This window comes from Solidesulfovibrio carbinoliphilus subsp. oakridgensis (assembly GCF_000177215.2).
In the GTDB taxonomy this organism is placed as follows: domain Bacteria; phylum Desulfobacterota; class Desulfovibrionia; order Desulfovibrionales; family Desulfovibrionaceae; genus Solidesulfovibrio; species Solidesulfovibrio carbinoliphilus.
The window spans coordinates 2421307-2534541 of record NZ_CM001368.1 but is presented as its reverse complement, the minus strand read 5'-3'; the positions used below and the strand labels follow the sequence as shown (position 1 = coordinate 2534541).

97 protein-coding genes (1 of these 97 only partly in view) are annotated in these 113235 nt (G+C 68.5%); 49 read left to right on the top strand and 48 right to left on the bottom strand.

What is annotated here, in order from left to right; all coding sequences use genetic code 11:
• Positions 1-271: 271 nt before the first annotated feature.
• The 6 genes from dsrA (at position 272) to DFW101_RS10940 (ending at position 6901) form a co-directional block, all read left to right on the top strand.
• A complete protein-coding gene (dsrA, locus tag DFW101_RS10965) occupies positions 272-1585 on the top strand; it encodes a dissimilatory-type sulfite reductase subunit alpha (protein WP_009181585.1) in 1314 nt (437 codons plus the stop codon).
• Positions 1586-1601: 16 nt separating this feature from the next.
• Complete coding sequence (gene dsrB / locus DFW101_RS10960) at positions 1602-2765, top strand: dissimilatory-type sulfite reductase subunit beta (protein ID WP_009181584.1); 1164 nt, start codon at positions 1602-1604, stop codon at positions 2763-2765.
• A 56-nt stretch (positions 2766-2821) separates the two neighbouring features.
• The gene (locus DFW101_RS10955; RefSeq protein WP_009110767.1) at positions 2822-3049 is read left to right on the top strand and encodes a dissimilatory sulfite reductase D family protein; all 228 of its coding nucleotides are present in this window, start codon (positions 2822-2824) and stop codon (positions 3047-3049) included.
• 151 nt (positions 3050-3200) lie between these two features.
• The gene (locus DFW101_RS10950) at positions 3201-4652 is read left to right on the top strand and encodes a cobyrinic acid a,c-diamide synthase CobB (RefSeq protein ID WP_043642858.1); all 1452 of its coding nucleotides are present in this window, start codon (positions 3201-3203) and stop codon (positions 4650-4652) included.
• Positions 4653-4860: 208 nt separating this feature from the next.
• A complete protein-coding gene (locus DFW101_RS10945; RefSeq protein WP_009181582.1) occupies positions 4861-5934 on the top strand; it encodes a hypothetical protein in 1074 nt (357 codons plus the stop codon).
• A 73-nt stretch (positions 5935-6007) separates the two neighbouring features.
• Positions 6008-6901: a serine hydrolase domain-containing protein gene (locus tag DFW101_RS10940; protein ID WP_009181581.1), complete on the top strand. Its 894-nt coding sequence runs from the start codon at positions 6008-6010 to the stop codon at positions 6899-6901.
• A 36-nt stretch (positions 6902-6937) separates the two neighbouring features.
• On the opposite strand, the gene DFW101_RS10935 is transcribed toward DFW101_RS10940, so the two are convergent.
• Positions 6938-7762 carry a tetratricopeptide repeat protein gene (locus DFW101_RS10935; RefSeq protein WP_009181580.1) on the bottom strand — a complete coding sequence of 275 codons (825 nt, stop codon included), beginning with the start codon at positions 7760-7762 and terminating at the stop codon, positions 6938-6940.
• 132 nt (positions 7763-7894) lie between these two features.
• Positions 7895-10531: a DNA polymerase I gene (gene polA, locus DFW101_RS10930; protein WP_009181579.1), complete on the bottom strand. Its 2637-nt coding sequence runs from the start codon at positions 10529-10531 to the stop codon at positions 7895-7897.
• 243 nt (positions 10532-10774) lie between these two features.
• Between polA and DFW101_RS10925 the strand changes: the two genes are divergently transcribed.
• Positions 10775-12418, top strand: a complete 1644-nt coding sequence (locus tag DFW101_RS10925) for a TolC family protein (RefSeq protein ID WP_009181578.1) — start codon at positions 10775-10777, stop codon at positions 12416-12418.
• A gap of 263 nt (positions 12419-12681) precedes the next feature.
• Here the strand turns inward: DFW101_RS10925 and DFW101_RS10920 are convergent, their stop codons facing one another.
• A complete protein-coding gene (locus DFW101_RS10920) occupies positions 12682-12867 on the bottom strand; it encodes a hypothetical protein (protein ID WP_009181577.1) in 186 nt (61 codons plus the stop codon).
• A complete protein-coding gene (gene serS / locus DFW101_RS10915; RefSeq protein WP_009181576.1) occupies positions 12864-14171 on the bottom strand; it encodes a serine--tRNA ligase in 1308 nt (435 codons plus the stop codon). The genes DFW101_RS10920 and serS overlap by 4 nt, the downstream gene beginning before the upstream one ends.
• Positions 14172-14603: 432 nt before the next feature.
• On the opposite strand from serS, the gene DFW101_RS10910 reads away from it, so the two are divergent.
• Positions 14604-15119 (top strand): CinA family protein, encoded by a 516-nt coding sequence (locus DFW101_RS10910; protein ID WP_009181575.1) that lies wholly within the window; start codon positions 14604-14606, stop codon positions 15117-15119.
• A gap of 142 nt (positions 15120-15261) precedes the next feature.
• Here the strand turns inward: DFW101_RS10910 and DFW101_RS10905 are convergent, their stop codons facing one another.
• Positions 15262-15783, bottom strand: a complete 522-nt coding sequence (locus tag DFW101_RS10905) for a hypothetical protein (RefSeq protein WP_009181574.1) — start codon at positions 15781-15783, stop codon at positions 15262-15264.
• A 165-nt stretch (positions 15784-15948) separates the two neighbouring features.
• Between DFW101_RS10905 and DFW101_RS10900 the strand changes: the two genes are divergently transcribed.
• Genes DFW101_RS10900 through dsrP form a run of 6 tightly spaced genes read left to right on the top strand, consistent with a single transcriptional unit; the run spans position 15949 to position 21625 of the window.
• Positions 15949-16488 (top strand): RsbRD N-terminal domain-containing protein, encoded by a 540-nt coding sequence (locus DFW101_RS10900; protein WP_009181573.1) that lies wholly within the window; start codon positions 15949-15951, stop codon positions 16486-16488.
• 38 nt (positions 16489-16526) lie between these two features.
• Entirely contained in the window at positions 16527-17528 is a 1002-nt protein-coding gene (dsrM, locus tag DFW101_RS10895) for a sulfate reduction electron transfer complex DsrMKJOP subunit DsrM (protein ID WP_009181572.1), read from the top strand.
• A 45-nt stretch (positions 17529-17573) separates the two neighbouring features.
• Positions 17574-19187: a sulfate reduction electron transfer complex DsrMKJOP subunit DsrK gene (dsrK, locus tag DFW101_RS10890; protein WP_009181571.1), complete on the top strand. Its 1614-nt coding sequence runs from the start codon at positions 17574-17576 to the stop codon at positions 19185-19187.
• Positions 19188-19190: 3 nt separating this feature from the next.
• A complete protein-coding gene (dsrJ, locus tag DFW101_RS10885; protein WP_009181570.1) occupies positions 19191-19607 on the top strand; it encodes a sulfate reduction electron transfer complex DsrMKJOP subunit DsrJ in 417 nt (138 codons plus the stop codon).
• Between the two features lie 42 nt (positions 19608-19649).
• Positions 19650-20426 (top strand): sulfate reduction electron transfer complex DsrMKJOP subunit DsrO, encoded by a 777-nt coding sequence (gene dsrO / locus DFW101_RS10880; RefSeq protein WP_009181569.1) that lies wholly within the window; start codon positions 19650-19652, stop codon positions 20424-20426.
• Between the two features lie 8 nt (positions 20427-20434).
• On the top strand, positions 20435-21625 hold the full coding sequence (gene dsrP / locus DFW101_RS10875) for a sulfate reduction electron transfer complex DsrMKJOP subunit DsrP (RefSeq protein WP_009181568.1): 1191 nt from the start codon (positions 20435-20437) through the stop codon (positions 21623-21625).
• Between the two features lie 245 nt (positions 21626-21870).
• Here the strand turns inward: dsrP and DFW101_RS10870 are convergent, their stop codons facing one another.
• The 3 genes from DFW101_RS10870 to DFW101_RS10860 form a co-directional block, all read right to left on the bottom strand.
• Positions 21871-22449 (bottom strand): VOC family protein, encoded by a 579-nt coding sequence (locus tag DFW101_RS10870; RefSeq protein ID WP_009181567.1) that lies wholly within the window; start codon positions 22447-22449, stop codon positions 21871-21873.
• Between the two features lie 32 nt (positions 22450-22481).
• Positions 22482-23336 (bottom strand): diaminopimelate epimerase, encoded by an 855-nt coding sequence (dapF, locus tag DFW101_RS10865; protein ID WP_009181566.1) that lies wholly within the window; start codon positions 23334-23336, stop codon positions 22482-22484.
• 98 nt (positions 23337-23434) lie between these two features.
• Positions 23435-24217, bottom strand: coding sequence for a hypothetical protein (locus DFW101_RS10860; RefSeq protein ID WP_009181565.1), 783 nt, complete (start codon positions 24215-24217; stop codon positions 23435-23437).
• A 140-nt stretch (positions 24218-24357) separates the two neighbouring features.
• Between DFW101_RS10860 and DFW101_RS20175 the strand changes: the two genes are divergently transcribed.
• The gene (locus DFW101_RS20175) at positions 24358-25431 is read left to right on the top strand and encodes an OmpA family protein (protein WP_009181564.1); all 1074 of its coding nucleotides are present in this window, start codon (positions 24358-24360) and stop codon (positions 25429-25431) included.
• Between the two features lie 194 nt (positions 25432-25625).
• On the opposite strand, the gene DFW101_RS10850 is transcribed toward DFW101_RS20175, so the two are convergent.
• Together DFW101_RS10850 and DFW101_RS10845 are read right to left on the bottom strand one after the other, a co-directional pair.
• Positions 25626-26255 carry an XTP/dITP diphosphatase gene (locus DFW101_RS10850; protein WP_009181563.1) on the bottom strand — a complete coding sequence of 210 codons (630 nt, stop codon included), beginning with the start codon at positions 26253-26255 and terminating at the stop codon, positions 25626-25628.
• Positions 26255-27727, bottom strand: coding sequence for a two-component system sensor histidine kinase NtrB (locus DFW101_RS10845; protein ID WP_009181562.1), 1473 nt, complete (start codon positions 27725-27727; stop codon positions 26255-26257). Before DFW101_RS10845 ends, DFW101_RS10850 begins: the two co-directional genes overlap by 1 nt.
• Before the next feature lie 95 nt (positions 27728-27822).
• Between DFW101_RS10845 and rimO the strand changes: the two genes are divergently transcribed.
• The 4 genes from rimO to DFW101_RS10825 all read left to right on the top strand — a co-directional run bounded on the left by rimO (position 27823) and on the right by DFW101_RS10825 (position 33093).
• Entirely contained in the window at positions 27823-29121 is a 1299-nt protein-coding gene (gene rimO / locus DFW101_RS10840; protein ID WP_009181561.1) for a 30S ribosomal protein S12 methylthiotransferase RimO, read from the top strand.
• Between the two features lie 96 nt (positions 29122-29217).
• Entirely contained in the window at positions 29218-30948 is a 1731-nt protein-coding gene (locus tag DFW101_RS10835; RefSeq protein WP_009181560.1) for a 30S ribosomal protein S1, read from the top strand.
• Positions 30935-31870 (top strand): signal peptide peptidase SppA, encoded by a 936-nt coding sequence (gene sppA / locus DFW101_RS10830; RefSeq protein WP_009181559.1) that lies wholly within the window; start codon positions 30935-30937, stop codon positions 31868-31870. The genes DFW101_RS10835 and sppA overlap by 14 nt, the downstream gene beginning before the upstream one ends.
• 353 nt (positions 31871-32223) lie before the next feature.
• Positions 32224-33093, top strand: a complete 870-nt coding sequence (locus DFW101_RS10825; protein ID WP_009181558.1) for a fumarylacetoacetate hydrolase family protein — start codon at positions 32224-32226, stop codon at positions 33091-33093.
• A 95-nt stretch (positions 33094-33188) separates the two neighbouring features.
• Here DFW101_RS10825 and DFW101_RS10820 read toward each other — a convergent pair whose 3' ends face one another.
• The gene (locus tag DFW101_RS10820) at positions 33189-33692 is read right to left on the bottom strand and encodes a DinB family protein (RefSeq protein WP_009181557.1); all 504 of its coding nucleotides are present in this window, start codon (positions 33690-33692) and stop codon (positions 33189-33191) included.
• A 209-nt stretch (positions 33693-33901) separates the two neighbouring features.
• The gene (trmFO, locus tag DFW101_RS10815; protein ID WP_009181556.1) at positions 33902-35221 is read right to left on the bottom strand and encodes a methylenetetrahydrofolate--tRNA-(uracil(54)-C(5))-methyltransferase (FADH(2)-oxidizing) TrmFO; all 1320 of its coding nucleotides are present in this window, start codon (positions 35219-35221) and stop codon (positions 33902-33904) included.
• A gap of 280 nt (positions 35222-35501) precedes the next feature.
• Between trmFO and wrbA the strand changes: the two genes are divergently transcribed.
• The gene (gene wrbA / locus DFW101_RS10810; RefSeq protein ID WP_009181555.1) at positions 35502-36113 is read left to right on the top strand and encodes an NAD(P)H:quinone oxidoreductase; all 612 of its coding nucleotides are present in this window, start codon (positions 35502-35504) and stop codon (positions 36111-36113) included.
• A gap of 252 nt (positions 36114-36365) precedes the next feature.
• Here the strand turns inward: wrbA and DFW101_RS10805 are convergent, their stop codons facing one another.
• The gene (locus DFW101_RS10805; protein ID WP_009181554.1) at positions 36366-37982 is read right to left on the bottom strand and encodes a bifunctional metallophosphatase/5'-nucleotidase; all 1617 of its coding nucleotides are present in this window, start codon (positions 37980-37982) and stop codon (positions 36366-36368) included.
• A gap of 106 nt (positions 37983-38088) precedes the next feature.
• On the opposite strand from DFW101_RS10805, the gene DFW101_RS10800 reads away from it, so the two are divergent.
• From DFW101_RS10800 to DFW101_RS10790, 3 genes are all read left to right on the top strand, one after another.
• Positions 38089-38565: an Lrp/AsnC family transcriptional regulator gene (locus DFW101_RS10800; protein WP_009181553.1), complete on the top strand. Its 477-nt coding sequence runs from the start codon at positions 38089-38091 to the stop codon at positions 38563-38565.
• Positions 38562-41576, top strand: a complete 3015-nt coding sequence (gene pruA / locus DFW101_RS10795; RefSeq protein WP_009181552.1) for an L-glutamate gamma-semialdehyde dehydrogenase — start codon at positions 38562-38564, stop codon at positions 41574-41576. The genes DFW101_RS10800 and pruA overlap by 4 nt, the downstream gene beginning before the upstream one ends.
• Before the next feature lie 220 nt (positions 41577-41796).
• Entirely contained in the window at positions 41797-42114 is a 318-nt protein-coding gene (locus DFW101_RS10790; protein ID WP_009181551.1) for a hypothetical protein, read from the top strand.
• Positions 42115-42177: 63 nt separating this feature from the next.
• On the opposite strand, the gene murB is transcribed toward DFW101_RS10790, so the two are convergent.
• The 8 genes from murB to DFW101_RS10755 all read right to left on the bottom strand — a co-directional run bounded on the left by murB (position 42178) and on the right by DFW101_RS10755 (position 52773).
• Complete coding sequence (gene murB, locus DFW101_RS10785; RefSeq protein ID WP_009181550.1) at positions 42178-43044, bottom strand: UDP-N-acetylmuramate dehydrogenase; 867 nt, start codon at positions 43042-43044, stop codon at positions 42178-42180.
• Positions 43045-43190: 146 nt separating this feature from the next.
• On the bottom strand, positions 43191-44363 hold the full coding sequence (locus DFW101_RS19035) for an integrase core domain-containing protein (RefSeq protein ID WP_009179523.1): 1173 nt from the start codon (positions 44361-44363) through the stop codon (positions 43191-43193).
• Positions 44364-44487: 124 nt separating this feature from the next.
• A complete protein-coding gene (locus tag DFW101_RS10780) occupies positions 44488-46749 on the bottom strand; it encodes a DUF3536 domain-containing protein (protein WP_009181549.1) in 2262 nt (753 codons plus the stop codon).
• Positions 46750-46772: 23 nt separating this feature from the next.
• Positions 46773-48293 (bottom strand): hypothetical protein, encoded by a 1521-nt coding sequence (locus DFW101_RS10775; protein ID WP_009181548.1) that lies wholly within the window; start codon positions 48291-48293, stop codon positions 46773-46775.
• A gap of 11 nt (positions 48294-48304) precedes the next feature.
• Positions 48305-49468, bottom strand: a complete 1164-nt coding sequence (locus DFW101_RS10770; protein ID WP_009181547.1) for a HAMP domain-containing protein — start codon at positions 49466-49468, stop codon at positions 48305-48307.
• A 298-nt stretch (positions 49469-49766) separates the two neighbouring features.
• Positions 49767-50528, bottom strand: coding sequence for a phosphate ABC transporter ATP-binding protein PstB (gene pstB, locus DFW101_RS10765; protein WP_009181546.1), 762 nt, complete (start codon positions 50526-50528; stop codon positions 49767-49769).
• A gap of 71 nt (positions 50529-50599) precedes the next feature.
• On the bottom strand, positions 50600-52087 hold the full coding sequence (locus DFW101_RS10760; RefSeq protein ID WP_009181545.1) for a HAMP domain-containing sensor histidine kinase: 1488 nt from the start codon (positions 52085-52087) through the stop codon (positions 50600-50602).
• Positions 52088-52089: 2 nt separating this feature from the next.
• Positions 52090-52773, bottom strand: coding sequence for a winged helix-turn-helix domain-containing protein (locus DFW101_RS10755; protein WP_009181544.1), 684 nt, complete (start codon positions 52771-52773; stop codon positions 52090-52092).
• A 232-nt stretch (positions 52774-53005) separates the two neighbouring features.
• Here DFW101_RS10755 and DFW101_RS10750 point away from each other — a divergent pair, with 232 nt between their 5' ends.
• Complete coding sequence (locus tag DFW101_RS10750) at positions 53006-54256, top strand: ABC transporter substrate-binding protein (RefSeq protein WP_009181543.1); 1251 nt, start codon at positions 53006-53008, stop codon at positions 54254-54256.
• A 4-nt stretch (positions 54257-54260) separates the two neighbouring features.
• Entirely contained in the window at positions 54261-56777 is a 2517-nt protein-coding gene (locus DFW101_RS10745; protein ID WP_009181542.1) for an ATP-binding protein, read from the top strand.
• 231 nt (positions 56778-57008) lie between these two features.
• On the opposite strand, the gene DFW101_RS10740 is transcribed toward DFW101_RS10745, so the two are convergent.
• The 4 genes from DFW101_RS10740 to DFW101_RS10725 all read right to left on the bottom strand — a co-directional run bounded on the left by DFW101_RS10740 (position 57009) and on the right by DFW101_RS10725 (position 61719).
• Entirely contained in the window at positions 57009-59324 is a 2316-nt protein-coding gene (locus DFW101_RS10740; protein ID WP_009181541.1) for a coiled-coil domain-containing protein, read from the bottom strand.
• A 77-nt stretch (positions 59325-59401) separates the two neighbouring features.
• Entirely contained in the window at positions 59402-59788 is a 387-nt protein-coding gene (locus DFW101_RS10735) for a cytochrome c3 family protein (RefSeq protein ID WP_009181540.1), read from the bottom strand.
• Positions 59789-59908: 120 nt separating this feature from the next.
• On the bottom strand, positions 59909-60610 hold the full coding sequence (gene cobJ / locus DFW101_RS10730) for a precorrin-3B C(17)-methyltransferase (protein WP_050805036.1): 702 nt from the start codon (positions 60608-60610) through the stop codon (positions 59909-59911).
• Between the two features lie 44 nt (positions 60611-60654).
• On the bottom strand, positions 60655-61719 hold the full coding sequence (locus tag DFW101_RS10725; protein ID WP_009181538.1) for a cobalt-precorrin 5A hydrolase: 1065 nt from the start codon (positions 61717-61719) through the stop codon (positions 60655-60657).
• A gap of 78 nt (positions 61720-61797) precedes the next feature.
• On the opposite strand from DFW101_RS10725, the gene DFW101_RS10720 reads away from it, so the two are divergent.
• Positions 61798-62289, top strand: a complete 492-nt coding sequence (locus DFW101_RS10720) for a hypothetical protein (RefSeq protein WP_232285985.1) — start codon at positions 61798-61800, stop codon at positions 62287-62289.
• A 126-nt stretch (positions 62290-62415) separates the two neighbouring features.
• Here DFW101_RS10720 and DFW101_RS10715 read toward each other — a convergent pair whose 3' ends face one another.
• Positions 62416-63924 (bottom strand): sensor histidine kinase, encoded by a 1509-nt coding sequence (locus DFW101_RS10715; protein ID WP_009181536.1) that lies wholly within the window; start codon positions 63922-63924, stop codon positions 62416-62418.
• Positions 63925-63934: 10 nt separating this feature from the next.
• Positions 63935-64096, bottom strand: a complete 162-nt coding sequence (locus DFW101_RS19810; RefSeq protein ID WP_009181535.1) for a hypothetical protein — start codon at positions 64094-64096, stop codon at positions 63935-63937.
• Between the two features lie 251 nt (positions 64097-64347).
• Here DFW101_RS19810 and DFW101_RS10710 point away from each other — a divergent pair, with 251 nt between their 5' ends.
• Positions 64348-65436 carry a D-alanyl-D-alanine carboxypeptidase family protein gene (locus DFW101_RS10710; RefSeq protein WP_009181534.1) on the top strand — a complete coding sequence of 363 codons (1089 nt, stop codon included), beginning with the start codon at positions 64348-64350 and terminating at the stop codon, positions 65434-65436.
• A gap of 217 nt (positions 65437-65653) precedes the next feature.
• On the opposite strand, the gene DFW101_RS10705 is transcribed toward DFW101_RS10710, so the two are convergent.
• Complete coding sequence (locus tag DFW101_RS10705) at positions 65654-67642, bottom strand: protein-disulfide reductase DsbD family protein (protein WP_009181533.1); 1989 nt, start codon at positions 67640-67642, stop codon at positions 65654-65656.
• 114 nt (positions 67643-67756) lie between these two features.
• Positions 67757-68224: a chemotaxis protein CheX gene (locus DFW101_RS10700; protein ID WP_009107041.1), complete on the bottom strand. Its 468-nt coding sequence runs from the start codon at positions 68222-68224 to the stop codon at positions 67757-67759.
• 346 nt (positions 68225-68570) lie between these two features.
• Here DFW101_RS10700 and DFW101_RS10695 point away from each other — a divergent pair, with 346 nt between their 5' ends.
• A complete protein-coding gene (locus DFW101_RS10695) occupies positions 68571-69602 on the top strand; it encodes a DnaJ domain-containing protein (RefSeq protein WP_009181532.1) in 1032 nt (343 codons plus the stop codon).
• A gap of 206 nt (positions 69603-69808) precedes the next feature.
• On the opposite strand, the gene DFW101_RS10690 is transcribed toward DFW101_RS10695, so the two are convergent.
• The gene (locus DFW101_RS10690) at positions 69809-71065 is read right to left on the bottom strand and encodes a response regulator (protein WP_009181531.1); all 1257 of its coding nucleotides are present in this window, start codon (positions 71063-71065) and stop codon (positions 69809-69811) included.
• Positions 71066-71220: 155 nt separating this feature from the next.
• Between DFW101_RS10690 and DFW101_RS10685 the strand changes: the two genes are divergently transcribed.
• On the top strand, positions 71221-71859 hold the full coding sequence (locus DFW101_RS10685; protein WP_009181530.1) for a hypothetical protein: 639 nt from the start codon (positions 71221-71223) through the stop codon (positions 71857-71859).
• On the top strand, positions 71813-74413 hold the full coding sequence (locus DFW101_RS10680; protein WP_009181529.1) for a PAS domain-containing sensor histidine kinase: 2601 nt from the start codon (positions 71813-71815) through the stop codon (positions 74411-74413). Before DFW101_RS10685 ends, DFW101_RS10680 begins: the two co-directional genes overlap by 47 nt.
• Here the strand turns inward: DFW101_RS10680 and DFW101_RS10675 are convergent.
• A complete protein-coding gene (locus DFW101_RS10675; RefSeq protein ID WP_009181528.1) occupies positions 74406-75065 on the bottom strand; it encodes a M15 family metallopeptidase in 660 nt (219 codons plus the stop codon). The genes DFW101_RS10680 and DFW101_RS10675 overlap by 8 nt on opposite strands.
• 296 nt (positions 75066-75361) lie before the next feature.
• Here DFW101_RS10675 and tpx point away from each other — a divergent pair, with 296 nt between their 5' ends.
• From tpx to tatA, 4 genes are all read left to right on the top strand, one after another.
• The gene (gene tpx / locus DFW101_RS10670) at positions 75362-75877 is read left to right on the top strand and encodes a thiol peroxidase (protein WP_009181527.1); all 516 of its coding nucleotides are present in this window, start codon (positions 75362-75364) and stop codon (positions 75875-75877) included.
• Between the two features lie 39 nt (positions 75878-75916).
• Positions 75917-76549 carry a YajG family lipoprotein gene (locus DFW101_RS10665; RefSeq protein WP_009181526.1) on the top strand — a complete coding sequence of 211 codons (633 nt, stop codon included), beginning with the start codon at positions 75917-75919 and terminating at the stop codon, positions 76547-76549.
• A 102-nt stretch (positions 76550-76651) separates the two neighbouring features.
• On the top strand, positions 76652-77758 hold the full coding sequence (gene ychF, locus DFW101_RS10660; protein WP_009181525.1) for a redox-regulated ATPase YchF: 1107 nt from the start codon (positions 76652-76654) through the stop codon (positions 77756-77758).
• A gap of 110 nt (positions 77759-77868) precedes the next feature.
• Positions 77869-78087, top strand: coding sequence for a twin-arginine translocase TatA/TatE family subunit (gene tatA / locus DFW101_RS10655; RefSeq protein ID WP_009181524.1), 219 nt, complete (start codon positions 77869-77871; stop codon positions 78085-78087).
• Between the two features lie 100 nt (positions 78088-78187).
• Here the strand turns inward: tatA and DFW101_RS10650 are convergent, their stop codons facing one another.
• Together DFW101_RS10650 and DFW101_RS10645 are read right to left on the bottom strand one after the other, a co-directional pair.
• On the bottom strand, positions 78188-78898 hold the full coding sequence (locus DFW101_RS10650) for a Fic family protein (RefSeq protein ID WP_043642852.1): 711 nt from the start codon (positions 78896-78898) through the stop codon (positions 78188-78190).
• A 179-nt stretch (positions 78899-79077) separates the two neighbouring features.
• Positions 79078-80556, bottom strand: a complete 1479-nt coding sequence (locus DFW101_RS10645) for a DEAD/DEAH box helicase (protein ID WP_009181522.1) — start codon at positions 80554-80556, stop codon at positions 79078-79080.
• Between the two features lie 304 nt (positions 80557-80860).
• On the opposite strand from DFW101_RS10645, the gene DFW101_RS10640 reads away from it, so the two are divergent.
• Positions 80861-81736, top strand: coding sequence for a DMT family transporter (locus DFW101_RS10640; RefSeq protein ID WP_009181521.1), 876 nt, complete (start codon positions 80861-80863; stop codon positions 81734-81736).
• Positions 81737-81741: 5 nt separating this feature from the next.
• On the opposite strand, the gene DFW101_RS10635 is transcribed toward DFW101_RS10640, so the two are convergent.
• The 3 genes from DFW101_RS10635 to DFW101_RS10625 all read right to left on the bottom strand — a co-directional run bounded on the left by DFW101_RS10635 (position 81742) and on the right by DFW101_RS10625 (position 83538).
• Positions 81742-82239 carry a GNAT family N-acetyltransferase gene (locus DFW101_RS10635; protein WP_009181520.1) on the bottom strand — a complete coding sequence of 166 codons (498 nt, stop codon included), beginning with the start codon at positions 82237-82239 and terminating at the stop codon, positions 81742-81744.
• Complete coding sequence (locus DFW101_RS10630) at positions 82236-82517, bottom strand: type II toxin-antitoxin system TacA family antitoxin (RefSeq protein WP_009181519.1); 282 nt, start codon at positions 82515-82517, stop codon at positions 82236-82238. Before DFW101_RS10630 ends, DFW101_RS10635 begins: the two co-directional genes overlap by 4 nt.
• Positions 82518-82602: 85 nt before the next feature.
• The gene (locus DFW101_RS10625; RefSeq protein ID WP_009181518.1) at positions 82603-83538 is read right to left on the bottom strand and encodes an HPP family protein; all 936 of its coding nucleotides are present in this window, start codon (positions 83536-83538) and stop codon (positions 82603-82605) included.
• Positions 83539-83659: 121 nt separating this feature from the next.
• Between DFW101_RS10625 and DFW101_RS10620 the strand changes: the two genes are divergently transcribed.
• The 3 genes from DFW101_RS10620 to DFW101_RS10610 all read left to right on the top strand — a co-directional run bounded on the left by DFW101_RS10620 (position 83660) and on the right by DFW101_RS10610 (position 88119).
• Complete coding sequence (locus DFW101_RS10620) at positions 83660-84025, top strand: translation initiation factor Sui1 (RefSeq protein ID WP_009181517.1); 366 nt, start codon at positions 83660-83662, stop codon at positions 84023-84025.
• Positions 84026-84200: 175 nt separating this feature from the next.
• Positions 84201-86090, top strand: coding sequence for a malto-oligosyltrehalose trehalohydrolase (treZ, locus tag DFW101_RS10615; protein ID WP_232285981.1), 1890 nt, complete (start codon positions 84201-84203; stop codon positions 86088-86090).
• On the top strand, positions 86083-88119 hold the full coding sequence (locus DFW101_RS10610) for an amylo-alpha-1,6-glucosidase (protein WP_009181515.1): 2037 nt from the start codon (positions 86083-86085) through the stop codon (positions 88117-88119). The genes treZ and DFW101_RS10610 overlap by 8 nt, the downstream gene beginning before the upstream one ends.
• Before the next feature lie 18 nt (positions 88120-88137).
• On the opposite strand, the gene DFW101_RS10605 is transcribed toward DFW101_RS10610, so the two are convergent.
• Positions 88138-89016, bottom strand: a complete 879-nt coding sequence (locus tag DFW101_RS10605; RefSeq protein WP_232285979.1) for a proline iminopeptidase-family hydrolase — start codon at positions 89014-89016, stop codon at positions 88138-88140.
• A gap of 271 nt (positions 89017-89287) precedes the next feature.
• Between DFW101_RS10605 and DFW101_RS10600 the strand changes: the two genes are divergently transcribed.
• A complete protein-coding gene (locus tag DFW101_RS10600) occupies positions 89288-89785 on the top strand; it encodes a methyltransferase family protein (RefSeq protein WP_009181513.1) in 498 nt (165 codons plus the stop codon).
• Between the two features lie 75 nt (positions 89786-89860).
• Here DFW101_RS10600 and DFW101_RS10595 read toward each other — a convergent pair whose 3' ends face one another.
• The gene (locus DFW101_RS10595; protein ID WP_009181512.1) at positions 89861-91162 is read right to left on the bottom strand and encodes an HDOD domain-containing protein; all 1302 of its coding nucleotides are present in this window, start codon (positions 91160-91162) and stop codon (positions 89861-89863) included.
• A 226-nt stretch (positions 91163-91388) separates the two neighbouring features.
• On the opposite strand from DFW101_RS10595, the gene DFW101_RS10590 reads away from it, so the two are divergent.
• A complete protein-coding gene (locus DFW101_RS10590) occupies positions 91389-92399 on the top strand; it encodes a polysaccharide deacetylase family protein (RefSeq protein ID WP_009181511.1) in 1011 nt (336 codons plus the stop codon).
• On the opposite strand, the gene DFW101_RS10585 is transcribed toward DFW101_RS10590, so the two are convergent.
• Positions 92338-93153 carry a glycosyltransferase family 2 protein gene (locus tag DFW101_RS10585; protein ID WP_009181510.1) on the bottom strand — a complete coding sequence of 272 codons (816 nt, stop codon included), beginning with the start codon at positions 93151-93153 and terminating at the stop codon, positions 92338-92340. The genes DFW101_RS10590 and DFW101_RS10585 overlap by 62 nt on opposite strands.
• A 476-nt stretch (positions 93154-93629) precedes the next feature.
• On the opposite strand from DFW101_RS10585, the gene DFW101_RS10580 reads away from it, so the two are divergent.
• The gene (locus DFW101_RS10580; RefSeq protein ID WP_009181509.1) at positions 93630-95444 is read left to right on the top strand and encodes a HAMP domain-containing methyl-accepting chemotaxis protein; all 1815 of its coding nucleotides are present in this window, start codon (positions 93630-93632) and stop codon (positions 95442-95444) included.
• A 44-nt stretch (positions 95445-95488) separates the two neighbouring features.
• Here the strand turns inward: DFW101_RS10580 and DFW101_RS10575 are convergent, their stop codons facing one another.
• The 9 genes from DFW101_RS10575 to DFW101_RS10535 form a co-directional block, all read right to left on the bottom strand.
• On the bottom strand, positions 95489-96028 hold the full coding sequence (locus tag DFW101_RS10575) for a chemotaxis protein CheD (RefSeq protein WP_009181508.1): 540 nt from the start codon (positions 96026-96028) through the stop codon (positions 95489-95491).
• The gene (locus DFW101_RS10570; RefSeq protein WP_009181507.1) at positions 96022-96468 is read right to left on the bottom strand and encodes a response regulator; all 447 of its coding nucleotides are present in this window, start codon (positions 96466-96468) and stop codon (positions 96022-96024) included. Before DFW101_RS10570 ends, DFW101_RS10575 begins: the two co-directional genes overlap by 7 nt.
• 2 nt (positions 96469-96470) lie before the next feature.
• Complete coding sequence (locus DFW101_RS10565; protein WP_009181506.1) at positions 96471-98168, bottom strand: chemotaxis protein CheA; 1698 nt, start codon at positions 98166-98168, stop codon at positions 96471-96473.
• Positions 98169-98276: 108 nt separating this feature from the next.
• Positions 98277-99920, bottom strand: coding sequence for an alkaline phosphatase family protein (locus tag DFW101_RS10560; RefSeq protein WP_009181505.1), 1644 nt, complete (start codon positions 99918-99920; stop codon positions 98277-98279).
• Positions 99917-101380, bottom strand: a complete 1464-nt coding sequence (locus DFW101_RS10555; RefSeq protein WP_009181504.1) for an oligosaccharide flippase family protein — start codon at positions 101378-101380, stop codon at positions 99917-99919. Before DFW101_RS10555 ends, DFW101_RS10560 begins: the two co-directional genes overlap by 4 nt.
• Positions 101381-101429: 49 nt before the next feature.
• The gene (locus DFW101_RS10550) at positions 101430-103385 is read right to left on the bottom strand and encodes a hypothetical protein (protein WP_009181503.1); all 1956 of its coding nucleotides are present in this window, start codon (positions 103383-103385) and stop codon (positions 101430-101432) included.
• Between the two features lie 8 nt (positions 103386-103393).
• On the bottom strand, positions 103394-104416 hold the full coding sequence (locus DFW101_RS10545; RefSeq protein ID WP_009181502.1) for an efflux RND transporter periplasmic adaptor subunit: 1023 nt from the start codon (positions 104414-104416) through the stop codon (positions 103394-103396).
• Positions 104417-104667: 251 nt separating this feature from the next.
• A complete protein-coding gene (locus DFW101_RS10540) occupies positions 104668-104955 on the bottom strand; it encodes a hypothetical protein (protein ID WP_009107088.1) in 288 nt (95 codons plus the stop codon).
• A gap of 53 nt (positions 104956-105008) precedes the next feature.
• Positions 105009-105500 carry a hypothetical protein gene (locus tag DFW101_RS10535; protein ID WP_009181501.1) on the bottom strand — a complete coding sequence of 164 codons (492 nt, stop codon included), beginning with the start codon at positions 105498-105500 and terminating at the stop codon, positions 105009-105011.
• Between the two features lie 138 nt (positions 105501-105638).
• Between DFW101_RS10535 and DFW101_RS10530 the strand changes: the two genes are divergently transcribed.
• From DFW101_RS10530 to DFW101_RS10495, 8 genes are all read left to right on the top strand, one after another.
• Positions 105639-106604, top strand: a complete 966-nt coding sequence (locus DFW101_RS10530) for a lysophospholipid acyltransferase family protein (protein WP_009181500.1) — start codon at positions 105639-105641, stop codon at positions 106602-106604.
• 113 nt (positions 106605-106717) lie between these two features.
• The gene (locus DFW101_RS10525; protein ID WP_009181499.1) at positions 106718-108379 is read left to right on the top strand and encodes an ArnT family glycosyltransferase; all 1662 of its coding nucleotides are present in this window, start codon (positions 106718-106720) and stop codon (positions 108377-108379) included.
• Positions 108376-108852, top strand: a complete 477-nt coding sequence (locus tag DFW101_RS10520; RefSeq protein WP_009181498.1) for a hypothetical protein — start codon at positions 108376-108378, stop codon at positions 108850-108852. The genes DFW101_RS10525 and DFW101_RS10520 overlap by 4 nt, the downstream gene beginning before the upstream one ends.
• Positions 108849-109385: a hypothetical protein gene (locus DFW101_RS10515; protein WP_009181497.1), complete on the top strand. Its 537-nt coding sequence runs from the start codon at positions 108849-108851 to the stop codon at positions 109383-109385. The genes DFW101_RS10520 and DFW101_RS10515 overlap by 4 nt, the downstream gene beginning before the upstream one ends.
• A gap of 127 nt (positions 109386-109512) precedes the next feature.
• Positions 109513-110796 (top strand): aminotransferase class I/II-fold pyridoxal phosphate-dependent enzyme, encoded by a 1284-nt coding sequence (locus DFW101_RS10510; protein ID WP_009181496.1) that lies wholly within the window; start codon positions 109513-109515, stop codon positions 110794-110796.
• A 137-nt stretch (positions 110797-110933) separates the two neighbouring features.
• Positions 110934-112115 (top strand): ABC transporter permease, encoded by a 1182-nt coding sequence (locus DFW101_RS10505; RefSeq protein ID WP_232285973.1) that lies wholly within the window; start codon positions 110934-110936, stop codon positions 112113-112115.
• A complete protein-coding gene (locus DFW101_RS10500) occupies positions 112108-112812 on the top strand; it encodes an ABC transporter ATP-binding protein (protein WP_009181494.1) in 705 nt (234 codons plus the stop codon). Before DFW101_RS10505 ends, DFW101_RS10500 begins: the two co-directional genes overlap by 8 nt.
• Before the next feature lie 21 nt (positions 112813-112833).
• Positions 112834-113235, top strand: the start of a protein-coding gene (locus tag DFW101_RS10495) for a TolC family protein (RefSeq protein WP_009181493.1). The gene runs 1281 nt beyond the window's last position; only the first 402 of its 1683 coding nucleotides appear in the window; the start codon lies at positions 112834-112836; its stop codon lies beyond the right edge, outside the window.

The window sequence follows — 113235 nt, the reverse complement described above, 5'->3', positions numbered from 1 at the left end:
TTGCATCGGCGGCGCCGAAATGGTAGGAGGGCAGTTGCTGCGTGGACCAGCGCCAACCTCGTTTTCCCGTTGACAGAAGCCTGTTGTCATTTTAGGACGGGAGCGATTGTGCAATTGTTCACTTTCCTTCTGACCCCACGTGAATAACACCCCGCCCGCCGGCGAGCAGGGTCGGCCGGGGGGGGATGCGCAAATGGCGGCAGGATGTCGTCGGCGGCGCATGTTAAACTGGTTAAGGCGGTAACTCTTCAAACCCCACTGGAGGAAGCAAATGGCGAAACACCAAACCCCCTTGTTGGACCAGCTCGAAAGCGGGCCGTGGCCCAGCTTCGTGTCCGACATCAAACAGGAAGCCGAGCACCGGGCCACCAATGCGGCCGGCCTGGACTACCAGACGCCGGTTGACTGTCCTGACGACCTGCTCGGCGTGCTGGAACTCTCCTTCAAGGACAAGGAGACCCACTGGAAGCACGGCGGCATCGTCGGCGTTTTCGGTTACGGCGGCGGCGTCATCGGCCGGTACTGCGACCAGCCCGAAATGTTCCCCGGCGTTGCCCACTTCCACACGGTCCGCCTGGCCCAGCCCTCCGGCAAGTACTACACTTCCGACTACCTGCGCGGCATCATGGACATCTGGGACCTGCGCGGTTCCGGCCTGACCAACATGCACGGCTCCACGGGCGACATCGTGCTTTTGGGCACCACCACCCCGCAGCTGGAAGAAATCTTCCACGACGTCACCCACAAGATGAACACCGACCTCGGCGGCTCGGGCGGCAACCTGCGCACCCCGGCCGACTGCCTGGGCAAGTCGCGCTGCGAATTCGCCTGCTACGACACCCAGGATCTGTGCCACACCCTGACCAACGACTACCAGGACGAGCTGCACCGCCCGGCCTTCCCCTACAAGTTCAAGTTCAAGTTCGACGGCTGCCCCAACGGCTGCGTGGCCTCCATCGCCCGTTCGGACTTCTCGGTCATCGGCACCTGGAAAGACGACATCCGCATCGACCAGGACCGCGTCAAGGGCTATGTCGCCGGCGAGTTCAAGGCTGGCGGCGGCTCCCATGCCGGCCGTGACTGGGGCAAGTTCGACATCGTTAAGGAAGTCGTGGACCGCTGCCCCACCGGCTGCATGTCCTATGACGGCGCCAAGCTCTCCATCGACAATGCCAACTGCACCCGCTGCATGCACTGCATCAACACCATGCCCGCGGCCGTGAAGATCGGCGCCGAAACCGGCGCTTCGATCCTGCTCGGCGCCAAGGCCCCGATCCTCGACGGCGCCCAGATGTCCTCGCTGCTCGTGCCCTTCGTGGTCGTCGAGAAGCCCTACGACGAGATCAAGGAAGTCATCGAGAACATTTGGGACTGGTGGATGGAAGAAGGCAAGAACCGCGAGCGCGTGGGCGAGACCATGAAGCGGCTGTCCTTCCAGAAGCTGCTCGAGGTCACCAACATCAAGGCCGTGCCGCAGCACGTGGTGGAGCCGCGCTCCAACCCCTACATCTTCTTCAAGGAAGATGAAGTGCCCGGCGGCTTTGCCCATGACGAAAAGGCCTATCGCCAGAGACACATGAGATAAGCGGGGGGACACAGACATGGCATTCATTTCTTCCGGATACAATCCCGACAAACCCATGGAAGGCCGGATCACGGATATTGGTCCTCGTCATTTCGAGGAGTTCTATCCGCCGGTTATCAAAAAGAACAAAGGCGCCTGGGACTATCACGAGATCGTGAAGCCGGGCGTGCTCAAGCACGTCGGCCTCTCGGGCGATGTGGTCTACACCGTGCGCGTCGGCGCCGCCCGCCTCATGAGCGTCACGCACATCCGCGAGATCTGCGAGATCGCCGACAAGCACTGCGGTGGCCACCTGCGCTTCACCACGCGCAACAACGTGGAGTTCATGGTCGAGACCGAGGCCGCCCTTGACGGCCTGCTGGCCGATCTGGCCTCCCGCAAGTTCGCCGGCGGCAGCCAGAAGTTCCCGGTCGGCGGCACCGGCGCCTGCGTCTCCAACATCGTCCACACCCAGGGGTATGTCCACTGCCACACCCCGGCCACCGACGCCTCCGGCCCGGTCAAGGCCGTCATGGACGAGATGTTCGAGTACTTCCAGTCCATGACCCTGCCGGCCATGGTCCGCATCTCCCTGGCCTGCTGCCTGAACATGTGCGGCGCGGTCCACTGCTCCGACATCGGCATCGTCGGCATCCACAGGAAGCCCCCCATCGTCGAGCACGACCGCCTGGACAACATCTGCGAAGTGCCCCTGGCCGTCTCCGCCTGCCCCACCGGCGCCATCAAGCCGGCCAAGGTCGAGATCGACGGCAAGAAGGTCAACTCGGTCGCGGTCAACGCCTCGCGCTGCATGTACTGCGGCAACTGCTACACCATGTGCCCGGCCATGCCGCTCGCCTCCGGCGAGGGCGACGGCATCGTGCTCATGGTCGGCGGCAAGGTGTCCAACCGGATCTCCATGCCCAAGTTCTCCAAGGTCGTTGTGGCTTATATCCCCAACGAGCCCCCGCGCTGGCCGACCCTGACCAAGATGGTCAAGCACATCGTCGAGGTCTACGCCGCCAACGCGCAGAAGTACGAGCGCCTGGGCGAATGGGCCGAGCGCATCGGCTGGGAGAAGTTCTTCGAGCTGTGCGATCTGGAATTCACCCACCACTGCATCGACGACTTCCGTGATCCGGCCTACTACACGTGGCGCCAGAGCACCCAGTTCAAGTTCACCAAGCACATCGAAGCCTAGCAACCACTTCCGGGCGGGGACCTGTCCCCGCCCGGATCAAACAAAGAGGGGACGCCATGCCTTCCGAGAAAGAGCAAGTTCTCGAGTTCCTTACGGGAAAGACGGGCAAGTCCAAGTTCTACTTCAGCGATTTCTGCAAGATTTTCCCGGACAAGAAGCAGCGCGAAGTGAAAAAGGTCCTCACCGAGCTGGTCAACGAAGGCAAGCTCGAGTTCTGGTCCAGCGGCTCGACCACCATGTACGGCATGACCGGCGCCGGCAAGCAGAAGGCCGAGGAAGAATAGTTCCCACGGCGCGGGCGTTTCGCGATCCGGACCCATTGGCGCGGGCCGCCGCGGCAAGGACCGCACCCCGCCCGGCGGGACGCCCATGACGGACCGCCTCGCGAAACACCAACCTCATGCCGCGCCGCAGGGCGCAAGCAGTGCACGCGCCGTGAACCATCGCCCGCGTCTTGTCCTGGCCGGGCTTTCCGGGGGCGCCGGCAAGACCATCCTGACCCTCGGAATCTGCCGGGCCCTGGCTGTCGCCGGCCTTCGCGTTCGTCCATTCAAAAAGGGTCCGGATTATATCGACGCCGCCTGGCTTGGCCTTGCCGCCGGGCGCGACGCCACCAATCTGGACCCTTTTTTATTGCCGGAAGCCAGGCTCCCCTCCCTGTTCCTGGAAAAATCCCGCGACGTCGACATTTCGGTCATCGAAGGCAACCGGGGCCTCTTTGACGGCATGGACCTCGCCGGTTCCTGCTCCACCGCCGCCCTGGCCCGGACCCTCCTCGCGCCGGTCGTCCTCATTCTCGACGCCACCAAGATGACCCGGACCGCCGCCGCCATCGTGGCCGGGGTGGCCGGATTCGAACCGGGCCTCCACCTGGCCGGGGTGGTGGTCAACCGCACGGCCGGACCGCGCCATCGCGACATCGTGTCCGGGGCCATCGAACAGCTGGCCGGCGTGCCGGTTCTCGGCCTGCTGCCGAAAATTTTCGAAAATCCGATTCCCGAACGCCACATGGGGCTGGTCTCGAACCGCGAGCACGGGGCCGTGGACGCCATCCTCGACAATCTGGCCGCCGTTATCCGGCAGCACGTGGACCTCGACCGGCTTTTGGCCATCGCCCGGTCCGCCCCGCCCCTACCGGATTCCACCGCTCCCGTGGCCGCCATTTCAGGCCCGGTTCCGGCCGCCGGCCCGGCCCCGGTCATCGGCGTGGTCCGGGACGCGGCCCTGTGGTTCTACTACCCGGAAAATCTCGAAGCCCTCGAACGGGCCGGGGCCCGCCTGGCCTTTGTCAGCCTCCTCGACGACGCGCCCTGGCCCGATCTCGACGGCCTCTACCTCGGCGGCGGCTTCCCCGAGACCCAGGTCGAGGGGCTCGCCGCCAACACGGCCACGCGCTGCCGCGTCAAGACCCTGGCCGCGGCCGGGCTGCCCATCTACGCCGAGTGCGGCGGGTTCATGTATCTCTGCCAGGGGCTCGACATGGACGGCCGGACCCATGCCATGGCCGGCGTCTTTCCCGTGACCACCACGCTCTGTGCCCGGCCCCAGGGCCTGGGCTACAGTCTGGCCCGGGTCGTGCGCGCCAATCCCTACCACCCGGTCGGCACCGTCCTTCGCGGCCACGAATTCCACTATTCCCGCTGCCAGGCCGCCCTCGGCGCCTGCTCGGGGGAGGCCCCGGGGCTGCCCGGGCCGGAAGCCTTCGCGCTCACCATGGAGCGCGGCGTCGGCATGCTGGACGGCCGCGACGGGCTCCTTTTCAAGAACACCTTCGCCGCCTACACCCACATCCACGCCGAAGGCGCGCCCCACTGGGCCATGAACTTCGTCAACACGGCGCGGGGGTACGCCAAGGCGAAGATGCCTCCGGCGGCCGGGAGGGGGTAACCCCCTCCCGGACCCTCCCTGGCGGGCTGCGGGCTTGCCGGCACGAAGTCCCGCAGCTGCAGTGGAAAAGGACGGAGGCCACCGGCATTGGCATTCCTTTTTCCCTTTGACCATGAACCCGGATCGACCGCCCGGCCGACCCAATACCCCTACACCATTGAGGGGGTCCGGGGGGGATCATCCCCCCCGGCCGCCGGAGGCATCTTCTATGGACACCATCCTACGTGAAATCGCCACACCCGCCGGGACGCTGCCCTGGCGGCCGGAGCATGGGGCGGCCCTGGTCGAGGGCGGCGGGCCGGAGCTGACGTACGGGGCGTATTTCGAGGCCCTGGAAGCGTTTCTGGCCGGGGACGGGTACGCGGCCCTGGGCCGGGCCTTGGCGGCGGCCGGGCATGGGGACGGCGTGGCGGGCGTGGGGGAGATCGTCGTCCGGGCCGAGAAGCACGGGGCCCTCTACCATCCGGCCAGCGTCACGGTCCGGCTGGGGCATGGGGTGGCGAAATTTTGCGTCAATGTGGCGGCCACGCCCGTGGCCGTGGCCTGCCTGGAAGAGGAGGCCGGGCTCTTGCGCGGCCTGCGAAGCCGTTTCACGCCGGAGTTCCTGCCCTGCCCGTACGCGGTCGGGCAGGCCCGGGGCCTGGCCTTTTTGCTGGAGGAGTGGTTCGGCGGGTTCCACGAATTCCACCAGGACGGGGCCGGCCGGGTGCGGTTGTGGGATTTCGACGCCGGGGAGCGGGTGCTGACGGCCGGGGAGACCGCGGCGCTCTATGGCGAGGCGGCCCGGATCCTGACCCGGTATTTCGACGCGCCGACCGGGGCGTCCATCGGGCCGTGGCACCACGCGGCCGGGGATTTCGTGGGGAGCCTGGCCGGCGGGGAAGTGGCGGCAAGGCTCGTCACCGTCCGGGGCTACGGCGCGTCGCGCAATTTTACCGAAGCCGGCCCCATGGCCGAGCGGTTGGCCGGGCTGGCCTTTTTCACCAACATGACCATGCGGCTGCGGCTCGACCGGGTGGACGGGGTCGGGGAGCTGGTTTTGGCCGGTCCGGAGGTGGCCGGGGCGGCGGTGGCCGGATTTGCCCGGGGCCTTGGCGAGCGGCCGGACCTGGACGACGGGGGGCTGGGGCTCCTCGATTTCCTGGACTCGTTTTCGGCCGAGGAACTGGCCGGGGCCGGCAGCCAGCTCATGGACGCGGCTGCGCCCGGGGAGCGGGAGCTGTGCGCCCGGGCCTGGCCGGAACACGCCGCCCTCCTGGTCGAGGGGCTCGCCGGCATCTAGGATCGCCGCACATGCTTCCGGGGTGCTTCGGCGCGTTTTTCCTCGAAAGCCTCCCGCCAGGGGGAGGCCGGCCATGACCCGCTACGCCGCCCTCGTCGAAGCGACGGGCGACCTGCGGCCCGGGGCCGCGACGGCGGTCGTGCCCTGGTGGAGTTTCACCAAGCCCCTGATCGCCGCCTGCCTGCTCAGGCTGGCCGGGAAGGGCCAACTGGATATCGAGGCCAGGCTGGACGCGTATCCCTTTACGGTCCGCGACCTTCTGCAACACCGGGCCGGGGTGGGGGATTACGGGGCCCTGGCCGAGTACCGCGAGGCGGTGTCCCGGGGAGACGCGCCCTGGTCCGACCAGGCGCTTTTGGCGCGGGTTTCGCCGGACAGGCTCCTTTTCGCGCCCCGGACCGGCTGGGCCTACTCCAACGTCGGCTACCTGCTCCTGCGCCGGCTGATCGAACGGATTTGCGGCACGGGTCTCGGCGAGGCTCTGGCCGCTCTGGTCCTTGGTCCCCTGGGGCTTGTCGCCTCCCGGCTGGCGGAACGGCCCGCCGACATGGCGGCCACGGCGTTTCCCGGCGGCCACGGCTACCAACCGGGCTGGTGCTTCCACGGGACCGTCATCGGCCCGGTGGCCGAGGCGGCCCTGGCCCTGCACCGGCTGCTCGCGGGCGAGCTCCTGGCCCCGGCCTGGAAGCAGGCATTTCTGGAACCGTTTCTCCTCGCGCCGGGGATGGCCGGCCGTCCGTGGCACACGGCCGGCTACGGGCTCGGCCTCATGCGCGGGACCATGAAGCGTCCGGGCATGGACCGGCCCTTGGCCGTGGCCGGCCATTCCGCCGGCGGGCCGGGCAGTGTGGGCGCGGTCTACCACGCCCTGGACAGGGGAGGGGGAAGGACGGTGGCCGTGTTCGCCGACGCCGAGGACGCAAGTGCCGTGGAGACGCGAGCCCTGGCGCTCCTGGCCGGAAGGTAGCCCGGCCGCAGGTGCGCCGTTCCGGTGGGGCCGGGGTCAGGATGCGGAAGGAGCGGCTTTCTCGGCCAGTTTCTTCTCGGCCAGGGCCAGGACCCGGGCGGCTTCGGCCAGGCGGGGTGCTGCGTCCACGGCCCGTTTGGCCGCCGAACGGGCCTCGGCCCAGTGGCCAAGGCGCGCTTCCACCAGGGCCAGCGTCTGGTCGAGCAGGGGCTGGCGGACGCCCTTTGCCTGGACGTCGAGCAGGATGCGCTCGGCCAGGCTCCATTCCTCGGCCTTGCCGGCCGCGGTCAGCAGGAAATCGTAGGCCCGGGCGTTGTCCGGGGACTCTTCCACCGCCCGCCGGATGTATTCGAACGACGGCTTGAACTGGCCGGCGTCGAGGAGGCGCGAGGCGATCAGCGGGAAAAGCCCTTTCTCGTCCACGTAGTCTTCCACGGCCGCCCGGAAGTTGCGCTGGGCTTCGAGCAGGTTGCCGTCGGCCAGAAATTTGCTCCCCTTGATGATGGCATGGTCGATGCGCAGCTTGCGTTCGCGCATGGCGTCCAGGTCTTCCCGGCCGAGCTCGTCTTCGAGCTGTTGGGCCAGGGGAATGAGGGTGGAGCAGAGCTTCTGCTCCTGTCCCTTGACGTAGGGGATGCCGTTTGGGGCCAGTTTCCGGATGTGGGGCAGTTTGCTCAGATTGGAAAAGCTTTCGCGCAGCAGGCCTTCCACCATGATGCGGTCGGAGCTCGGCAGTTTGACGGACACGAAAGCCCGCAAGGCCATGACCACGAGCTGCACGGTCCGCAGTTCGTCGTTTTTGGCAAAGGCGGCCTTGGCCCGGGCCAGGTCTTCGCGAATGGATTTTCCGGATGGCGGCATGCCCTGTTCCTTCAAAAGGTTCCGGCCGGCCGGGCCGGCTGGAACGCCTCCGGCTGTCGGCGGCGTCGGGAAAGAGTTCCCAGGCGCGGACGATACGGGAGTTTGGCCGGGATTAAAAGCCCCGGACGCCGCCTAATGGGCCTGGCCCCAGGTCTGGCCCGCGCCCCAGTCGACGGCCAGGGGCACGGCCAGGGCGACGACCCCGCACATGAGCGCGGACAGCCGCTCGCCGGCGGCCTGGGCGGCCGCTTCCGGCGTTTCGAGCAGCAGTTCGTCGTGGACCTGGAGCACCATGGCCGCGCCGAGCCCGGCCAGTTCCGGGTCGTTGTGGGCCGCCAGCATGGCCATCTTGATGATGTCGGCCGCGCCGCCCTGGACCACCGTGTTGATGGCCTGGCGCCGGGCCTGGGAGGCCAGCTGGCTGTTGGCGGAATGGATTTCCGGCAACAGCCGCCGCCGCCCGGCCAGGGTGGTGACGAAGCCCTGCGCCTTGGCCGTGTCCACGATGCCCTGGTAGAACGTCGAGAGGCCGGAGAGTCGCTCGAAATACTTCTCGATGAAGGCCTTGGCCGCGTCGAGCTTGATGCCGAGGTCCCGGGACAGCTTCTGGGGCCCCATGCCATAGAGCAGGCCGAAGTTGATGGTCTTGGCCTGCCGGCGTTCGTCGGGCCGGATGTCGGCCTCGGCCTTGTCGAAAAGGATGGCGGCCGTGCGGGCGTGGATGTCGGCCCCCTGCTCGAAGGCCGCAAGGAGCGCCGGCTCGCCGGACAGGTGGGCCAGGACCCGCAGCTCAATCTGGGAATAGTCGGCCGCGACCAGCTTTTTCCCGGCAGCGGCCACGAAACACTCGCGCATGCGCCGGCCAAGGGTGCCCCGGATGGGGATGTTTTGCAGATTGGGGTTGGAGCTCGAGAGCCGGCCCGTGGCCGTGGCCAGATTGTTGAACGTGGTGTGGATCCGGCCGGCGGCGTCGGCCAGGCGCGGCAGGGGATCGAGGTAGGTGGAGCGGAGCTTTTCGAGCTTCCGGAATTCCAGGATGCGGTCCACCAGCGGGTTTTCGCCGGCCAGCCGCTCGAGGGCCTCCTGGGAGGTCGAGGCCGCGCCGCCCGGGGTCTTGCCCCGGGGCTTGAGGCCCATCCGGCCGTAAAGGACCTCCCCGAGCTGCCGGCTCGACCGGGGGTTGAACCCCTCGCCGGCCAGCTCCCGGATGGCCCCTTCGAGGCGGGCCAGTTCGGTGGCCACTTCCGCGCCAAAGGCGGCCAGGGCGGCGGTGTCGATGCCGATGCCGATCCGCTCCATGGACAAAAGGACGGGCACCAGGGGCAGCTCCAGCCGGGCCACCAGGTCGGAGAGGCCGGCCGCCTCCAGGCGCGAGGCCAGGAGATCGGCGAGGCGGGCCGCGGCCTTGGCCGTGTCGGCCGGGGACAGGTCCGAGGCGTCCACGGCCGGATCGGCGAAAAGGCTGTCGCGCAGCCGCTCGAACCCGTAGTTGCGCTGTTCGGGATTGAGGAGATAGGCGGCGAGGCCGAGGTCGAACCATGTGGGGAGGGGCAGGGCCTCGAAGGCCGGATCCAGGGCCAGGAGGGCCTTGACCGAGGGCACGGCCACCCGGGAGGCTGTGGCCAGAAGCGGGGCCAGCTCGGCCGGGGCGGCGTCGGTCGCGCACTCGGCGGGGCCGAGGGACAGGGTGAAGCCGCCGGCCACCGGTACCAGGGCCACGGCCCGGCCGGACAGGTCCGGCAGGCCGGTGGCCGGGACGAAGTCCCGGGCCGCGCCCGGTTCCACGGGCGGCGGGCAGGGCCGGTCGTTGCCGAAAAGCGAGAGCTGGGTGGCCGCGCCAGCGGCCTTGGGAGCGGCCGCCTGGGCCGCCTTGCCGGCCGGGTCGGTCGGCAGGACGGCCGCCTCCCGGGCCAGGGTGCGCAACTCGTAGGACTCCAGAAAGGCCCGCAGCCCGGCCGTGTCGGGCTTGGCCAGCAGCGCGTCGGCCAGGGCCGTGTCCGGCAGGATGTCGGTGCGAAGGCGCGTCAGCGCACGGTAGGTGAAGACCGCCTCCAGAAAGGGCTCGATCTTTTTGCGGGCCGAGACGGGCACGGCGTCCAGGTTGTCGCGCACGGCTTCGAGCGTCGGCAGGGTGCGCAGGATGGCCAGCGCCGTCTTGGGGCCGACCCCCGGCACGCCCGGGATGTTGTCGCTGGTGTCCCCGACCAGGGCTTGCAAATCCGGCCAGGAGGCGGGCTCGATGCCGCACTCGGCCGTGAAGGCGGCCTTGGTGGTCAGCTTCTCGGCCTTGCCCGAGGGATCGTAGAGGACCACCCGGTCGTCCAGGCACTGCTTGAGGTCCTTGTCCGCGCCGACGATGACCACCGGCCGGATGTCCCGGAACCGGGCGGCCAGGGTGGCGATGCCGTCGTCGGCCTCGGCGTCCTCGGGCACGATGACCGGCACGCCAAGGAGGCGCAGGCCCTGGCGCAGGGGCTCCACCTGCCGGGCCAGGGGCTCGGGCATGGCGTCGCGGTTGGCCTTGTAATTGGAATAAATCTTGCTGCGGAAATTGGGGCCGCGTCCGTCCAGAAAGAAAACCAGGTGGCTCGGTTCCTGTTCTTTCAGTAACTTGAACAGCAGCCGAAAAATCATGAAAAGGGCGCTGGTCGGAAACCCGTCCGAGCGGGAGAGGTCGCCGAAGGCATGGTAGCCCCGGTAGAAAAAAGCGGTGCCGTCCACGAGGAAAACCGGGCTCTGCTCGAATCCGAGGCGTTTGGCGAGGGTCATGGGGCTCCTTTGGGCCTGTCCTTGCGGCGGTGCCGATGGCGGGTTTGTACGGCAGGGGCGTGCGGGTTGCAACCGGGAGCGGCCGGGCCTCGACAAAGCCGGGGGAAGGGCCTAGAAGGCCGAGATCGTCGTCATGTTGGTCGGCTTGGTGAATGCGTGTTCACCAAGCTATACATTCCGGAATAATTATATTATCGGGTGTTGCCCGAAACAGGGTAATCGACCGGCAGGGAGAAGGACCGAATGATTGCATGTTTCAAACAAAGACTCTTTCTGGCTGTCATCACGAGTCTTTTCGTTGCGGGCCTCTTCGCCGGCCAGGCCCAGGCCCAGGACGCGGCCACGCCGTCCGCCAAGGACCGGGTGGCCAACCGCTATACCGCCAACGCCAAAAGCGGTTCCGCCAACGGCTCCCAGGCCGGGAGTCCCGCCCCGGCGGGCGACGGCATCGAAGCCAAGATCGAGAAGATTCCGCTGCCGGACTTCGTCAAGGACCGGCAGACCGATCCGGCCGTGGCCCAGCACACGACCACCGGCGCCGGCCTTCCGGCCGCCGAGGGCAACCCCATCGACATGCAGCAGAGCGCCCAGCGCGGCCTTGACGCCAACCCGCAGATGCAGTCGGCCCGGGCCATCCTGAGCGGCGCCGAGCAGCAGCGGCGCCAAGCCATGGCCAATTTCGGGGCGGTCGGCACGGTGAGCTACACCTTCCAGCGGACCGACGCCCAGGTCATCAGCCAAAACGCCGTCACCATCCCGAGCAACCAGATCATCAACAGCATGACCGGGTCCTCGCTGGCCACATCGACCTATTCCTCTTCCCGGATCGGCTACTGGAAAAACCTGTACCAGTTGCAGTTGACGGCCACCCAGCCGCTTTTCACCGGTTTCAAGCTCTTGAGCAGCTACCAGAAGGCCGAGCTGTCCCGGGAGCAGGCCGAGGCCAACATCAAGTACACGGAACTGAGCCTCATCAAAGCCGTGCAGCAGGCCTTCCTGACCCTGCTCCAGGCCCGGTCCAACGTGCAGAGCAACAAGGATTCCGTGGCCCGGCTCGAATCCCAGTACAAGGTGGCCCAGGCCTACTACGACGTGGGCCTCAAGCCCCGCCTCGACGTGTTGCAGGCCGAATCCGACCTGGCCCAGGCCGAGCAGAACCTGCTGAAGGCCGAAAACGATGTCCTGGTCCAGACGGCCCAGCTCAATTCGCTCCTAAACCTGCCGCTTAACCAGCAGACCAATTACGTGGGCGAGCTGACCTACATCCCGTTCCCCATGAGCATCGAAGAGTGCCTGGACACGGCCTACAAGCTGCGCCCGGACCTCTACATGGGGGTGAAGACCGTCCAGATGGCCGAACGCGACGTCAAGATCGCGGCCAGCACCTTCTATCCCCAGGTCCAGGCCCAGGCCACCTACACCAAGCAGGGCAACCAGCCCGACCTCGGCCTCAAGGACTCCTCCGGCGCCACCACGCCGGACTCCGCCGCCATCGGCATCGGGGCCACGCTCCAGGCCTGGGACTGGGGCTCGACCTACTTCGGCGTGCAGTCCGCCCGGGAAAACGTGAAAAAGGTCCAGGCCGACCTGGCCAAGCTGCGCCTCGACGTCGGCTACCAGGTCAAGACCTTCTACCTAAACATCCAGGACGCGGCCAAACGCATCTCCGTGGCCCGCACGGCGCTCGAAGCCTCGCGCGAAGGCTACCGCATGGCCGTGGCCCGCTACCAGGCGCAGGTCGGCACCAGCACCGACGTCCTCGACGCCCAGGCCCGGGTGAGCTCGGCCGAGTTCAATCTGACCCAGGCCCTGACCGACTACCAGAGCGCCCTGGCCGACATCTACGTGGCCATGGGCGTCAAGAACCTGAGCCTCGTCTCCAACTAGCTCCAGGCCCGCCCCCGCGCGGCCACGAAAAAAGCCCGGGCATGCCCGGGCTTTTTTATGGTCTGAGAATCGGGGCTCCGCCCCGAACCCCGCCGGGGAAGGAAGACGCCTCCGGCGGCCGGGGGAACCCTTCCCAAAAACTTTTGGCCGGCTTCGCCTGGGGCGCGGGGAGCTTCGGCCCCGTTCGGGTGGGTCCGGGAGGGGGTGACCCCCTCCCGGCCGCCGGAGGCATCTTCCCTCTTCTCCCCCGTCTCCGTTGCCGCCTAGCGCTTCTTGCGCTTGTCGATGGCCCGGCGGGTGAGGACCGCGAAGAAGCCGCCGACCAGGCCGAGGACGAGCCCCCGGCGGATGTCCATGAAAAAGAGGCCGCCGAGGACCCCGACCGCCCCGCCGATCAGAAGCCCCCGCTTGAGGGCTTCCTTGAATTCCTGCCGATTGGTTTCGTTCATGCGCCTTTCCTCTCGGGCCTCCCGGGCCCCTCGGGTTCGAGGACTTCGGTCCCGCCCATGAAGGGCACAAGGACCGGCGGCACGACGACCGAGCCGTCCTTGCGCACGTAGTTTTCGAGGATCGCGGCCATGGTCCGGCCGATGGCCAGGCCGGAGCCGTTTAGCGTGTGCACGAGGGCCGTTTTTTTGCCGCCTTCGGGCTTGAACCGGATGTCGGCCCGCCGGGCCTGGAAATCCTCGAAATTGGAGCACGAGGAGATCTCCCGGTACTTGTCCTGTCCGGGCAGCCAGACCTCCAGGTCGTAGGTCTTGGCCGAGGAAAAGCCGAGGTCCCCGGCGCAAAGGGCCACCACCCGGTAGGGCAGGCCGAGGGCCTGGAGAATGGCCTCGGCGTGGCCGGTCAGGACTTCGAGCTCCTGGTAGGAGGTGTCCGGGTGGACGAGGCGGACGAGTTCCACCTTGCCGAACTGGTGCAGGCGGATGAGCCCCTTGGTGTCCTTGCCGTAGGACCCGGCCTCGGACCGGAAGCACTGGGTGTGGCAGGTGTAGGCCAAGGGCAGGGCCGCCTCGGGCAGGACCTCGCCCCGGTGGAGGTTGGTCACCGGCACCTCGGCCGTGGGGATGAGGTAGGCGGCCTGGCCGTCGAGCTTGAAGAGGTCCTCGGCGAATTTGGGCAGCTGGCCCGTGCCGGTCAGGCTCTCGGCGTTGACGATGTAGGGGGTGGCCACCTCGGTGTAGCCGTGGCCCAGGGTGTGGGTGTCGAGCATGAAGGCGGCGAGGGCCCGCTCCAGCCGGGCCAGGCCGCCGCGCAGGACCACGAACCGCGCCCCGGACAGTTTGGCCGCCCGCTCGAAGTCGAGGCCGCCAAGGCCCGTGCCCACGTCCTGGTGTTCCATGGCCGGGAAATCGAGGGCGCGGGGCACGCCGACCCGGCGGATCTCCACGTTGTCGTTTTCATTGGCCCCGTCCGGGGTGGTGGCGTGGGGGATGTTCGGCACGCCAAGGAGCAGCTCGGTCACGGCCGCGTCCACGTCCCGGGTCTTTTCGTCCAGGGCCTTGATGTCTTCGGAAAGGGCGCCGAGTCCGGCCAGGACGTGGGCGGCGTCGCCGCCCTGGCGCTTTATTTTCGCCACCTCGGCCGAGGCGGCGTTGCGCTGGCCTTTTTTGCGCTCGACCTCGGTGATGGTTTCGCGGCGGCGTTCCTCCAAGGCCAGAAAGGCGTCGAGGTCAAAGGGAAAGCGCCGCCGGGCCAGGCCGTCGGCCACGGCCTGCGGATTCTGGCGCAAAAATTTCATATCCAACATGACTGGCTCCTTGGTCTTTTCCGTCGCCAAGGCATGTACGCGGGGCCCGTTTGCCGCGTCAAGTCCAGGCGGCGCCGACCGAGGCCGCGGGCGGGAAAACCGGGCCGCCCGGCCTGTCGGCCGCCCGGAGGGGGACGGCGACGGACGCCGGGCTTGCGGCCCGGCCGAATCCCTCTTATCCATCCGGAACTTGACGCAGGTCTTGCCTTGGGTAATGCCTGCAATGGGTCGGAGTCCGTCTTCGGCGGCACCGGAGCACGGTTGGCGGCCGCGAGGCCGGTCCGGGGCCTGGCGGATCGGGGCCGGGGCCGGCCGGACCAGTCCGGGGCCAGGGGACGGCGGCGGAAAGGTCCGGACAGGGAGGCCCGGGGGGCGGGCGGCCCGGCCCGAGGGACGCGGCGGTCGGAATGCGGGAGCGAAAGGAGGGAGCAGGTGGAAGACGGTTTTGCAGCGTTGACGGAACGGCTCGGCGCGGCGCTCCGGGCCAGGGGCTGGAGGCTTGCCTGCGCCGAATCGTGCACCGGCGGCCTCTTGGCCAGCGTCCTGACCGACGGGGCCGGGGCCTCGGACTGGTTCTTCGGTTCGGTCGTGGCCTACGCCAACGAGATCAAGCGCGACGTGCTCGGCGTATCCCAAACGGTTCTCGACACCAAGGGCGCGGTCAGCCGGGAGGCGGCCCTGGCCATGGCCCGGGGCGCCCGGGGGGTCCTTCGGGCCGACATCGCGGTGGCGGTCAGCGGCATCGCCGGACCGGGGGGCGGCACGCCCCAGAAGCCCGTGGGCACGGTCTGGATGGCCTGGGAAAGTCCGGAGGCGGTGGAGGTCAAGCGGTTCACCTTCGCGGGCGACCGGCTGGCCATCAAGCGCCAGTCCGTGCGCGAGGCCATGGCCGGCGTCCTGGCCCTGGCCGCCCACCCGGACGGGGGGAACGGGCCAAACGGGCTCTAGGGCCGTGTCCTCGATGTCCTGGCAGGGGCGTTTTTAATGCAACGCACGGATAGAATTGGCTTTTATCCTAAAAATGCCGACGTGTTTTAAGGGTGCGGCACGAGGCCGGCTCCGGGACGGCAAGGGGGCAGGGCCGGCCGGTTTACGGCCCGTCGGGCGAGGCAACGCACGCCTCCGGCTTTGCCGCCGCCCGGCGCAGGGCCGAAAGCCCCTTGCTCGAAACGATCCAGCCCTTGGCCTTGCCCGCGCCTTTGATCCGGATGCGCAGCAGGTAGCCGTGGGTGAAAAGATCGTCCAGGTCGTCGTCGTCGAACTGCCTGGCCAGGGCCTTTGGCATCATGCCCCGGTGGGCGCTCAGGCGCGAAGAATGGTAGACATCGTTTAGAATCCGCAGATGCTCGGGTTCGAGTTCCAGGCCCTCGGCCGGGTCCAGGCCGGGCAGGGCGCGCCTGCCGGCATCGGTCAGCCGCCAGCCGGCCACGTCCTTGCCGCAGGGGAAAGAAAGCTTGACCCGCTCCAAAAATCCGGCATCCTCAAGGCCTGCCAGATCGTCCTTCGCGTAATGCAGGGCCTGCCGCCGCGGCAAGGTCCCGTGGTAGCGTGCGACCGTGGCAAAGGCGGCCGCGGCGCGCAAAATCTCCACTTGCTTGGCTGAAGGTTCCATGAGCCGCCTCTTTTTCCGGTGTCTAGCAAATTTCCGGTTCGCCAGGCAAGGAGTGGGATTTCATGGGGTTGGAGGAACCGGCCGCCGGATTTCCCGTCTTTACAATTTGTGCTTTTCTGATAAGGAATCAGCCTGTTTAGGGTTTGTGAAGAAAGGGACATTTCCATGCTGAAATTGGTGGATTTTTTGGTTTTGGAGCAAAAGGCCGTCCTGGACCGGTGGTTTGAACTGGTCATGGATACCTATGCCGAAAATACTGCGGTGCTTTGGAAGAAAAGGGAAGATCCTTTTGCCAATCCGGTGCGCCACAAATTCGAGGCCGGCATGCGGGGGATCGTGCTCGGGCTGGCCGCCAGCGGGCCCATGCCCGACCCGGCCGTCTTCACGCCTCTCCTCGACGAGATCGTCCGGGTCCGGGCGGTGCAGGATTTCACCCCGTCCCAGGCCACGGCCTTCGTGTTCCTGCTCAAAAAGGCCGTGCGCGAAACGCTCTGGCCGCAAGTCACCGAACACAACCTTTTTGTCGAACTGCTCGCCCTGGAATCGGCCATCGACGTCCTGGCCCTGCTTTCCTTGGACATCTACTGCCAGTGCCGCGAGAAGATTTCCGAACTGCGGATCAACCAGATCAAGAAACAGTACGACAGGCTCCTCAAACGGGCCAATATCGTCTGCGACTTCTCCGACGAGGGAGAGGAACCGTGAGGCGCGTTTCGGGCAAACCTTTAACGAGGTGAGGGTACATGGCAGCGTTTTATTCCTTTCTCGTGGTATTGGCGCTCATCGTCATCCCGTGGCTGGGCGCCGGGATGGGGATGGGTGCGCTGTTCGGGATCGTCCTCCCGTACATCGCGATCATCATCTTCATGGTGGGATTCGTCTCGCGCATCGTGGAGTGGGCCAAGATCCCGGTCCCGTTCTGCATCCCCACCACAGCCGGTCAGCAGAAATCGCTGCCCTGGATCAAGTGCAACCCCTGGGACAACCCGTCCACCAAGTTCGGCGTGTTCATGCGCATGGTGTTCGAGGTGCTGACCTTCCGGTCGCTTTTCCGCAACACCACGGTGAAGCTGCAGCAGGACGGCCCCAAGGTCGGCTACAGCTCGGAAAAGTCCCTGTGGCTCTTCGCCCTCGTCTTCCACTACTGCTTCCTGGTGATCCTCTTGCGGCACCTGCGCTTTTTCATGGCCCCGGTGCCCCGTCCCATCGGCATCGCCGAGTTTTTCGACTCCATTTTGCAGATCGGCCTGCCGGTCATGTACCAGACCGACGCGCTCATCCTGGTCGGCCTGCTGTTCCTGCTGGCCCGGCGGGTCTTTGACGGCAAAACCCGCTACATCTCGCTCATGCAGGACCACTTCCCGCTTTTCCTGCTCCTTGGCATCGTGCTGACCGGCGTCTGGATGCGCTACGTGGTCAAGGTCGACGTCATCGCGGTCAAGGAACTGGCCATGGGGCTCGTCACCCTGCACCCGGCCATGCCGAAAAATCCCATCGACCCCTCGGTCTACGCCCACCTGACCCTGGTGTGCGCCCTGTTCGTCTATTTTCCCTTTTCCAAGCTCATGCACATGGGCGGCGTTTTCCTCTCCCCCACCCGGGTGCTGCCCAACATGAGCCGCCGGGCCATGTGGGTGAACCCCTGGAACGATCCGACCATCAAGCCGCATTCCTACGAGGCTTACGAGGACGACTACCGCGAGAAGATGATCGAAGTCGGACTCCCCGTGGACAAAGAGGCCTAGACGCGGGCCCGAACCCATTATTCTGGAGAGAAGTGAGGAGCGAACATGGCCAAGTATCCGCCACCGGAAGAACTTATCAAGATCAACTACTCCACGCCGGTCAAGTCGTGGATGGACACCAAGACGCCGTTTCGTCCGGGCAACTTCAGCTATCCGGCCAAGCCCGACATCCTGAAGTACCTCGGCATGCCCAATCCCCGCGTCTGGTCGCCGACCGACGACGACTGGCAGCTTCCGCCCGACTGGAAGCGCATCGTCATGGAGAAGTTCCGCGAGAAGCTCAAGAAGTACCGCTCGTTCAAGGTCTTCATGGACATCTGCGTCCGTTGCGGCGCCTGCGCCGACAAGTGCCACTTCTTCATCGGCGGCGGCGATCCGAAGAACATGCCCGTGCTTCGCGCCGAACTGCTGCGCTCCATCTACCGGGGCGAGTTCGGCGGCGCGGCCAAGATCCTCGGCAAGCTGGCCGGAGCCCGCAAGCTCGAAGAGGATGTGGTCAAAGAATGGTTCATGTACTTCTACCAGTGCACGGAATGCCGGCGGTGCTCGCTGTTCTGCCCCTACGGCATCGACACCGCGGAAATCACCATGATGGCCCGCGAGCTGCTCCATGAGCTCGGCTGCAACATCAACTGGATCCTCGAGCCGGCCGCCAACTGCAACCGCACCGGCAACCACCTCGGCATCCAGCCCCACGCCTACAAGGACATGATGGACTTCCTCCTCGACGACATCGAGGAGATCACGGGCAAGCGCATCCGGCCCAATGTCAACAAGAAAGGCTGCGAGATCCTTTTTATCACCCCCTCGGGCGACATCTTCGCCGACCCGGGCATCTACACGTACATGGGGTACCTGATCCTCTTCGAGCATCTGGGCCTCGACTACACCTGGAGCACCTACGCGTCCGAGGGCGGCAACTTCGGCCTTTTCACCTCGGACAAGATGATGAAAAAGCTCAACGCCAAGATGTACGCCGAGGCCAAGCGCCTGGGTGTCAAGTGGATCCTTGGCGGCGAGTGCGGCCACATGTGGCGCGTCATCAACCAGTACATGCTGACCATGAACGGACCGGCGGACTTCCTGGAGACCCCGGTTTCGCCCATCACCGGCACCAGGTTCGACGCCGCCGCCGGCACCAAGATGCTCCACATCTGCGAGTTCACCGCCGACCTGATCAAGAACAACAAGATCAAGCTCGACCCCTCGCGCAACGACAACTTCGTCACCACCTACCACGACTCCTGCAACACGGCCCGCGGCATGGGCCTGCTCGAGGAGCCGCGCTACATCCTCAAAAACGTCTGCCGCCAGTTCTACGAAATGCCGGAGAACACCATCCGCGAGCAGACCTTCTGCTGCGGCGGCGGCGCCGGCCTCAACAACGAGGAATTCACCGAGACGCGCCTGCGCGGCGGCCTGCCCCGGGGCAATGCGGTCAAGTATGTGCGCGATCGCCACGGCGTCAACAACCTGGCCTGCATCTGCGCCATCGACCGCGCCACCCTGCCGCCGCTGTGCGACTATTGGGCCCCTGGTGTCGGCGTCTCCGGCGTGCATGAGTTGGTGGGCAACGCGATCATTCTCGACGGCGAGAAGAAGCGTACCACCGATCTCAGGCAAAACCCCCTGCCGGGGATGGAGGACGAGGAGGAATAATCTATGTACAATGCCAAATACATCATTCCAGGCATTCTGTTCTTCCTGGCCCTCATTTTTACCCCGGTTCTCTACAACCTGGGCAAAAGCTTCGAGGTCACGCCGGAACTGCCGAAGGATCAAAAAGAGTGCATCGAGGATGCCAAGGTCATGCGCGACAAGCACATGCAAATCCTAAACGAATGGCGCAACGAGGCCGTGCGTGACGGCAACCGCATCTACGTCAACGCCAAGGGCCAGAAGTTCGTCAAAAGCCTGACCAATACCTGCATGAGCTGCCATACGGACAAGGAAAAGTTCTGCGACCGCTGCCACAATACGGTAGGCGTGGCCCCCTATTGCTGGGATTGCCACAATCTCTCGCCGAACCAGAAGTCGCCCATCCCCCCCGCCGCCACCGGCGAAACGGGCGGACACTAGGCCGGCGCGCCCGGTGACACCTCCACTTAAGGGGACCAAACGATGAAGAGCAGCAGACGAGAGTTTATGAAACTGGCCGCCCTCTCCGCCATGGGGATCGGCGCCGCTCGCCTCGGCTTCCTGGGTGACGCTCCGGCCTTTGCCGAGCCCCTGCCCACGGTGGCCAATTTCGAGGAGGGCTTGCGCGCCAAGCACTGGGGCATGGCCGTCCACACGGCCAAGTTCACCCCCGAGCTGATCGCCAAGTGCCGCAAGGCCTGCCATACCGAACACAACGTGCCCGACATCCAGGGCAAGAAAGAGATCAAGTGGTTCTGGTCGGCCTCCTTCGACGAGGCCTTCCCGAACGAGCACCCGCACTATCAGGCCGAAAAGATCGAGCATCTGCCGGTGCCGCTTTTGTGCAACCACTGCGAAGCCCCCATGTGCGTCAAGGTCTGCCCGACCCAGGCGACCTTCCAGCGCCCGGACGGCATCGTCATGATGGACTTCCACCGCTGCATCGGCTGCCGGTACTGCATGGCCGGCTGTCCCTACGGCGCGCGCAGCTTCAACTTCCAGGACCCGCGGCCGTTCATCCACGACTTCAATCCGCTTTATCCCACCCGCATGCGCGGCGTGGTCGAGAAGTGCGACTTCTGCGCGGAACGGCTGGCCATCGGCAAGCTGCCCCGTTGCGTGGAAGCGGCAGACGGGGCGCTGGTCTTCGGCGATCTGGCCGACGAGGGGTCCGACATCCGCAAGACCCTGCGCGAGCACTTCACCCTCCGCCGCAAACCGGACGCCGGCACCTCGCCGAGCGTGTATTACATTCTGTGAGGTAAGCCATGCTGGAAAAAGCACTCAAAGGGAGTCCCCGGTACTGGGGCACGCTGATCGGCCTGGGCTTGCTCATGCTGCTCGGTCTCGGCTTCTGGATCTACCAGTTGTCGAACGGCATGGTCATCACCGGGCTGAGCCGCGACGTGTCCTGGGGCTTTTACATCGCCCAGTTCACTTATCTGGTCGGCGTGGCCGCCTCGGCCGTCATGCTCGTCCTGCCCTACTACTTCCACCACTACAAGGAATTCTCCAAGATGATCATTCTTGGCGAATTCCTGGCCATCGCCGCGGTCGTTATGTGCCTCGGCTTCATCGTCGTGGACATTGGTCAACCGCAACGGATGCTCAACGTCCTTTTGAACGCCACGCCGCACTCGGTGCTCTTCTGGGACATGGTTGTCCTTAACGGCTACCTGTTCCTGAATATCGTGGTCGGCTGGACGAGCCTGCAGTACTTTCGAAACGACATGACCCCGCCCAAGTGGGTCAAGATCCTGGCCATCGTGTCGGTCATCTGGGCCTTCTCGATCCACACGGTCACGGCCTTCCTGTACGCCGGCCTGCCGGGACGCCACTACTTCCTGACGGCCATCATGGCCGCCCGGTTCCTGGCCTCGGCCTTCTGCTCCGGTCCGGCCATCCTGCTCCTGCTCATTTTGCTGCTCAAGCGCCTGACCGGGTTCGATCCCGGCAAAAAGGCCATCAATCGTCTGGCCGTCATCATCACCTACGCCATGTGCGTGAACATCTTCTTCTTCCTGCTCGAAGTGTTCACCTCGTTTTACAGCAACATGCCCGGCCACATCGCGCCGTTCAAGTATCTGTTCACGGGGATTGACGGCCACGCCATGATGGTGCCCTTCATGTGGACGGCCGTGGTCCTCGGCCTTGGCTGCCTGATCTTCCTCATCCCGACCCCGGTCCGCGAACGGACCCCGGCCCTGGTGGTGGGATTGATCATGCTGGTCATCGCCTCCTGGATCGACAAGGGCCTCGGGCTTCTCATCGGCGGCTTCACGCCCAACCCCTTCGAGACCGTGACGGTCTACGCGCCCACGGTTCCGGAGATCATGATCTCGCTCATGATCTTTGCCCTCGGCGGCATCGTGCTGACGGTCTTGTGGAAGATCGCGGTGGAAGTGCGCGTCGAAGTGGAAGGCGGCAACGCCTCCCTGGTGCCGCCCCCGGTCGAATAGGGCTGCGGCTCTCCGTCCTGCCAACGAAAAGGCCCGCTTCCGAAAGGAGGCGGGCCTTTTTTGCGTGTTTAAACGGGAAGATGCCTCCGGCGGCCGGGAGGGGGTCACCCCCTCCCGGACCCACCCGAACGGGGGCGAGGCTCCCCGCGAAACCCGTGAAAAGTTTTTGGGAAGGGGTCCGGGGGAACCCTTTTTTCAAAAAAGGTTCCCCCGGCCGCCGGAGGCCTCTGCCTCCCCCGGCGACGCTACTCGTCCCCGTCCAGCATCAGCTCCCGGCCCTCGCCGGGATAGACGCGCCGTTCGGCATAGGGCGTCGGTGTGGGCACGGGCCAGATGCCGGGCCGGGGCTCGGCCCCTTCCCGGGCCACGGCCGAGGGGTGCTTGTCGGCCATGACCGGGTGGGAGCGGATGTCCACGCCCGGGACAGGGCAGCTGAACTCGATGGCGATGTTGTTGGGGTCGAAGGAATAGACCGAGAGGATGAACCCGTGGTCGATCAGTTCCGACACCCAGAAGCCGGCCGCCTCCAGGCTGTCGCGGATGGCCCACAGGTCGTTTCGGTCGCGCACGCCGATGGACACGTGGTCGAAGGCCAGCGGCCCCTTGACCGGCACGCCGTGGTCCTTGGGCGGGATCGGCTCCACGTCCGGCCATTCGAAGAACGCGATCATGTCCGTGGCCGTGATCTCCAGGAAGTAGTGGCGGTAGCCCGGCCGGCCAAGGCCGGCCACCAGCCGCATGCCGAGGAGATCCCGCCAGAAGCGGATCGTCGTGTCCATGTCGCGCGTGGCCATGGCCAGATGGTTGATGCCGGTATAATGCATGGCGCGTGCCTCCCAAGCGACCGCGGCCGCCGCTACAGGTCGAGCCCCAGGCTTTGCGGAAAAAAGGCCCCGGTGAAGACCAATTCGGCCGCGCCGCGCAGATAGGTCTTGCCGTCCTTGAGGATGACGCCCAGTTCCTCGCCGCCGGTGGTGGTGATGACGGTTTCCTCGCCGGTCAGCCCGAGCTTCCGGGCCACCACGGCCGAGGCCACGGCCCCGGTGCCGCAGGCGTAGGTCTCGTCCTCGACCCCCCGCTCGTAGGTGCGAAGGGACAGGCGTCCCGGGCCCTCGACGGCCACGAAATTGACGTTGGTGCCGGCCGGCTTGAAGAACTCGTGGAACCGGACGGCCCGGCCGAGCTTCCAGACCTCGACCGCCTCCAGGTCCTCGACCACGGCCACGGCATGGGGCACGCCGGTGTTGACAAAGTGCAGCGGCAGCTCCTGGTGCTCGATCTCGACGGTCAGGTCCATCCGCAGGTCTTTGGGATCGGTCAGGCGGACGGTCACCTGGCTGGAGTCCGGATCGACCACGGCCTCGATGGGGCCGGCGTCGGTGCCAAAGACGTGGCTGGCCGGGGCCAGCCCAAGCATCCAGGCGAGCCGGGCCGCGCACCGCGAGCCGTTGCCGCACATCTCGGCCCGGGAGCCGTCGGCGTTGAAGAAATGCCAGATGTAGGCCAGGCCGGACCCGGCCGGGGCCTGGTCGAGGAAGATCATGCCGTCCGCGCCGACGCCAAAGGCCCGGCGGCAGACAGCCACCACCATGTCCGGCATGTCGGCGGGGTCGTAGCCCAACTCCCGGTTGTCCACGCACACGAAATCATTGCCGCAGCCCTGCATCTTGAAAAACGGAACAGACGGGCCGCAAACGGCTTCCAGATCCATGCCTTGCTCTCCTTGGCGAAAATTGTCGAAAAAACCTAGCAGATCGCAAAGGACGCGTCGAGGGGCCGGGCGGGGAGGCGGGCCGGGCCAGCGGCCGGTCAGGCGGCCGGGCCCCGGTCCCGGGGCAGGTAGGCCCGGGCCACGCGCCACAGGTCCTCATAGGAATATCTGGCCCGAAGCCCCAGGCACAGTTCCTCGGCCAGGATCAGCTTGCCGGCCGCGTCGGTCAGAAGCGAGCGGCGGTGGAGCGTCAGGCGGCGGCGCAAAAAGGCCTCGTCGAAACCGTCGGCCACCAGGACCAGGCCTTCGGCGAAAAAAAGCGACCGCGCGGACTCGGCCAGCCGCCGGCAGGCCTCGCGGCCTTCGCGCCGCACCACCACCAGGCAGTACATGAGCCGCACGAGCAGGACCTCCGGCGCCAGGCCGTGGTCCACGGCGGCCGGATCGCCGGCCGCCGTGTCGCCGGCCCGGACCTTTTCCACAAGGCCGTAGACCGTCTCCATGGCCTTGGCCTCGCGCACCGGCGGCACGGCGAAAAGGGCGGTCAGGATGGAAAGGACCCGCTGGGGATTGTCCCCGGCGGCCATGGCGAGAAGGGTCCTCGCCATGCAGTCGAGCTTGCGGCGCAGGTCGGCCAGCACCTGCCGCCGGCCGGCCGCAAACAGGCGGCGCAGGGCCTCCTCGGGCAGGCTCGAACCGAAGGCGGTTTCGAGCAGGAGCCGGATGGTCGGCTCGGACACGGCCGCCATCTCCTCCTGCACGATCCGGCCGCCCTTGCGGCTGTCCATCAGCTTCTTGAGCGACAGCCAATAGGCGGCCAGGGCCGTGGCCGGCATTTCCACGATGTCGAGATCGGGCCGGGGGCTGGTGTCGTTTGCCATGGGGCGGTGGCCTTTTGCGGGGATTGCGGGTAACCATCAGTCCATCCGGGCCGCCAGACGGCCGGAGACGACAGCCGAAGACGAATCCAATAAGACGAATCATCCGCCGGCGGCAAGGCCGCCGGTCCGGAGGCTTTGGCATGCGAGGACGACTGCTCAAGATGCTCATGGTGGCCCTGGTGCTGGTCCCGGTCGGGCTGACCGCCTACCTGGCCAACAACCTCTACCACAGAAAGGGCGTGCCCGAGGCCCTGGAAAATCTGACCAGCCAGCTCTTCCGGTCCAAGGAGGAGGAGCGCAAGGCCGAGCTGCGGGCGACCGAACTGGAAAGAAAGGCCGGGGAACTGCAGACCGCCTACGACTCCCTGGTGGCCGACCTCAAGGGCGAGGTGGACTCCAAGGAGATCAGGGTCCGGCAGTTCCGGGAAATGCTCGAAATCAACTTTGTGGACAAGATCCTGTTCGGCTCGGGCTCGGCCGACATCTCGCCGCGGGGCCGGGAGGTCCTGCTCAAGGTGGCGGCGGTGCTCGGCAAGGTCAAGGACAAGAGCATCTACGTGGTCGGCCACACCGACGCCCAGCCCATCCATTCGGCGCTCTATCCCTCCAACTGGGAGCTTTCGACGGCAAGGTCCTCGTCGGTCATCCGTTTTCTTTCCGAAACCGGCGGCCTGACCCCGGAACGGTTCACGGCCATGGGCCGCAGCTTCTACCAGCCGGTGGCCAGCAACGCCACGGCCGAGGGGCGCCAGGAAAACCGCCGGGTGGACATCATCGTGGCCGACGTGCCGCTTTTGGCCGGCGAGACGGGATCGGAATCCATGCGCGGCACGGTTTCCGGCCGGCCGCCCGTGGGCCGCGACCTGACAAAGGAGCCCGAACCGGTGCGGGAAACCGCGCCCAAGCCCGGCCCGGTCCCGGCGGCCGGCCCGGACGGCCCAGGTGGCCCGGACGGCCCGGGCGAGCCGGCCGCTCCGCCTACGCCGGGTGCCCGGCCGGCCCCGACGCCCGGTCCGGACGCTTCTTCCGGGCCGGCTCCCGGCCCGGCCGGCCAGCCGGCCGAACAATCGGCCACCCCAGAGGCAGCGACCACGCCGGCCGCGTCCGAGGTCCAGGCCCCGTCCGGCGCGCTGGCCGCGCCGGCGCCGACCGGCCCCACCGGCCTGCCCGTGCCCGAGCTGCCGCCGGACCTGCCCGACCGACCCGGGCAGTAGCCGGCCGGAGGCCGGAGGGAAGATGCCTCCGGCGGCCGGGAGGGGGTCACCCCCTCCCGGACCCACCCGAACGGGGCGAAGGACCTCCGCGCATCCGGCGAAGCCAGCCAAAAGTTTTTGGGAAGGGGTCCGGGGGAACCCTTTTTTCAAAAAGGGTTCCCCCGGCCGCCGGAGGCATCTCCCTAGTCCTCTCCCTACTCCTGGCCCCAGAAGCCGGGCCAGGCCGCGACCAGGCCGGCCAGGGCCTTGCCCCGGTGGCTGCGGGCGTTTTTTGCGGCCGGGGCCAGCTCGGCCGCGGTCTGGCCGGCGGTCGGGTCGAAAAAGAGCGGGTCGTAGCCGAAACCGCCCTCGCCGGACGGGCTGGCGGCCACGCGGCCTTCCCAGGCACCCTCGGCGGTCAGTTCCCGGCCGTCGGGGCCGGCGGCCACCACGACCGAGACGAACCGGCAGGTCCGGGCCGGGTCCGGCACATGGGCCAGGGCGGCCAGGAGCTTGGCGTTGTTGGCCGCATCGGACGCGTTCTCGCCGGCGTAGCGGGCCGAGTAGACGCCGGGCGCCCCGGCCAGGGCGTCCACGCACAGGCCGGAATCGTCGGCCAGGCTGACCAGCCCCGTGGCCTGGCACACGGCCCGGGCCTTGATGCGGGCGTTTTCCAGAAAGGTGTCCCCGGTCTCGGGGATCTCGCCGATGTCCGGGAAGTCGGCCAGCCCGACCACCGTGACGCCGAGCGGGGCGAGCAGGGCGGAGAGCTCCCTGATCTTGCCCTGGTTGCGGGTGGCCAGCACCACTTTGGCCGGTCGGGCCGGGGTACGCGTGTCGTCCATCAATCCTCCTCGGGGGACAGTTCCAGATAGGGTGGCAGGAAAAGGGTGACCGTGGCCCCGTGCCCGGGCGGGCTCTCCAGGTCCACGGCCCCGCCCAGGTCTTCGAGTATTTTTTTCGTCATGGCCAGCCCCAGGCCCGCCCGCTTGTCCCGGGTGGTGAAAAAGGGGTTGAACACCTGGGGCAGGATGTCCGGCGCAATGCCCGGCCCGTCGTCGGCCACGGACAAGAAGACCCGGCCCTGGCGCAGGCCCGTGGCCACGGTGATGCGCCCGCCGCCCGGCATGGCTTCCATGGAATTCTTGAGGCAGTTGAGCAGGCACTGGGTCAGGGTCTCGGGATCGCCCCGGGCCATGGGCGTGTCCGGCGACAGGGCCAGCGTCAGGGTGATGTGCTGGGCTTCGAGCCCATGGCGCATGAGGGCCGTGGTCCGGGCGGCCACGTCGTTGACGTTGACCTCGCCCGGCACGGAGCTGGTCGGCCGGGCGAAGTTGATGATATCTTTGAGGATGGCGTCCAGGCGCTTGGATTCGGACAGGATGATCGAGGCCTTCTCCCGGCTGGCCAGCCCCAGGTCCTTGGCCCGCAAAAGGGCGTTGGCAAAGCCGGCGATGGCGAAAAGCGGATTTCGGATCTCGTGGGAAATGAACATCGACAGCTCGCCGATGGCGGCCAGGCGTTCGGATTTCTGGAGACGACGCTCCAGGAACACGTCCTGGGTGATGTCGCGGCGCAGGGCGGCCAGGTGGTCCAGGCGGCCGTCGGGCCCCGGCACGGGGTAGAAGGTCATGCGGAAATAGCGCAGCCGGCCGCGCCGGTCGACCCGCGAGCTGTCGCGCGTGGCCTTGCGCCCGGCCGCCAGGGCCGCCCGGATGGACGGTTCGCCGTTTTCGCCCGGCGCGGCGAGGTCCGGGAAATCCGGGAACACCACCGTGCCCGGCCGGCCGGCCAGGTCCTCGCGCGGGCGATCCAGGCGCTCGGCCAGCCGGGCGTTGGCGTCGAGGAGCGTGCCGTCTGGCGCAAGGAGCGCGATTTCGTCGTCCATGCGGTCGAGGACGTTGGCCAGAAGCCGCCGGGCCCGGGCCAGGTCGGGCCGGCAGGCGGTCTGGGTGGCGGCCCGGGAGACCAGGGTGAAAAAGAGCCGGGCGTCTGGCGGCGGCAGGCAGCGCCAGTCGCGGGGCAGGTCGTCCGGGAGGGAGCCGTCCGGGCCAAGCGGCAAGAGCAGGCCGGGCTCCCGGGTGGAGAGCATGTCGTCCAGGTCGTGGTGCCAGGCGATGCCCAGTTCCCGGGCCTCGCGGGCGGCCAGGGCGGCCTGGGAGTCCGCAGTGGTGGGGGCGGCGGCCAGGAACACGCCGGCAAAGGCGTCGCCAGGGCCGCTTATGCCCGCCTGCCGGGCCTGTTCGAAACAGTTGAGGAGTTCGTGGCCGCTGCCGTACAGACACAGGCAGGTCGGCAGGTCGCGGTCCGTGTCCATGGCCCCTCCGGGCCGGCCGGGGCCGGCGGTTTTGCCATCGCGGCTCTGCCATGGTAGCCCGGCCCGACACTGCCCGCAAGGATGGAAGCCAACCCATGCCCAAGACCTACAAGGTGCACGCCATAAGCCTTGGCTGCCCCAAAAACCGCGTGGACACCGAAGTGGCCCTCGGCGGCCTGCCGTTTCGCACCACCCCGGTCGATGACCCGCGCGCGGCCGACCTGGTGGTCATCAACACCTGCTCGTTCATCGGCCCGGCCGTGGAGGAGTCGGTGGCCGCCATCCTGGAGGCGGCCGAGGCCATCCGCGACCTTTCCCCCAGGCCGAAGCTCGCCGTCATGGGCTGCCTGCCGGCCCGGTTCGGCGAGGATCTGCGCCGGGGCCTGCCCGAGGTCGATGTCTGGGGCCTGCCGACCGAGCTGGATATCCTCCCGGGCCGTCTGGCCGAGGCCCTGGGTGCCGAGGCGGCCGACCCGACCGGCCGGCTGGCCAGCACACCGCCGTCCTACGCCTATCTCAAGATCGCCGAAGGCTGCGACCACGCCTGCCGCTACTGCACCATCCCGTCCATCCGGGGCGGGCTGGTCAGCCGGCCGCTTCCCGGCCTGGTCGAGGAGGCCCGGGGGCTGCTCGACCGGGGCGTGTCGGAACTGGTGGTGGTGGCCCAGGACGTCACGGCCTACGGCCGCGACCTGGGACTCAAGGATGGTCTGCAGGCCCTGCTCGAAAAGCTCCTGCCGCTTTCCGGCCTCAAGTGGCTGCGGCTCCTTTATCTCTACCCGTCCGGGGTGACCGATGGCCTGCTGTCCTTTCTGGCCGGGGCCGGCCGGCCCTTTGTGCCGTATTTCGACATCCCCTTCCAGCACGTCCACCCGGAGATGCTGGCTGCCATGGCCCGGCCCAAGGCGGCCGACGCGGACACGGTGGTCGGGCGGGTGCGCCGGCACTTCCCGGACGCGGCCCTGCGCTCGACGTTCATCGTGGGCCTGCCCGGCGAGAAGAAAGAGCATTTCCAGGCGCTTTTGGAGTTCGTCCAACGGGCCCGGCTGACCCACGTCGGCGTCTTCCCCTACCACGCCGAAGAGGGCACCCCGGCCGCGATCATGCCCGGCCAGGTCCGGCGCGACGTCAAGGCCCGGCGCGCGGCGGCGGTCATGGCCGCCCAGAAGGCCATCAGCGCCGACATTCTGGACGGGTACGTGGGCACGGACCAGGAGGTGCTGGTCGATGCCGTGCACGGCGAATGGCCGGGACTGCATGTGGGACGGACCTGGTTCCAGGCCCCGGAGATCGACGGGGTGACGTATGTGAGCGGGCCGGGCGTCAAACCCGGGGCCATGGTCACCGCGTCCATCGAGGAAGCCAAGGACTACGATCTGGTGGCCCTGGCCTAGATGGAATGGGCCGGCCTTTCTTCTTGTCTCTTTGGGGCCATTCTGCTATGACGCTAAATCCTTTCCAAAGGGACAGATCGCGTTGGAGGTCAACTCATGGACAAAACCCCGGAAATGAAAAGCAACCCTAACTCGGAAATGGAAGTCAACTTCGAAGCGGCGCTCGAAAATTACCTCAATGAGGATTTCGGCGACCTGGAAGAAGGCTCCATCACCCAGGGCGTCGTGGTCCGCATCGGCAAGGAGCACGTCCTCGTGGACGTCAACTTCAAGTCCGAAGGCCAGATCGCCGTCAACGAATTCCTCGACGCCGCCGGCGAACTCGAAGTCAAAGTCGGCGACCAGATCGACGTCTACGTCGTCTCCAAGAACGAATCCGAAGGCACCATCTACCTGTCCCGCGAACGGGCCAAGCGGATGCAGCTTTTTGATAAGCTCGAGGAAATCCAGGAAAAAGATGACGTCATCACCGGTCGTATCGTGCGCCGCATCAAGGGCGGCTACACGGTCGATCTGGGCGGCGTCGAAGCCTTCCTGCCCGGCTCCCACGTCGACCTGCGTCCCGTGCCCGACATGGACGCCCTGGTCGGCCAGGAGTTCGAATTCCGCGTGCTGAAAATCAATCGCCGCCGCAGCAACGTCATCGTTTCGCGGCGGGTGCTGCTCGAAGAGCGGCGCGATTCCATGCGCAAGGACCTGCTGAAGACGCTCGAGGAAGGCCAGACCGTCACCGGACGCGTGAAAAACATCACCGAGTACGGCGTCTTCGTCGACCTCGGCGGCCTCGACGGGCTCATGCACATCACGGACATGTCCTGGAAGCGCATCAAGCATCCCAAGGAGCTCGTGCACCTCGGCGACGAACTGGAGCTGAAGGTCCTGTCTTTCGACCAGGACAAGCAGAAAGTCTCGCTCGGCATGAAGCAGCTCGTGGCCGATCCCTGGGAGAACATCGCGGGCAAATACCCCGAAGACACCCGTCTGTCCGGCAAGGTCACGAACCTGGTCGACTACGGCGCCTTTGTGGAGCTTGAGGCCGGCGTCGAAGGGCTCGTGCACATCTCCGAGATGTCCTGGACCAGGAAGCTTCGCCATCCGAGCCAGATGGTCCACGTCGGCGACGAGGTCGAGGTGGTGGTCCTGTCCGTCGATCCGGACAAGAAGCGGATCTCGCTTGGCATGAAGCAGGTCCGGCCCAACCCCTGGGACATCGTGGCCGAGAAGTACCCCGAGGGCACCGTGCTTGAGGGTTCGGTGAAAAACATCACCGAGTTCGGCATCTTCATCGGCATCGAGGACGGCATCGACGGCCTGATCCACGTCTCCGACATCTCCTGGACCAAAAAGGTCCGCCACCCCGGCGAGATGTTCAAGAGCGGCGACACCGTCATGGCCAAGGTCCTGACCGTGGACAAGGAAAACGAGAAGTTCACCCTTGGCATCAAGCAGCTCTCCGAAGATCCCTGGACCCGCGTGCCCGACACCTACCCGGTCGGCGCCATGGTCAAGGGGACGGTGACCAACATCACCGACTTCGGCCTCTTCGTCGAGGTCGAGGAAGGCATCGAGGGTCTGGTCCACGTCTCGGAAATCAGCCGCAAGAAGGTCAAGACCCCGGCCGAGCTGTACAAGGAAGGGGACGAGATCGAAGCCAAGGTCATCCACGTCAGCGCCGACGAGCGCCGACTGGGCCTGTCCATCAAGTCCATCAAGGACGAAGAGGACAAGAAAAAGGCCAAGGAGTTCCGCACCGCCGGCCCCTCGGACACCGGCAGCAACCTTGGCGAGCTCCTGCGCCAGAAGTTGGAAGAGGATGCCCAGCGCTAATCCTTCGTTTGCCGTCAGGCGCCCTGGCCTGTTCGGCCTTTTGATCGCCGTGGCGGCCGTGATCCTGGTTATCGGGATCACGGCCGCCTTCGGCCTTCTGGGGCACGACGAGGAGGGCGGCCGGCTGCTTGGCGCGGCCACGTCGCGCATCGGCGTGGTGGCCATCGAAGGGCCCATCACCGACGCCGACGCGGTGGTGGCCTTCATCAAGAAGCTGCGCAAGGACGATTCGGTCAAGGGCGTCATCTTGCGCGTCAATTCCCCTGGCGGGGCCTTCGGGCCGTCCCAGGAGATGTACATGGCCGTCAAGAAGCTCGGCGCGGCAAAGCCCGTCGTGGCCTCGTTCTCTTCGGTCGCGGCCTCGGGCGGCTACTACGCCGCCTGCCCGGCCTCCCGCATCTTTGCCAACCGGGGCACCATCACCGGCAGCATCGGCGTCATGTCCCAGTTCGCCAATGCCCAGGACCTGCTCCAGAAGCTCGGCGTCCATTTCGAGTCCCTGACCACGGGCAAGCTGAAGGACGCCGGCACCCCGTTCAAGCCCCTGACCGACGACCAGCGGGCCTATCTGGCCGGCCTGATCGCGGACCTCAACCAGCAGTTCAGCGGCGACGTGGCCGCCGAGCGCAAGCTCGGGAAGGACGCCATCGCCACCATCGCCGACGGCCGGGCCATGACCGGGGCCCGGGCCAAGGACCTGGGACTGGTCGACGAACTCGGCGGCCAGGAAGAGGCGGTGGACTATCTCAAGCAGCAGGTCGGCCTCACGGGCGACGTGCCGCTTTACAAAGGCCCCAAGAAGAAGTCGGGCCTCTTCGACAAGCTGACCTCGGCTCTCTCCCTGCCGGACATGAAGGGCCTGGCTCTGCTTTCCCTGGTATCGGGCCTGTCCGGCGAGACGGCCTTGCCCCAGGGCCAATAGTGTGGCGTTCATTGAAAAATATGTTAATATTTTTTAGATAAAAATAACTATTTAAGTATGTTATCCTCGAAATTCGTATTCACGAATTTCGAGAACGCGACACTAGCGCCTTTTCCTCGCCCCCGGACAGGCGGCCCCGTCTCTCCGTTCGCCTGCCGCATCATCCCTGCCGCCGCTGCCACGGCGCTCCCAGGCTCCGCGCCCTGTCGCCCGACGGCACAGGCCGGCGGCAAATCGTGGCGTTTCCCCGGCCGGGTGGCTGGACAATCTGTCCTCCGTGTCCGCCCGCCGCTTCTTGACGAGCCGGGGCCCGCCCTCCTAATGTGGTTTCATACGCCTCCAAAGGAGTGGCCGTGCGCCTTGTCACCTTTTCCCACACTCTCGGTCCGCGCCTGGGCCTGCGCCTGGGCGAGGTCCTCATCGACCTGGCCGAAGCCGCGCCCGGGCTGCCGCGGGCCATGAAGTCCCTGCTGGCCCTGGGCGATGCCGGCCTGGAGGCCGTGCGCCAGGCGGCGGCCACCCCCCCGGCCTCGGCCCAGCTCCGGTTCTCGTCCGTCCGCCTGCTGCCGCCGGTGCCCGATCCGGGCAAGATCCTTTGCGTGGGCCTCAACTACGTGGACCACGCCATCGAGATCGACCCGAAGCGCCTGCCCGAGCATCCGGTCTTTTTCGGGCGCCTGGCCTCGACCCTGATCGGCCACGATGCGCCGCTCCTGCGGCCCAGGGTGTCGCGCCAGCTCGACTACGAGGGCGAGATGGCGGCCGTGATCGGCCTCGGCGGCCGGCACATCCCCCCGGAGGCCGCCCTGGCCCATGTGGCCGGGTACGCCCTTTTCAACGAGGGGTCGGTGCGGGATTACCAGTTCCGCAGCAGCCAGTGGTTTCTCGGCAAGAACTTCGACGGCACGGGCGCCTTCGGCCCGGAACTTTGCACCACCGACGAGTTGCCGCCCGGGGCCAAGGGCCTGCGCCTGACGACCTCCGTCAACGGCGAGATCGTCCAGGAAACCTGCACGTCGGACATGCTCTTTGACGTGGCCAGGCTGGTGGCCACCCTCTCCGAAGCCATGACCCTGGCCCCGGGCGACGTCCTCGTCACCGGCACGCCGTCCGGTGTGGGCTTCGCCCGCACGCCGCCGTATTTCCTCAAGCCCGGCGACGTCTGCGAGATCGAACTGGAAGGCTACGGCGTGCTGCGCAATCCGGTGGCCGACGAAGGGTAGGGCAGGGGGCAGATGCCCCGGCGGCCGGGAGGATCATCCCCTCCCGGACCGCACGGGATTGGGTCGGGTGGGCGCTGTGGCGCAGGTGCGGTTGCCTAATCGCCTTTGGACGCTTCGAGTTCACTCAGGATTTCGCGCAGGTGTTCGATGTGCGATTGGAGATGGTACCGGCCAAGGCCGCCGAGCAGGCTTTCCAGGGTCGGGTATTCGCCGAGCGGCGAATCCTTGAGCATGGGGATGCGGGCCTTGCGCGCGAACTGTTCCTCGGTCAGGGTCGTGGCCAGGGCCGCCAGCTGCTCATACCTCGCCGCCACGGCGGCGCAGAGTTCCGCCACGGGCATGGCCGCCCGTTTTTCCGAAAAATAGGTTTGTTCGGCCTTGAGGTCGAGGGTCGGCGTGTCTTCTTCCAGGTAGGCCTTGACGACCATGTCATGGCCCCCTTCCTGGCCGAGGAGGTGGGACAGGATCTCCTTGGGCGACCACCGGTTGGTCGGTGCCCGGGAGGCCGTTCCCTCGTCAATGCCCTGGCAGACCGCCTGCAGGTCCGCGATATTTTGCCTGATGTCCTTCGCCAGTTGGTTCCCGGTGGCCGTCGTCATCTCTGACTCTCCTTTCCGTGTGCATACGGTTCAACCCACAAAAGGCCGGACGCTCTCCACGAAGCCTTGCCCTTCCCCAGGGGAGCCGGGGGGAGGATCCCCCGGCCGCCGGGCATTGTGGTCAAAAAGACGCGCCAGCGGCCGCCGCGGGAAACCGGCGGCGGTGCTGTTCGAAAGGTACGGTGGGCCGGCCCCGTCGCCTCCCTGCGCTACAGCCCCGACACGCTCCGCCAGGCCGCAAACGCCTTTGCGGCCCGCTCGGGGTAGGCCATTTTGCGGTTGGCCTTTTTCATCCGCTCTTCGAGCGGCGGGGTCAGGCCGAAGTTGACGTTGCTCGGCTGGAATTTCTTGGCCGGGGTGCGCAGGTGGCCAAGGAGCGCTCCAAGCGCCGCTTCGACCGGCGGCGGGGCGATGTTGAGGCCCCTGGCGATCCTGGCCCCGAGCTGGGTGCCGAGCCACAGGCCGCAGGCCGCCGACTCCACGTATCCTTCCACGCCCGTGATCTGGCCGGCCAGGTACACCCCCGGCCGGGCCACCAGTTCCAGCCGGTCGTTTAAGACCTTGGGCGCGTTCACGAACGTGTTGCGGTGGATGCTGCCAAGACGCGTGAACTCGGCGGCGTGCAGGGCCGGGATCAGGCGAAACACCCGCTCCTGCTCGCCGTAGGCCAGCTTGGTCTGGAAGCCGACCAGGTTCAGGGTCGATTTCGCGGCGTTTTCCGGCCGCAGCTGGACCACGGCGTAGGGCCGCCGGCCGGTCCTCGGGTCGGTCAGGCCGACCGGCTTCATGGGGCCAAACGTCAGCGTCCGCTCGCCGCGCTCGGCCATGGTCTCGATGGGCAGGCAACCCTCGAAGTGGAGCTCCTTTTCGAACTCCCGGCTCGGCACCTTCCGGGCTTCGAGAAGCGCCGCCAGAAACGCCTTGTACTCGTCCTGGTCCAGCGGACAGTTGCAGTAATCCCCCTCGCCCTCCTGCCAGCGCGAGGCCCAGAAGGCCTTGTCCATGTCCACGGAATCGGTCGCCACGATGGGGGCGATGGCGTCGTAAAAGTACAGGCTCTCCCCGCCGATGGCCGCGCCGAGGCTCTCGGCCAGGGATTCCGAAGCCAGCGGCCCGGCGGCCACGACCACGGCCTCGAAGCCGGTAAGGGCCGGATCGTCAAGGGTCGGGATCTCCTGGCGCGTGAGCGTCACCAGCGGCTCGGCCTCGATCCGGGCCGTCATGGCGGCGGCAAAAAGCTCGCGGTCCACGGCCAGCGCCTTGCCGGCCGGCACGGCTGTCTCCCGGGCCACGGCAATGACCGCGCTGCCAAGGGCCGCCATCTCGACCTTCAAAAGCCCGACCGCCGTCACCGGCTCGTCCGAGCGCAGCGAATTGGAGCAGACCAGCTCGGCCAGTTGCGGGCTGACGTGGGCCGGGGAAAACCTGGCCGGCTTGGCTTCGAAGACCGTGGACGCGACGCCGGCCCGGGCCAGGGCCAAGGCGCACTCGCACCCGGCCAGGCCGCCGCCGATGATGGCAATGGACATGGTACACTCCGCGAGAGGGGGCGCCATTCCCCCCTCTATCCCCAAGATGCTTGCGCGGGGATCAGGTCGGTTTGTTCGTGGCCGGCGTGTTTCGGGTCTGCCGGCCATGGGTTGTCAGCGTGATTCGGCAGGGATTTCATAGTCTGCCGGGCGGCCGGCGTCGAGCCCCAAAATCGCCTGGGGCGGTTGGACGGGCGCGAGCGGCCACGCGGCCTTGCCCTTTCGGCACGGGGGGCATAGAAAATGAAGCATCGCCAACCATAACACGGAGCACCGCCCCATGAACGTGCTGATCGTCTATTATTCCCTCTACGGCCACGTGGCCGCCATGGCCCAGGCCGTGGCCGAAGGCGTGGGCCAGGTTCCGGACATGACCGCCACCCTGCGCCGGGTGCCGGAGACCCTGTCCGACGACGTCATCGAAAAAATGCATGCCACCGAGCCCCAGAAGACCCTGACCCAGGTGCCGGTCTGCACCCTGGCCGAACTCGAAGAGGCCGACGGCATCATGTTCGGCACGCCCACCCGCTACGGCAACATGTGCGGCCAGATGCGCCAGTTCCTCGACGCCACGGGCCAGATCTGGGTCCGGGGCGGCCTGGTCGGCAAGCCGGCCGGCGTCTTCTGTTCCACGGCCACCCAGCACGGCGGCCAGGAAACCACCATCCTGACCTTCATGTGCACGCTGCTCCACCACGGCATGGTCCTGGTCGGCCTGCCCTACGCCTACGCCGGGCTGACCCGCATGGACGAGGTTTCCGGCGGCTCGCCCTACGGCGCCTCGACCCTGGCCGGCAGCGACGGCTCCCGCCGGCCGACCGAGAACGAACTGGAAGGCGCCCGCTACCACGGCCGGCATCTTGCCGAAATTACCAAGAAAATGCGAAGATAAACAAAGAGGAAGATGCCTCCGGCGGCCGGGAGGGGCTAAGCCCCTCCCGGACCCTCCCTTCCTGTGGGCGGCCGATGCCCCGGGGCATCGGCCGCCCACCACGTTTTCCTCCTGACAAACGCCCGCCCGCGACGCGAAGCCCGCCAAAAGTTTTTGGGAAGGGGTCCGGGGGAACCCTTTTTTCAAAAAGGGTTCCCCCGGCCGCCGGAGGCATCTTCCTTCCTCCTCCTTCCTCCCTTCCTCCCTCCTTCGCTACTGCCCGGCCGCCGCGGCCTTGATCCGGCCGTCCAGGGCCGGGGAGAGGGGGCTTTGGGCTTTGATCCGGGCGGCGAGCAGGTCGGCTGTGGTCTCGCCGTCGCCTTCCACGTCGCGGCCCTTTTCGCGGAAGACGGTATAGCCGTCGCCGCCCCGGAAGAGGAAGTCGCTTACGGCCAGCCGGTAATCGGCTGTGGGATCGAGGGGGGTGAAGACGCCTGTGGCGTCGGCCACCTGGGCGGAGAGGATGCGGTGGCCGACCGGCCGGGACAGGTCGAAGGCGTAGCGCAGGCCGGCCACCTGGGGGAACCGGCCGCTGCCTTCATGGAGCCCGACGGCCGAGACGCCGTGTTCGAGGGCGGCGGCCAGATCCGCGCCGGACAGGGTCAGGACGGTCAGGGTGTTGGGAAAGGGGAAGGCGGTCAGCACATCGCCGAGGGTCACGACGCCCGGGGCGATGCCGGCCCGCACGCCGCCGCCGTTGGCCAGTGCGGCCACGGCCCCGTGCCTGCGGCCGCCGGCCAGCATGGCCTCGGCCAGCAGATCGCCGGCCGCGCACTCCTCCTGCCGGCACATGGCCGCGCCGAGGGGCCCGTCGGCCCGGCCGAGGACCGTGGCACGGAAGGCCTCCAGAGGCTTGGCGAAACGCTCCACCTCGGCCAGGGTGGCCGGATCCTCGGGGATGGAAGCGTCCAGGCGCACCGGGTTGCCGTCGGCTTCCTTGACGTGGCCGGCCGCGTCGAAGACGAGGTGCAGCACCCCGAGATAACGGCCCCAGTAGCCGGCCGTGACGATGTACGTTTTGCCGCCGTCCGGTCCGTCCACCACCAACGGGCAGGGACCCACGGCCTCGGGATAGCCGTTGCCGAGCAGCACGTGGCTGTGGCCGCCGACAATGACGTCGATGCCGGCCACGGCTGCGGCCAGCTTCTTGTCCCCGGCCAGCCCGGCGTGGGACAGGAGGATGATGCTGGTCACACCCTGTTGGTGAAGTGCGGCCACGGCCTGTTTGATGGCCGGGACGAGTTTGGGAAAGGAGACATCCGGCCCCGGGCTCGAGATCTGGGCCGTCTTGGGCTGGGTCGCGCCGATGATGCCGATGGTGCGGCCGCCCACGTCCCGAACGATGTACGGCGCGACCAGCCCCTTGAGTTCCGGAGAAGCCGCCAGGTTCACGTTGGCCGTGACCACCGGAAACTTGAGCCGCCGAATGAAATTCGCCAAAGTGGCCGGGCCGTCGTCGAACTCGTGGTTGCCAAGGGTCATGGCGTCGTAGCCGAGCCGGTCCATGAAAAAGGCGCTGGCCTCGCCCTTGTACCGGGTGAAAAAGAGCGTGCCCTGGAACTGGTCCCCGGCATCGAGGAAGAGCATGTTGCCGCCCGTGGCCCGTTCCCGGGCCACGGCCGTGGCCAGCCGGGCCGCGCCGCCCTGGCATTGGCCGGCCGCGTCCTTTTCCTTGGAACAAAACGCCCCCCATGCGTCAAAGGCGGCCAGGTGGGCGTGGATGTCGTTGGTGTGCAGGATCGTGAGCGTGAAATCCCCGCCGGCAAAGGCGGTGGCGGCCGCCAGGACCAGTGTGGCCGCAAACACCGCAACGTGTCGCAATCGCTTCATGTTTCTTCCCTTGGTTTTTTCGGCCTCGAACCAGCCTGGACAGAAGAAAGCCCTTGACAAAGGGGCTCGTTTCGAATTTTTAACTTCACATCAGGAGATACTAAGAATGATCGACGAAATTGACCGTCGTATTTTGATGATCCTTCAGGAGAACGCCCGGACCTCCAATGCCGACATCGCCCGGGCCGTGGCCATGGCCCCCTCGGCCGTGCTCGAGCGGGTGCGAAAGCTCGAGCGCAAGGGCGTCATCACGGGCTACGAGGCCCGCATCGACCCCTCGTCCGTGGAACTGGACCTCACGGCCTTCACCTTCGTCAAGACCGACGAGCCGGTGGGGGCCATCGACACCGGGGAGCAGCTGGCCGGCGTGCCCGGCGTCCAGGAGGTCCACTACGTGGCCGGCTCGGCCGCGTACCTGATCAAGGTCCGGGTGCCCGACACCCGGTCCCTGGCCGAACTGCTCAAAGTCATCGGCCGCCTTTCCACCGTGCGCGACACCAATACCACGGTGGTGCTGCAGACCGTCAAGGAAACCGGGGCCCTGCCCCTTGGCTCGAAACCAGCAACCGGAGAGCAACCGTGAACCAGCCGCTCGATGCCGCCATCCTTGCCCGGGGCAAGGCGTTTTTCGCCAGCATTCGGGGCGAGTCGCCCTCGATTTTCAACAAGGGATTCTGGACCGGCAAGGTCATGGACTGGGCCATGCAGAACGAGGCCTTCAAGGTCCAGCTGTTTAGGTTCGTGGACGTCCTGCCCTACCTGACCACCTCCGGCAACCTGTCGCGCCACATCGAGGAGTACTTCGCCGGCGGCGAGGCCGGGGACATTCCGCCGGTGCTCAAGTGGGGTGCGGAGAAGTCGGGCATGTTCGGCGGCGTTGCGGCCAAGCTCATGGGCAAGGCCATCCGTTCCAACATCGAGGGCATGGCCCGGCAGTTCATCGTGGGCGAGAAGACCAAGGAGGCGGTCAAGAACCTTTCGCGCATCCGCAAGGACGGCTTCGCCTTCACCGTGGATCTCCTTGGCGAGGCCACGGTGTCGGAAATCGAGTCCGACGCCTACCGCGACGGCTACCTGGAAGTCCTGGCCGCCATCGAGGCCGAGCAGAAGGCCTGGAAGCCGTTCGGCGCGGGCGCCGGCGGCCTCGACTGGGGCAGCGCGCCCAAGGTCAACGCCTCGATCAAGCCGTCGGCCCTTTTCTCCCAGGCCCGGCCCATGGATTTCGAGGGCTCGGTGGAAGGCATCCTGTCCCGGATGCGGCCGGTCTACCGCAAGGTCAAGAACCTTGGCGGGGCTCTTTGCATCGACATGGAGCAGGTGAAGTACAAGGACATCACCATCGAGCTTTTCAAGCGCCTGCGCAGCGAGCCGGAGTTTCGGGACTACCCGCACCTGTCCATCGTGCTCCAGGCCTATCTGCGCGACACCGAGCACGATCTTACGGAGCTCATCGCATGGGGCCGGGCCGAGGGCCTGCCGTTCGGCATCCGGCTGGTCAAGGGCGCCTACTGGGACTACGAGACGGTGGTGGCCAAGCAGATGGGCTGGCCGGTGCCGGTCTGGACGCGCAAGGCCGAGTCCGACATGGCCCACGAGAAGCTCTCGCGCATTATCCTCGAAAACAGTGACCTCCTCTATTTCCAGTGCGCCTCGCACAACATCCGCACCATCGCCAATGTCATGGAGACGGCGGCCGCGCTTGGCGTGGCCGAGAACCGCTTCGAGTTCCAGGCCCTTTACGGCATGGCCGAGCCGGTCCGGAAGGGACTCCTCAATGTGGCCGGCCGGGTGCGGCTCTACTGTCCTTACGGCGAACTGTTGCCGGGCATGGCCTACCTCGTGCGGCGGCTGCTCGAAAACACGGCCAACGAGTCGTTTCTGCGCCAGAGCTTTGCCGACGGCGAGGCCGAAGACCGGCTGCTCGAAAACCCGGAGGCGACCCTGGCCCGGGACCTGGCTGAGAATCCGCCCCGTCCGGCCGGCGATCCCGGGGCCATAAACGGCCTGACCGGCTTTCGCGGCGAACCCCTGGCCGATTTCACCGTGGCCGAGTTGCGCCAGGCCTTCCCCGAGGCCATCGCGTCCGTTCGGGCCCGGGCCGGGCAGGTCCTGCCGCTGGTCATCGGCGGCAAGGAGATCGCCACCGACGACCGCCTCCCCACGGTCAACCCGGCCGATCCGACCGAAGTCCTGGCCACGGTCTGCCAGGCCGGGATCAAAGAGACCGACGCAGCCATCGAGGCGGCCCAGGCCGCCTTTGCCGCCTGGCGCGACAAGACGCCCCGGGAGCGGGCCGAGGTGCTGCTTAAAGCCGCGGCCATCGCCCGGCGCGATATCGTGGCCCTTTCGGCCGCCCAGGTGCTTGAGGTCGGCAAGCAGTGGGACCAGGCCTACAACGACGTGGGCGAGGCCATCGACTTCCTCGAATACTACGCCCGCGAGGCCGTGCGCCTGGGCACGCCGCGCCGCATGGGCCGGGAGCCGGGCGAAAAAAACCACCTCTTCTACGAACCCAAGGGCGTGTGCGCCGTCATCGCTCCCTGGAACTTCCCGCTGGCCATCTCGTGCGGCATGTCCGCCGCCGCCATCGTGGCCGGCAACACCGTGGTCTTCAAGCCCTCGGGACTGGCTTCGCTGATCGGCCACGGCTTGGTCGCCCTGTTCAAGGAAGCCGGCCTCCCGGACGGGGTCTTCAACTTCTGCCCGGGACGCGGCTCGGTCATGGGCGACCGGCTCGTCGAACATCCGGCCGTGGCCACCATTGCCTTCACCGGCTCCATGGAGACCGGGCTTCGCATCCAGGAAAAGGCGGCCCGGGTCCAGCCGGGGCAAGCCTACTGCAAGCGGGTCATCGCCGAGATGGGCGGCAAGAACGCCATTATCATCGACGACGACGCGGACCTCGACGAGGCCATTTTGGGCGTGGTCTACTCGGCCTTCGGCTTCCAGGGCCAGAAGTGCTCGGCCTGCTCGCGGGTCATCGTGGTCGATTCCATCTACGACAAGTTCGTCACCCGCCTGACCGAGGCCTGCTCGTCGCTCAAGATCGGCCCGGCCGAGGACCCGGAAAACGCCATGGGACCGGTGGTCGATCCGTCGCAGCAGAAAAAAGTCCTGGAATACCTGGAAATCGCCCGGTCGGAAGGCAAGGTCCTGGTCGAGCGGACCACCTCCGGCCAGGGGTATTACGCGCCCCTGGTGGTGGCCGCCGGCATCCGGCCCGAGCACCGGCTGGCCCAGGAAGAGGTCTTCGGCCCCATCCTCGCCGTCATGAAGGCCGAAAGCTTTGACGAGGCCCTGAGTTTTGCCAATGCCTCGCGCTTCGCCCTGACCGGCGGCGTCTATTCGCGGAGCCCCCGGCACCTGGAAAAGGCCCGCCGGGAGTTCCGGGTGGGCAACCTCTACCTCAACCGCAACTGCGTCGGGGCCATGGTCGGCCGCCAGCCGTTTGGCGGCTCGAAGATGTCCGGCGTCGGCTCCAAGGCCGGCGGCCCGGATTATCTCCTGCAGTTCATGGACCCGCGTGTGGTCACGGAGAATACGATCCGCAGAGGATTTACGCCCATCGACGCCGACGACGAGTGGGTGGATTAGGGGAGGGGGGCGAAGAAGAGGAGAAGATGCCTCCGGCGGCCGGGAGGGGGTCACCCCCTCCCGGACCCACCCGAAAGGGGGGTATTGTTGGGGACCCGGTTTGTTCTTTTCGTCCGACGCATCCGTCGGGCCGGACGTTCCGCCCCGCCTTCCCGGCTTGACTTTTCCCGGCCTCCCGGCCCAATTTCCTGGCAAGAAACCGGACGGAGCGGAGTGAAACATGAAATGGACTGCCCTTGTCGGTCTTGTACTGGTGGCGTTCCTGGTGGCCGGCTGCTCCATGGGGCCGACCAACGCGGAAGTGGAAGCGGCGTACCGCGAGTCCTTGCAGCGAAACGACGTGATGGGGCTCGTGTCCAGCACGGTGCAGATCGAGCAGTTCCAGGTGGATAAGACCGAAAAACGGGATAACGGGGTCTACGTGGCCACGGTCACGGTCGTGTCCTCGGCCCATGTCGGGCCGCTGTCGGTCGGCGGGGCCAAACAGACCACCATTCGCCTCAAGAAGGTCGGGGATGCCTGGGTGGTGCTCCAATAGGGACGAAGCCGACGGTCGTGGCCTCGGGAAAAAACGGCGGTCGCGGCATGTTGAAGAATCGGCCTAGATGACCACCTGCTCCAGGACCAGTTCCACGCCGTAGAGCCGGCGGGCGGCCTCCCGCATGGCTGCGGCCACGGCCAGGATGTCGGCCCCGGTGGCATTCCCGGCGTTGACGATGAACCCGCCGTGGCGGCGCGAGACCCGGGCCCCGCCGATGGCAAATCCCTTCATCCCCGCCTCTTCCATGATCTTCCCGACCGGCGGCGCGCCGTCGGGGCGGCGAAAGACGCTGCCGGCGCTCGGCCGGTCGTAGGGCAGCTTCGAGCGGCGCAGCCTGCCGATCCGGCCCATTTCGGCCAGGATTGCGGCCGGATCGTCCGGCGGCAGGTCAAGCTCCACCCTGACGATGACCGCGCTCGCGCCCTGGAAGGCCGTGGTCCGGTAGGCCGGCCGGCATGCCTCGCGCGACAGCCGGCGCAGCGCGCTTTCCCCGGGGAAATAGGCGGTGACGGCCACCAGGCCGTCGTAGAACGACGCGCCGTAGGCCCCGGCGTTCATGCAGGCCGCGCCGCCCACACTGCCGGGGATGTCCCACAGGTGTTCGAGGCCGGCCAGTCCGGCCCGGGCCGCGGCCCGGCACAGGTCGCGAAGCCGCGCCCCGGCCCCGGCCGTGACCCGCGACCCTTCTACCGCAATCGTCGGCTCCAGAACCCGGGTGCACACGAACCGGTGCGACGCGTCGTAATAGGGCCGCGACAGGATCACGTTGCAGCCGTGGCCGAGGAGATGGACCGCCTGCCCGACCCCGGGCCGCAGGGCCTCGGCCAACGCGGCCGCGTCGCGCGGAAAGAGGCAGCAGGCGGCCACAGCCGCCACCCGGTACGAATTGCAGTCCGTCAGATCGACCGCGCCCTGGCCATACTCCACGTCTTTTTCTCCCCGACTCGCCATGGGCCGGACGCGCTGTGGCGCCACCCGGCCCCACCACCCCTTCCCCCCTTCCAGGGGGTCCGGGGGGGTGTGCAACCGGGAACATCGTTGACAGTTTGGACCGGGTACATCCCTGACACTTTTTAGCTGATCAGGGATCGAACCGGAACCACCCGTTTGGGGTCTTTGGGGCAAAACCCGCCGAGCAGGTGCTCTCCAAGATAAACCAGCCAACGATCATCATAATTTCTGGTCAGGCCGATGCGACATTTCGCAAATGCCTCGCCGAGAAAAATCTGCCTGCCTTCCCAGTTGAACATCCCATCCCGGCGAACCGTCCGACTTTCGAAAGAGGAGGGATACTCAAAGCATGGTTCGTTTCGAGGCAGCCGCCGGGACGAAGGCCGGTAGATTGAAGCCGGCGTGGCCTGATCAAGTGCTTCATGGGGACGATGGCTATTAAATCGCTCCCGCCAGGACTCCAATCGTTCTTGTTGCTCCCGCAGATTCGCCGAAGGCGGGATAGTGGCTTCCAGTTTCAAGGTCCGATGCATTCTTTCGTGGCAGCCATTTTGCTCGGGCTTTCCAGGCGCGATGAAGTCCACGACAATACCCAGCTGGAGCCACCAGACGCTTAAGCCGGTCAAACCTGCGATCCCGGTCGAACCAAACGGAGTCCCATTGTCCACGCGGATGGCGCGTGGCAGGCCGTATCGCATAAACACCCGCCGCATCGCCTCTTTTGTTCGTTCAAGCGTCTGCGTAGGAAAGACGTAACACCCTAAGACATAGCGGCTAAAGATGTCACTGATTGTCAAAGGATGGCAAATGCTCCTGTCCTCCAGGCGAAACCAGCCCTTGTAATCCGCACTCCAAACATCATTTGCCTGTTTGGGCTGCCGGAGATCCTCTCGCCGCAACCGGCCTCCTGACTGACGGCGCTTTGCTTTTGTGGCGGTGATCAATCCGTGCCGTTTCAAAATGTCGCCGGCTGTACTTTTGGCCGGTGGGTACTCTATGCCGTGCACATCTTGCAGAAGCCTGACGAGCTTTTTGGGACCCCAGTAGGGATTCTCCTGTCGCAATGCGAGTAATAACGTAACGACTGCATCAGGTGTTTTGTGCGGGCAATGCCGGGCAACGCGGCTTCGTTCCCCAAGCCCTTCCCCTGCCTGATAGCGGCGCAGCCACTTGTAACCCGTTTCGCGACTGATCCCATACTTGCGGCACAAGGCTGCAAATGATTCCCGTCGCTGCGACAACTCCACAATGAACCGGGCGCGTTCTTCCATCGGATTGACCTTTTTCCAGGGCATTGGAGCTTCCTCCTCTGCCCAAAAGTGTCAACCATGTACCCGGTCCGTTCTGTCAATCATGTACCCGGTTCATACCGGGATGATCCCCCCCGGCCGCCGGAGGCATCTTCCTTCTTCTCCTCTCCTACACCGCAAATCCCAAGGCTCTCGCCAAGTCCGCCATCTTGCCGGAGAACGGCCGGCGTTCCCACAGGGCGTTCTGGGCGGCCCACCAGTCGGGGTGCAGGTCCAGGTCCGCGGCCCGGGCGACGAGCCGGGTGAGCTTTGGCGCGTCCGGGTCCGGCCGGCTGATGAGGCGGGCGGTCTCGGCGGCGAGCCGGGCTTCGAGGGCGGCCTTGACCGGGGAATCGCGGCCGGCGTCCATGAGAAAGAGGCGCAGGAGCGCGGCCCGTTTTTCCGGCAGCGGCAGGTCGAAGACGTCCTGCCAGATGAGGCCGGGCCAGAGATGGAGCCAGAGCGGGGCCAGGTTCAGGGTGTGCTGGGCTTCCTGCAGTTCGGTGACCAGTTTGCGGCCGGTGGCGGCCCGGGCCAGGACGTCCTCGAAAAAGACGTCCTCGGCGTGGCGGGCGAAGGCGTCGGCCAGGGACTGGCGCTTGTTGACGGGCAGGCCCACGTCCCGGAAGCAGAGGCCTTCCTCGGCTCCGCCGGCAGCCGGGATCATGGTGGCGCAGGCGTCGAAGGGGTCGGCGGTCCTGGCCGGCCGGTAGGTGACGGCGAAGTCTTCGGTGGCCGTTTCCAGGGTGTAGCGGATGGAGACGGTGCCGGGGCGGACCTCGCCCTCGGCGGCGTCCAGGGCCACGGTCACGGCCACGCCGGGCCAGTCGGCCACGGCCGAGGCCCCGGCGGCGGGCAGGCGCTCCTCCAGGGCCAGGGTCATGAAGGCCTGGGTGACAAGCGTTTTTGGCGTCTCGCGGCGCGGGCGGACCATGGTGTCCCAGATGTCGCGGCCGGTGCCCATGGCCGGGTCGTTGGAGCGGGCCTCGGCCAGGAGGGCCGTCACCTCGGGCTCGGGGTCGGCCATGCCCGTGGCCCGGGCCAGTTCCATGGCCCGCAGGGCGAAGGTGAGGGCGTTGACCGGCTCCAGGCGTGAAATCTCGTCGAAAAACCAGGCGCAACTGGCAAAGGAGGCCAGACCCCAGGCCTCCATGGACAGAAGCTTCCAGGCCGCGCCGCGTTTGGCCGTGGACAGCCCCTTGGCGAACCGCTTTTCGGCGTAGACTTCCGGGTCGAGGCTGCCGGCCAGGACCTGGCCGTAGGCGACCAGCGCCTCGTGCGGATCCTTGAAGAGCGGCTGGCCGGCGGCGAAAAAGTGGGCGTCCAGGCGGGACTTGAGAAGGTTCAGGGCGTTTCGCAGGGGAGCCCGCCACTTCTGGTTGTAGCCCGGGTGCTCGCCGTTGGTGCAGCCGCAGTCCGAGCGCCACCGCTCGACGCCGTGGGCGCAGCTCCAGGCCGAGGCCTCGCGGATGCGGACGGAGTGCGTCGGCGGATTGTCGGCCAGGTAGGCGGCGTAGTTGGTCAGGGTCAGGCCGTCGCGGCCGGACCGGGCCTGGTCCAGGGCGTAGGCCAGGGCCATCTCGCCGAACTTGAAGTGGTGTCCGTAGGTTTCGCCGTCGGTGGCCAGCGACAGGAGGCCGCCGTCGAAGGCGGCGGCCGCGCCGGACAGCCGGTTGAAAAATTGTTCCCCGTCGGCCAGCAGGCGGTCGAAGGCCACGGCCTGGGACAGGGGGCCGTGGTAGAAAAAGACGGCCATGGGCCGGCCGGAGGGCAGGATGACGTTGTAGGGCCGGCGGATGTCCAGGGAGCCGGCGTCAACGCCCTGCCAGTCCGTGCCGTCGCGGCTTACGGCCACGGCCTGGGACGGGGCCAGGACCGTGAAGCGGAGGCCGGCGGCGGCCAGGGCTTCGAGGGACGGGGTGTCGACAGCCGTCTCGGCCAGCCACATGCCCTCCGGGGCCCGGCCGAAGCGGGCCGTGAAGTCGTCCACGGCCCAGGCCACCTCCAGCTCCTTGTCGAGGTCCGAGGCCAGCGGCATGATGACGTGGTGGTAGACTTGCCCCAGGGCGTTGCCGTGCCCGAGGCGCTTTTGGCTCTTGCGGTCGGCTTCGAGGAGCCGGGCGTAGGTGTCCGGGGCCGAGCGGGCCATCCAGGAGAGGAGGGTGGGACCGGCGTTGAAGCTCATCCACTCGTAGCAGTTTAAAAGCTCGACGATCCGGCCCGAGCCGTCGAGCCGCCGGGCCCGGGCCAGGGGGGCGTAGGATTCGCGGCATATCCGCTCGTTCCAGTGCCGGCTCGGGGCGGCGCTGCCTTCGGGCAGGATGCGCCCGAGCCAGGGGTCTTCGCGGGGGGGCTGGTAGAAATGGCCGTGGATGCACAGCGCTCGTTCCATGGGCTGCTTCCTCCTGTCCGTTGTCAGCGTTCGATGCCGGGGCCGGCCGCGTCCGGGGCCGCGAAGATCTTGCGGTCGAAGGCGTCCAGGGCCTTGTCCGCGATCCGGGCCTCGCGGCGGCGCAAAAGCGAGGCGTCCACGTAATGGATCTCCATGGGCCCGGTCCGGGGGCGGATGACCGCGATGGAGATGCCGGGCCAGGACCACTGGTGGATGGTGCCGCCGTCGCCACCGGGCGGGGTGTCGGGCCGGGTGGCCGGCGGGCCGTACTTGGCGGTGTAGGCCGAAAGGACCCGCTCGTAGTCCTTTTGCGGGTCGCCGCCGGACGGGGCCACGACCAGGGTGACGCCGGCCAGCCGGTTGGCGTCGTAGCCGTAAAGGACGCTTGAGAGCGGAATGTCGCCGAGGTTCAGGCGTTCGTCGGCCCGGCGGTAGTAGCGCCGTCCCCGGTGGACGTAAAGGTATTCGCCGGAGGGCAGGTTGTCCGGGGCCGAACCGAAGGCCGCGCCGCGAAAGGAACGGGGCGGGTCGCCGGGCGAGAAAAGCCGCAGGCCGCCCGAGAGCGACGGCGGGGCTCCGGCCCGGGTTTCGGCCTCGGCCACCTGGGCCAGGAGCCGGGCGTCGGCGTAGCGGATGGCCAGCCAGCCGGCTTCGGCGTCGCGGGTCAGCGCGATCTGGGCCTCGGGCCAGCTCCAGACGAGCTCTTCCTCCAGGGTGGCCGGGATGGCCCGGGGCGGGCCGTACTTGGACTGGTAGGCCCGGCGCAGGGCGTCGAAATGGTCGGCGTCGCCCGAGCCCTCCGCCCGCATGACCACGGCGAAGAACCGGCCCTGCCAGAAGCCGTAGAGGATGTCGGAAAGGCGCAATTCGCCAAGCTCCAGGCGCTCGTCCGGCCGGCGGTAGTAGGCGGCCGCGCCCTCGCGGTAGGCCGGGACCAGCCCGGCGATGCCGGAGAGTTCGCGGCCGAACCGCAGGCCCCGAAAGCCGATGGGCCCCCGGGCCCGGATGTCCTCGGCGCTCTGCCAGACCTCGCGCTCGTCCGGGGTCAGGTCCGGCAGGTAGACGTAGTCGACCACCGTGTCGCCGTCCCGGGCGAAGTGGGACAGGCTGACCGTCAGAGCCGGCAGCCGCCAGACCAGCCGCAGGACGCCGGGCGCGCCTTCGCGGGCCGGCCGGCCGTATTTGGCCTCGTAGGCCCGGGTCAGGACGGCCAGGCTTTCGCAGCCAGCCAGGGTTAGGCGTACGAAAAAAAGCGCGCCCCGGGAAAAGCCGTAGCGGATGTCGGCCGGGCAGTCCTCGCCGAGGACCGGCTTTTCGTCGGCCCGGCGGCAGAAGACGGTGGGGCCGTGGTCGGCCACGGGCACCATGCCCGGCAGGGCGGCGAGCGGCGCGCCAAAGGCCAGGCCCCGGAACTCGGGTGGCCGGGCGGCCGGAACGCCTGAGCCGCCCGGACCTCCCGGGCCGGGGACGGGGGCCGCCGCCGGGGCCGTGCCCGGGAAGAGCAGGAGGCCGGCCAGGGCCAGGCAACAAAGGCGCGCGGCCATGGGTCCCCCGGTCAGCGGGCCAGCCGCTTACCCAGGCGGCGGGCCATTTCCCGCAGGCTTTCGGCCAAGAGGCCGAGTTCGCCCGGCCCGGACGCGTCGAGGTTGCCGGTCAGACGGCCGACGGACAGGTCCCGGGCGAACAAGGCGCACCGCCTGACCGGCCGGCCGAGCAGCACGGCCATGGCCACGGCAAAGGCCGCGCCGAGGAGCAATATCGCCCAGCCCGCGCCGCCAAGGACCAGCCGGGTGGTGCGCAGCGAGGCGGCCAGCCCCCCGACATCGCCGGCCGCTTCGGCCAGGGACGCGCCGCCGAGCGCCGTGGCCGCAGACAGGGCGGCCCGCTCGGCTTCGAGGATCTGCCGGCCCGTGGCCCGCAGCGCCTCCCAGTCGGTAAGGAGCGCGGCCACGGACTGCCGGTATTCGGCCAGGGCGGCAAAGGCGGCGGCCACCCGCCGTCCGTCCTCGTCCCCGGTCCCCCGGGCCTCGCGCAGGGCGGCCTCGGCCGCCTCGAACCGGCCGGCCGCCTCGGCGAGCAGGGCCGGATCGCGCGAGGCCCGGGCGGTCTCGGCCGCCTCCCGCACGTCGCGGCCGGCGTCGAGGGCCGCCTGGGCGGCCTTCTGGCGTCTGGCGTCCTGGCGCAGGGTGTCCGGTACCGGATATTTGACGGAAAGGTCCTTGTCCCAGGTGGCGGTTTTGAGCTCCTGGTAGGCGGCGGCCGCCGCCAGATAGGCCTCGGCGGCCCGGGCCAGGGCGGCCCGGGCGTCGGCCACCCGTTCGTTGGCCACCACCGAACCCTCGGCCGCCTTTTTGTAGGCATCGAGGAAATAGCCGATCTTCCCGGCCTCGGCGGCCAGCCCCTCCATCCCCGGCCGGGAGGCCGCCTCCCGGGCGTCGTGCAGGGCGTCGGCGGCTTTGGCCAGGTCCTTTTTGGCCCGCTCCAGGGCCTCGCGGTCGGCGGTCAGGGCGTAGCCCCGGATGGCCTGGGCGGCCAGGAGCAGCCGGCGCTCCACGGACACGGCCAGATCGGCCCGGGGGAGCCTTGCGGTCTCCAGGGCCCGGGACCGCTCGGACAGGGCGTCCAGGCGCGAGACGGCGAAAAGGCCGAGCAACAGCGCGGCCACGGCCGGCAAACCGACGGCCAGGCCGATGGCGACGGGAAAAAGCGGAAACCTCATGCCTGTGCGTCCTTTGGTTTTGGATGCGGCACGGGGGCGGGGGAAACGGCGGACCGGGCTCCCGAGCGAGAGCCATGTCATACCGGGATTCGTGGCGAAATCAAAGCGGCGGCCGCAAGCCCGGCCCGACGGCCAGGGCGGCCCGCCCCGGAGGGCCGGCGGGGACGGGGCGCCCGGCCCGTCCGTGGCCCGGGACGGGTGTCGCGTTCTCGAAATCCGTATCTACAAATTTCGAGCATACCATGCTACAAGAATTGTTTTCTGAAAAATAGCACCCTGTTTCCCCGCCAACGCCGCACTAACCGAACCGGCCGGTGATGTAGTCCTCGGTCTGCTTCTGGGAGGGCCGGGTGAAGATGGTTTCCGTGGCGTCCACCTCGATCAGCTTGCCCATGTAGAAAAAGGCCGTGCGGTCCGAGACCCGGGCCGCCTGCTGCATGCTGTGGGTGACGATGATGATGGTGAAATTGCGCTTGAGGTCGTGGATGAGCTCCTCGATCTTCTGGGTGGCGATGGGGTCGAGGGCCGAAGCCGGTTCGTCCATGAGCAGGACCTCGGGTTCGATGGCCAGGGCCCGGGCGATGCAAAGCCGCTGCTGCTGGCCGCCGGAAAGCCCCAGGGCCGAGTCGTGGATGCGGTCCTTGACCTCGTCGAACAGGGCCGCGCTTTTGAGGCTTTTTTCCACCTGCTGGGACAGGTAGGTGTTGTCGCTGACGCCGCCGACGCGCAGGCCGTAGGCCACGTTCTCGAAGATGGTCTTCGGGAAGGGGTTGGGCTTCTGGAAGACCATGCCCACCCGGCGGCGCAGTTCCACCACGTCGAGGGAGGAGGAGACGATGTTTTCGCCGTCAAGGAGCAGCTCGCCCTCGACCCGGGTGCCGGGGATGAGGTCGTTCATGCGGTTTAGGCACCGCAGGAACGTGGATTTGCCGCAACCCGACGGGCCGATCAGGGCCGTGACCTGGTGTTCGTTGACGGTCAGGTTGATGTCGTGGAGGGCCTTGAACCGGCCGTAGTAGAAATTCAGGGATTTGGCGGCCATTTTCACGGTATCGGGCATGGGGCGTTCCTTTTCGTGGGTTGCGGGCGCGCATGGGCTGTGCCGCAGACTGCCGGCCTGGTGTGGATATCTTATGACGATTCGGCCGATGGTCCAAGACAAACCGGGGCGGGCGCGCCGTCGTCGGGGCCGGCCGCGGGCAGGGTGAAGTGGAAGGCCGCGCCGGTCATGTCGCCCCGGGCCCGGTCGACCCAGATCCGGCCGCCGTGGCGCTCCACGATATGCTTGGCAATGGCCAGGCCAAGGCCGGTGCTGCCGGGGGTCTTCGACCGGTGGCGCTCCACCCGGTAGAAGCGCTCGAACACCCGCTGGCGCTCCTCGGGCGGGATGCCCGGCCCCTTGTCGAGGACGCCGAAGGTGACGCTTCCCCCGGCCGGGTCGGGCTCGGCGGTCATGGCGATGGGCGAACCCTCGGGGGCGAACCGGGTGGCGTTCTCCAGGAGGTTGCGCCAGACCTGGGTCAGCTGGCCGGAGTCGCAGGCGACGGTGAGCCCGCCTTCCGGCAGCCGGTTGTCGAAGACGAGCCGGCGAGCCTCGGCCAGGGGCTCGCATTCCCGCACCGCGTCGGCCAGGGCGGCGGCGGCGTCGGCCCGGGCCCTGGGCAAGGCCCCGGCCGCGGCCTTGCCGCCGGCTTCCGGCCCGTCCGCGGCCGGCTCCTCTTCCAGGCGGGCGAGCGTCAGGATGTCGCCGACCATCTTCGACATGTGATTGGCGTTTTTTAAGATCACGTCCACAAACCGGCGCTTTTCCGGGGCCAGCTCCGGGGCGGCGGCGAGCAACGTCTCGGCGTAGCCCTTGATGGAGGTGAGGGGCGTGCGCATCTCGTGGGTGACGTTGGCCGCGAAATCGCGGCGCACCCGGGACAGGCGCCTCGTTTCCGACACGTCGTGAAAGACGAGCACCGCGCCCGGCTCGTGGCTTTGCCCGGCCGGCTCCCGGCCAAGCCGCACCAGGGAGACCTCGTAGAACCGGCCCGGTCCGAGCTCCACTTCCACGGCCAGGGCCGGCGGGCAGTCCCCGTCCCCGAGCAGCCGGTCGCAGGCCAGCTGCAGCTCCGGGCTCGGCGCCACCTCGATGGGACGCCGGCCGGCCACGCTGCCCGCTCCCGGAGCGATGCGGCGCAGGGCCGGATTGGCCACCCGGACCTTGCCGGCGGCGTCGAGGACCATGACCCCCTCGCGCATGCCGTCGAGGATGGCCTCGAGCTGGGTCTTCTGGTCGGTGATGGTGGCGATGTGGGATTCGATCCGCCGGGCCATGTGGTTTATGGCCTCGGCCAGGGCGGCCAACCCGCCGCCCGGGGACAGGTGGAGGCGGTGGCGGTAGTCGCCGTCGCCGATGGCCCGGGCCACGGCGATGACCTCGGCCAGGGAGCCGGACAGGCGGCGGCCGAGGAACCAGAAGACGGCCCCGGCCAGGACCAGGGCCGCTCCGGCGGCGGTCAGGCGTTCGGGCCGGCCGGCGTCGGCGGGCAAAAGCTCGGGCACGGCCAGGCACACGGCCGTGACGGCCAGGCAGGCGCCGGCCGCGCGCAGGCCCAGGGTGGCGGGGCTGGCCACGGCTACTCCTTGAACCGGTAGCCCACGCCCCGGACGGTCTCGATCATGCGGGAGCAGGCGCCGAGCTTCTGGCGCAGCCGGCGGACGTGGGTGTCGACCGTTCGGGCGTAGCCCTCGAACTCGTAGCCCCAGACGGAATTGAGGAGCCGGTCCCGGGTCAGGACCCGGCCGGTGCTCTGGAACAGCTCGGCCAGGAGGCGGAATTCCGTGGCGGTCAGGGCCACTTCCTCGCCGTCAAGGGTCACCCGGTGGGCCCCGAGGTCCACCGACAGGCCGTCGCGGGACAGGACCTGCCGCTTTTCCGTCTCGGGCGCGTGGCGCTTGAGCACGGCCCGCAGGCGCAAGATGAGCTCCCGGGGCGAGAAGGGCTTGACCACGTAGTCGTCGGCCCCGAGCTCCAGGCCGACGATCCGGTCCACTTCCTCGCCCCGGGCCGTCAGCATGATGATGGGCGCGCCGGCGGTTTTGGGGTCGCGCTTGAGCTCCTTGCAGACCTCGAAGCCGTCGAGCCCCGGCAGCATGAGGTCGAGGATGATGCCGGCCGGCGGGGTGCGGCGGGCCTTGGTCAGGGCCTCGTAACCGTCTTTGGCCGTTTCCGTGGCAAAACCGGCGCTTTGCAGGTTAAAAGCCAACAATTCGACAATGTCTTCGTCATCTTCGACTATCAGGATGGAATCCTTGGACATGCGCGCACCTCGGAGGTTTCGTCGCTCGAAAGAACACGGCGCCTTGACGCATCGGTGAATGGCCTGTGACGATTGTGTGACACCGGTTTGTCCAAACCACAATGCCCGGGATGCCGTATTTTCTGCGGCCGGCGCAAGGCCGGCCTGCGGTTTGACGCATTTTCCAAAACGGCCTAGAACTGGAAAACCGAAAAAAAGCCTGGGCCGAAGCGGCTCGGGAGGACCGTGATCCATGGCAGGCACGTTACGCGCGCTTCTCCGGGCCGCGCTGGCCACGGCATGGCTGTTGCTGGCCGTGTCCCGGGTCTTGGCCGCCGCAGAGGCCCGGCCGATCCGGCTTGGCCTGTCGGCCGGTTTCACCGGTCCCACCCGGGACATGGCCGTGGAACTCTACCGGGGGGCCATGGCCGCCATCGACCGTCAGAACCGCGACGGCGGCGTGTCGGGCCATCCCCTGGAACTCCTGGCGGCGGACGACGGATACGAACCCACGCCGGCCATCGAAAACGCGGTCCGCTTCCTCGGCCAAAACCGGGTCCTGGCCCTTTTCTCGGCTCTCGGCACCCCGACCGTCAGCCGGGTCCTGCCGGTCCTGCGGGCCTACGCCGACCAGGGGGCGAGGCTTTTTTTCCCGGTCACGGGACTTGAGGCCTCGCGGGTGCCGCCCTACGTCCCCTACGTCTACAACCTGCGGGCCTCCTACCGCCAGGAGATCGAGGCGCTGGTCGCCGCCTTCGTGGCCCGGGGACTGACCCGCGTCGCCATCTGCCACCAGGCCGACGCCTTTGGCCGCAGCGGCTGGGACGGGGCCGGCCGGGCCCTGGACCGGCGGGGACTGGCCTTTTGCGGCGAGGCCACCTTCGCCCGGCTGGCCGGCCTGGCCGAGGACATGACGCCCCAGGTGCGGCTGCTGGCCGCCAGCCGGCCCGAGGCCGTGCTCCTGATCGGGGCCACGCCGGCCTGCGCCGCCCTCATCCGGGACATGCGGCAGGCCGGGCTCGATGTGCCGGTGGGCCTGGTCTCCTTTGCCGGCGGCGAGATCCTGCTGCGCGCCCTGGCGGACGAGGGGAGGCGCCTTGGCCGGGCCCTCGACGGCAACCTGATCCTGTCCCAGGTGACGCCCTGCTGGCGGGACGGGAGCCTGCCGGCCGGCCGCGACTACCGGCAGGCCCTGGCCGAACTGGCCGACCGCCACCCCCCGCCCGGGGGCTGGGAACCGGGCCTGCCCGAAGGCAGCGCCGCCGGCTTCGAGGGCTACCTGAACGCCCGGCTTGTAATCGAGATCGTCAAAGCCATGCCCGATCCCCTGGACCGGGCCGGCCTCGACGCGGCGGCCGCGGCCGTCGGCCGGGTCGACCTTGGCATCGGCGCCCCGGTCTTCCCGGCCGGACCCGCCCACCAGGGGCTGGAAACGGTCTGGCTGACCACGGTGGCGGACGGGCGGCCCGTGCCGCTCCCGGCCGTGCCGGCGGCCGGGGACTGACGCCGTGTCGAAAATCTTCCGCAAGACCCTGGTGGCCATCATCCTCGTTTTCGGCGTGGCCGCCAACGGCACGGCCCTCCTTTCGGCCTGGCTGCTCCACCGCCACCTGACCGGCGAATACGTGACCAAGGGCCGGGCCATCGCCATGGCCATCGCGGCCGCCAGCCCCGACGCCCTGGTGGCCGGCGACGACGCCTCGGTCCAGGCCCTGATCGACGAATTTTTGCACATCGACGGCGTGGGCTACGTGCTGGTGGCCGACCGCCGGGGCCGGGTGGTGGCCCACACCTTCGTGCCGGCCATCCCGGCCGCCCTGTCCGGCCAGGAAGCCCGGCGCGGGGAGGGGATGGCCGTCGAAGCCGTCCGTTTGGACGGCCTTGGCGACTACCTCCAGGTGTCGGCCCCGATCCTGGCCGGCGAGGCCGGGCAGGTCCGCGTCGGCATGGACAAGGCCGGCATCTGGCGGGTCATGCGCGGCGCGGTCATGCAGCAGGAAGGGCTCATGCTGGCCATGATGTTCGTGGCCTTGCTGGTCTTTTACGCCCTGGTCGGCAGCGTCACCCGGCCGCTGGTGGCCCTGGCCGGCTACGCCGTCAAGATCAGGGACCACGACTTCACGGCCAGGCTTCCGGCCACGGGCAACGACGAGGTGGGGGTCCTGGCCCGGGCCATGGGCTCCATGGCCGGCCAGCTGGCGCTTCTCGTCTCGGACCTCACGCGGGCCGTGGCCGACACCACCCGCGAACTCAAGGATTCCCTGGCCCATACCCGGGCCATCATCGACAACCTGGCCGACGGCCTGCTCGTGCTCGACGCCCGGGGCCGGGCCTCGCTTTTCAATCCGGCCCTGCTGGCCATGTTCGGCCTGACCGAGGCCGAGGTGGCCGGCCGGGCCGCCTCCCGGGCCTTCCCGCCGGCCATGGCTGCCCTGGCCGCCTCGGCCGCCGCTTCCGGCCGTTGCGGTCCCGTGGGCGAGGAGGGCCACGTCCAGGCGGCCGAGGTCCGGCTGGCCGGCGGCGGCACGGGCAAGGCCGTGGCCACCCGGGTGCGGCTGGCCGGGGAGGACCGGGAAGGCACCATCATCCTCGTGCGCGACATCACCGTGGAAAAGGAAGTGGACCGGATGAAGACCGAGTTCATTTCCACGGTCTCCCACGAGCTGCGCACGCCGCTCACCTCGGTCCTCGGGTTCGCCAAGATCATCCGGCGCAAGTTCGCGGACCTGGTCGCCCCGGCCCTGGCCGAGGCCGACCCGAGGACCTGGCGCGGGGCCCAGCAGATCCGCGAAAACCTCGACATCATCGTGGCCGAGGGCGAGCGCCTGACGGAGCTGGTCGACGATGTCCTCGACATCGCCAAGATGGAGTCCGGCCGGTGCGAATGGAACATGGCCGCCCTGTCCCTGGCCGAGGTGGCGGACCACGCCGTCAAGGCCGCCACGCCGCTGGCGGCCCGAAAGGGCCTGGTCCTTGCCAACCAGGTGCCGCCGACCCTGCCGCTGGTGCTCGGCGACCGGGACCGGCTGGTCCAGGTCTTTTTGAACCTGATCGGCAATGCGGTCAAATTCACCGCCACCGGCCGCGTGGACGTGGAAGCGGCCCTGGACGGGCCGGAGATCCTCGTGACGGTGCGCGACACCGGCCCCGGCATCGCCGCCGGCGACCTGGAGCGCATCTTCGAGAAATTCAAGCAGGCCGGCGACACCCTGACCGAAAAGCCCAAGGGCACCGGCCTTGGCCTGCCGATCTGCCGCCAGATCGTCGAACGCCACGGCGGCCGGATCTGGGCCGAAAGCGAAGGCGGGGCGGGCAGCGCCTTCCGGTTCACCCTGCCGGCCATGCCGCTGGGCGACCGGCCGCTGCCGGCCTGTCCGCTGCCGGCGGCAGCCATCCCCGCCGCCTCCCCTGAGGACGAAGCGGGCAAGCGCCGCATCCTGGTGGTCGACGACGACCTGTCCGTCCGGCGCTACCTGGAGACGCTCTTTCTCGATGACGGCTATGCCGTGGCCCTGGCCCGCAACGGGGCCGAGGCCCTGGCCGTGGCCGAAAGCTGGGGACCGGAGTGCATCACCATGGACCTGCGCATGCCGGGCATGGACGGCAAGGAGGCCATCCGGCGGCTGCGGGCCGGGGAGGCCACCCGGGACATCCCCATCGTGGTGGTGTCCGTGGTCTCGAACCGGGAACGGGCGGAGAGCGGGGCCGATGCGGCCGTGGTCAAGCCCGTGGACCAGGAGGCGCTCCTGGCCACGGTGCGGGGACTCCTCGAAGGCCACGACGCCGACGCGGCGGGCGCCCGTCCCTGCCTCATCTACTCCCGCGACGGCGGCCGCAAGGTCAGCCGGCGGTTTTTCGTCTGCCCGGGCGAGGCCACGTCCCTCAGCGAGGAGGCCGACCTGTGGCGGACCGTGGAAGCGGGCTTTCAGGGCACGGTCTTCGTGCCGGCAACCCTCGGCCACGACCTCGATCTCGGCCGCCTGTGCGCCTTCCCGGGGGTGCACGTCATCATTATTCCGGACTGAGACGGGGAGATGCCTCCGGCGGCCGGGGGAACCCTTTTTGAAAAAAGGGTTCCCCCGGACCCCTTCCCAAAAACTTTTGGCGGGCTTCGCGTCGCGGGCGGGTGTTTGTCGAGATAAAAAGGTGATGGGCGGTTGGCGTTCCCGGTCAGACCGGGAACGCCAACCGCCCACAGGAAGGGAGGGTCCGGGAGGGGGTTACCCCCTCCCGGCCGCCGGAGGCATTCTTTCCTCTTACTCGAAATCCTTCAGTAACGCGGCGATTTCCTCGCGGATGACGGCGGCGGCGGCCCGGGGCACGGCCCGTTCGATTTCGGCCGCCATCTCGGTCCGCATGGTGTCCAGGGCCGCGTCGAGGTCTTCGTACCCGGCCTTGTCTTCCAGGCGGGAGTGGGCGGCCGCGACGGCGTCCTCGGCCCGGGCGGCGGCTTTCCCGGCTTCCTGGACGGCTTCGGCGTCGGGCAGGGAGGGCAGAAGGGCCTGGCGGACGCGCTCGGCCACGGCTTCGGGATCGAGCCGGTCGTTTTCCAGGGCCTCGAGCCGGCTGGCCAGGGTCTCGCCCAGGGACCGGACCTCGGTGGCGGCCGCCTGCCGGCCGGCATCGATCACGCCGCCCAGCCGCTCGTCCAGGCCGGCGGCGATGTCGTCGGCCAGGCCCTGCTGCAATTCGCCGCCGAGTTTGGTCACGCGCGCGTCCAGGCTGTCCCCCAGCTCGCTTCGCAGTCCGGCCACCCGTTCGTCGAGGCCGGCGGCGATGTCGCCGGCGAGCGTTTCGCGCAGTTCCCGGCGCAGTTCGGCCAGCCGCTCGTCCAGGTTGGCCGCGATGTCGCGGGAGAGGTTTTCGCGCAGCGTTTCCAGGGCCTCGCTGACGTTTTGCGTCGAGGCGTAAGCGTCCGGCCCCGGCAGTTCGCGGCGCAGTTCGGCCAGCCGGGCCTCCATGGCTGCGGCGAAATCCTCGAATTTGGTCTGCCGGCCCTGGGTCAGGGCTTCCAGGCGCGCGAGCGACTCCCGAAGGCCGTCCAGGGCGGCGGCGGTCTCGGCCTGGCCGGCCAGCTCCCCGGCTTGGGGCAGTTCGCCGCGCAGGGCCTCGAACTGCGGGGCCAGGGCGGCCTGCACGTCGGCCAGGAGGGAATCGCGGTCCGGCACCCGGCGTTCGATTTCGGCCAGGATGTCGGTGCGAAGGCCAGCCACGTCCGGCATGGGCGGCTGGCCGGCCAGGACCGCTTCCAGGCGTTCGGACAGGGCGTCCTCGAGCCTGGCCGACAAGGCGTCGGCCAGGGCCTCGCCGTCCGTGGCCGGGGGCAGGGTCTCGAGCTTGTCGTACAGGGTGGCCGTGGTCGATTCCAGGGAGGCGATGCGTTCGGCCAGGGCGTTGAGCCTGGCCGGTTCGGGCGCGGCTTCGGGCTCGGGTTCGGGCAGGGGGCCCCTGGCCGCGTCGATGAGGTTGTCCAGGGCCCCGAGGTCGATGGCGGTGGTCGCGGCGGCGGGTCCGTGCGGCGCGGCGGACTGGGCCATGGCCGCGACGCCGGCGGTCACGCCGGCGGCGGCCGCCACGGTCAGGGCGGCCATGGCCGCCTCGCCGGCGGCGGTGGACCCGGGGGTGTTGGCGTCCGGGACCGGCGCGGCCGGTTCCTCGAGCGGGGGCAGGGGGGAAATGTCGGCGATGTCCATGGCCCCGTCGTCGGTGGCGTCCGGTGCGTAGGGCACGTCCCCAAGGAGATCGGCTCCGGCCGCATCGTCCGCCGGCGCCGGGGGTTCGGCGACGGCCGGCGCCGGCTCCAGTTCCGACAGATCCATGCCGGTGAGGTCCATGGCCTCGTCGTCCGGGGCGGTTTCGGCCCCAAGCCCGCCGAAGTCGGGCAGTTCGCCGGCGGCCTCGGCCGCGTCTTCGGGCGTCTGGCCGGCCTCGGCCAGGGAAATCGCATCTTCGGGCAACTCGAAACCGAGGCTTGAAAGGCCAGCCGCCTCGTCGTCTGGCGTCGTGGCGGCGGCCGTGGCGGCCGGTCGGGCCGGGGCTTCGGCTTCGCCGAACAGGTCGGCCATGGCGTCGTCGATGTCGGTATCGGCGGCGGCATCGGCAGCGCCGGCCGGGGCCTTTGGCGCGGCCGGGATCTCGTCGAAGCCCAGGCCGGCCAGGTCCATGACGTCGTCGTCGCCGTCGTTGGCTGCGGCGGTGGCCGCAGCCTGGGCAGGCGCGGGTTCCGGGACCTCGTCGAGGCCGAAGCCGGTCAGGTCCATGACGTCGTCGTCGCCGTCGTTGTCGCCGGGGCCGGCCGGGGCGGGCGCTGTTTCCGGCGTTTCGTCGACGTCGAAGCCGGCCAGGTCGATCAGGTCCTCGTCGGCGGTTCCGGCGGCCGGCCCGGCGGCCTTGGGCGCGGCCGGGGCGGCGGGATCGGCGTCGCCGAACAGGTCTTCGAGTTCCTGCTCGAAACTCATGTCCACGGGGCCGTCGTCGCCGGACGGGGCATCGCCGGCGCCCCCCTCCTCCACGAGGTCGGTCAGGTCGATGATGTCGTCGTCGGAGTCGGCAAGGGGTTTGTCGGTCGCCATGGGATACCTCGGCCGGAGTTGGCGTCAGAAAAAGGGGGCGAGGCCGGGGGATAGGCCCCGGCCTCGCGGGATTGCATTTAAGAGGTCTTCTTCGGATGGCACTCGGGGCACTTGGTCGGGCCCTTGGCTTCCTTCTTGTGGCAGCCGATGCAGCTCTTTTCGCTCTTCATGTCGTGGAAGGCCTTGTAGAACGAATGTTCGCTGGTCTTGTCCTTGGGGTCGGTGCTGTCATGGCAGCCGGCCGAGGCGCACTTCTGGGTGGCTTCACCCTTGTGGTGGCACACCTTGCAGTCGATCTTGGCATGTCCCTTGTGGGAGAACGCCACTTCGGCCTGGGTGGCGGTCATGCCGGCCGGCACCTTGATCGTCATGTCGGCCGGAGCCTCGACCGCCTGCAGCATGGGCAGGCCCACGAAGCCCACCAACGCCGCGCACGCAAAAATCGTAAACAACGCCTTTCTCATCCCTCACACCTCCTTCCAGGAATAATTTTTCACTTAGGCTGTCTACGACCTGCCTGGACAGCCTGTCAAGGTGCAGGGGCCGGAAAAGACGGAAGAAATCCCGCCCGGAGCAGTGGGGAATCAGGGCGCCAGATCGTATTTCCCGGCATAGCCGCGCGGGGTCAGCATGGCGCCGGCGGCCAGCCGGGTGGCGGTGTTGCCGATGACGACCAGGGTCAGCATGTCGGCCCAGTCGGGATCGGCCGCGGCAAGCGGGGTGACGCGGATTTCCTGGCCGGGGCGGAAGGCCTTTTTGACCATGCCGACCGGCGTTTCCGGGGGCCGGTGCCGGGCGGCCAGGGCCAGGGCCAGGGCCAGGTGGCCGGACCGGCGCCGGGAGCGGGGGTTGTAAAGGGCCAGGACGAAATCCGCGCCCAGGGCCGCGTCCAGGCGGCGGCGGATGGCCTCCATGGGGGTCAGGAGGTCCGACAGGCTGACCACGGCGAAGTCGTGGGTCAGCGGTGCGCCAAGGAGCGCCGCCGCCGCGCATACGGCCGGGATGCCCGGCACCACGGAAAAGGCCACCTGCCCGCCAAGGCCCATGGCTTCCAGCATCTCGAGGGCCAGTCCGGCCATGCCGTAGACGCCGGCGTCGCCGCTCGACACCAGGGCCACCCGCCGTCCGGCGGCGGCCGCCTCCAGGGCCAGCCGGCACCGGGCCACCTCGCCGGTCATGCCCGTGGCCGCCACCTCCTTGCCGGCCAAGAGGCCCGGCGGCACCAGGTCGATGTAGGCGGTGTACCCGGCGACCATGTCCGCCCCGGCCAGGGCTTCGGCGGCCATGGGCGCGAGCAGGGCGGCGTCGCCCGGGCCGAGCCCGACGACCGTCAGCCGGCCAGGGCCACGGCCACGGTGGAAAAGCCGGTCCTGGCCTTCTGGATCAGCAGTTTCCCGTTCCCGGAGGCCAGCATCGCCGCTGCTTCGCATACGCTCCCCACTCCCATGTGTTTGGCCACCCGCTCCGAAGGGTTCGGGGCGGCGACGCCGGAAAGCTCGTCGGCCGTGAAAAATCGGACGTCCGCCCCCAGGGTGGCGGCGGCCTCGCGGATGCCCGGCTCGTCGCGCTTGGCTGCGATGGAGGCGAGAAGGCCGACCGAGGCCACGGCCAGCCCTTTCTCCCGGCAGACGTGGGCCAGAAGCGACAGGATGTCCTCGGCCGGGGTTCCCCGCCGGCAGCCGACCCCGGCCACCAGCACCCGGGGCCGCAGGTAGAGCCGGTCCGGGGCAAGCGGCCCAAGCCGCCAGTCCACCACCACCAGGGGCTGGCCCGGCCGGGCCGGGGCGGGCGAGGCCACCCACTCGAAAAAACGGGCCGCGTCCGGATCGGCCGGGGTGAACATTCCCAGCGGATCGAAGACTGCCACGGGTTCGTTTGCGGCCAAGGCCCCATTGACACGGCGCGTGGCCGCCGGGTTATCCATGGGAAGCCGGAGATCCCTGGCCAGAAGCTCGATGGCCGGGGCCCCGGCGGCGTCGGTGGCCGTGGTCACCACCGGCACGGCCCCGATGGCGGCCGCCACCTCCCGGGCCAGGGCATTGGCCCCGCCCAGGTGGCCGGCCAGCAGGCTTACGGCAAATTGTCCCGCGTCGTCCACGCAGACCACGGCCGGATCGGCCGCCTTGTCGCGGATATGCGGGGCAATGGCCCGGACGGCGATGCCGCAGGCGCAGACAAAGACATGGGCCGGCCGGGCGGCGAAGGTTTCGGCCACCAGGCCGCCCAGGGAGGCAAAGGCCGTGGCCGGGCCGAGGCCGGCGGCGTCGGCCCGGGTGGACAGGTCGGCCAGGCGTTCGGGCACAAACAGGTCCGCGCCGAGCCGGGCGGCCAGACGGCGGCCCAGGCGGGCCCCTTTTTCGGTGACGGCGTACACGGCCGGGTGTGGTGCGGGCATGGAAGGGGCAGCATAGGCTTTTTCGGGCCGGGACTAAAGAACCATCTCGGCCGGGTCGATGAGAGGGAAGGATACGGTGTGATCCGTCCGGAGGCGGCCATGGTCGATGCGGTCACAAGCGGCGGTTACGGGATGCTCGGGCTCTACGCGGCCCAGGCTCCGGTCGTGCCCGCGCCGCCCCCGCCGGCCGCCACTGCGGCCCCGGCCGACGGCGCGGCCCTGGCCGTGGTCCCGGTCGAGCCGGCCAAGGCCCTTGGCAGCGGACCGGTGCCCGGGGGCGACCCCGGCGCCGGCGCCGGAGCCCAGGGGGGAGCCGATGGAGGGTCTGACGGCAAAGCCGCCTCGGGCCAGGCCTTTTCCAGCCAGGGGCAGGCCCTGGCCCGGCAGGCGGCCGTGGCCGTCAGCCTGGCCGGCGGGCCGCCGGCCGGAGGCGGGTCCGCCACGGCCGCCCGGCCCGCCGGCCAGGACACGGCCGAGGCCTCGCCCGGCCGGGCCTCCCGGGCCTACGCCCGGACCCGGTTTTCCGAAAGCGCGCGCCCGGCCGGGGCCATGTTCTCGGCCAAGGCCTGAATCCGCGTCCTTTTTCCCGTTCCCCGGTTTGCACCCGCGCCGGCGCGCCTCCCAGGATCGGGGCCGCGAGGCGGATCCGGAAGAAACCGCCCCCGGGCCGGGACAGGCGGCGGCCCGGCCGAACGGTCAGCGGGTCGCGGACCGGGGCGGCGCGGACGCGAAGGGGGAGGCGTTGCCGGCGGCGGCCTTTTCCGCCACCCGGGGCTTGGGAAAGGAGACCGTGACCGTGGTGCCGGCGGTTTCGGAGGTGTCCATGCTGATCTTGGCGCCGTGGGTTTCGGCGATGAGCCTTGCGCCGTAGGTGCCAAGGCCGGTGCCGTCCTTTTTGCCGGCGGTCACGTACTTGTCGAAAAAGTGGGGCCGGATCTGGGCCGGGACCGCGCCGGGGTTGGCCACGGCCACGTCGAGGGACCGGCCCTCGGCCAGGGTGACCGCCACCCGGCTGCCGGGGGGCGCGGCTTCCAGGGCGTTTTTGATGAGGTTTGAGAGCATGGTGTACAGGAGCATTTCCTCGCCCCGCACGGCAAAGGCGTCCTCGGGCCGGCGGGGCCGGCCGCGCACCACGACATCGAGGGTCAGGCCGCTGGTTTCGATGACCCCGTGCAGTTCGCCCGCGATGTTGTCGAGGATCGGCAGCAGGTCCACCTTGGCCGGGGTCAGCTCGTAGACCCCGCGCTCCATGCGGAAAAGGTCCAGGGACTGGTTGATCATGTTGAGCATGCGGTAGCCGGCGTGCTGCATGAGGCTTAGCATGTCGGTCTGCCGCTCGGTCAGGTTGCCGTCGCGCTTTAAGAGCTGGGGCAGGGTCAAGACCGCGGTCAGCGGCGACTTGAGGTCGTGGCGGGTCATGCGTTCCACGTCCTCGCGCAGCCGCTCGGCCTTTTTGCGGTCCGTGATGTCAACGATGGTGTAGCCGAGGATGTCCGCGAAATGCGAAGCGAATTCCGAACCCTTTTCGCTCGTGTAGCGGTCGGGGTTGGAATCGAAAAAGCTCAGGATGCCGATCAGGCGCTGGGGGCCGAACTTGTCTCTGAGCGGCGAAATGAAGCACGAGCCAAGGAGCAGCACCTTGCGTTCGGCGCAAAAGCCGGGGCCGAAAAAAAACTCCGGGTCCGGCACCGCGCTTATGGGGCACATGAACGGCCCCGGCAGCCTGGCCCCGGGCATGAGGGCGGACAGGGCCTGGCGCATGGCCTTGGCCTCGGCCAGGCGCGCTCCCGGCGGATCGAAGGCCGCGAACTCGCCGGCGTCCAAGAGCAGGCTGACCGCCCGCAGGCCGAACAGGTCCTTGATGCGCTCGAGGATGGCGGGCAGATCCTCGTGGGCACGCATCATTTCCACCACCCGGATGGCTTTGCGGAACTTCTCGAAGGCCGTGAAGCTGCCTTCGAACCGGTCGACCACGGTCTTGAGCTTGGCTTGCAAATCCACGGCCTGCTTGCGGGTCCGCTCGCAATCCTTGCGGCAGTCGAGGATCTCGGCCCGGGCCAGGGCCGCGGCGTTGGCCCGCATCTTGGCCGCCCGGCGCAGCTCGGCCAGGATCTTTTTGAACTGGTAGCTGTTGTGGTCGGCAAACGCCTCCTCGAGCTTGAGCAGGCGTTCCTGAATGTCGGGGAAGTCGAAATTTTCGGGCATGATGCGGGTGTCAGCGGCGATCGGAACCGTAGGGATGCGACGAATAGACGCCGTAGACCTGGGCGTCGCCCGTGGTGCGCACTTCCAGGTTGGAGGCCAGCGGCGCCGTGTGGGCGCAGCCGGAGAGGGCCAAGACGGCCAGGAGGAACAGGGTGCAACAGGCACGAAACATTGTAAAGGCTCCAGGGTTGGGCGGATTGCGGCCAGGACCCCGCCCCCGCCAATGTGTGATCCTACGGCAAGCGCGGGCCGGGCGCAACGTCCAGGCCCGGGCTTTTGACATTCCCCACCGGCGCGGGTAAAAGCGCTCACGTCGTCGCCTGCGGCCTCGCCGGCCTTGCCCGGCCGACGGGCCGGACCTCGCCCCAGGGCCGGGCCGGGCGAGCCGGACGTCTTTTCGTCGAGCAAGAGGAACCCCGCCCCATGCAGCAATCTTACCGTGCCGCCCTTGTCGCCCTGCTCGCTGTCTTCGTCCTCCTGGCCGCACCCATGGCCGATTACGGCCAGGCCCTGGCCAAGAAAGCCCCCCAGGCCGAGAAGGACCGGCCCAAGGCCAAAAGCCGCAAGGCCGCCCCGGTCCGCAAGGTCGCCCGCCACGAGGGGAAGCCGGCGAAAAAGGCCCGCCATGGCCGCAAGGCCGTGGTCCCGGTCCCGGCCGATGTCGAGAACGAGGAAGGCGACATCGGCTCCTGCGAAGTGCCGGCCCTGACCGTCAAGTCGGCCATGCTCTGGAACGCCAGCACGGGCGAACTCCTCTACGAGCAGAATCCCGATTTCCAGATCCCGCCGGCCTCCCTGACCAAGATCCTGACCCTCTACATCATCTTCGACGCCATCCGCCAGGGCAAGCTGCGCCCCTGGGACGTGGTGGACGTGTCCGAGCGGGCGGCCACCCAGGGCGGCTCCACCATGCGCCTGCGAAACGGCGAATCGGTCAAGGTCACGGACATGATCAAGGGCATTGCCGTGGCTTCGGCCAACGACGCCTGCATGGCCATGGCCGATTACCTGGAAGGCGGCAACGTGGACGCCTTCGTGGCCCTCATGAACGACACGGCCAAGCGGCTCGGCATGAGCAACTCCGTGTTCATGAACCCCAACGGCCTGCCGGCCGAGGGCCAGCTGACCACGGCCCGGGACATGCTGCGCCTGGCCAGCGCCTACCTGGAGCAGTTCCCCAAGGCGCTCTCCATCCACTCCCTGCAGTTTTTCTCCCACAACAACCGCCAGCGTCACAACGCCAACTCGCTCCTTGCCAGTTACGAGGGCTGCGACGGGCTGAAGACCGGCTTCGTGTGCGCCTCGGGCTACAACATCGTGGCCACGGCCAAACGCGGCGATACCAGGCTCATCGCCGTGGTCCTCGGTTCGCGCAGTCCCCGGGTGCGCCAGCGCGAGACGGCCAAGCTCCTGGACAAGGGGTTCAAGCTGGCGGCGATCAGGAAGGCGACCACACCGGCCGTGGTCGCGGCCCGTCCGGTCCCGCAGCCGGAGGCGACCGCCGCCCAGTAGCGCCGGCGGGACAACGGATTTTACGGGAGCGTCCGCTGGGCGCTCCTTTTTTTTGCGGATCGGAAGACGGGGCCGGAGGCGAGAGGCAGTGCCGCCGCCGGCCCGTGGAGCAGCCGGGGGGCGTCGCCAAGGGCGGGCCGACCTCGCGGGTTCGCAGGGTGGGAAGAGGCGTGAGCCCGCAGAGGGCCGGGAATGCGCAAAAAAGGCGGAGGGAACGCTACGGCGCGGCCGGGCTTGGGGGCGTGGCCGGGCCGCCGAAGGCCTCGTCCAGGGCCTCTTCGAACTGGCCGGCCGTGTAGAGGTCGCGAAGGACCACCGGGGAGGTGGCGTCCCTGCCGGCCGGGAAAAAGGCGGCCACCGGGATGGACTGGCTGCCGAGGGCCCGCAGGAGGGCCATGGCTTCGGGCGTCTGGCGCGTCAGGTCCACCTTCATGAACACGGCCTTGCGCCTGGACGCCCACTGGGCCACCCGGGCCGAGGTCAGGACCGTGCGCTCCAGGAGCTTGCAGGTCGGGCACCAGTCGGCCGTGAAGTCGAGGACCAGGTTGTCGCGGCCCAGCCGCTCCTCAAAGGCCTTGGGGGTGTAGGCCACCCACTCGGCCTCGGCCGGCGGCGTGAAGGTCAGGGCAAAGGCCAGGCCCGCGGCGGTGACCGCCAGGGCCAGGAGCGTCATGACCATGCGGCGCAGGGGGCTGCTCGACAGATGGGCCCCCCGGCCGAGGAGAAAGGCCCCGAGGGCCGTGGCCCACAGGGCGGCCAGGGCCGGCAGCAGGCGGCCGGGCGGCAGGAGCGCCAGGAAATAGAGGCAGGTGGCGGCCAGGAGAAAGGCCATGCCCTTCTCGAGCCCCTGCATCCAGGCCCCGGGCCGGGGCAGGAACCGGACCAGACGCGGCCAGATGGCCAGCACGGCGTAGGGCGAGGCCATGCCGCAGCCGATGGCGGCGAAGACCGTCATGACGACCGGCAGGGGCTGGAGCAGGGTCCAGGCCAGGACGCCGCCCAGAAACGGGCCGCTGCAGGGCGTGGCCAGCAGCGTGGTCAGGACGCCTGTCAAAAAAGCGCCGCGCCGGGTGTGCCCCCGGCCGCCGGAAGAGATCTTGAGATCCACCACCGGCAGGTGGAAGACACCGAAAAGGCTCAGCGACAGGGCGAAAAGGATCACCGTCACCACGATGGCCAGGGCGGCCGACTGGAACATCTCGCCCCAGGCCAGGCCAAAGGCGCCGAGCAGAAAGCTCAGAAACAGGAAATAGACCACAATCCCCAGGGCGAAAAAGAAATTGTGCTCGCGCAGGATGCGCCGCCGCTCCTGCCGGCCCTCCTCGCCGCTGATGGCCAGCAGGCTCGAGAGCTTCAAGCTGACCACGGGCAGGACGCAGGGCATGAAGTTGAGGATCAGGCCGGCCACAAAGGCGAGGAGCGCCGCCTTGAAGAGTCCCGAAACCTCCAGGGCCGGGGTGAACGACCGGGGCGTCAGTTGCGGCGGCGGGGCGGCCTCGGCCGGCTCGGCTGCCGGGGGCGGCGCGGCCTGGGGCCGGGCCAGGGACGGCAGGGCCGGTTCCGGGCAGGTGGCCTGGGGCATGGCCAGGGCGGCGTTTCGAAGGGCCGAGAAAAGCGGCCACCACGAGGCGGCCTCGGCCGGGGGCAGTTCGGCCGGATCGCGGCCGGCCAGGGGGATGGAGACCGGCAGGGTGGAGGGCCAGCAGCTGGTGTCCGAGCAGGAAAAGACCTTGACCTGTCCGGCCAGGGCCGGCTCCTGGCGCATGGCCTCGGTGACCGGCACGAAGATCGGGGTCAGGCCCTGGTAGACGAGCACGGTCTTTTCCGGCTCAAAGGCGTCCGGCTGGGGCGTGCCCGGCGGAAAGAGGGCCAGGGCAGCGACGGCGCCGGCATGGAGCGTGGCCTGGGCCGACTGGCCGGACTCGGCCGGGCCCACGGCGTAGGCGTGCCAGCCCGGGGCCGAGGCCAGGGTCAGGACGGCCAGGACCTGGCCCGAGGGGTCGCCCTTGGGCAGCCGGTAGAGGGCGGTTTCCAGGCTGGCCGGCAGCTGCTCCTCGCCGGCGCTTGCGGCCACGGCCTGGGGCCCGGCCGACGCGGCGGGCGTGGCCCGGGCCGGGGTCCAGGCGCCGAGCAGACAGGCCAGAAGCGCGGCGGCAAGCGTCAGGGAACGCATCGGGCCGAGGGAAAAAACGTCAGGAAAACGCATGCGACGTGTGCCGGAGGAGGGACAGGGTGGAGGGGACAGTGGCCATGGCAACGGTCCTTGGCCGCCTGGCCGGCCGGCCGGGGGCCCGGCCCGGACGCCGGGCGGTGCGGGCGGTCACTCGAAGCAGAACTCCAGGGTGAAGTCCCCGAATTCCGTGGAAAAGGGGATGGCCACCACGGGTCCGCTGGTGATGTGGCTGATGGTGTGGTTGTCGCCAAAAATGACCGTGGGCGTGGAGGAGGAGAGGTTCAGGCCAAGCTGGCTGAGGCCCGCCCGGGCCTGGCCCGAGATCATGTTGGTGATCTCGCCCACCGCGTCCTTGGCGTCCTGGATGATGTCGGCGATGTCGTCGCCGAGCATGTTTTTCACCACCGCGATGGCACACTTCTTGGAGAAGCTGATGGAGATGCTGCCGTTGCGGTCGCCGGTCAGGCCGACCACGGCCGAGACGTCGCCCGCCGCCGCGCCGGCCTTTTTGACATAGGGCTTGCCAGGCTTGGGGTCGAGCTGCGCCATCATGGTCAGGACGTGCTTGGTGGCGTCGACAAAGGGCTTGGCGACTTCGGCGTCGGTCGGTTTCATGGGCTTCCTCGGATTGCTCGCAGGGCGCTTCGGCCGCGAGGCAGCATATGTCGTATGGCGCAATGTCCTACATCAAAACGTCGGGGCCTGTCACTAGGGGCGGCCGGCCCGGCCGGGCCGGGGCGGAAAATACGTTTTCCCCGCCGGATCGGGAAAATCCGTCCCCGGGGCCGGCCCGGGCGGGCCGGGAAATACGCCTTGCGTTGGGTCAGGGGATTCAGTAGAAGGGATAGGGCAAGGGGCTGGTTTTCTTTGGAAAACCTTGAGATACCAAGTCGTTGCGTGTTCCTGGTCCGGATCTCGGGGGCGCGTTGGCGGTTTCACCGAGGGAGCGCGGACGGCAACCATGCACAGGCAGACGCAAGGACAAGGGGGCTGCGGCGCCAAGACCGCCTACGGCGGCACGGACTGGCAGGCCCTGGAAATCCAGCTCAACCGCACGCGCAACATCCTGCAGGACATCCTGGTCCATTTGCAGGAAGTGCTCAGGAACCTGAAGATGGCCCGCCACGGCGACCGGGGCTTCGCCGCCGCCGCCGATGCCACCGGTCCGGGCCGCTTCGGCGCCAAGGACACCCGGTTTCGGGCCGAGGCCAAGGCCTCCGCCCACACGGCCCACGGCCAGCGGACCCAGCAGGCCGGCCCCTCGGCCGCCGGGGGAAGCGCCACCGCCGGCCGGGCCCATGCCTCCCATGCCACGGGCGCCGCCGGCCGTCCCCATGCGGCCGGAACCGGCGGCTCGGACTGGTTCCGGGCCCGGGCGCGCCAAAATGCCGACACCCGCGCCGAAACCGGCCCGGGCCGCGCCTCCCGCCCCACGCCCGGACCCGAGGCCGCTTCGGAAAACGCCCGCTCCCGCCCCCAGGCCGGCGCCGGCGAACAGGCCCGGCCGAACGAGGGCCGGACATTCCGGGCCGGCCCCACGTCCTCGCGGACCCAGGCCCCGGGCGGCCAGGCCGGCCGTGAGCGCCCCCGGGCCGAAAGCACCTTTCGCGCCTCCGCCGCCGGCGCCGAACGCGAGGCCCGCCAGGGACCGGCCGCCGGCCAGGCTGCGGCCGGCGCCGGCGCGTCCTCGCGGACCCACGCCCGGACCACCGCCCGCGCCGCCGGTTTCCGCCTGGACCAGGACCGCCAGTCCCGGGCCCGGCAGATGGCCCGGCGCAGCGGCATGAACCTCAAGTGCGCCTACGACATCCTCTGCCTCGACTACCCCTGCACCGTCGATGAACTCAAAGTCGCCTACCGCCACATGGCCCGCCTCTACCACCCCGATCTCGGCGGCGACGAGGAAGCCATGAAGGACGTCAACGTGGCCTACGAGCTGGCCATGCGCTTTTGCGCCGGCCCCCGCCGCGCCAGCGCCGCCTGGGCGGTGTAGGGCCAGCGAAAGAGCTGGCGGCCGGAAGGACTTCCCGCGGACCCGCCCGATACGCCGGCCCGGTTCCTTTGGCCACACGTCCCACACCCGCCAACGACCACCCCCGCACCCGCTTCCCACACTCCCGCCCCCCCGTTCGGGGGGGTCCGGGGGGCGTGACGCCCCCCGACCGCCGGAGGCATCTTCTCTTCTCTTCCCGTCTCCCTCTACTCGGCGCGCACGACCTTGTTGCGGCCGGTGCGCTTGGCTTTGTAGAGGGCGGCGTCGGCGGCGGCGAGCATGGCGTCGACGGAGCCAAGCGGCTTGTCGCACAGGCCAATGCTGATGGTGACGCCGACGGCGGTCTTGCCGGCCTTGGCCTTGGACCGTTCGATGCTGTTGCGCAGGTCGTTGAAGACGGCCAGGGCCTGCTCGCCTTCCATGCCCGTGGCCAGGACGCAGAATTCCTCGCCGCCGAGCCGGGCGACCACGTCGTGGCCCCGGAAGCGGTTGCCGAGGCCGTGGGCCACGTGCTTGAGGACTTCGTCGCCCACGGCGTGGCCGTAGGTGTCGTTGACCTTTTTGAAGTGGTCGATGTCGAGCATGGCCAGCGTCATGGGTTCCTCGCCCCGGGTCAGGCGGCCGTGGAGGTCCTTGGCGGCTTCGAAGAAGTGGCGTCGGTTGTACAGGCTGGTCAGGGGGTCGCGGATGGAGGTTTCCCGGAGCTTCTGGATGTATTCGAGCATTTCCAGGTTCTGGGTGACGCGGCAGTAGAATTCCTCGCTGGAGAAGGGCTTGTTCAAGAAATCGTTGGCCCCGTTCTTGATGAACCGGGCCGAGAGGATGGTGTTGCCGTAGGCCGAGATGCCGATGACGGCCAGTTCGTCCTTGCGGCGGCGCCGCCGCACGCGCCGGGTGAGTTCCACGCCGTCCATGCCGGGCATGAAGTAGTCGGCGATGACGACCTTGATTTCGGGGTGGCGTTCGAGGACCGCCAGGGCGCAGGCCCCGTCGTCGGCCTCGTGGACGATGAATTCGTGGGCGGTCAGGAGGCGCACCAGATGGTTGCGCACGGTGGAGGAGTCGTCGACCACGAGGATGTTGACGAACTTGTTGAGCGAAATGCGGCGGACCAGCGAACACAGGTAATCGAGGCTGTCGGGCGATTCCTTGGATACGTAGTCCACGACTTTCTTGGCCCAGATGCGGTCGCGGACCTCGGATTCCACGTCGCCGGTGAAGACGATGGACGGAATGCCCTTGGAAATGACGTAGTCCACGATGCGCCCGTCGGCGGCATCGGGCAGGTGCAGATCGAGCAGGGCCACGAAGAAGGTGTTGTTGTCCGGATTTTCTTCAAGGAGATAGCGGGCTTCCTCGAAATTGGAGGCCCAGCAGGCGTCGAAAAAGAGCTCATCTTCTATCTTGCGGATGAGGATTCGGGCAAAGACCTTGCTGTCTTCGACGATGAGTACTTTTTCCATGGATAGGCGACCGAAGGGAATGTCGCTGTACGGTTTTCGTATAGTCCCGGCCCGCGCAAAAAGCCAGTCGCCGACCATGGTATTTTCCCGAGGTGTCTTGCGTTTCTCGCTTGCGCGACGGTAGGGTGTCCCAAAGCGGGAGCAAAGGAGGCGGTATGCGCGGGGGAGTCTGGACGCTCATGGCGGCGCTGGCGGCGGCGCTTGTGGTGCTGGGGAGCGGTGCGGCGGCCGAGGCCCGCCAGGCCGAGGGGTTTGGCGGCCTGCCATTCGGGAGCGAGCGGGCCAAGCTCGGGTCGTTTATGACGCTTAAAACCGTGGGCGACGTGGAATACGCCGTCAACCTGAACGAGCGGTATCGGATAAACGGCCAGGCGCCGGCGGTCTTCTACGGCTTTGCCGGGGGGCGGCTTTTCGCGGCCTACGTGCGGCTCGACGGCCTGGTGTCCCGGGACGAGATGGCCCGGCGGCTTTCGGCCGATTTCGGCAAGCCGGCCGTTGCCGTGGAAAACGGGGTCGAGGTCCTGCGCTGGCGGCGGGGCGACCTCAAGGTCAAGCTCAAATACGACCCGGCCGCCGGCACGCTCAAGCTCGGCTATTACTCCCTTGTCTACGGCGGCCCGGCGGCCAAGGCCCTGGCCGACCCCGAGTCCGCCCATTTCGACGAGATTTCCAAAGCGTACGAGAAAAACAAGACCGCCAAGGGAGTGACCCTTCCCAAGGCGCCGTCTGTGAAGGGGTATTCGCCGTATGACGACGGCGTCTCCGATCCGGCTGGCTCTTTCTCTCGCCAGTGAGGGCGAAGGGGCCCTCAGCCGGGAGCCGGTCCGGACCCTGGTCGAGGGGCTGGCCGATGGCGTGGCGGTGCTCGGGGAAACGCGCGGGTTCGTGCGCGGCAACGTGGCCGGCCGGGCCAGGCTTGGCGGCCTGGACGGTCCGGCCTGCCACGAGGTCCTTTTCGGCCGCCACGCGCCGTGTCCGGCCTGTCCCCTGGACACGGGACAGGCCGCGGTCACCGCCGAGGCGAGCTGCGCGCCGCTTCCGGGCCGAGGCCCGCGGCCGGCCGGGGTGGTGTGTGTCTTTCCCTCGGCCGCCTCGTCCGTGGCCGACAGCCGCCTGTTCGGCGTGCTCGACCACGTCCCGTCCGCGGCCTTCGTGGCGGACCGCGACTTTCGCTTCCTCTACGCCAACGAGGCCTTTGCCCGGCTGCACGGCCGGGGCGTCGGGGATTTCGTCGGCCGGGGCATGGCCGAAACCGTGGATCCGCAGAATTTCGCCCGCTTCAAGCAGGTCGCCCTCTCGGTCCTGCGCCGGGGCAAGGCCGAGGAGGACGAGATCCGGATCGATTTCGGCGACGGGGAAAAGACCTTCCTGGCCACCTGCCTGCCCCTGGCCAACGCCGTCGGCGAGGTGGACGCCTTTTGCAGCACCCTGACCGAGACCACGGCCCACCGCCGGGTCGAGCAGGAACTCGACGCCAGCCGGCGCCGCTACCAGGCCATCGTCGAGGACCAGACCGAGCTTGTGGTGCGCCTGGACCCGGAGCTGCGCCGCATCTTCGTCAACCAGGCCGCGGCCCGGTTTTCGGGCCGCCCGGTGGAGGCGCTTCTGGGCGGCCCGTTCCTGGAGCGGGTGCCCGAGGTCGAGGCCAAGGCGTTGCGCCAGCGCATCCTGGCCCTGTCGCCGCGGGCCCCGGTCTGCGACATCCGCCACCTGCTCCACCGGCCGGACGGCCTGGAGCTTTGCCTCAACTGGACGGTGCGGGCCATTTTCGACGACGCCGGGCGGGTGCGCGAATACCAGGCCATGGGCCGGGACGTCACGGCCTACTGGCGCATGGAGCGGGAGCTGGTCAAAAGCGAGACCAAGTACCGCGACATCTTCGAGCACTCGGCCGAGGGCATTTTCCAGTTCGAGCCGACCGGCACCATGCTGGCCTGCAATCCGGCCCTGGCCCGCATCCTCGGCTACGGATCGGCCGAGGAGGTCATGCTCGAGCAGGGGGACCTGTTCCGGCGCATCCAGGCCAGGCAGGACGACCGGCTGGAGTTCTTGCGCCTGCTCGCCCTGCAGGGCCGGGTGTTCGATTTCGAGATGCAGGTGGTGCGCCGCGACGGCCGCACGGCCTGGCTGTCGGTCAATGCCCGGGCGGTCATGGACGAGTCGGGCCGGCTGGCCCGGGTGGAGGGCGCGGCCCGCGACATCACGGACCGCAAGCGGGCCGAGGAGGAGCGCATGCTCCTCGTCTCGGCCGTGGACCAGAGCGCCGAAGGGCTGGTCATCGTCAGCCGGGATTTCCGCCTGGAATACGCCAATCCGGCCTTTGCCCAGATCATCGCCGGCGGCCAGGAGACGGCGGGCCGGTTGGACCTGGAGGCCCCTCTGGCCGCGTTTCTCGGGGAATCGGTGCGCAAGATGCTGGGGCTTGGCCTGCGCTGGTCCGGCCGGGTGCGCGTGGCCCGGCCGGGGGGCGGGGAGGGCGTGGCCGAAACGCTCATCTCGCCGGTGCGCGACGCCACGGGCCAGATCGTCAACCACATCATGCTCGTGCGCGACATGACCTACGAGGTGGGCCTGGAAAAGCGGCTGCGCCAGGTGGAGAAGCTTGAAGCCATTGGCGTCCTGGCCGGGGGCGTGGCCCACGATTTCAACAACATCCTGACCCCGATCCTGCTCAACACCGAGATGATCCTGGCCGACATTCCCTGGAAGGACCCGCTGCGAAAGCCCTTGGCCGACGTGGTCCGGGCCTCGGAGCGGGCACGGGACCTGGTGCGCCAGCTGCTGACGTTTAGCCGCCAGGGGGAGCTGACGGTGGGCCCGCTGCCCTTGACCCCGCTGGTCAAGGAGACGGTCAAGCTGGCCCGGGGCATGGTCGAGGCCCGGGTGGAGATCCGGCCGAAGGTGTCGGAACTGGCGCTGACCATCGAGGCCGATCCGGCCCAGATCCATCAGGTGCTCATGAACCTGTGCCTCAATGCCGCCCAGGCCATGCCCGGGGGCGGGGTCATGGAAGTGGGGCTCGCGGCCGTGCCCGAGCCGCCCCGGCAGGCCGGCCCGTCCATCGCGGCCGGCCTGCCCCTGGCCGGGCTGGCCCCTGGCCCCTACGCCCGGGTCTGGGTCTCGGATACCGGGCACGGCATGGCCCCGGACATCGGCGAGCGGATCTTCGAGCCGTTTTTCACCACCAAAAAACCGGGCCAGGGCACGGGCATGGGGCTGGCGGCGGTCCACGGCATCGTCAAGGGCTGCGGCGGCGCGGTGCTGGTGACGAGCGAGGTCGGCCGGGGAAGCCTGTTCGAGGTCTTCCTGCCGCTTATCCCGAAGCCCCGGGAAGAGGGCGTCAGTTGATCGGCGCGTCGAGCAGGTCGTAGCCCTGCCAGCCCGGGCCGTCGAAATGCCACCATTCGGTCGGCAGCGGCTCGAACCCTTCCTTTCGCATGGCCGCTTCCAGGCGCTTGGCGTTGGCCCGGGCGGCCGGGTCGCCGCCGGCGTAGTCGCGCCGGGCCTTTTCGGTGAAATCGTCAAATCCGGACGGCATGGGCAGTTCGTTGCCCGAAGCGTCGACCAGGGTCAGGTCCACGGCCGCGCCCCGGTTGTGCTTGGAGCCCGAGGCCGGCTTGCCGTCCTTTTCCACGGGTTTGGCCACCCAGTCTTCGTTGGGCACCAGGGCCCAGAACTTCTTCTGGATGGAAAACGGCCGGTAGCAGTCGTAGACCTTGAGGCCAAGGCCCTGTTTTTCGAGCTCCGCCTGGACCCGGGCCAGGCGGGCGGCCACGTCGGCCCGCAGGAAACAGCGGGGGGCCGGGTACACGGCCACATGGGTGAAGTTGTTCGGTGTGGCGTAGCGGATGTCGAGCCGGACGTCCGGCGCGGCCCTGGTCACGTCCACCAGGCCGGCGGCCTCGGGCGTGGCCGGCCCGGCGGCCCGGACGGAGGATGCGGCGGCAACGAGGACGCACAACAGCAGGACGGGCAACAGGGCGAGGCGGCGGCAGTGCATGGCGAGGCTCCTTTTTGGGCGACAATGCCCTGCCCCGGCCCGATGTCAAGCCATCCGCCGGTGGCAACCCGTTCCCCGCAGGGCGGCATTCCCCATGGACAGAATCGCGGCCATTTCCCCTTCCCCGGGAACTCTCGGCTTCCTATTTCCGCCACACCCTTTCGGGGGGTCCGGGGGGGATGATCCCCCCCGGCCGCCGGAGGCATCTTTCCCCTCCGGTTGACGGAAAATCGTGGTCGGTTCATAACATGCCACAGTCGCCCCAGGCGGCGAAACCCCAAGAGGAGGAAAACGCAATGAGCGAGAGGACCGGTCTTGTCACCTTTCAAGGAAACGGCCTGACCCTGGCCGGCAATCCCGTGGCCGTCGGCGACGCGGCCCCGGACTTCACCGTCCTGACCAATGGACTGGCCCCGGCCAAACTGGCCGATTTCACGGAAAAAGGGCTCATCCTCATCGCCGTGCCCTCCCTGGACACGGCCGTGTGCGATCTGGAGGCCCGGCGTTTCAACAATGAAATGGAGGGACTGGCCGGCAAGGCCAAGGCGCTGGTCGTCAGCATGGACCTGCCCTTTGCCCAGAAGCGGTGGGCCGACGCGGCCGGAGTCACCAACATCGTCACCCTGTCCGACCACCGCGACACCTCCTTCGGCCTGGCCTATGGCCTGCTCATCAAGGAGCTGCGGCTTCTGGCCCGGACCGTGCTGGTCCTCGGTCCGGACCGCAAGGTGGCCTACATGGAACTTGTGCCCGAAGTGACCAACGAACCCGACTACGCCGCGGCCCTTGCGGCCCTGGGCAAGGTCCTGTAGACACGGGGCCGGCCGCCTGGGCGGCCGCCAGGACGCACCATGAAGCATTTTCCGTTTTCTTCGAGCCGACGCCGCCTGGCGTCGGCCCTTTTTGCGGCCATGGCCGCGGTCTCGGTCCTTGCCGGCTGCGCCGGCCAGCAGGCCACGGTCACGCCGTCGGTGGTGGTGGAAAAGGAGACCCTCGGACGCGGGGTCGAGGTCGCCATCAAGGTGACCGACGCCCGGCCAAGCGCCGAAGTCGGTCTGTGCAATCCCGCGTCGTCGTTTACCGGCAAGCTGACCACGGCCTGCGATCCGGCGCCGGCCATGCGCTCGGCCGTGGAAAGGGGCCTTCGCGACAAGGGGTTCACCCCGACGGTCGCCCACGAATCCGTGGTCCGCAGCCTCACGGTGGAACTCAGGGAGCTGTCCTACAAGCCCGCCCAGGAGGGGGGCCAGCTGGCCGCCCGGGCCGTGGCCGTCATCCATGTCACGGCCGACAACAACGGCCAGGTCATGACCAAGCGCTACGAGGGCGAAACCGTGTGGAAGTTGCCGGGCGAAGGCGTGGAACCGGAATTCGACAAGCTTCTGAGCATGACCGTGTCCAAGGCCTTAAGCCGCATGGCTTCCGATTACGAACTGATCCATTTCCTGGAAAAGACCATCCTGCGCACGCGCGACATCAAGTAAGCCGGCCGGGGCCGCCCCTGGCGGTCCCGGCCCCCTGTCCCGAAACGGCCGCCCCGCCGGCCCCGTCCGGCGGCACCCCCGCCGCAAAAGGATGACCTCCCCATGGCCCTTTCCGTCGGCATCGTGGGTCTGCCGAACGTCGGCAAATCCACCCTTTTCAACGCCCTCACCAAGGCCCAAAACGCCCAGGCCGCCAACTACCCCTTCTGCACCATCGAACCCAACGTGGCCATCGTGCCCGTGCCGGACGCCCGCCTGGACGCCCTGGCCGGGCTCGTCGATCCGGACCAGATCGTGCCGGCCACCGTCCGGTTCACCGACATCGCCGGCCTTGTGGCCGGCGCCAGCAAGGGCGAAGGCCTTGGCAACAAATTCCTGGCCCACATCCGCGAAACCGAAGTCATCGTCCACGTGGCCCGGGCCTTCGAGGACGACGACGTGGTCCATGTTTCCGGCAACGTGGACCCGGCCCGGGACATCGACGTCATCGAAACCGAGCTCATCCTGGCCGACGCCCAGGTCCTGGAATCCCGCCTGGACCGGCTGGTCAAGCAGACCCGGGGCAGCAAAGACCGGGATCTGCTCGATAAGGTCACGGCCGGCAAGCGGCTGCTTGACCACATCATGACCGGCCAGCCGGCCTCCACGGTCCCGGACATCGACGGTCCGGGCATGGCGGCGCTTTTTGACGAAATCCGCCCCCTTTCCGCCAAGCGCGTCATCTACTGCGCCAACGTCGGCGAGGACGACCCGAACGGCCTGTCGCCGTTGGTGGACAAGATCCGCCAGGTGGCCGCAGCCCGGGGCGCGGAGATGGTCGTGGTCTGCGCCCGCATGGAAGAGGAGCTGGCGGGCCTGGCCGACGACGAGCGCCAGGAATTTCTCGCCTCCTACGGCCTGACCGAATCCGGCCTCGACCGGGTCGCCCGGCTCGCCTACCACACGCTCGGTCTCATCAGCTTTTTCACCGCCGGCCCCAAGGAAGTCCGGGCCTGGACCATCACCGCCGGCGCCAAGGCCCCGGCCGCGGCCGGCCAGATCCACTCCGACATCGAACGCGGCTTCATTCGTGCCGAAGTCATCTCCTTCGACGACTACATCCGTTGCCAGACCGAGGCCAAGTGCCGCGCCGCCGGCGTGCTGCGCCAGGAAGGCAAGGAATACGTCATGGCCGACGGCGACGTCGTCCACTTCCTGTTCAACGTGTAGGGGGAGGCATATTCTCCTCCTCTCCCACGCAACCTTGCCGTACTGTCATCGCCGAGTAATGTCGCAAAGAGGCGGCGGTGCTACAGTCCGGCAAAAAAGGGAGACGCCGCATGTTTTCAGGACTGTTGCAGCCGATGCATCTGCTGTTGATTCTTGGTGTTGTGCTGATCGTGTTCGGACCGGGCAAGCTGGCCCACCTGGGCCACGACCTGGGCAAGTCGATTCGGGAGTTCAAGTCGGCCATGGAGGCCCATGACGTGACGCCCGAGGCGGTGTCGGAGAAGCCGGCCCCGCAGGCGGTGCCCGACAAGGCCGGTCCGGCGGCCTAGGGTTGCGCCCCTTGAAAAATACGCCGGCATTTTCCAAGCAAAAGGAATTGGCTTGGATGGTTCTCCAGGAAAAAGCATGTGCTTTTTCCTGGACGCGACCCTAGGCAGGGGCCAGGGGCGGGGATTTGGCTTCGGCCTTGTCCTTGTCGAGGCGCAGGGTGCGCCGGAACCGTTTGTCGAGGGTTTCCTCGAGGAATTCCTGGAGTCCCCGGCGGTATTTCTTCAGGTAATACTGGCGGTCGAGGAACTTTTCCTTGTGCCGGTATTTGATGAGCGTCGAGGGGTTGAAGTAGGCCACCGCGTTTTTGGGCGTCAGGACAAAGGGCGGCAGGCCTTCCTGGACCAGGATGTAGCTGGCGACCAGGGCGCCTGTCCGGTGGTTGCCTTCGAGGAACAGTTGCGGCTGGCTGACCGAGAGCACGTAGACCCCGGCCGCCCGGCGGGTGGCGGACTTGTGGCGCTTGCGTTCGTACCAGTCGGCGATCTCGTCGATGCCCGCGGCGAAGCGGCGGCGGGTTTCGAGCAGGTGCGGGCCGTATTCCAGGCGGACCCGGGCGTTCGAGCCGCAAAGGACCAGGTGGTTGAGTTCCAGGATGTGGTCCACGCCGGACGGGGAGAAGATTTCCACCCGGTCTTCCAGGAGCTGGTCCACGTAGGCATAGCCTTCGAGCAGGTTGCCGATGATCTGGTCGGTGAGCGGCTCGCGGCGCATGAGCAGTTCTTCGTTTAAGGCCTCGAAGTTGTTTTTGACTTCGCGCAGCGAGGCCTCGATGCGGTCGAGATCGAGGCGGTATTGTTTGTGGCTGCTCATGGCCATGATCCGTGCATCCTCCCACTCCTAATCCGGCCGGCGCGTCCGGTCCAGGGGATTTGCCGCAAGTCCGGGACAATGTCCATGGCGGCGGCGACGGGTGGCGGGGCCCATGAAAAAGCCGCCCCGGACATGTCCGGGGCGGCTTTGCGTGTTGTTTGGGAGGCGGTTTCGCCTGGCTAGGCGGCGTTGCCCTGGGCCGGGCGGCGGGGGCGCTGGCCGCCTTGCCGGTCGCCCTGCTCGCGGGACAGGCCGAAGGTGGAGCGGCCGTCGTTGCCGTGGGAACGGGCGGCTTGCGGCCGTTCCTGGCGGGGCCGTTCGGTGCGGGTGTCGGGCCGGGCCCGGTCGTCGCGCGGCCGGTCACCCTGGGGACGTTCGGAGAAGGAGCGCTCGCCCTGGGGGCGATCCGAGGAGCGGGCGCGGTCGCCCTGGCCCCGGTAGCCGCCCTGCTGGGGACGTCCGCCGTAGCCGCCCTGCCGGCCCCGGGCGGGGTAGCGGGGAGCCGGGGCGTAGGAGCGGCGGAATTCCGACGGATCGGGCTCGAAGCCTTCGACTTCGCGACGGGGCAAGGGCTTTTTCATGTGGGACTCGATGGCCCGGACCATGCCCATGTCCTCGCCGGTGACGAAGGTGTGGGCCTGGCCCTCGTGTTCGGCCCGGCCGGTGCGGCCGATGCGGTGGGTGTAGGCCTCGGCCGTGTCCGGAATGTCGAAGTTGACCACGTGGCCGACCTGGGACACGTCGATGCCCCGGGCGGCGATGTCCGTGGCCACGAGCACCTGGAAGGAGCCGCGGCGGAAGCCGTCCATGGCGATCTGGCGCTGGCGCTGGGACAGGTTGCCTTGCAGGCAGGTGGCCTTGTGGCCGGAGCGGCACAGCTGCAGGGCCAGGTTCTTGGCCCGGTGCTTGGTCCGGGTGAAGACGATGACCGACTGCTTGCCGGCCTCTTCGAGCAGGTGGAGCAGGAGCGGCGCCTTCTGGGTGTGGGAAATCGGGTAGATGGCGTGTTCGACCGTGGACAACGGGGCCATGTGGCCGATGCGGACCGTGACCGGGTCGGTCAGGGTCTCGTGGGCCAGGCCGCTGATGGCCGGGGGCATGGTGGCCGAGAACAAAAGCGTCTGGCGCTCGCTCGGCAGGGCCGACAGGATGCGCTTGATGTCCGGCAGAAAGCCCATGTCGAACATGTGGTCGGCCTCGTCGAGGACGAGGGTCTCCAGGGCGTCGAAGCGGACGTTGCCCTGGTTCATGTGGTCAAGGAGGCGTCCCGGGCAGGCCACGATGATGTCCACGCCCTGGCGCAGGGCCCGGGTCTGGGGAAACATGCCCACGCCGCCGTAGATGACGGCGGCCCGCAGGCGCGTGCCCCGGCCGAGGTCGAGGCCGGCGCGGTAGATCTGTTCGGCCAGCTCCCGGGTGGGGGCCAGGATCAGCGCGCGCACGCCGCGCTTTTCGGACTTGGTGGTCATGAGCCGGTGGATGATCGGCAAAAGGAAGGCGGCGGTCTTGCCGGTGCCGGTCTGGGCCAGGCCCATCAGGTCGCGGCCTTCGGTCACATGCGGAATGGCTTCCGCCTGGATGGGGGTCGGGTTTTCGTAGCCGAGGCGCTTGATGTTTTCGGTGATGGTCGCATGAAGGCAAAAAGAGTCGAAGCTCAAAAGAATATCCTTTGACAAGGGTGACCCGCGCAACAAAACCGCGCGCGGAGGCGATCGTAAAATCGAGAAACGGAAGCTGCGGGCCGAGTCAGGATCGGAAGATCGGGGCCAGTGGCCATCGGCGGGGAGAGCGTCCGAAGGAAGGGCGACAGGCTTGCAGCGGGGCCGCGTCGCGAAGACATCACCTCTTGGCCGATACAGAAGCAACGGGGAAGATACGGGCTTTTGGCGGCTTGTCAACAGGCTGGCCGGCAACTTGGTTTTTTTCTTCGGCCGGGCTACCGTTCTCCAGAGGGGATCGGGCATGAAAGACCAGAAAAAGGCCACGCGGTACGGGCTGGCCACCGTGGCCATGTGGGCGACGGTGGCCACGGCCTTCAAGCTGTCCCTGGCCCATCTGGCGCCGCTCCAGCTTCTTTTCTACGCCAGCCTGGCGTCGTGCCTGGTGTTGGGGCTGGTGCTTTTTTTCCAGGGCCGCCTCGGCGGCCTGCGGCAGCTGACCCGGGCCCAATGGCGGCGGTCGTTCCTCCTGGGGGCCCTCAATCCTTTTCTTTACTACACCATCCTTTTCGCCGCCTACGACCTGCTCCCGGCCCAGGAGGCCCAGCCCCTCAACTACACCTGGGCCATCACCCTGTCGCTTCTGGCCGTGCCGCTCCTCGGCCAGAAGCTGCGAAAAAAGGACCTGCTGGCCCTGGTCGTCAGCTATGCCGGGGTGGTGGTCATCGCCACCCACGGCGACGTGTTCGGCCTGCGGTTCGCCAGCCTGTCCGGCGTGGTCCTGGCCCTGGTGTCCACGGTGGTCTGGGCCCTCTACTGGATTCTCGGGGCCAGGGACGACCGCGACCCGGTGGTGGGGCTTCTCGCCAATTTCCTGTGCAGCCTGCCCCTGACGTTGCTCGCGGTCCTGTGTTTTTCCGATCCCTGGCCGGGTTCCTGGGAGGGTTTGGCCGGCGCGGCCTATGTCGGCGTCTTCGAGATGGGCCTGGCCTTCGTCACCTGGCTTTCCGCCCTGCGCCACGCCGAAAACGCGGCCCGGGTGGCCAACCTCATCTTCCTCTCGCCGTTTTTGTCGCTGATCCTCATCCACTTCCTGGTCGGCGAGGCCATTTTGCCGTCCACGGTGGCCGGGTTGGGGTTGATTCTGGCCGGGCTCGGGGTGCAGCGCGTGGGGCGGTGACGGGATCACTCCTGGGGCAGGGCTTTTTTGATCGTCGCCAGGGGCAGAAAGAGGGTCAGCGGGCGGCTCGGCAGGTCGAGGAAGCCGTGGTGGCGGTAGAAGGCGGCCGCTTGTTCGTGCTTGGCTTCCACCAGCACGGCGAAGGCCGCGGCCTCGGCCCGCAGGCAGCGTTTCAGGGCGTCGGCCAGGAGGAGCGCGCCGCAGCCCGTGCCCTGGAGCCGGGAAGCCACGGCCAGCCGGCCGAGACGGATGGCCGGCAGGACCGGATACCGGGGCAGGCGGCGGGCCAGCTCTTCCGGCACGTCGGGCAGGGGGATGCTGGCGCTTGAAAGGGTATAGAAGCCGGCCACCGCGTCCCCGTCCAGGGCGACGAAACAGTTGGCGATGTGCCGCCTGCAGTCCTGGGCGGCTTGTTCGCGCAAGTAGCGGTCCAGGGCCGGTTCGCCGCACTGAAAAGCGGTGCGGTCGTGGGCGCCGTCCAGTGCCCGGATGCGGAGTCTCACTCCGGGTCGACCGTCCGGCCGTGCCGCGCAAAGGCCCGGACCAGGGCCGGCGCGGGCTCGGGCGGGGTGAGCAGGGCTTCGGCCACAAGGCGTTGGTCTGCGGCCGCAAGCCGGAGGATCTCCATATCCTCGATGGTCTTGCGCGCGGCCTCGCTGGCGGCCGCGACCACGAAATCGGTCAGGGACCGGCCTTGCAGGTCGGCGGCGCGCTTTAAAAGCGCGTGCACCTCGCGCGGCAGGCGGGCTTCCAGACGGGCGGTGGGGGTGTGGCGTTCCATGGGCTGACTTGTACGGCAAAATGCCGTATGGCGTCAAGGAGGCGGGTTCTCTCCGGAAAGAGAGGCCACCGCGCCGCCGGCCGGCTCAGGCCGCTGCCGCCGGCTTGAACCAGACCTGGCCGAGGACGATGAAGATGGCGCTGCCGACCAGGATGTGCAGCGGGTAGAGGTAAAGAACCTCCTGCGGCAGGATGGTCGGCAAAAGGGCCAGGGCCAGGGCCGGCGGCGAGGACAGGTGCAGGCGCCTGGCCACGGCAAAGGCCGTGGCCACGGACAGCCCGGCCGCCAGCCACAGCGGCCCGGAAAAAAGGCGCACCACCACCGCCATCCAGGCCGTGCCGGCCAGGGCGCAGGCGGACAGGAGCAACAGCAGCCGGGGCATGGACTTTTGGCGCAAGGCCCCTCCCGGGTGGGCCAGCTCGACAAAGGCCACGATCAGCGGCGGGGCCATCATGTAGAGCCCGCCCCAGGTGGTGGAAAAAAGGGCCACAAGCAGGATGAAGAAAAGAAGCTTGCCGTAATGCCGCCATTCCGCGGCGGCCGAGGCGTGGGCCGGCCGGCCTGGCGGCGGCAGGGGCGCGTCCCCGGGCCGGCCCTTTTTCCGGTCGCCGGCCTGGCTCACCAGGGCGATGGCCGCGGTCATGACGCAGACGGCCACGGGGTAGGCCCAGCTGTCGATGCGGGTGATGATCGGCAGGATGGCCGCTGAGAAGGACGGGGACATGGCCGAGCGGAAAAGCTTCAGTTCGAGCAGGACAAAGACAAAGGCGATGCCGACCAGGGCCACCAGGGAAACGGGCAGGGTCCGAAGGAGCAGGACGCCGGTCGCCGCCCCCAGGGTCGGCGAGAGCCAGATGGTCCAGGCGGCCCCGGGCCAGGGCCGCTCCTCCATCACCCAGGCCCCGAAGGCCAGGGCCGCGATCTCCGGGAAGATGGTGTCCCGGATGCCCGCGTATTCGCCGAACGCGACCATGCAGACGACGAGCAGCATGGTCAGGCATTCCATCTTGCTGTAGGTCATGGCGGCCATCCTGCCCGGGACGAGGTTTCGGGCCAGGCCCGCCCGCCTGGCGCGGCGGTGTCCCGGGGCGGAGGATGGTCCGGGATTTTTTACTTTCCGTCAAATCGGCGCAGGAGGTTTCATGGCGTCATCCAAGAACAGCAATTCCGTTCCCGTCTATTCCACGGACCGGGGCGCGCTCTGCCCGGGCTGCGGCCGTCCGGCCGGGCAGTGCGCCTGCGGCCAGCCGAAAGCCGGGCCAAAGGGCGACGGCATCGTGCGGATCTCCCGGGAAACCAAGGGGCGAAAGGGCAAGGGCGTATCCGTGGTCACGGGCCTGCCCCTGGCTCCGGCCGCCCTCGAGGCCCTGGCCGGGGAGCTCCGCAAGCGGTGCGGGGCCGGGGGCACGGTCAAGGACGGGGTGGTGGAGATCCAGGGCGACCATCGGGAGCTTCTGGCCAAGGAGTTGGAAAAACGCGGCTACCGCGTCAAGCTGGCCGGCGGCTGAACCGGACGTGCGGTCCACGGCGCCCCGGCAGGGGCGGATGACGCGAAACACGCTTTCGCCCGGGATGCATTGACATATTTAAGCGGCTCCACGTAAGAATGGCTATAAGGGACCAGAGGCCCAGGGCACGGTCCCTTCCACCCTTCCCAACCATGGAGTTGCTCTGCCGATGGTCATGAAAACCAAACGCCGCTACCCGATCGGAGCGGAAGTCCAGCCCGCGGGCGGGACGCATTTTCTCGTATGGGCCCCGCGTCCGGGCAAAGTCGAACTCGTCCTGGAGTCCGGCCCGGGCGCGCCCGCGGTCATTCCCATGAAGGCCCTGGCGGACGGCTATCACGGGGCCATGGTGCCCGTGGCCACGGCCGGCACCCGCTACCGGTTCCGCCTGGACGGCAAGGGTGATTATCCCGACCCGGCCTCGCGCTTCCAGCCCGACGGGCCCCACGGCTCCTCCCAGGTCGTGGACCCGACGGCCTACGACTGGCAGGACGCCGGCTGGCCGGGCGTGTCGGTCAAGGGCCAGGTCATCTACGAGATGCACGTCGGCACCTTCACCAAGGAAGGGACCTTTGCCGCGGCCCAAAACGAGCTGGCCGAACTGGCGGCCTGCGGCATCACGGTCGTCGAGGTCATGCCGGTGGCCGATTTCCCGGGCCGGTTCGGCTGGGGGTACGACGGGGTGGGACAGTTCGCGCCGGTGTGGCTCTACGGCGAGCCGGACGACTTCCGCCGCTTCGTGGACACGGCCCACCAAAACGGCCTCGGCGTCATCCTGGACGTGGTCTACAACCACTTCGGCCCGAGCGGAAACTATCTCAAGGAATATTCGACCGACTATTTCACGGACGCCTACAAGAACGAGTGGGGCGAGGCCATCAACTTCGACGGGAAAAACTCCCGGCCGGTGCGCGAGTTCTTCCTGGCCAACGCCGCCTACTGGATCGAGGAGTTCCACCTGGACGGCCTGCGCCTGGACGCCACCCAGCAGATCTTCGACGCCTCGCCCGAGTACATCGTGACCGCCATCGCCCGCCGGGTCCGCAAGGCGGCGGCCGGCCGGCAGACCATCCTGGTGGCCGAAAACGAGCCCCAGGACTCGAACCTGGTCCGCCCGGCCACGGCCGGCGGCAACGGGCTCGACAGCCTGTGGAACGACGACTTCCACCACAGCGCCATGGTGGCCCTGACCGGCCGCAACGAGGCCTACTACACCGATTACCTGGGCAAGCCCCAGGAATTCCTGTCCATGCTCAAGTACGGCTACCTCTACCAGGGACAACGCTACAAATGGCAGAAGGGCCGCCGGGGCTCGCCCGGCCTCGACCTGCCGCCGGAGGCCTTTGTCCTTTACATCCAGAACCACGACCAGATCGCCAATTCCGGGCGCAGCGAGCGCCTGCAGTTTTTGACCAGCCCGGGCCGGCTGCGGGCCATGACCGCCCTGCTCCTTCTGGCCCCGGGCACGCCCATGCTGTTCCAGGGCCAGGAATTCGGGGCCTCGACGCCGTTTTACTACTTTTCGGACCACGATCCGGAACTGGCCAAGCTCGTGCGCGAGGGCCGGGCCCAGTTCACCCAGCAGTTCCGCAGCCTGGCCACGCCCGAAATGCAGTCCTTCGTGAAGGATCCGGGCAATCCGTCGGTCTTCGAGCAGTGCAAGCTCGACCTCGGGGAGCGCGAGCGCCACCGGCCCGTCTACGACCTGCACAAGGACCTCCTGCGTCTGCGGCGCGAGGACCCGGTCTTTTCCGCCCAGGCCCCCCGGGGCCTCGACGGCGCGGTGGTGGCCGAGGAGTGCCTGGTGCTGCGGTATTTCGGCCAGGAGGGGGACGACCGCCTGCTGGTGGTCAATTTCGGGCGCGACGTGCACCTCGACCCGGCCCCGGAACCGCTCCTGGCCCCGCCGGCCGGCATGGCCTGGGGCATCGTGTGGTCGAGCGAGGACCCCAAATACGGCGGCACCGGGACACCGCATCCGGACACGCAAGAGAACTGGCGCATGCAGGGCCATGCCGCGGTGGCCCTCGCCCCGGTCCCTCGGGAGGACAAAAAGGATGCTTGAAAATATCAGCCTGTCGCCGGCGCTCACGCCCCACAGCCCGGACGAGGATCCCCATCGGTACAAGGAGTGGCTGGTCACCAACGGGCTTGGCGGCTACGCCACCGGCACCGTGGCCGGGGCGATCACGAGGCGCTACCATGGCCTTTTGATCGCGGCCCTGCCGAACCCCCTCGGGCGCATGATGATGCTAAACGGCCTGTCCGAGCGGCTGCGGCTGCCGGACAGGAGCGTCGTCTACACCGGGGCCGAGGAGCTGGTGGGCCTGGCCCCGGAGGCGGTCCACCCGCTGTCCAGCTTTCGCCTGGAAAACGCCGTGCCCGTCTGGCGGTATGAAATCGGCGAATGCATCCTCGAAAAGCGGCTGGTCATGCCCTACCGGCAAAACACCGTCCACGTGACCTACCGGCTTTTGCGCGGCACGGGCGTGGTGCGCCTGAACCTGCGCCCGGCCATCCAGTTTCGGCCCCACGACGACTCGGTCTGCCTGCTCCAGGCCATGCACTACCGGCTGTCGGTCTACGACGACCAGTTCGAGATCGAGGGGGAGGCCCGCTACCCGACCCTGCGCCTGCTGTTGCACGGCCCGTCCACGGCCTTTACCGTGGACCGCAAGGAGACCTCGACCATCCCCTACACCACGGAACGCAACCGGGGCTATCCGTGCGAGGGGTCGCTGTGGAGCCCGGGATATTTCCGCACCGATCTGGAGGAGGGGCAGGAGACCACGCTCGTGGCCTCGACCGAGAACTGGGAGACCATCCACGCCCTGTCCCCGGCCGCGGCCTTTCGGGCCGAGACCGAGCGGTGCGAGTTTCTGGTCAGCGCGGCCGCGCCCGAGCTCCAAAGCGGCCTGCCCGCCCAGCTGGTCCTGGCCGCCGACCAGTTCCTCATCACCCCGGTCGGCCGCACCCAGGACGCGGTCCGGGCCAAGGCGGCCGGCGACGAGATCCGCACGGTCATCGCCGGCTACCACTGGTTCACGGACTGGGGCCGGGACACCATGATCAGCCTGGAAGGCCTGACGCTTATGACCGGGCGCACCAACGAGGCCGGCTGGATCCTGCGCACCTTTGCCGAATACATCCGAAACGGGCTCATTCCCAACATGTTCCCGGAAGGGCAGAAGGACGGCCTCTACCACACGGCCGACGCCACGCTCTGGTTTTTCCACGCCATCCACCGCTACGTGGAGACGACGGGCGACCGGGTCACCCTGCGTCAGCTGTTGCCCAAGCTGGCGGACATCGTCCGGCACCACCGCCAGGGCACGGATTTCGGCATCCGCATGGATCCCGAGGACGGGCTTTTGCGCCAGGGGGCCGAGGGCTACCAGCTGACCTGGATGGACGCCAAGGTGGACGACTGGGTGGTGACGCCGCGCCGGGGCAAGGCCGTGGAGATCAACGCCCTGTGGTACAACGCCCTGCGCCTGCTCGAACGGTGGCTCCTGGACGCCGGCGACGCGGACGGCGCGGCTCCGATCGGGCGGATGGCGGACCAGGCCCGGGAGTCGTTCAACAAACGGTTCTGGTACGAGGCCGGGGGCTACCTCTACGACGTGATCGACGGGGAGGCCGGGGAACCGGACGACGCCTGCCGCCCCAACCAGGTCCTGGCCATTTCCCTGGACCACGCGGTCCTGGACGAAAGCCGGTGGCCGTCGGTCATGGACGTGGTGACGCGAAAGCTGCTGACTCCCCTGGGGCTCCGGTCCCTGGCGCCGGACCATCCTGACTACAAGGCAAAGTATTACGGTGACTTGCGTTCCAGGGACGCCGCCTACCACCAGGGCACGGTCTGGGCCTGGCTGATCGGCCCCTATGTGGACGCCTGGATCCGGCTCCATCCCGGCAGGAACTACGAAGCCCGGGGATTTCTGGCTGGCCTGCTGGCCCACATGGACGACGCCTGCATCGGCTCCATCAGCGAGGTCTTTGACGCGGACGCGCCCTTCCTGCCGCGCGGCTGCATCGCCCAGGCCTGGAGCGTGGCCGAGGTCCTGCGCTGCTGGGTGAAGACGGCCGAGTGACCGGCCGGCCCGGCGTCCTCACGGCCGCCCCGGCGGCCCGGCCTCGGCCTGGCGCAGGAAGGCGGCCACGGTTTCGAGATAGTCGCCGGGCCGTTCCAGGTGGTGCTCGTGGGAGGCGTCCTCGAAGACACGCAGCCGCGCGCCCGGGAGAAGCGACCGGTACAAGGCCGTGGTCGCGGGCGTGGCCTCGTCAAAGCGGCCGCAGGTGAAAAGGGCGGGCAGGCGCAGGCCGCCGAGGTCGCCGGTCCGGTCGTATCCGGCCAGGCAGCCGGTCACGGTGAACTCGCTTGGGCCCCACATGCGGGCATAGACGGGATGTCCCATCTTTTCGATGGCCCGGGTGAGGCACTCGGGCCACGGGTCGAGCCGGCAGACGTGCCGGGCGTAAAAGGCGGTGACGGCCGCCTCGTAGGCCGGGGAGGCGAAATCGGCCGTGGCCTCGGCCGCGGCGATGGCCAGCCGCACGTCCTCGGGCATCTGGGCGAGGTGCTCCCGCTGGTCGGCCGCGAACTGCCGGGCCGACAGGCACGGCCCGGACAGGACCAGGCCGGCCACGCCGGCCTGGCCTTTTTCCAGCAGGTAGTCCACGGCCAGCATGGTGCCCCAGGACTGGCCGAGCAGGTGGAGCCGGGAAAGCTTCAAGGCCCGGCGCACGGCGTCGAGCTCGGCCACGAACCGGGACACCGTGAAAAGGGCCGGGTCGTCGGGCCGGTCGGACAGGCCGCAGCCGAGCTGGTCGTAGAAGACCACCGGCCGCTCGTCGGCCAGGGCCTCCAAGGGTTCGAGGTAGTCGTGGGGCACGCCCGGGCCGCCGTGGAGGACCAGGAGCGGCAGGCCCGGCGCGCCGTGGCCCACGGTGCGGCAATAGACCCGGCCGCCCGGGACGTCGACAAACATCGCCCCCTCCCCCTGCGACGGAAACATTGCGGACATGCGTCACCTCCGTGGCCTGGTCCCGGCCGCCGGGCCGTCCGGCTTTCGCTCAAGGGACCACGAAAGGGCCTTTCGGGCAAGCCCCGGCCGGAGCGCCCCGGTTGCGACGGCCTTGCGGCCGGCCGGGCCAGGACCGGAGGCGGCGCTCTTTGCCGTGAGGGCGGGGCGGGGGCGGCCTCTTGACAGGGGACGGATTTTTGGGTGGATGCGAGGAAAGACCGGCGGAGGTTGGGCCATGAACCGGTGGGGCATGGGGACGACGCTTTATCGCGCGACCATTCTCTATGGATTGTTGGCGGTGCTCTACGACACCGTCCTGCTGGCAGCCTGGTGCGACCGGCTGGTGCCGTGGCGGCTGGCCCTGGCCGGCGGCGGCACCCTTCTTTTCCTGGGGCTGGTCGTCTACGCGCTCGGCACGTTTTCCGTGTACAAGGCCGTGGACGCGGGCCAGCTCGCCACGCGCGGCATCTATGCCGTGGTGCGCCATCCCCTGTACGCCGCCTGGGTCTGGCTGATCGTGCCGGGCCTGGCCCTCTTGCAGGGCACGCCGCTCACCCTGGCCGCGCCGGTGGTGGCGGCGGTCTTTTACCGCCTGTGCATTCCCCACGAGGAGGCGGTCCTCAGCGCAGCCCACGGCGAGGCCTACGAAGCCTACCGCCGCCGGGTCGGCGGCATTGTGCCCCGCCTTGGCCGCGCGGCTGGGCCGGGCCCGGCCAAGGCCGGGGGTTCCTGAACCGTCCCGGAATCGTGGAAAAGGAAGGGGCCGGTTCCAGCCGTCATGGAATCGGGGCCGGCCGTCCCGATCGGCCTAGACGTCGCCCGGCAGGAAGGCCTTGATGATGTCCTCGATCTGGACGTCGGCCGCGGCCACCACATCGGTGATGCGGTCCGGGGCCAGGCCGACGGTGTTCCAGGCCACCGGGGACAGGGGCGGCACGTAGGCCTCGCCGCTCGAACCGAGGCCAAGGGCGGCCGTGACCACGTCGGCCGTGTGCACGATGGCCGGCAGGGCCATGCCCATGTGGGTGGGGCCGCCGTGGTGGTGGCGCACGGCCTTTTCCAGGCTCTCGGGAAAGCGCCATTTGCGAAGGAGCATGCCGGCCAGGGTCGCGTGGTCGAAACCCAGGGTCCGGCGTTCGGCGTCGCGCAACAGGATGCCTTCGGCCCGGGCCAGGGCCAGGGTGTGGGCGGCATGTCGCGGCAGGCTGCGGTAGAGCACCAGCCGGCCCACGTCGTGCAGCAGCCCGGCCACGAAGAGCCGTTCCACGTCCATCTCGGTGTCCGGGCCGGCCAGGGCCGAGGCCACGACGCCGCAACTGATGCTGTGCTTCCAGAACGAGCGCATGTCCACCAGGCAGCCGGGCAGGTCCTTGAAGATGGAGATGACCGAGATGCCGAGGGCCAGCGTGGTGAGCTGGCGGCTGCCGACGATGGTCACGGCCCGGGACAGGGTGTCGACCTTGACCGGAAATCCGTAAAAGGCGCTGTTGACCACGGTGAGGAGCTTGGCCGAGAGGCTCGTGTCCTTGCCGATGACCTCGGCCGCCTCCTTGGCCGTGCTGTGGGCGTCGTTTAAGACTTCGTTTATGCGCACGAACACGTCCGGCAGGGACGTGAGCTTGGGGTCGGATTCGATGAGGGCCATGGGGCCGGGGGCCGGCCCGTCCGGCAGGGGAGGCAGGCTTTCCGGCGGCACCGGCCCGAGCGGGGCCAGGGCGGCCGGCCCCCGCCGGGCGAGCAGGCGGGCGGCCCGGGGCAGGCGCAGGGCGTAGAGCCGGGACATGACGGCTTCGGACAGGGCGGCATGGACGAACCGGGGCCGCAGGAGCGCGTCCACCGCCGCCAGCGTCTCGGGATCGGCCTGGAAGTCTTCCAGAGCCTGCGCCTCGTCCGGGGCGTCGCAACCGTCCGGCCCTGCCCCGGCCGCTGTGGCCGAGTCGTCGCCGCGGACGATCGCCACCGCCTCGATTCCCCAGACCGGGAACAGGGCCAGATGGCGCTCGGTGAGGAGCGCCCCCCGGGGCAACAGCAGCACGCCGTCGGCGCGGCGCAGGGGTTCGGCCAGGGTGAGGCCGGCGGAGAGGGCGGCAAGCGGGAGTCGTTTCTTCATGCTCGGATTCCGGGACCGCCCGGTACGGTCCTCAGTTCTTACGGCCGGACGGTAGCCGGAACCGCCGAAAAAATCGACAGGAAATCCCATGCCGGCCCAGGGGGGCTCCGGCCGGCCCCGGCCGGCCAGACGGCAATGCAAGATCCATGCTTGGGGGCAGGCAGGCCGGAAACGGGCTGTACTTTTCCGGCCGGGCCACGCAGGATGCCGGCCGGGAGAACGACGCATGCCCAAAAAACCGCTCGCCGTGGTCGTCAGCCTCGATGTGGAGGAGGAGGGCCTTTTTTCCGGTTCCTATCCCCGGGACGGGGGAGGGCTCGCCAACATCCCCGAACTTCGCCGGCTGGAATTTCTGCCCCGCGAGTTCGGCCTGCCGCTCACCTATCTTTGCGACTACCCGGTCCTGACCCACGGTCCGAGCCTGGACGTCCTTTCCGGCCTCCTCGGCCGGGTCGGCGGCGAACTCGGCGCCCATCTGCATCCCTGGAACACGCCGCCCTTTCCGGACCTGCCCTGGCCCGAGCCCGTGTCCACGGCCGTCATGCCGACGGGCGTCTTCCGGGCCAAGCTCGACACCCTCCAGCAGGCGGTCCGGGCCTTTGCCGGCAAACCGGCGGCAGCCTTTCGCATGGGCCGGTGGAACCTCTTTCGCCGGGCCATGGCCGCACTGCCGGGGGCGGGCTTTGCCGTGGATTCGAGCGTGGCCCCGCTGCGCCACGTGCCGGGCGGGCCGGACCATTTCCTGGCTCCGGCCGATCCCTACTGGCTGCGTCCGTCCGGGACCTCCGGGCCGCGCCTGCTCGAAGCCCCGACCACCCAGGTGGCCTTGCTGCCCGGCAGCGCCCAGGCGGCCCACGCCCTGGCCGCGCGCCTGCCCGGCCGGGCCCGGGACGCCCTGCTCGGGGGATTCATGAAGACGCTGACCCTTGGCGTCAATCCGGTCTGGATGCCCGAGGCCACCATGAAGCTCGCCGCCTGGACCCATGTCCGGCGGGGCGGCCGGGTGGTGACGCTGTTTTGGCATTCCTCGGAACTTTTGCCGGGAGCCAGCCCGCACTTTCCGGACAAGGCGTCGGTGGACGCCTTTCTGGCCAAGGTCCGCCGCTTCGCCGGGTGGCTGCGGCGGACCTTTGCCGTGCGCGGGACAACGCTCGGGGAACTGGCCGGGCCGGAGTTCAGCTGGCCGGATCGCAGCAGCTCGGCGTCTCGTCCTTGTAGTAGGGGGGATTGGGGCTAGACAGGCCCCGGCCGTTCTTGTCGAAGATGGGATACTGCTTTTTGCCCCATTTTTGCAGGCGAAACTGCAGGGAGGTCTGGAGCACGCCGAGGCCATAGGTGCAGCTGCGGCGGAAGTTGATGGACGAGGCCTCCTCGAAATACTTGGTCGGGCAGGAGACTTCGCCGATGCGGTAGCCGAAGTAGATGGTCTGGGCCAGCATCTGGTTGTCGAAGACGAAGTCGTCGGAATTTTCCCACAGCGGCAGGGTTTCCAGGACTTCGCGGGAGAAGGCCCGGTAGCCGGTGTGGTATTCCGACAGCTTGGCGTTCAGAAACAGGTTCTGGGTCAGGGTCAGGAAGCGGTTGGAGATGTACTTGTAAAGGGGCATGCCGCCGCCAAGGGCCGTGCCGCCGAGGATGCGCGACGCGATCACCGCGTCGTACTCGCCGCTGGTCACGAGGTTGGCGATGGCCGGGATGATTTTCGGCGTGTACTGGTAGTCGGGGTGGACCATGATGACCACGTCCGCGCCGGTTTTGAGGGCCTCGGCGTAGCAGGTCTTCTGGTTGCGGCCGTATCCCCAGTTCTGCTCGTGGCGGAAGCAGCGCAGGCCGAGCCGGCGGGCCTGCTCGATGGTGTTGTCCCGGCTGCAGTCGTCGACCAGGATCACCTCGTCCACGATGTCCTTCGGGACGTCGGCATAGGTGCGTTCCAGGGTGGAGGCCGCGTTGTAGGCGGGCATGACCACCACCACTTTTTTTCCGTGCATCATGGGTTGTTGCTCCAGGGGGGTCGCCGGATCGGAAGCGAAGCGGCGGAATGCGCCGCGTCTTGGAAGACAGCGGCCAAAGGGGCAGTAATCCCGAAACAGGGGGGTCTGTCAACCACCAGGAATCCGGGTCCGGTCGGGATCCTGGCGGCGGAGGGGGGTGCTTGCGGGCCGCGTCCGCCCGGCCTGAAGGAGGGGCGGGCTGCCGTGGCGCCGGATTCGAGCCGTCGGCCCGGGCTTTTTGGGGCAATATCAGGGGGTTTCCTCTCTTGCCGGACAGAATTGCCAAGTTCCCGCCGATGGGGCATAAGGGCAGCACAAGCGTTTTTTGAAGACAGTCTTCGTGGTGCAGCGTGGCGGTCTGGTTCGTGACGACTGCAACGGCCGCATGCCGCAGGGCCGATGCATGCGTCGTCGTGCCGCCAGGTGGCGATACCTGTTCTGTTTCTTGCACAAAAGCAACAATCAACGGAGGGCACATGAGGCTTTCAAGCAAACTGATCGGTTCCTTCGCCGTCCTTCTCTGCATCATCTGCGGACTTGGGTTTTTCTCTGTCTTCGAAATGGGGAAAATCAATGCCTCGACCAACGAACTGGGCGCCAACTGGCTGCCGACCATCAAGGCCGTGGGCAGGGTCAGCAACCTGACCTCGCGGTTTCGGCGCCTGGAACTGGTGCATCTGATGACCGAGTCCAAGGACGAGATGCGGAGTTACGAACAGCAGATGGAGGGCCTCAAAATAGAGATCGACAAGGCCCTCGTTGCCTACGAGCCGCTCATGAGCGAACCGGAAGAACGCGCGAATTTCCCGAAGTTTCTCGACCACTGGAAACGGTATCTGAAGAGCCACGACGAGGCCATCGTCCTGTCGCGCCAAGGCGAGAACGAGGCAGCCGCCAAAATCGCCGCCGGCGAGGGAGCCAAGGATATTCAGGAAGCCCAGAAATACCTCGACATCCTCATCGATGTGAACGACCGGGGCGGGGCCCGGTCGGCGGCCACGGCCATGGCCGCCTACGGCACGGGCAAGACGACCATCCTCGTGGCCGTGCTGGTTTCCCTGGCCGTCGGCGGCCTGCTCGCCGCCTGGCTGATCAAAAACGTGCTGGCCCAGCTCGGCGAGGACCCGGGCTACCTGCTTACGGTGTCCAAGGCCGTGGCCGGCGGCGATCTGGACGTGGCCTTCCGGCCGGTGGCCGGCCAGGGCGGGGTCTACGGCGTCTTTGTGACCATGGTCGCGAACCTCAAGGCCAAGATCGCCGAATCGGACCAGAAAAGCCGGGAGGCGGCCGAAGAGGCCGAACTGGCCCGGCAGGCCACGGCCAAGGCCGAGGAGGCGACCCGGGAGGCGGCCCGGGCCAAGGCCGAAGGCATGCTCCAGGCGGCCCGGCGGCTGGAAGGCGTGGTGGCGGTCGTCACCTCGGCCTCGGACGAACTGGCCGCCCAGGTCGAACAGGCGAGCCGGGGCAGCGAGGCCCAGGCCCAGCGGGTGGGCGAGACGGCCACGGCCATGGAGGAGATGAACGCCACCGTGCTCGAAGTGGCCAAAAACGCGGGCGAGGCGGCCGAAACCTCGGGCAAGGCCCGGGCCAAGGCCGAGGAGGGCGAGACGGCCGTGGGCAAGGTGGTCACCTTCATGGGCCAGGTCAAGGACAACGCCCACCAGTCCCGGGAGGACATGGGCGCGCTCGGCAAGCAGGCCGAGGGCATCGGCCAGATTCTCGGCGTCATCTCCGACATCGCGGACCAGACCAACCTGCTGGCCTTGAATGCCGCCATCGAGGCGGCCCGGGCCGGCGAGGCCGGGCGCGGCTTCGCCGTGGTTGCCGACGAGGTCAGAAAGCTCGCGGAAAAGACCATGACCGCCACCAAGGAAGTGGGGGACGCCATCCGCGACATCCAGGCCGGGACGCGCAAGAATTTCGACAACGTCTCCCAGGCGGTGGCCGTCGCGGAGGAAGCCACCACCCTGGTCGGCCAGTCCGGCCAGATCCTGGCCGAGATCGTGACCCTGGTGGATACGGCCGCCGACCAGGTCCGCTCCATCGCCACCGCGGCCGAACAGCAGTCGGCCACCAGCGAGGAGATCAACCGCAGCGTGGAGGACGTCAACCGGATCTCGACCGAGACGGCCGAGGCCATGCGCCACTCGGCCATGGCCGTGGACGAACTGGCCGGCCAGGCCAGGGAGCTTTCGAGCCTGATCGAGGAAATGAAGGCCGAGGGCGGCGAGACCGGCGCCGGCAAGTCCGCCTCCCTGCCCAGCCGCGCCCGGATGGCGGCCCTGCGCTAAGCCGGCGGCGCACGGTCGCGGGGGCTGAAGCCGGAAGTCCGGGATCAGCGCGAGCTGCGGCCGGCCGCCTTGCCGTTCGCGTTGCCGACGCAGTTGTTGTTGAGGAGCCGCACGAAGATCTCGCCCGTGGACGAGGCGAACACGATCTTGCGGCCCCGCTCGCCGCCGACGTTGGAGGCGGCGACCCGCAGCCCCAGGTCGGCCAGGGTGGCGAAGGCCGTTTCCACGTTGCGCCGGCCGACGGACATCTCCTCGGCGAAAAGCGCGCTTGCGCCGCCAAAGACCTTGCATTCGATGTCGCCCGGCCGCACCCCCCGGTGGACGAGGCGGTGGACCAGGGTGGTGATGGCCGTGTCCACGAACTTGTAGGGCGTGGCTTCCGGAGCGTGGAGCCGGTATTCGGTGGACCGGGGAAGGAGCGCGTGGAAGATGGCGGCCAGGCCGTGGCGCGGGGCGAAAAAGGTGACGGACACGCAGGAGCCGAGCACGGTGTGGGCCATGGTCGGCCGGTCGTACAGTCCGCCCTGGGCCACGTTCAGGAAGGCCAGGGTGTGGTCGGGAAAGCGGTCGATGAGGCCTAGCATGGACCCTCTGCGGCATCGAAGTCTTCCCTGTCGAGGGGGTTGTCGGCCAGGGAAAGGCTGGCCAGGGCTTCGAGCAGGGTTTTGGGGGTGAAGGGCTTGGTGACGTAGGCCTGGGCCCCGGATTCGAACTGGGCGCGCAGCATGTTGGCCGGGTCGTCGAGGCTCGAGAGCATAACGGCCGGGGTGCGCCGCTCCTCGGGAACCCCGGCCGCTTCTTCCTGGCGGCGGATGCCGGCCAGGGCGTCGTGGCCGGAGAGTTCGGGCATGAGGATGTCCATGACGACCAGATCGAAGGGCCGTCCCGCCTCCAGGGCGGCCTGGAAAAGGTCCAGGGCCTGCCGGCCGTCGGCGGCCTCCTCGGTCGTAAAAAGATCGGCCAGGGCCTGGATGATGAGATAGCGCTGGTAACGGCTGTCGTCGACGATCAGGGCGCGCGGCATGATCAGCTCTCCCTTTCCGGTGCGGCTTGGCCGTGCCCGGTTCCCGACGGCGCGGCGGTGTTGTCGAAAGCGCGCCCGGATTCGGCCAGGGCGGCGCGCAACAGTCCCGGAACGTCCACCACGAGGGCCATGTCGCCGGCCTCGGTCACCGTGCCACCCAGGACGCCCGGCACCTTGCCGAGGGCCCGGCCCAGGTGCTTGAGCACGGCCTGCTTGCGGCCGACAACCGCGTCCACCACGATGCCGGCCCGGCCCTCGTCCCGGCGGACCGTGACCACGTGGGAGCCGGACGGCGCCTCCCGGCCGAGGTCGAAGAAGTGGCGCAGGCACACGAGCGGCATGGCCGATCCCCTAAGCTCCATGATGCCCCGGCCCTGGTGCAGGGCCGTCGCCGGCGGCAGTTCCAGGCATTCCTCCACATAGTCCAGGTGCAGGTAATAGGTCTCCCCGGCCACCCGCACTTCCAGGCAGTCGATGATGGCCAGCGAGACCGGCAGGCGCATGGTGAAGGTCGCGCCCTGGCCCGGGGTCGAGGCCACGTCGATGCGGCCGCGTAGGGCGGCGATGCCCTCGCGCACGGCGTCCATGCCGACTCCCCGGCCGGAAACCGCGCCCACGGTCTCGGCCGTGGACAGCCCGGGCAGGAAGATGAGGTCCAGGGCGGCCTGCCGGTCGTAGGCCCGGGCCGGATCGAGGCGGCCGGCGGCCACGGCCTTTTGCCACAGTTTTTTCCCGTCGATGCCGGCCCCGTCGTCGCCAAGCGCGATGACCACGTCGTTGCCGTCCTGGCGCACGGACAGGCTGATGGTGCCCCGGCGGGGCTTGCCGAGGCCCTGGCGGACGTGGGGAGCCTCGATGCCGTGGTCCACGGCGTTTCGCAGGAGGTGGATGCAGGGGGTGTTGAGCTGTTCGATGATGGCCTTGTCGAGCTCGGTGTTCTCCCCGTCCATGACCAGGTCCGCGTCCTTGCCGAGGGAGGCGCAGGCGTCGCGCACGAGCCGGCGGTACTTGGGAAAGCTGACCTTGATCGGCAACATGCGAAGGCCGAGGACCTGGTCGCGAAGCAGCGCGGCCAGACGTTCGACCTCCTCGGCCACGTCCCGCAGCTCCCCGTCCCGGCGGCGCTGGGACAAGGAGGCGAGCCTGGCCTGGGCGATGCCGAGCTCGCCGATCCGGTCGACCAGGATGTCCAGTTCGCGGGCCGGAATGGCCAGTTTGCGGATGCGCTCGTCAGGATGCGGAGGGCCCGGGGCGGCCGGAGCCTCGGCCGGGTGGGAGGCGGCCCCGGCGTCTGGCGACAGCGCCATGGCCGGGTCCGGCTGGTCGAGCAGGCGGGCCAGGCGGGCCATTTCCGTGGCCACGTCGCGGGATCTGGCCGCGACCGGGTCCTCGGCCATGCTTTTGATCACGTCGAAGACGGCGAGCAGTTCGCCGATGAGCCTTGGGGTGACCGGCAGCCGGCCGTCGCGGACCGGGTCGAGGACCGATTCCACGGCATGGGACAGGTCGGCCAGGGGCCGGGCGCCCACGGCCCCGGCATCGCCCTTGATGGTGTGGGCGGCGCGGAAGACGGCGGCCACCTTGGGGCCGAGCACGCCCGGCCCGGCCGATTCCAGGTCCAGAATGGCCGCTTCGATGCCGCGCAGCTGCTCCAGGCAGCTTTCGGCGAAGAGTTCGAATATTTTGTCGTCTTCGACCATAGGAAACGCGTAACCCGTACGTTCGGGAACCTTACGGTCCCGCCGCCCCGGAAGCAAGGGACATTGCGGGAAAACGGCGGATCGGGACCAGGCCCGGCCGGGGCCGGCTCACAGGTAGCCGAGGTCCGACAGTTCGGCCGCCAGCCTGGCCGCCGCGTCGTCGTCCGTATCCGCCGTGCCCCCCGCGCCCCCCGTGCCTGGTGTCGCGCTCCCGGTCGCCGCCGCCGCGCCCGCCCCGGTCCGGGCGTCCGGCGTGCCCGGCCGGAAGGCCTCGGCCAGGACCCGGCCGTCCATGCCGTCGGGGACGGCCTCGCCAAGCGCATGGAGGAGGGTCGGGGTCACGTCCGGCATGGCGGCGTCCGCCAGTTCCACCCCGGCGGCAATGCCCGGGCCGGCCAGGGCGAAGACGCCGTACTGCTCGTGGCGGCCGCTCCAGGGGTGGGAGGTGAAGAGCCCGGCCGGCGCGTCCCGGCCGTAGAGCGGGATCTCGTGGGGCACGAGGACCTGGTAGCCGGGGGAGCACAGGGTCACCACATCCGGGGCCCGGGCCACAGCCGGCCCCTGGTAGAGCTCCTCCCGGGCGTGGACCGCCGCGAAGGGCCGGGTGCGGGTCTCGGGATCGGCCAGGGCGAGAAGGCCTGCCCGCAGCCGCGCGACGAGTTTCGGCCGGGCCGCCTCGGCCACGACCCGGGGATTGAAAAAGACGCCCCCGGCGATGCCTTCGGACAGGCAGGCGGTTCGGTCCCAGTCCACGATGGAGGCAAAGAGGTTGTTGACGCGGTGGTGGGCCCGGGAGGCGGCCTTTCGCCGGGCGGCCAGGACCGACGCCGGCAGGGCGGCCCGGGCCAGGGCGGCCACCGCCTGGCGCAGGCGCGAGGGAGGCCGGGCGGCGAGGGTTTGGGCCAGGTCGCCGCGAAGGACGAGCAGGCCCTGGTCCATGAGCCATCTGTTGAGGAAAACGGCGCGCTTGAGCGGTCCGGCCCCGTGGTCGGACACGAGGGCTACGGCCGTGTCCGGCGGGCAGGCGTCGAGAATGCGCCCCAAGGCCGCGTCCAGGCCCTCGTACACGGCCTCGATGGCCTGGCCCAGCGCGGCGTGGTCCGGGTGGGCCGGGTCGCGGTAGCCCCAGAAGAAGTGCTGCACCCGGTCGGATTCCATGAAGACCGAGCAGAAGTAGTCGAGGGGCCGCTTGCGCATGAGCCACAGCGTCAGGTCGCACCGGGCGTCGATGCCGGCCAGGAGGTTTCGCAGATACCGGCCGGGGTCGGGATCGCGGGGCGGGGAATCGCGGTAGGGGCCGAAGCGGGCTTCGACCGCGGCGAGGAGCTCCGGCGGGTGGGTGACGACCCGGGCCCCGGACGGGGTGAACATGCCCGGGATGACCAGGCCGTCCACGGCGTCCGGCGGCCAGGTCACGGGCACGTTGACCGCCCCAGCCGGCCGGCCCCGATCGGAAAGGATGGACCAGACGGGCGGGGCCAGCCGGTTGGCCGCGGACACGAACCGGACCTCGTGGGTGTGGGGATCCAGGGTCAGGGCGTCGAAGATGCCGTGGCGGCCGGGATGCATCCCCGTGGCGAAGCTCGTCCAGGCCACGGGCGTGACCGGCGGCACGGTGGAGCGCAAGGGCCCGTGGACGCCCCGGGCCAGGAGCCCGGCCAGGACCGGCAGGCGGCCGGCCGCGACCATGGGTTTCAGGATGTCAAAGGTGGCCCCGTCCCAGCCGACGACCACCACGCGCGCGGCCTTCATGCCAGTCCTCCCGGTTTGGCCCCGGCCGAAGGGCGGGGGCCCATGACGGATCGCAAAAGGAGCAGGTCGTTTTTGCCGAACGCGCCGAGCCCGGCCAGGACCCCGGCATAGACGGCCGTGCCCGCCGCGGCGCCGAGAAGCGGCGCGTGGCCCAGGAGCAGGCAGGCCCCGAGGCAGGCGCCGCCGGCGCAGCAGACCCGGGCCAAGGGCCCGGCCGCCCGGGGCCGGAAGCCGTGGCGGGCGGCGAAGCGGCTGGAGAAGGCCAGCAGCCACAGGTAGGAGGCCACGGCCACCACGGCCGCGCCGGCCGCCCCGTGGCGCGGCACGGCGTAGAGGTTGCCGAGGATGTTGAGGGCCAGGGCGGCGGCCGCGTAAAAGAGGGCGTAACGCTGGCGGCCGATGGCGACCAGGAGGTTGTTGACCAGCATGTCGAGGGCCAGCGGGACCACGGCCAGGGCCAGCAGGCGCAGGACCGGGGCGGCCCCGGCGAATTTCTCCCCGAAAAGGAGCAGGCAGGCCGGCTCGGCGTAAACGGCCAGCAGGATCGCGGGCAGGGCCATGGCGTAGAGGGTCTGGGCAAAGACGAGCCGGTAGAGGCGGCGGGCGGCCGGCCGGTCCGCCGGGGCCAGGCGGGCCAGGACCGGATAGACGGCCAGCATCAGGGCCTGGGGCAGGATTTCGAGCTTGAGGACGAACTCGTGGGGGGCCTGGAAATCGGCCACGGCCGCGAGATTCGAGAGCCAGGCCAGGGCCAGGGTGTTGGCCCGAAAGAGGTTTTGCTGGAAAAAGACCCCGAGCCCGACCACCGAGGTGGCGGCCAGCATCCGGAGCAAGGCCGCCCGGTCCCGGTCGAAGGCCGGCCGGACCAGGGACCGGACCACCACCCGCCAGACCAGGGCCGCGTGCAGGCCGGCGGCGAGGAGCAGGGCCGCGAGGACCCCGGGCAGCCCCTGGCCGGAAAAAAGGGCCAGGCCCACCAGGGCCAGGGAGGCGGCCCCGGTCAGGATCGAAAGCGGCGGCTCGTAGGCCATGCGCTCGTAGGCCTGGAACACGGCGCAGCCGAGCAGGCCCATGGCCCGGCAGGCCTCGATGCCGAAGGCCAGGACCAGGGCCGGGCCGAGGGCGGCCGGCCCGCCCGGGAAAAGGCCGATGGCGCCAAGGACGAGTCCGGCGGCCGCGGTCAGCAAAAGGCGCAGCACGAGGGCCCGGCCGACGATCACGGGCCCGTCCGCCCGGCTCGCCGCCAGGTCGCGGATCATGACCTGCTGGATGCCGCCGTAGGTGATCGCGACCACGGCCGCGGCCAGGGCCGTTGCCGTGGCGTAGCGGCCGTAGGCGTCAAGGGGCAGGCTCCGGGCCACGGCCAGGAGCACGCCGAAGCCGGCGGCGGCCTGGACGGCCCGGGAGGCGGCCAGGGACAGGAAATTGCGGGCCAGGGACCCGGGCGGCGGCGTCACCACGGACCGCCCCCGGCCGGCCGCCTTTGGGCCGGGGAGGGCGGGACGCGGCTCAGTAGGGATTGGTCGCGCACGCCAGGGTCCCGGCCAGGGAGGCGAGCAGGCCGCGCGGCAGATGGTAAAGAACGAAAGTGGCGTTGCCGGCGGCGACGTAGGGGGCCAGTTCCGGGGGCACCCCGCCGGCCGGCCGGTCCAGGGCCAGGAAGACGCGGTCGTCGGCCGGGCCGTCCAGCATCTGGGACGGCAGGCGCACCGGCCGCTCGGCGTCGAGCGTCAGGCCGAGAAAGGCCCATTTCCACGGGTCGGCCGAGCACACGGCCACGGGCGCGGCCGGGGCCCCGGCCAGGGCGGCCCGGAGGGCCGTGGTGTCGCAGTCGATGACCCGGTAGCGGCCGTGGTTGCGCACGTAGCGGGGATAGTCCCGGTCACGGGCCGCATAGGCCGGCCGCAACCCGGCAAAGGCCAGCTGCCAGCCTAGAAAGGCCACGGCCACGACCGTGCCGGCCTGGGCCAGCCGGTCCGCCCACCGGGCGGGCAGGCGGACCCGGCCGGCCCTGGCCCCCAAGGGCTGGCGGGCCAGGGCGGCGTAGAGCGGCAGGGCCAGGAGGAACGGATAGAAGTAGGACAGGCCCTTGCCCGCCACCCAGGGGGCGTTTTTGAAGGTGAAAAGGGCGAAGGCGGCCAGGGAGGCGGCGGCAAAGGCCAGGGCGGCCAGGGGCGCGTCGTGGTCGCGGTCGGTGGCCGCCCGCAGGGCGCCAAGGACGAACAGGACGGCCATCGACAGGGCGAAAACAGTGACCAGGACCGGGGGCAGGTTCAGGAACGACAGGCCGGGCAGGCCTGAAAAGCCGTTTTCGGCCAGGGGCAGGCCGAAGATCCCGGCCGGCACGTTATGGAAAAGCCACTGGAAGTAGGCTTCGGCCCACAGTTCCGGCGCGGTCTCGGTAAAGTGGATCTGGGCCAGCATGTGTTCGAAGAGAAACCGCACCGGCCAGGTGGCGGCCATGCCGCAGGCGAATCCCCCGGCCTGGACCAGGACCTCGCGCCGGGTGAGCCGGCCGGTCATGGCCTTGGCCAGGACAAAGGCGGCCACCGCGCCGGCGATCATGGGGAAGATCTCGGTGTAGTTGACGAAGCAGGCCAGAAACGACAGCCCCAGAAGCCCGAGCCGGCTGGCGGTCGGGCCCGGGCCCCGTGGCGCCGGCAGGGACACGGCATAGGCCAAAAGGACGGTCAGGGGCAGGACGTTGATCTGGGAAAAGGCCCGGATGTCGAGCACGAACTGGCCGTAGAAGCCGGTGGCCAGGGCCAGGGCGGACAGGGCCGCGAACAGGGGGCCAAGGCCCATGGCCGCCAAAAACGGCAGCAAGGCGGCATACAGGAGGACAAAGCTCGTCAGGGTGAAGGTGTACTGGAACTCAAGCGGCCCCTGGCCGGCCAGCCGGGCGCAATAGGCCAGCATGGCCCCGGAGGTCCAGCGGATGCTCAGCATGGAGCGCGGCGGCCCGAGCATGGGGTCGGCGGCCTCCACTTCCGCGGCCGTGTGGGCGAAGGCCCAGGCCCGGGGGTGCTCGTCGAAGTATTTGGCCAGAAACGTGTAGATGAGCGAATCGCTGGCGTTGCCGCGAAAAACGGCCCAGCCGCCGTTGCCGGCGGCCAGGGGCGCGGTCAGGAGCCCGAGGCAAAGGGCCAGCCCGGCCAGCCCGGGCAGGAGCCGGCGGCGGTTGGCCGTGGCCAGCCGGGCGGCAAGCCTGCGGCGCACGGCCACGAGACAGGCCAGGGAAAGGGCGAGCAGGCCGGCGGTCAGGGGGAACATGGCCGAGGCGACCGTGCCCTCCCGCAACAGCCAGCAGGTCAGAGTGACGCTGGCCAGGGCATAGCCCGCGGCCGGGGCCAGGGCCAGGAGGGTCGACAGGCCCGCGCCCGGGACGAGGACGGCCAGGGGGCCAAGCCCCACGCCGGCGAACACGGCGCAGTTGAGAAGGATGGCGGCTGCGGCTTGGAACATGGCGGGGCTTATTGGGCGGCGTCCGGCAGGTTGACGGTGACGTCGCAACGCATGCCTTCGTGGATGCGCAGGCCGGGGTTCGGCAGGGTGAGTTCCACCTCGTAAAACGACGGCTGTTGGAGCATGGCCGGCTGGGCCACGAAGTCCACCTTGGTGATGGTGGTCTGGAAGGTCTGTCCGGGCAGGGCATGGAAGACCAGGGTGGCCGGGTCGCCGACCTTGAGCTTCTGGGCGGCGATCTCGTGGACCGAGGCCCGGATGAGCATGGGGTCCAGGCGGCCGACGGTGATGAGGGAGGCCTGCTTGGTGAAGGCCATGCCCGGCACGAGGCTCGAATTGGTCCACAGGACATAGCCGTCCACGGGGGAGCGGATGTAGCCGATGCGCGGCAGCTTGTGCACGTCGATGTCCTTGCCGTACTTGGACCGGGCGATGAGGATCGCGTTGTCGTAGCGCTGCTGGGCCAGGTCGCGCTCCTCGGCCAGATAGTCGCGCTGCAGGAGCAGGCCGTCGATTTCCTTGGCATTGAGCCGGACGTCGATGGGGGCCACCGATTGGTCGGCCCGCATGTTTTCCAGGTCCGCCTGGTGTTGGCGAACCTTGGTCAGCTTGCTGTCGACCACGGCCAGGGCCTGCTCCAGCCCGTTGAGCTTGGCCCGGGACAGGGCTTCCTTTTCGGCCATCAGGCTTTCGAGGGGCAACTCGTAGGTGATGAGGACCTGCTCCTCGGAGACCTTGTCCCCGACCTTGAGCGGCGCCGACAGGATGCGCAGCCGGCGCATGTCGGAACCGAGGGCCGCGGCGGATTTTTCCTCGACCCCTTTTTCCTTGGGCAACTCGTAGACGTTGGGCGCGATGCCGCTGCCCTGGCTTTTGGACGGGTCGGCCTTGGTCAGAAACGGCCAGGTGATCTCGTACTTGATGGGGCAAAAGCTCTTGCCCAGAAAGGTCAGGGGTTCGGCCGAAGCCCGGCCGGCCAGGCACAGGACCATGGCGGCCAGAAGGCCGGGGATGCATCGCATGGGTTTCATGGCAAACCTAAAATCGCAGAGGGTTGACGGCGTGGACGCCGGAGAAAGGCGCGCCAGGAGCGGCGCGGAGAGCCTGATACACCATCTCCGGGCGGACCACAACGCGTGGCCGGAGACGGTTTCGCCGGCGCGGCCCGGGACGGCTCGTGTTGCGCCCCTTGAAGGATACGCCAGTATTTTTCAAGAAAAAAAGAATCATCCTCGGTTGTTACCCATGAAAGAAAGCAGGTGCCTTTTCCATGGACGCACCCCTAGAGTTGCCGCACATCCACGCCCCGCTCGGCTTCGATGCGGGCCTGCAGGCGTTCCAGGCGGGCCGTCAGGTAGGCCAGCTCATAGGTTTCCGGCAGTTCGTGAAAATCGGCCATGTCCGGGTCGAAGGCGGCGAGGTCCAGGACCACCCGTTCGGCCACCAGCCGGACGTAATCGGAATAGCTGGGAAAATCCAGCGGCCGGCCCGGCGCGCGCAGGCTTCTGGCGAATTCCAGGGCCTCGGCGTAGGCGGCGGTGTCGAAAATACCGGGATTTGCATCTTGCATGGCGCGTTCCTTTCTTTTCGGGACTTCCGGGCCCCGGGGCGCGGCGACCGGGCTCAGTAGCCCGGCCAGCCCGGGTAGCCCGGGCCGTAATAGGGCCTTGGCGGGGCCTCGTCCCCCGGGGTTTCGCGGACGGCGGGCGTTTTTTCCTTCTTGCCGGCGGCCCCCGATTTGCCGGCCTTGCCGGTGGCGGCCGGGGCGGCCTTGGCGGAGAGGCCCTCGACCCGGCCGGACAGGGCCCGGATCTCGGCGGTCAGCCGCTCCAGGGCCTTGGTGTCCTCGGCGGCCCGCAGGGCCTCGACCCGGGAGGAAAGTTTGGCCATGGCCTCGCGCAGGGCCTTGATCTCGGCCTCGAGGCCGGAGACGTCTTTGGCCGGGACGGGCGGCAGGGGCGGCGGCATCTCGCGCACGGCCCGCTCCACGGCGAGGACGTCGGTCCGCAGCCGTTCGGTGGCAAAGCCGAGCCACACCACGCCCGCCAGGACCAGGAGCAGGACCAGGACGCCGGCCGCGGCCACGCGCCCCCATGGGAAGGTCTGCCGATCCATGTCCTGTCGCCTCCTTTGCCCGTCCGGTCCCGGCGACGGCACGCGCCGGGCCTTCGTGGCATGGTTGCGGCCATACACCATTTGCGCAGGGCCCGCCAGCCGTGGTACCGGCCGCCATGCCACCGAACAGGACAACGCATGCCGGCGGTTCGTGACGCCCTGGTCTGGGCCTACTGGCACCCGTTTCGGCTGCTCGTCCGGGCCCTGCCGGCCGGCGCGGCCCGGGCCCTGGCCCGGGGGCTCGGCCGGGTCCTGGCCCGGGTGCCCCATGCCCGGCTTGCCGGCATGGCCGAAGCCGCCCGGCTCGTGCCCGGGGTCGCGGACGATCCGGCCGTCCGGCTGGGGCTGGCCCGCCGGGCGCTGGTGGAATTCTGCCAGACCGACCTGGAGGTCCTCCTTTTTCCCGGCCTGACGCCCGCGCGCACGGCCCGGCTGGTGGCCATCCGCGGCCGGGAGCGCCTGGACGCGGCCCTGGCCCTTGGCCGGGGGGCCATGCTGGCCTTCGGGCATTTCGGCGCCAACCAGATGATCATGGCCGCCATCGGCCACGCCGGCTACCGGATGTGGCAGCTGTCGGCCCCGGCCACGGTCTTAAACGCCCGCCTGCCCGAGAAGAGGCGGCCGGCCGTGGCCCGGACCCGGGAGCTGCGCGCGGCCCACGAGCGGAGCCTGCCCGTCACCCACATCGATGTCTTCGGCAGCCTGCGGCCGGCCTTCGCCTGCCTGCGGGCCGGGCATGTGCTCGGCGTGGCCGTGGACGGCGGGGGCGGGGAACGGCGGGCGGCGGTGCCGTTTCTCGGCCGGCGGGCCCTTTTTTCGCTCGGGCCCATGCTCCTGGCCGGCCGGACCGGATGCGCGGTCCTGCCCTGCTTCATGGAGCGGGGGACCGATGGCCGTCTCACCCTTCGCATCGAGGAGCCCTTGCCGCTCGTGTCCCCGGCCGCCGGGGAGACGGAGGCCGGGGCGGCCACGGCCAACACCGCGCTTTTCGCCGCCCGCCTGTCCGAGGCCGTTGTCGCCAACCCCAGCCATTACCTCCATTTCCTGGCCTTTCGGGAGCTTATGGCCGCCGGCGGCCATGAGCCGTTTTTCGAGCGGGACTGAAGCCGGACGCGGCCGGAAGGCGGGGTGCCCCAGGCAGGCGTCGCCGGCCCGCAAGGACACGCCCCGGCCCGAGACTGGACAACGCCGGCCGCCTCCATTACCCAGGGCGGGCCATGCAAAGCACCACGACGACCGCCGGACCGATTCCGGCCACGCCGCCGCGTCCGGACCGGCCGGGATTTTTCGCCCGTCTGGACTGGGGACTTCTCCTCCTTTTGGCCGTGGCCGCCTGCCTGCTGTTCTACAACCTCGGCCAGCGGCCCTTCTGGCAGGACGAGGCCGAAACCGCCTGTCTGGCCAAAAACGTCCTCAAAACCGGGCTCCCCTATGCCTACGACGGCGTCAATGTCGTCTCCCAGGAAGAGGAGCGCGAGTTCGACAAGACCGGCGGCTATCTGTGGCGCTGGTCGCCCTGGATCCAGATCTATCTGCAGGCGGCCGGCTTCGCCGTGGGCGGCTTCGACACCGCCGCCGGCCGGGCCCCCTTCGCCCTGGCCGCGCTCCTGTCCGTCTTCTGGACCTACCGGCTGGTGCGCCGCCACTTCGGGGACCGGTCCTGGGCCCTCATGGCCGCGACGCTTTTGACCCTGTGCGTGCCCTTTCTCCTTATCGGCCGGCAGGCCCGGTACTACGCGCCAGGGACGCTCATCGTCCTGTGGACGCTCGACGCCTTTTTAAGCGACTGGCAGCACCGCTGGCGGCCCTGGCTGGTCACCTTTTTCGGGATGGTGCTGCTTTTCCACGCCAACTACCTGCTCTTTCTCAGTTTCGCCCCAACGGCCCTGGCCGCCGCCGTGCTCGTCTATCCCGAGCGCATGGCCTGGCGCCGGCTGGCGCTTTTGGCCGGGGCCACCCTGGCCGTGGCCGTGGTGCCGGGGATCTTCCTCTACCGCATCGGCCGGCAAAGCGGCATGTTCGACGTGCTCCTGGTGCCGGAGAACATGATGCTCTATTTCGCGGACCTGTGCATGTTCTGCATCCCGCTGCCCGTGTCGGCCGCCCTGGCCTGGCGGTGGCGGGGCTTCGTCACGCGGCTGGCCCGGCCGTCCGATCCGGGCGAGCGGTTCGTCCTTTTCTCCGCCGTGCTCATTGTCCTCAGCCTCCTTTTCCTTGGCATCGTGCCCCAGCGGTTTTTCCGCTACATCGCCCACCTGCTCCCCTTGTGCGCCATCCTCCTTGCCTGGTGCGTGCGCCGGCTGTGGGGCTTTTCCCGGGTGTCGGCCGTGCTCCTTTTTTTCCTGCTGGCCTTCACCAACTGGCTGGCCGTCTATCCCATGGAGCGGCTCAAGATCGTCAACCGGCCCTGGCAGAACGATTTCCGCATGCTGACCTCGCTCAATTTCCCGATCAAGCTTTTTGCCACCGAGCTTGTCTGCGGCTACCCCGACGTCAACACGGCCATCATCGACTTTTTCAAGGCCCACGCGAAGCCCGGCCAGACGGTGCTGGCCGAGTACGGCGAGCTGCCGCTCATGTTTTACGTCGACGGCCTGCACATCCTCGGCGGCCTGCAAGGCCCGGTGCCCGAGGGCACGGTCCCGGACTGGGTGCTGCGTCGCCGGGTGGTCCGGGTCAACCGCGACCGGTTTCTTTTCGGGGCCCGGGAATTCACCGACGCCATGGACCTGTCCCGCGACTACGAGCGGGTGCCCCTGGCCTTTCCGGACGAGACCTTCGGCAACCGGACCGACGACCCCAACCACCACTATTTCATCGCCGTGGAAGCGCCCCAGAAGGAACTGGAAGTCTGGCGGCGCAAGGGGGTGACGCCGTGAAGCGACTGTTCACCCGCGACAACGCCATTCGCCTGCTCTTGATCGTGGCTCTCGGCGGCACGGTCTGGAAGGGCTTCCTGAAGACGCCCGAGGCCGCCTCGCACCTGCGGCCCAAGGCCTTCTACGACGACCTCGTCAACGACGGCGAAAATACCGCCATCATGAAGGAGCGCCACCGCGACGTGCTGGAAGCAACCGACAAGGCCGTGCGGGTGCGCCTGGACGAGCTTCGCGCCGGCGTCTACGTGCCGGGGGCCGGGTCGCTCGTGTCCGAGGAGTCGCTCGTGCGGGCCATCCGCAAGGATGTGGCCACCCGGGCCCGGGCCGTGGACGACGAGGTCCGGGCCTGGGAAAAGCTCGAGCGGGCCAGACGGCTCGAGGCGTCCGGCTGGCGCATGCCGCTTGGCTGTTCGCCGGTTGCGGCGGCCCCGGCGTCCGGCCAGGCTGCGCCGGGCGGGGAGGGCGGACAGTGAGCCTGCCCCGCCGCACCGTAAGACGGGCCCTTTACGCCGGGCTGGCCGTGGGTATCCTGGCCCTTGGCGCGGTCGTCTGGTTCGGCGCCTGGTACTACCCGGCCATGGGCCTGGCCGGCATCCCCAAAGACGGCTACCGCCAGGCCATGGAACGGGCCGCCCGGGGCATGGCCGCCTCGGAGGGCCTCGCCTACGAGGATTTCGATTTCCTGAAGTTCCGGCAGGTGGAGCGGGGCGGCGAGGCCTACGCCTGGGGCGCGGCCCGGTGCCGGGCGGCCGACGGTTCCACCAGCTTCTACTGGGTCTACCTCGAGTGGAGCAAAAAGCGCGGCCAGTGGCTGCGCAACTACAGCCTGGAACTGGCCGCCCCGGACGACGAGATCTATTTCACCCGCTTTGAACCCCGGCAGTTCGGCCGGGCCCGGCTGGCCATCGGCAAGCTCCTGGGGCAGCTGGCCGCCCACGTCCGGGAGGCCCGGGCCTGGCGGGCAGGGGCCGTCGGCGGCCAAGGCTTGCAAAGGCCGGGCCTTTGACGTATTGGCCGTTGCTCCGGCCGAGTGCCGGCAGCCGGCCAGGCTGGCAGGCCGCAGGCGCGGCGGACTTTTCCCCCCATCCGCACCGCCGTCTGTTCCCAAACCACTCGAGGATGAAACGAACGCCATGACACTTCGCCAACGCTGCGACCACGTCAACGCCCTGTATTCGAGCATTTCCGCCCAGGGGATCAACCCCTACTTCAGGCCCATCGCCAAAACCTGGGGCACCGAGGTCGAGGTCGAAGGCCGCCGTCTCATCATGATCGGCTCCAACGACTACCTGGGCCTTTCCCACGACCCCCGGGTCATGGACGCCTCGGCCAAGGCCGTCTACGAGTGGGGCACCGGCCCCGGCGGCTCGCGGTTTTTAAGCGGCAACATGGTGCTCCACCACCAGCTCGAGGAGCGGCTGGCCGCCTTTGTCGGCAAGCGCGGCGCGGTCGTCCACGTCACGGGCTTCAGCACCAACATGGGGGCCCTGGGCGTTCTGGTCACCCCGGCCGACACCGTGATCTGCGACCGGGAAAACCACGCCAGCATTTTCGAAGGCATCAAAAACACCCGGGCCCGGCTCGTCACCTTCGCCCACAACGACGCCGCCCAGGCCATGCAGCGCGTGGAAGCCGCCAAGGCCTCCCGCCCGGACGGCGACGTGTTCCTCATTACCGAGGGCGTTTTCAGCATGTCCGGCGAGCTGGCCGTGCTGGACGAACTGGCCGCCATCAAGGAAGCCCACCCGGACATCATCTTCTACCTGGACGACGCCCACGGCCTCGGCGTCTTCGGCCGGGGCGGACGCGGCGCGGCCGACCATTTCGGCATCACCGACAAGGTCGACTTCATCATGGGTACGTTCAGCAAGTCCATGGCCTCCATCGGCGGATTCATCGCCGCCGACGACGAGGACATGCTGCGCTACCTGCGCTACCAGTCGCGCACCCAGATTTTCTCGGCCGCCCTGCCCGCGGCCAACACCGTCGCCGTCCTGACCTGCCTCGACATCCTGGAGCGCGAGCCCGAACGGGTGGACCGGCTCCACGAGGTCACCATGCGCATGCGCCAGGCCTACCGCGACATCGGGCTTCGCATCGGCAACTCGGCTTCCCCCATCATTCCCATCATCATCGGCTCCGACGAGAAGGCCTTCCAGTTTTCCCGCGCCCTGTTCGAGGCCGGCGTGTTCGCCCTGCCGGCCGTCTACCCGGCCGTGCCCCGGGGCCAGGCCCTTATCCGCACCGCCTACATGAGCACCCACCAGGACCGGCAGCTCGATTTCGTGCTCACCGTGCTCGACCGCCTCGCCAGGGAGTTTGGCGTGCGCGAGTGCGACATGGTTGCAGAGCCGGGCCAGGCCTGCCAGGACGAGGCCGCCGAGGCCGCCGGCAAGGCCAAGCTCTCGTACTTGTAAAGCGTTCCCGTCTCCGGTATGGGCGAGGAAGCATCCGGGCGGGCCTGGCCTCCCGGTATCCCACTATGGCTATAGGAAAGCGAAAGCAAATAACGGTTGCGGAACTCGACCGCATACGGCGCCGTGGCGCCGGTCCTTTGCGTTACTACGACCTCGTGCGCGTGAGCGTGCGGGAAGTCTTGCGCAAGCGCCGCCGCTACATCGGCGTTCTGGCCTCCATCGCCCTTGGCATGGCGGGATTCATCGTCATCATCACCATGGGCAACGATCTCAAAAAGAACTTCAACAACGACCTGGACCTGCTCGGCGGGGCGACGATCATAAACGCCATGTTCGAGCAGCCCCAGCTCGACCGCCAGGAGTGGTTTCGCGACCGGACCCTCGAGGCCATCGGCCGCATCCCGGGCGTGCTCGACACCACCAAGGTGGCGCTCAAGACCAGCGCCCTGACCACCTGGCACGACCGGCTTTTCGGCTTCAACCTCGTGGGGTGCGAGGCCAACTACTGGAAGGTCTTTTCGTTCAACGCCGCGGCCGGCCGCCTGTTCGACGCAAAGGACATCGAGGAAGGCGCCCGGGTCTGCGTGGTCGGCTCCGACCTGGCCCGCCAGATCTTCGGCGGCGACAAGGAAGCCCTCGGCCAGATCCTGTCGATCGACGACAATCTCTACACCGTCATCGGCATCCTCGGCGGCGTCCGGGCCGGAGACCGCAGCCTTTTCGTCTTTTTGCCCATCACCACGGCCCGGGCCCGGGTGGTCGGCATCTCCCAGCCCTACAGCTCGTATATCCGCTGCGCCACCTGGGACGACGTGGCCCCGGTGGCCAAGGCCGTGCCGGGGGTGGTCAAGGCCAACCAGTCCGATCGGGGACTGCGGATCAACGTGGCCTGGGAGCCCTTGAAGCAGGTGCAGCGCATCTTCTGGTGGGTGGAGCTTTTCATCTACAGTTCGATCGTGGCCACCATGATCCTCGGCGGGTTCGGCATCTGGAACATCATGATGGCCACCGTCACCAGCCGGACCCGGGAAATCGGGCTCAAAAAGGCCATGGGGGCCCTCGATACCGACATCCTCTACCAGTTTCTTTTCGAGGCCCTGTGCGTCACCCTGTCCTCGTCGGTGTTCGGGGTGATCCTTGGCCGCATCGGCATCGAGTACATGAGCCGGATGCTCGGCTCGCGCCCGCCCGAAGGGCTCTTTTTCATCTGTCTGATGATGGGCCTGGGCTTTGCCGCCGTGCTCGGCGTCGGGGCCGGCCTTTATCCCTCCATCCGGGCCAGCCGGATGCAGGTCGTGGACGCCATGCGCTATGAGTAACCAGACGGCCGGTTCCGGCGACAACGATCTTGTCATCGACATCAACAACCTGACAAAGACCTATAATTCGGGCCTCGAACCGATCCGGGTGCTGAAAGACGTGAACCTGCACGTGCGGCGCGGGGAGATGGTGGCCGTCATGGGGCCGTCGGGATCGGGCAAGTCCACCCTCCTTTTCATTCTCGGCCTCTTTCAGCCGCCGTCCACGGGCGGCTACAAGGTGGCCGGCGTGGACGTCCTGTCCTTGTCCCGCGACCAGCAGGCCATTTTTCGCCGGGAGATGCTGGGATTCGTTTTTCAGACCTGTGACCTGCTCGAAAACTCCACGGTGTACGAAAACCTGGAGTTGCCGCTCATCTACGCGGGCGTCCCCCGCCGGGAGCGGCCGGACCGGATCAAGGAGGCGCTTCGCATGGTGGCCCTCGACCACCGGGTCTACCAGCCCTCCAACCGCCTGTCCGGCGGCGAGCGGCAGCGGGTGTCCATCGCCCGGGCCCTGGTCAACGAACCCGAGTTCATTTTGGCGGACGAGCCGACAGGCCAGCTTGACCGGGAAAACAGCCTGCGTGTACTGGAGTATTTTACGAAGATCACGGAAGAGGCCCGGACAGCCATGGTCGTGGTCACCCATGACCAAATGACGGCCGAGCATTGCACGCGCAAAGCGGTCCTGACGGACGGCTATCTTAACGGTTGAACGCTCGACGGGGAGGAGCGCATGACCAGGGATTTGACCTACGGGCAGCGGGTTGGCACGCCAGGGGGTGGCGTGTCCGGCCGCGGCGGAAAGGCGGGGGGGGCGCGTCTGGCCACGGCCGTGATGCTGTGCCTGGCTCTTTTGCTCGGCGCCATGCCGGTCCGGGCCGCGCCCGGCGACCGGTACACCAAGGACAAGGTCAAGGGGGCGTCCGCGCCCGCGGCCCAGGCGCCGGCGGCTCCGGCCGCCCGGCCGGCAACGGCGGCCAATGACCAGGACGACGATGCGTCCATGGATTTCGCCCGGTCGAAGGGCTCGGGCATGGCCCTCGGGGCGGTGACGGTCAAGTCGCCGGCCGACTTCCAGGAGTGTGTGCGCGTGGCCCTGGCCCAGTCGCCGCTCCTGACCAAAAGCTCCATCGAG

What these genes read in the sequence shown, in the direction of transcription:
- dsrA (WP_009181585.1), top strand. Translation starts at nt 272, where the DNA reads ATGGCGAAACACCAAACCCCCTTGTTGGACCAGCTCGAAAGCGGGCCG.
- dsrB (WP_009181584.1), top strand. Translation starts at nt 1,602, where the DNA reads ATGGCATTCATTTCTTCCGGATACAATCCCGACAAACCCATGGAAGGC.
- DFW101_RS10955 (WP_009110767.1), top strand. Translation starts at nt 2,822, where the DNA reads ATGCCTTCCGAGAAAGAGCAAGTTCTCGAGTTCCTTACGGGAAAGACG.
- DFW101_RS10945 (WP_009181582.1), top strand. Translation starts at nt 4,861, where the DNA reads ATGGACACCATCCTACGTGAAATCGCCACACCCGCCGGGACGCTGCCC.
- DFW101_RS10940 (WP_009181581.1), top strand. Translation starts at nt 6,008, where the DNA reads ATGACCCGCTACGCCGCCCTCGTCGAAGCGACGGGCGACCTGCGGCCC.
- DFW101_RS10935 (WP_009181580.1), bottom strand. Translation starts at nt 7,762, where the DNA reads ATGCCGCCATCCGGAAAATCCATTCGCGAAGACCTGGCCCGGGCCAAG.
- polA (WP_009181579.1), bottom strand. Translation starts at nt 10,531, where the DNA reads ATGACCCTCGCCAAACGCCTCGGATTCGAGCAGAGCCCGGTTTTCCTC.
- DFW101_RS10925 (WP_009181578.1), top strand. Translation starts at nt 10,775, where the DNA reads ATGATTGCATGTTTCAAACAAAGACTCTTTCTGGCTGTCATCACGAGT.
- DFW101_RS10920 (WP_009181577.1), bottom strand. Translation starts at nt 12,867, where the DNA reads ATGAACGAAACCAATCGGCAGGAATTCAAGGAAGCCCTCAAGCGGGGG.
- serS (WP_009181576.1), bottom strand. Translation starts at nt 14,171, where the DNA reads ATGTTGGATATGAAATTTTTGCGCCAGAATCCGCAGGCCGTGGCCGAC.
- DFW101_RS10905 (WP_009181574.1), bottom strand. Translation starts at nt 15,783, where the DNA reads ATGGAACCTTCAGCCAAGCAAGTGGAGATTTTGCGCGCCGCGGCCGCC.
- DFW101_RS10900 (WP_009181573.1), top strand. Translation starts at nt 15,949, where the DNA reads ATGCTGAAATTGGTGGATTTTTTGGTTTTGGAGCAAAAGGCCGTCCTG.
- dsrM (WP_009181572.1), top strand. Translation starts at nt 16,527, where the DNA reads ATGGCAGCGTTTTATTCCTTTCTCGTGGTATTGGCGCTCATCGTCATC.
- dsrK (WP_009181571.1), top strand. Translation starts at nt 17,574, where the DNA reads ATGGCCAAGTATCCGCCACCGGAAGAACTTATCAAGATCAACTACTCC.
- dsrJ (WP_009181570.1), top strand. Translation starts at nt 19,191, where the DNA reads ATGTACAATGCCAAATACATCATTCCAGGCATTCTGTTCTTCCTGGCC.
- dsrO (WP_009181569.1), top strand. Translation starts at nt 19,650, where the DNA reads ATGAAGAGCAGCAGACGAGAGTTTATGAAACTGGCCGCCCTCTCCGCC.
- dsrP (WP_009181568.1), top strand. Translation starts at nt 20,435, where the DNA reads ATGCTGGAAAAAGCACTCAAAGGGAGTCCCCGGTACTGGGGCACGCTG.
- DFW101_RS10870 (WP_009181567.1), bottom strand. Translation starts at nt 22,449, where the DNA reads ATGCATTATACCGGCATCAACCATCTGGCCATGGCCACGCGCGACATG.
- dapF (WP_009181566.1), bottom strand. Translation starts at nt 23,336, where the DNA reads ATGGATCTGGAAGCCGTTTGCGGCCCGTCTGTTCCGTTTTTCAAGATG.
- DFW101_RS10860 (WP_009181565.1), bottom strand. Translation starts at nt 24,217, where the DNA reads ATGGCAAACGACACCAGCCCCCGGCCCGATCTCGACATCGTGGAAATG.
- DFW101_RS20175 (WP_009181564.1), top strand. Translation starts at nt 24,358, where the DNA reads ATGCGAGGACGACTGCTCAAGATGCTCATGGTGGCCCTGGTGCTGGTC.
- DFW101_RS10850 (WP_009181563.1), bottom strand. Translation starts at nt 26,255, where the DNA reads ATGGACGACACGCGTACCCCGGCCCGACCGGCCAAAGTGGTGCTGGCC.
- DFW101_RS10845 (WP_009181562.1), bottom strand. Translation starts at nt 27,727, where the DNA reads ATGGACACGGACCGCGACCTGCCGACCTGCCTGTGTCTGTACGGCAGC.
- rimO (WP_009181561.1), top strand. Translation starts at nt 27,823, where the DNA reads ATGCCCAAGACCTACAAGGTGCACGCCATAAGCCTTGGCTGCCCCAAA.
- DFW101_RS10835 (WP_009181560.1), top strand. Translation starts at nt 29,218, where the DNA reads ATGGACAAAACCCCGGAAATGAAAAGCAACCCTAACTCGGAAATGGAA.
- sppA (WP_009181559.1), top strand. Translation starts at nt 30,935, where the DNA reads ATGCCCAGCGCTAATCCTTCGTTTGCCGTCAGGCGCCCTGGCCTGTTC.
- DFW101_RS10820 (WP_009181557.1), bottom strand. Translation starts at nt 33,692, where the DNA reads ATGACGACGGCCACCGGGAACCAACTGGCGAAGGACATCAGGCAAAAT.
- trmFO (WP_009181556.1), bottom strand. Translation starts at nt 35,221, where the DNA reads ATGTCCATTGCCATCATCGGCGGCGGCCTGGCCGGGTGCGAGTGCGCC.
- wrbA (WP_009181555.1), top strand. Translation starts at nt 35,502, where the DNA reads ATGAACGTGCTGATCGTCTATTATTCCCTCTACGGCCACGTGGCCGCC.
- DFW101_RS10805 (WP_009181554.1), bottom strand. Translation starts at nt 37,982, where the DNA reads ATGAAGCGATTGCGACACGTTGCGGTGTTTGCGGCCACACTGGTCCTG.
- DFW101_RS10800 (WP_009181553.1), top strand. Translation starts at nt 38,089, where the DNA reads ATGATCGACGAAATTGACCGTCGTATTTTGATGATCCTTCAGGAGAAC.
- DFW101_RS10790 (WP_009181551.1), top strand. Translation starts at nt 41,797, where the DNA reads ATGAAATGGACTGCCCTTGTCGGTCTTGTACTGGTGGCGTTCCTGGTG.
- DFW101_RS19035 (WP_009179523.1), bottom strand. Translation starts at nt 44,363, where the DNA reads ATGCCCTGGAAAAAGGTCAATCCGATGGAAGAACGCGCCCGGTTCATT.
- DFW101_RS10780 (WP_009181549.1), bottom strand. Translation starts at nt 46,749, where the DNA reads ATGGAACGAGCGCTGTGCATCCACGGCCATTTCTACCAGCCCCCCCGC.
- DFW101_RS10775 (WP_009181548.1), bottom strand. Translation starts at nt 48,293, where the DNA reads ATGGCCGCGCGCCTTTGTTGCCTGGCCCTGGCCGGCCTCCTGCTCTTC.
- DFW101_RS10770 (WP_009181547.1), bottom strand. Translation starts at nt 49,468, where the DNA reads ATGAGGTTTCCGCTTTTTCCCGTCGCCATCGGCCTGGCCGTCGGTTTG.
- pstB (WP_009181546.1), bottom strand. Translation starts at nt 50,528, where the DNA reads ATGCCCGATACCGTGAAAATGGCCGCCAAATCCCTGAATTTCTACTAC.
- DFW101_RS10755 (WP_009181544.1), bottom strand. Translation starts at nt 52,773, where the DNA reads ATGTCCAAGGATTCCATCCTGATAGTCGAAGATGACGAAGACATTGTC.
- DFW101_RS10750 (WP_009181543.1), top strand. Translation starts at nt 53,006, where the DNA reads ATGGCAGGCACGTTACGCGCGCTTCTCCGGGCCGCGCTGGCCACGGCA.
- DFW101_RS10740 (WP_009181541.1), bottom strand. Translation starts at nt 59,324, where the DNA reads ATGGCGACCGACAAACCCCTTGCCGACTCCGACGACGACATCATCGAC.
- DFW101_RS10735 (WP_009181540.1), bottom strand. Translation starts at nt 59,788, where the DNA reads ATGAGAAAGGCGTTGTTTACGATTTTTGCGTGCGCGGCGTTGGTGGGC.
- cobJ (WP_050805036.1), bottom strand. Translation starts at nt 60,610, where the DNA reads ATGGCCGCCGAAGCCCTGGCCGGGGCGGACATGGTCGCCGGGTACACC.
- DFW101_RS10725 (WP_009181538.1), bottom strand. Translation starts at nt 61,719, where the DNA reads ATGCCCGCACCACACCCGGCCGTGTACGCCGTCACCGAAAAAGGGGCC.
- DFW101_RS10715 (WP_009181536.1), bottom strand. Translation starts at nt 63,924, where the DNA reads ATGCCCGAAAATTTCGACTTCCCCGACATTCAGGAACGCCTGCTCAAG.
- DFW101_RS19810 (WP_009181535.1), bottom strand. Translation starts at nt 64,096, where the DNA reads ATGTTTCGTGCCTGTTGCACCCTGTTCCTCCTGGCCGTCTTGGCCCTC.
- DFW101_RS10710 (WP_009181534.1), top strand. Translation starts at nt 64,348, where the DNA reads ATGCAGCAATCTTACCGTGCCGCCCTTGTCGCCCTGCTCGCTGTCTTC.
- DFW101_RS10705 (WP_009181533.1), bottom strand. Translation starts at nt 67,642, where the DNA reads ATGCGTTTTCCTGACGTTTTTTCCCTCGGCCCGATGCGTTCCCTGACG.
- DFW101_RS10700 (WP_009107041.1), bottom strand. Translation starts at nt 68,224, where the DNA reads ATGAAACCGACCGACGCCGAAGTCGCCAAGCCCTTTGTCGACGCCACC.
- DFW101_RS10695 (WP_009181532.1), top strand. Translation starts at nt 68,571, where the DNA reads ATGCACAGGCAGACGCAAGGACAAGGGGGCTGCGGCGCCAAGACCGCC.
- DFW101_RS10690 (WP_009181531.1), bottom strand. Translation starts at nt 71,065, where the DNA reads ATGGAAAAAGTACTCATCGTCGAAGACAGCAAGGTCTTTGCCCGAATC.
- DFW101_RS10685 (WP_009181530.1), top strand. Translation starts at nt 71,221, where the DNA reads ATGCGCGGGGGAGTCTGGACGCTCATGGCGGCGCTGGCGGCGGCGCTT.
- DFW101_RS10680 (WP_009181529.1), top strand. Translation starts at nt 71,813, where the DNA reads ATGACGACGGCGTCTCCGATCCGGCTGGCTCTTTCTCTCGCCAGTGAG.
- DFW101_RS10675 (WP_009181528.1), bottom strand. Translation starts at nt 75,065, where the DNA reads ATGCACTGCCGCCGCCTCGCCCTGTTGCCCGTCCTGCTGTTGTGCGTC.
- tpx (WP_009181527.1), top strand. Translation starts at nt 75,362, where the DNA reads ATGAGCGAGAGGACCGGTCTTGTCACCTTTCAAGGAAACGGCCTGACC.
- DFW101_RS10665 (WP_009181526.1), top strand. Translation starts at nt 75,917, where the DNA reads ATGAAGCATTTTCCGTTTTCTTCGAGCCGACGCCGCCTGGCGTCGGCC.
- ychF (WP_009181525.1), top strand. Translation starts at nt 76,652, where the DNA reads ATGGCCCTTTCCGTCGGCATCGTGGGTCTGCCGAACGTCGGCAAATCC.
- tatA (WP_009181524.1), top strand. Translation starts at nt 77,869, where the DNA reads ATGTTTTCAGGACTGTTGCAGCCGATGCATCTGCTGTTGATTCTTGGT.
- DFW101_RS10650 (WP_043642852.1), bottom strand. Translation starts at nt 78,898, where the DNA reads ATGAGCAGCCACAAACAATACCGCCTCGATCTCGACCGCATCGAGGCC.
- DFW101_RS10640 (WP_009181521.1), top strand. Translation starts at nt 80,861, where the DNA reads ATGAAAGACCAGAAAAAGGCCACGCGGTACGGGCTGGCCACCGTGGCC.
- DFW101_RS10630 (WP_009181519.1), bottom strand. Translation starts at nt 82,517, where the DNA reads ATGGAACGCCACACCCCCACCGCCCGTCTGGAAGCCCGCCTGCCGCGC.
- DFW101_RS10625 (WP_009181518.1), bottom strand. Translation starts at nt 83,538, where the DNA reads ATGACCTACAGCAAGATGGAATGCCTGACCATGCTGCTCGTCGTCTGC.
- DFW101_RS10620 (WP_009181517.1), top strand. Translation starts at nt 83,660, where the DNA reads ATGGCGTCATCCAAGAACAGCAATTCCGTTCCCGTCTATTCCACGGAC.
- treZ (WP_232285981.1), top strand. Translation starts at nt 84,201, where the DNA reads ATGAAAACCAAACGCCGCTACCCGATCGGAGCGGAAGTCCAGCCCGCG.
- DFW101_RS10610 (WP_009181515.1), top strand. Translation starts at nt 86,083, where the DNA reads ATGCTTGAAAATATCAGCCTGTCGCCGGCGCTCACGCCCCACAGCCCG.
- DFW101_RS10605 (WP_232285979.1), bottom strand. Translation starts at nt 89,016, where the DNA reads ATGTTTGTCGACGTCCCGGGCGGCCGGGTCTATTGCCGCACCGTGGGC.
- DFW101_RS10600 (WP_009181513.1), top strand. Translation starts at nt 89,288, where the DNA reads ATGAACCGGTGGGGCATGGGGACGACGCTTTATCGCGCGACCATTCTC.
- DFW101_RS10595 (WP_009181512.1), bottom strand. Translation starts at nt 91,162, where the DNA reads ATGAAGAAACGACTCCCGCTTGCCGCCCTCTCCGCCGGCCTCACCCTG.
- DFW101_RS10590 (WP_009181511.1), top strand. Translation starts at nt 91,389, where the DNA reads ATGCCCAAAAAACCGCTCGCCGTGGTCGTCAGCCTCGATGTGGAGGAG.
- DFW101_RS10585 (WP_009181510.1), bottom strand. Translation starts at nt 93,153, where the DNA reads ATGATGCACGGAAAAAAAGTGGTGGTGGTCATGCCCGCCTACAACGCG.
- DFW101_RS10580 (WP_009181509.1), top strand. Translation starts at nt 93,630, where the DNA reads ATGAGGCTTTCAAGCAAACTGATCGGTTCCTTCGCCGTCCTTCTCTGC.
- DFW101_RS10575 (WP_009181508.1), bottom strand. Translation starts at nt 96,028, where the DNA reads ATGCTAGGCCTCATCGACCGCTTTCCCGACCACACCCTGGCCTTCCTG.
- DFW101_RS10570 (WP_009181507.1), bottom strand. Translation starts at nt 96,468, where the DNA reads ATGCCGCGCGCCCTGATCGTCGACGACAGCCGTTACCAGCGCTATCTC.
- DFW101_RS10565 (WP_009181506.1), bottom strand. Translation starts at nt 98,168, where the DNA reads ATGGTCGAAGACGACAAAATATTCGAACTCTTCGCCGAAAGCTGCCTG.
- DFW101_RS10560 (WP_009181505.1), bottom strand. Translation starts at nt 99,920, where the DNA reads ATGAAGGCCGCGCGCGTGGTGGTCGTCGGCTGGGACGGGGCCACCTTT.
- DFW101_RS10550 (WP_009181503.1), bottom strand. Translation starts at nt 103,385, where the DNA reads ATGTTCCAAGCCGCAGCCGCCATCCTTCTCAACTGCGCCGTGTTCGCC.
- DFW101_RS10545 (WP_009181502.1), bottom strand. Translation starts at nt 104,416, where the DNA reads ATGAAACCCATGCGATGCATCCCCGGCCTTCTGGCCGCCATGGTCCTG.
- DFW101_RS10540 (WP_009107088.1), bottom strand. Translation starts at nt 104,955, where the DNA reads ATGCAAGATGCAAATCCCGGTATTTTCGACACCGCCGCCTACGCCGAG.
- DFW101_RS10535 (WP_009181501.1), bottom strand. Translation starts at nt 105,500, where the DNA reads ATGGATCGGCAGACCTTCCCATGGGGGCGCGTGGCCGCGGCCGGCGTC.
- DFW101_RS10530 (WP_009181500.1), top strand. Translation starts at nt 105,639, where the DNA reads ATGCCGGCGGTTCGTGACGCCCTGGTCTGGGCCTACTGGCACCCGTTT.
- DFW101_RS10525 (WP_009181499.1), top strand. Translation starts at nt 106,718, where the DNA reads ATGCAAAGCACCACGACGACCGCCGGACCGATTCCGGCCACGCCGCCG.
- DFW101_RS10510 (WP_009181496.1), top strand. Translation starts at nt 109,513, where the DNA reads ATGACACTTCGCCAACGCTGCGACCACGTCAACGCCCTGTATTCGAGC.
- DFW101_RS10500 (WP_009181494.1), top strand. Translation starts at nt 112,108, where the DNA reads ATGAGTAACCAGACGGCCGGTTCCGGCGACAACGATCTTGTCATCGAC.